The 113,594-nt window shown below is 71.1% G+C and carries 99 protein-coding genes, 1 tRNA gene and 2 pseudogenes (1 of these 102 running past the window's edge); 71 read left to right on the top strand and 31 right to left on the bottom strand.

Annotation, left to right across the window (positions count from 1 at the left end; all coding sequences use genetic code 11):
* The 6 genes from ACFY2Q_RS11335 to ACFY2Q_RS11310 form a co-directional block, all read left to right on the top strand.
* A protein-coding gene (locus ACFY2Q_RS11335) for a redox-sensing transcriptional repressor Rex (RefSeq protein WP_387129310.1) crosses the window boundary here: on the top strand, nt 1–15 show its final stretch. Its footprint begins 756 nt before the window's first position; the window shows 15 of its 771 coding nt (coding positions 757–771); its start codon lies beyond the left edge, outside the window; the stop codon is at nt 13–15.
* Nucleotides 12–1,409 carry a glutamyl-tRNA reductase gene (locus tag ACFY2Q_RS11330; protein WP_387129308.1) on the top strand — a complete coding sequence of 466 codons (1,398 nt, stop codon included), beginning with the start codon at nt 12–14 and terminating at the stop codon, nt 1,407–1,409. The genes ACFY2Q_RS11335 and ACFY2Q_RS11330 overlap by 4 nt, the downstream gene beginning before the upstream one ends.
* Entirely contained in the window at nt 1,406–2,374 is a 969-nt protein-coding gene (gene hemC, locus ACFY2Q_RS11325; protein WP_387129306.1) for a hydroxymethylbilane synthase, read from the top strand. Before ACFY2Q_RS11330 ends, hemC begins: the two co-directional genes overlap by 4 nt.
* Complete coding sequence (locus tag ACFY2Q_RS11320) at nt 2,371–3,951, top strand: uroporphyrinogen-III synthase (protein ID WP_387129304.1); 1,581 nt, start codon at nt 2,371–2,373, stop codon at nt 3,949–3,951. Before hemC ends, ACFY2Q_RS11320 begins: the two co-directional genes overlap by 4 nt.
* 19 nt (nt 3,952–3,970) lie before the next feature.
* Nucleotides 3,971–4,954: a porphobilinogen synthase gene (gene hemB / locus ACFY2Q_RS11315; protein WP_387129302.1), complete on the top strand. Its 984-nt coding sequence runs from the start codon at nt 3,971–3,973 to the stop codon at nt 4,952–4,954.
* Nucleotides 4,955–5,261: 307 nt separating this feature from the next.
* On the top strand, nt 5,262–5,765 hold the full coding sequence (locus ACFY2Q_RS11310) for a multiprotein-bridging factor 1 family protein (RefSeq protein ID WP_387129300.1): 504 nt from the start codon (nt 5,262–5,264) through the stop codon (nt 5,763–5,765).
* An 87-nt stretch (nt 5,766–5,852) separates the two neighbouring features.
* On the opposite strand, the gene ACFY2Q_RS11305 is transcribed toward ACFY2Q_RS11310, so the two are convergent.
* The 3 genes from ACFY2Q_RS11305 to ACFY2Q_RS11295 all read right to left on the bottom strand — a co-directional run bounded on the left by ACFY2Q_RS11305 (nt 5,853) and on the right by ACFY2Q_RS11295 (nt 11,896).
* Nucleotides 5,853–9,131, bottom strand: coding sequence for a lamin tail domain-containing protein (locus tag ACFY2Q_RS11305; protein ID WP_387129298.1), 3,279 nt, complete (start codon nt 9,129–9,131; stop codon nt 5,853–5,855).
* A gap of 92 nt (nt 9,132–9,223) precedes the next feature.
* Nucleotides 9,224–10,240 carry a GNAT family N-acetyltransferase gene (locus ACFY2Q_RS11300; protein ID WP_387129765.1) on the bottom strand — a complete coding sequence of 339 codons (1,017 nt, stop codon included), beginning with the start codon at nt 10,238–10,240 and terminating at the stop codon, nt 9,224–9,226.
* A 72-nt stretch (nt 10,241–10,312) separates the two neighbouring features.
* Nucleotides 10,313–11,896 (bottom strand): lytic transglycosylase domain-containing protein, encoded by a 1,584-nt coding sequence (locus ACFY2Q_RS11295; RefSeq protein WP_387129297.1) that lies wholly within the window; start codon nt 11,894–11,896, stop codon nt 10,313–10,315.
* A gap of 38 nt (nt 11,897–11,934) precedes the next feature.
* On the opposite strand from ACFY2Q_RS11295, the gene ACFY2Q_RS11290 reads away from it, so the two are divergent.
* Both ACFY2Q_RS11290 and ACFY2Q_RS11285 read left to right on the top strand, forming a co-directional pair.
* Nucleotides 11,935–12,156: a zinc ribbon domain-containing protein gene (locus ACFY2Q_RS11290; RefSeq protein ID WP_357010454.1), complete on the top strand. Its 222-nt coding sequence runs from the start codon at nt 11,935–11,937 to the stop codon at nt 12,154–12,156.
* Nucleotides 12,157–12,310: 154 nt separating this feature from the next.
* Entirely contained in the window at nt 12,311–15,151 is a 2,841-nt protein-coding gene (locus tag ACFY2Q_RS11285; RefSeq protein WP_387129295.1) for an ATP-binding protein, read from the top strand.
* A gap of 47 nt (nt 15,152–15,198) precedes the next feature.
* Here the strand turns inward: ACFY2Q_RS11285 and ACFY2Q_RS11280 are convergent, their stop codons facing one another.
* Nucleotides 15,199–15,738: a phospholipase gene (locus ACFY2Q_RS11280; protein WP_387129293.1), complete on the bottom strand. Its 540-nt coding sequence runs from the start codon at nt 15,736–15,738 to the stop codon at nt 15,199–15,201.
* Nucleotides 15,739–15,915: 177 nt separating this feature from the next.
* Nucleotides 15,916–17,574, bottom strand: a complete 1,659-nt coding sequence (locus ACFY2Q_RS11275; RefSeq protein ID WP_387129291.1) for a glycoside hydrolase family 10 protein — start codon at nt 17,572–17,574, stop codon at nt 15,916–15,918.
* Nucleotides 17,575–17,805: 231 nt separating this feature from the next.
* Here ACFY2Q_RS11275 and ACFY2Q_RS11270 point away from each other — a divergent pair, with 231 nt between their 5' ends.
* Complete coding sequence (locus tag ACFY2Q_RS11270; RefSeq protein ID WP_387129289.1) at nt 17,806–19,302, top strand: amino acid permease; 1,497 nt, start codon at nt 17,806–17,808, stop codon at nt 19,300–19,302.
* Between the two features lie 7 nt (nt 19,303–19,309).
* Entirely contained in the window at nt 19,310–19,564 is a 255-nt protein-coding gene (locus ACFY2Q_RS11265) for a substrate-binding domain-containing protein (RefSeq protein WP_387129287.1), read from the top strand.
* Nucleotides 19,565–19,588: 24 nt separating this feature from the next.
* Here ACFY2Q_RS11265 and ACFY2Q_RS11260 read toward each other — a convergent pair whose 3' ends face one another.
* The 3 genes and pseudogenes from ACFY2Q_RS11260 to ACFY2Q_RS11250 form a co-directional block, all read right to left on the bottom strand.
* The gene (locus ACFY2Q_RS11260; RefSeq protein ID WP_387129285.1) at nt 19,589–20,314 is read right to left on the bottom strand and encodes a methyltransferase domain-containing protein; all 726 of its coding nucleotides are present in this window, start codon (nt 20,312–20,314) and stop codon (nt 19,589–19,591) included.
* 435 nt (nt 20,315–20,749) lie between these two features.
* Nucleotides 20,750–20,995: pseudogene (locus ACFY2Q_RS11255) on the bottom strand (hypothetical protein); the annotation flags it as partial.
* A gap of 38 nt (nt 20,996–21,033) precedes the next feature.
* Complete coding sequence (locus tag ACFY2Q_RS11250; protein ID WP_387129284.1) at nt 21,034–22,671, bottom strand: ABC-F family ATP-binding cassette domain-containing protein; 1,638 nt, start codon at nt 22,669–22,671, stop codon at nt 21,034–21,036.
* Nucleotides 22,672–22,733: 62 nt separating this feature from the next.
* Here ACFY2Q_RS11250 and ACFY2Q_RS11245 point away from each other — a divergent pair, with 62 nt between their 5' ends.
* The 3 genes from ACFY2Q_RS11245 to ACFY2Q_RS11235 all read left to right on the top strand — a co-directional run bounded on the left by ACFY2Q_RS11245 (nt 22,734) and on the right by ACFY2Q_RS11235 (nt 24,347).
* On the top strand, nt 22,734–23,504 hold the full coding sequence (locus tag ACFY2Q_RS11245) for an ROK family protein (RefSeq protein ID WP_387129283.1): 771 nt from the start codon (nt 22,734–22,736) through the stop codon (nt 23,502–23,504).
* Nucleotides 23,505–23,605: 101 nt separating this feature from the next.
* Entirely contained in the window at nt 23,606–23,974 is a 369-nt protein-coding gene (locus ACFY2Q_RS11240; protein ID WP_387129281.1) for a tetratricopeptide repeat protein, read from the top strand.
* Between the two features lie 118 nt (nt 23,975–24,092).
* Nucleotides 24,093–24,347 (top strand): Smr/MutS family protein, encoded by a 255-nt coding sequence (locus ACFY2Q_RS11235; RefSeq protein WP_007465523.1) that lies wholly within the window; start codon nt 24,093–24,095, stop codon nt 24,345–24,347.
* 24 nt (nt 24,348–24,371) lie between these two features.
* Here the strand turns inward: ACFY2Q_RS11235 and ACFY2Q_RS11230 are convergent, their stop codons facing one another.
* The gene (locus tag ACFY2Q_RS11230; RefSeq protein ID WP_387129280.1) at nt 24,372–24,821 is read right to left on the bottom strand and encodes a GNAT family N-acetyltransferase; all 450 of its coding nucleotides are present in this window, start codon (nt 24,819–24,821) and stop codon (nt 24,372–24,374) included.
* A gap of 110 nt (nt 24,822–24,931) precedes the next feature.
* Here ACFY2Q_RS11230 and ACFY2Q_RS11225 point away from each other — a divergent pair, with 110 nt between their 5' ends.
* Nucleotides 24,932–26,380 (top strand): ATP-binding protein, encoded by a 1,449-nt coding sequence (locus ACFY2Q_RS11225; RefSeq protein ID WP_387129278.1) that lies wholly within the window; start codon nt 24,932–24,934, stop codon nt 26,378–26,380.
* A gap of 47 nt (nt 26,381–26,427) precedes the next feature.
* Here ACFY2Q_RS11225 and ACFY2Q_RS11220 read toward each other — a convergent pair whose 3' ends face one another.
* A complete protein-coding gene (locus ACFY2Q_RS11220) occupies nt 26,428–26,787 on the bottom strand; it encodes a hypothetical protein (RefSeq protein WP_387129276.1) in 360 nt (119 codons plus the stop codon).
* Between the two features lie 157 nt (nt 26,788–26,944).
* On the opposite strand from ACFY2Q_RS11220, the gene ACFY2Q_RS11215 reads away from it, so the two are divergent.
* The gene (locus ACFY2Q_RS11215; RefSeq protein ID WP_387129763.1) at nt 26,945–27,964 is read left to right on the top strand and encodes a hypothetical protein; all 1,020 of its coding nucleotides are present in this window, start codon (nt 26,945–26,947) and stop codon (nt 27,962–27,964) included.
* A 40-nt stretch (nt 27,965–28,004) separates the two neighbouring features.
* Nucleotides 28,005–28,946 carry a threonine/serine dehydratase gene (locus ACFY2Q_RS11210; RefSeq protein WP_387129275.1) on the top strand — a complete coding sequence of 314 codons (942 nt, stop codon included), beginning with the start codon at nt 28,005–28,007 and terminating at the stop codon, nt 28,944–28,946.
* A 46-nt stretch (nt 28,947–28,992) separates the two neighbouring features.
* On the opposite strand, the gene ACFY2Q_RS11205 is transcribed toward ACFY2Q_RS11210, so the two are convergent.
* Entirely contained in the window at nt 28,993–31,413 is a 2,421-nt protein-coding gene (locus ACFY2Q_RS11205; protein WP_387129274.1) for a M28 family peptidase, read from the bottom strand.
* Nucleotides 31,414–31,689: 276 nt separating this feature from the next.
* Between ACFY2Q_RS11205 and ACFY2Q_RS11200 the strand changes: the two genes are divergently transcribed.
* The 7 genes from ACFY2Q_RS11200 to ACFY2Q_RS11170 all read left to right on the top strand — a co-directional run bounded on the left by ACFY2Q_RS11200 (nt 31,690) and on the right by ACFY2Q_RS11170 (nt 40,373).
* Nucleotides 31,690–32,889 (top strand): PP2C family protein-serine/threonine phosphatase, encoded by a 1,200-nt coding sequence (locus ACFY2Q_RS11200; RefSeq protein ID WP_387129273.1) that lies wholly within the window; start codon nt 31,690–31,692, stop codon nt 32,887–32,889.
* Complete coding sequence (locus ACFY2Q_RS11195) at nt 32,886–34,616, top strand: ATP-binding protein (protein ID WP_387129272.1); 1,731 nt, start codon at nt 32,886–32,888, stop codon at nt 34,614–34,616. Before ACFY2Q_RS11200 ends, ACFY2Q_RS11195 begins: the two co-directional genes overlap by 4 nt.
* On the top strand, nt 34,613–35,065 hold the full coding sequence (locus ACFY2Q_RS11190) for a response regulator (RefSeq protein WP_354964865.1): 453 nt from the start codon (nt 34,613–34,615) through the stop codon (nt 35,063–35,065). The genes ACFY2Q_RS11195 and ACFY2Q_RS11190 overlap by 4 nt, the downstream gene beginning before the upstream one ends.
* Entirely contained in the window at nt 35,058–35,867 is an 810-nt protein-coding gene (locus tag ACFY2Q_RS11185; RefSeq protein ID WP_387129270.1) for an inositol monophosphatase family protein, read from the top strand. Before ACFY2Q_RS11190 ends, ACFY2Q_RS11185 begins: the two co-directional genes overlap by 8 nt.
* Nucleotides 35,868–36,060: 193 nt before the next feature.
* Nucleotides 36,061–37,077 (top strand): coiled-coil domain-containing protein, encoded by a 1,017-nt coding sequence (locus tag ACFY2Q_RS11180; protein WP_387129268.1) that lies wholly within the window; start codon nt 36,061–36,063, stop codon nt 37,075–37,077.
* Between the two features lie 36 nt (nt 37,078–37,113).
* Nucleotides 37,114–38,676, top strand: coding sequence for a fused MFS/spermidine synthase (locus ACFY2Q_RS11175; RefSeq protein ID WP_387129267.1), 1,563 nt, complete (start codon nt 37,114–37,116; stop codon nt 38,674–38,676).
* A 71-nt stretch (nt 38,677–38,747) separates the two neighbouring features.
* Nucleotides 38,748–40,373: a serine/threonine-protein kinase gene (locus ACFY2Q_RS11170; RefSeq protein ID WP_387129266.1), complete on the top strand. Its 1,626-nt coding sequence runs from the start codon at nt 38,748–38,750 to the stop codon at nt 40,371–40,373.
* 47 nt (nt 40,374–40,420) lie between these two features.
* Here ACFY2Q_RS11170 and ACFY2Q_RS11165 read toward each other — a convergent pair whose 3' ends face one another.
* Complete coding sequence (locus ACFY2Q_RS11165) at nt 40,421–41,089, bottom strand: potassium channel family protein (RefSeq protein WP_387129264.1); 669 nt, start codon at nt 41,087–41,089, stop codon at nt 40,421–40,423.
* An 18-nt stretch (nt 41,090–41,107) separates the two neighbouring features.
* Nucleotides 41,108–42,442, bottom strand: coding sequence for a TrkH family potassium uptake protein (locus ACFY2Q_RS11160; protein WP_387129262.1), 1,335 nt, complete (start codon nt 42,440–42,442; stop codon nt 41,108–41,110).
* Nucleotides 42,443–42,729: 287 nt separating this feature from the next.
* Between ACFY2Q_RS11160 and ACFY2Q_RS11155 the strand changes: the two genes are divergently transcribed.
* The 6 genes from ACFY2Q_RS11155 to ACFY2Q_RS11130 all read left to right on the top strand — a co-directional run bounded on the left by ACFY2Q_RS11155 (nt 42,730) and on the right by ACFY2Q_RS11130 (nt 48,405).
* Nucleotides 42,730–43,929, top strand: coding sequence for a substrate-binding domain-containing protein (locus ACFY2Q_RS11155; RefSeq protein WP_387129261.1), 1,200 nt, complete (start codon nt 42,730–42,732; stop codon nt 43,927–43,929).
* Nucleotides 43,930–43,932: 3 nt separating this feature from the next.
* Nucleotides 43,933–44,676, top strand: a complete 744-nt coding sequence (locus tag ACFY2Q_RS11150) for an ABC transporter ATP-binding protein (protein WP_387129260.1) — start codon at nt 43,933–43,935, stop codon at nt 44,674–44,676.
* A 114-nt stretch (nt 44,677–44,790) separates the two neighbouring features.
* Complete coding sequence (locus ACFY2Q_RS11145) at nt 44,791–45,573, top strand: ABC transporter ATP-binding protein (protein ID WP_387129258.1); 783 nt, start codon at nt 44,791–44,793, stop codon at nt 45,571–45,573.
* The gene (locus ACFY2Q_RS11140; RefSeq protein WP_387129257.1) at nt 45,573–46,463 is read left to right on the top strand and encodes a branched-chain amino acid ABC transporter permease; all 891 of its coding nucleotides are present in this window, start codon (nt 45,573–45,575) and stop codon (nt 46,461–46,463) included. Before ACFY2Q_RS11145 ends, ACFY2Q_RS11140 begins: the two co-directional genes overlap by 1 nt.
* Nucleotides 46,460–47,560, top strand: a complete 1,101-nt coding sequence (locus ACFY2Q_RS11135; RefSeq protein ID WP_387129256.1) for a branched-chain amino acid ABC transporter permease — start codon at nt 46,460–46,462, stop codon at nt 47,558–47,560. The genes ACFY2Q_RS11140 and ACFY2Q_RS11135 overlap by 4 nt, the downstream gene beginning before the upstream one ends.
* Before the next feature lie 98 nt (nt 47,561–47,658).
* On the top strand, nt 47,659–48,405 hold the full coding sequence (locus ACFY2Q_RS11130) for an SDR family NAD(P)-dependent oxidoreductase (RefSeq protein ID WP_387129254.1): 747 nt from the start codon (nt 47,659–47,661) through the stop codon (nt 48,403–48,405).
* A gap of 64 nt (nt 48,406–48,469) precedes the next feature.
* On the opposite strand, the gene ACFY2Q_RS11125 is transcribed toward ACFY2Q_RS11130, so the two are convergent.
* Nucleotides 48,470–49,291, bottom strand: coding sequence for a hypothetical protein (locus tag ACFY2Q_RS11125; protein WP_387129253.1), 822 nt, complete (start codon nt 49,289–49,291; stop codon nt 48,470–48,472).
* A gap of 142 nt (nt 49,292–49,433) precedes the next feature.
* Between ACFY2Q_RS11125 and ACFY2Q_RS11120 the strand changes: the two genes are divergently transcribed.
* The 3 genes from ACFY2Q_RS11120 (at nt 49,434) to ACFY2Q_RS11110 (ending at nt 54,599) form a co-directional block, all read left to right on the top strand.
* Nucleotides 49,434–51,149, top strand: coding sequence for a BTAD domain-containing putative transcriptional regulator (locus tag ACFY2Q_RS11120; protein WP_387129251.1), 1,716 nt, complete (start codon nt 49,434–49,436; stop codon nt 51,147–51,149).
* A 56-nt stretch (nt 51,150–51,205) separates the two neighbouring features.
* Complete coding sequence (locus tag ACFY2Q_RS11115; protein WP_387129249.1) at nt 51,206–53,335, top strand: DEAD/DEAH box helicase; 2,130 nt, start codon at nt 51,206–51,208, stop codon at nt 53,333–53,335.
* A gap of 334 nt (nt 53,336–53,669) precedes the next feature.
* A complete protein-coding gene (locus ACFY2Q_RS11110; RefSeq protein WP_387129247.1) occupies nt 53,670–54,599 on the top strand; it encodes a hypothetical protein in 930 nt (309 codons plus the stop codon).
* A 107-nt stretch (nt 54,600–54,706) separates the two neighbouring features.
* Here ACFY2Q_RS11110 and ACFY2Q_RS11105 read toward each other — a convergent pair whose 3' ends face one another.
* Nucleotides 54,707–55,123 (bottom strand): helix-turn-helix domain-containing protein, encoded by a 417-nt coding sequence (locus ACFY2Q_RS11105; RefSeq protein WP_387129245.1) that lies wholly within the window; start codon nt 55,121–55,123, stop codon nt 54,707–54,709.
* Nucleotides 55,124–55,364: 241 nt separating this feature from the next.
* Between ACFY2Q_RS11105 and ACFY2Q_RS11100 the strand changes: the two genes are divergently transcribed.
* Nucleotides 55,365–55,802, top strand: a complete 438-nt coding sequence (locus ACFY2Q_RS11100; protein WP_387129244.1) for a hypothetical protein — start codon at nt 55,365–55,367, stop codon at nt 55,800–55,802.
* A 20-nt stretch (nt 55,803–55,822) separates the two neighbouring features.
* Here the strand turns inward: ACFY2Q_RS11100 and ACFY2Q_RS11095 are convergent, their stop codons facing one another.
* The 4 genes from ACFY2Q_RS11095 to ACFY2Q_RS11080 form a co-directional block, all read right to left on the bottom strand.
* Complete coding sequence (locus tag ACFY2Q_RS11095; RefSeq protein ID WP_387129243.1) at nt 55,823–56,983, bottom strand: class I SAM-dependent methyltransferase; 1,161 nt, start codon at nt 56,981–56,983, stop codon at nt 55,823–55,825.
* Between the two features lie 87 nt (nt 56,984–57,070).
* Entirely contained in the window at nt 57,071–58,759 is a 1,689-nt protein-coding gene (locus ACFY2Q_RS11090; protein WP_387129241.1) for a DEAD/DEAH box helicase, read from the bottom strand.
* Between the two features lie 491 nt (nt 58,760–59,250).
* On the bottom strand, nt 59,251–59,478 hold the full coding sequence (locus tag ACFY2Q_RS11085; protein ID WP_053654062.1) for a DUF3107 domain-containing protein: 228 nt from the start codon (nt 59,476–59,478) through the stop codon (nt 59,251–59,253).
* Nucleotides 59,479–59,542: 64 nt separating this feature from the next.
* Entirely contained in the window at nt 59,543–60,181 is a 639-nt protein-coding gene (locus ACFY2Q_RS11080; RefSeq protein WP_387129240.1) for a TetR/AcrR family transcriptional regulator, read from the bottom strand.
* 1,713 nt (nt 60,182–61,894) lie between these two features.
* Between ACFY2Q_RS11080 and ACFY2Q_RS11075 the strand changes: the two genes are divergently transcribed.
* The 6 genes from ACFY2Q_RS11075 to ACFY2Q_RS11050 all read left to right on the top strand — a co-directional run bounded on the left by ACFY2Q_RS11075 (nt 61,895) and on the right by ACFY2Q_RS11050 (nt 69,021).
* Complete coding sequence (locus ACFY2Q_RS11075; RefSeq protein WP_387129762.1) at nt 61,895–63,736, top strand: hypothetical protein; 1,842 nt, start codon at nt 61,895–61,897, stop codon at nt 63,734–63,736.
* Between the two features lie 24 nt (nt 63,737–63,760).
* Entirely contained in the window at nt 63,761–64,735 is a 975-nt protein-coding gene (locus tag ACFY2Q_RS11070; RefSeq protein ID WP_387129239.1) for an alpha/beta fold hydrolase, read from the top strand.
* A 5-nt stretch (nt 64,736–64,740) separates the two neighbouring features.
* On the top strand, nt 64,741–65,601 hold the full coding sequence (locus ACFY2Q_RS11065; protein ID WP_387129237.1) for a DUF3152 domain-containing protein: 861 nt from the start codon (nt 64,741–64,743) through the stop codon (nt 65,599–65,601).
* A 172-nt stretch (nt 65,602–65,773) separates the two neighbouring features.
* The gene (locus ACFY2Q_RS11060) at nt 65,774–66,511 is read left to right on the top strand and encodes a DUF3152 domain-containing protein (RefSeq protein ID WP_387129236.1); all 738 of its coding nucleotides are present in this window, start codon (nt 65,774–65,776) and stop codon (nt 66,509–66,511) included.
* Nucleotides 66,512–66,631: 120 nt separating this feature from the next.
* Nucleotides 66,632–67,813, top strand: a complete 1,182-nt coding sequence (moeZ, locus tag ACFY2Q_RS11055) for an adenylyltransferase/sulfurtransferase MoeZ (RefSeq protein ID WP_387129235.1) — start codon at nt 66,632–66,634, stop codon at nt 67,811–67,813.
* Between the two features lie 239 nt (nt 67,814–68,052).
* Nucleotides 68,053–69,021, top strand: coding sequence for a prenyltransferase/squalene oxidase repeat-containing protein (locus ACFY2Q_RS11050; RefSeq protein ID WP_387129233.1), 969 nt, complete (start codon nt 68,053–68,055; stop codon nt 69,019–69,021).
* 34 nt (nt 69,022–69,055) lie between these two features.
* On the opposite strand, the gene ACFY2Q_RS11045 is transcribed toward ACFY2Q_RS11050, so the two are convergent.
* Nucleotides 69,056–70,297 (bottom strand): glutamate-5-semialdehyde dehydrogenase, encoded by a 1,242-nt coding sequence (locus tag ACFY2Q_RS11045; protein WP_387129232.1) that lies wholly within the window; start codon nt 70,295–70,297, stop codon nt 69,056–69,058.
* A gap of 27 nt (nt 70,298–70,324) precedes the next feature.
* Complete coding sequence (proB, locus tag ACFY2Q_RS11040; RefSeq protein WP_387129230.1) at nt 70,325–71,434, bottom strand: glutamate 5-kinase; 1,110 nt, start codon at nt 71,432–71,434, stop codon at nt 70,325–70,327.
* Nucleotides 71,435–71,495: 61 nt separating this feature from the next.
* Between proB and ACFY2Q_RS11035 the strand changes: the two genes are divergently transcribed.
* From ACFY2Q_RS11035 to ACFY2Q_RS11025, 3 genes are read left to right on the top strand one after another with little or no spacing between them, the layout of a single operon-like run.
* Nucleotides 71,496–71,810: an MGMT family protein gene (locus ACFY2Q_RS11035; protein WP_387129227.1), complete on the top strand. Its 315-nt coding sequence runs from the start codon at nt 71,496–71,498 to the stop codon at nt 71,808–71,810.
* 32 nt (nt 71,811–71,842) lie between these two features.
* Entirely contained in the window at nt 71,843–73,357 is a 1,515-nt protein-coding gene (locus ACFY2Q_RS11030) for an MFS transporter (RefSeq protein ID WP_387129224.1), read from the top strand.
* Nucleotides 73,358–73,384: 27 nt separating this feature from the next.
* Nucleotides 73,385–74,908 carry a pyridoxal phosphate-dependent decarboxylase family protein gene (locus ACFY2Q_RS11025; protein ID WP_387129222.1) on the top strand — a complete coding sequence of 508 codons (1,524 nt, stop codon included), beginning with the start codon at nt 73,385–73,387 and terminating at the stop codon, nt 74,906–74,908.
* A 44-nt stretch (nt 74,909–74,952) separates the two neighbouring features.
* Here ACFY2Q_RS11025 and ACFY2Q_RS11020 read toward each other — a convergent pair whose 3' ends face one another.
* Both ACFY2Q_RS11020 and ACFY2Q_RS11015 read right to left on the bottom strand, forming a co-directional pair.
* Complete coding sequence (locus ACFY2Q_RS11020) at nt 74,953–76,158, bottom strand: hypothetical protein (RefSeq protein WP_387129219.1); 1,206 nt, start codon at nt 76,156–76,158, stop codon at nt 74,953–74,955.
* A complete protein-coding gene (locus ACFY2Q_RS11015) occupies nt 76,151–76,702 on the bottom strand; it encodes a SigE family RNA polymerase sigma factor (RefSeq protein ID WP_387129760.1) in 552 nt (183 codons plus the stop codon). Before ACFY2Q_RS11015 ends, ACFY2Q_RS11020 begins: the two co-directional genes overlap by 8 nt.
* Before the next feature lie 201 nt (nt 76,703–76,903).
* Between ACFY2Q_RS11015 and ACFY2Q_RS11010 the strand changes: the two genes are divergently transcribed.
* On the top strand, nt 76,904–77,485 hold the full coding sequence (locus ACFY2Q_RS11010) for an NADH-quinone oxidoreductase subunit B (protein WP_387129217.1): 582 nt from the start codon (nt 76,904–76,906) through the stop codon (nt 77,483–77,485).
* A 78-nt stretch (nt 77,486–77,563) separates the two neighbouring features.
* Here the strand turns inward: ACFY2Q_RS11010 and ACFY2Q_RS11005 are convergent, their stop codons facing one another.
* On the bottom strand, nt 77,564–78,472 hold the full coding sequence (locus tag ACFY2Q_RS11005) for a hypothetical protein (RefSeq protein WP_387129214.1): 909 nt from the start codon (nt 78,470–78,472) through the stop codon (nt 77,564–77,566).
* A 257-nt stretch (nt 78,473–78,729) separates the two neighbouring features.
* Here ACFY2Q_RS11005 and ACFY2Q_RS11000 point away from each other — a divergent pair, with 257 nt between their 5' ends.
* On the top strand, nt 78,730–80,046 hold the full coding sequence (locus ACFY2Q_RS11000; RefSeq protein ID WP_387129213.1) for a DUF2252 domain-containing protein: 1,317 nt from the start codon (nt 78,730–78,732) through the stop codon (nt 80,044–80,046).
* A 15-nt stretch (nt 80,047–80,061) separates the two neighbouring features.
* On the opposite strand, the gene ACFY2Q_RS10995 is transcribed toward ACFY2Q_RS11000, so the two are convergent.
* Nucleotides 80,062–81,108 (bottom strand): glucose 1-dehydrogenase, encoded by a 1,047-nt coding sequence (locus ACFY2Q_RS10995; RefSeq protein ID WP_387129211.1) that lies wholly within the window; start codon nt 81,106–81,108, stop codon nt 80,062–80,064.
* A gap of 105 nt (nt 81,109–81,213) precedes the next feature.
* Between ACFY2Q_RS10995 and ACFY2Q_RS10990 the strand changes: the two are divergent.
* Together ACFY2Q_RS10990 and nuoH are read left to right on the top strand one after the other, a co-directional pair.
* A pseudogene (locus tag ACFY2Q_RS10990) lies at nt 81,214–81,810 on the top strand (NADH-quinone oxidoreductase subunit C); the annotation flags it as partial.
* A 308-nt stretch (nt 81,811–82,118) separates the two neighbouring features.
* Entirely contained in the window at nt 82,119–83,081 is a 963-nt protein-coding gene (gene nuoH / locus ACFY2Q_RS10985; RefSeq protein WP_306273399.1) for an NADH-quinone oxidoreductase subunit NuoH, read from the top strand.
* A gap of 151 nt (nt 83,082–83,232) precedes the next feature.
* Here nuoH and ACFY2Q_RS10980 read toward each other — a convergent pair whose 3' ends face one another.
* Nucleotides 83,233–84,252 carry a glutathione S-transferase family protein gene (locus ACFY2Q_RS10980; RefSeq protein WP_387129207.1) on the bottom strand — a complete coding sequence of 340 codons (1,020 nt, stop codon included), beginning with the start codon at nt 84,250–84,252 and terminating at the stop codon, nt 83,233–83,235.
* A 119-nt stretch (nt 84,253–84,371) separates the two neighbouring features.
* Between ACFY2Q_RS10980 and ACFY2Q_RS10975 the strand changes: the two genes are divergently transcribed.
* The 10 genes from ACFY2Q_RS10975 (at nt 84,372) to ACFY2Q_RS10930 (ending at nt 94,581) form a co-directional block, all read left to right on the top strand.
* Nucleotides 84,372–84,803: an ester cyclase gene (locus ACFY2Q_RS10975; RefSeq protein ID WP_387129204.1), complete on the top strand. Its 432-nt coding sequence runs from the start codon at nt 84,372–84,374 to the stop codon at nt 84,801–84,803.
* 213 nt (nt 84,804–85,016) lie between these two features.
* A complete protein-coding gene (locus ACFY2Q_RS10970; protein ID WP_387129202.1) occupies nt 85,017–85,625 on the top strand; it encodes a NuoI/complex I 23 kDa subunit family protein in 609 nt (202 codons plus the stop codon).
* Between the two features lie 37 nt (nt 85,626–85,662).
* Nucleotides 85,663–86,232, top strand: coding sequence for an NADH-quinone oxidoreductase subunit J (locus ACFY2Q_RS10965; protein ID WP_387129200.1), 570 nt, complete (start codon nt 85,663–85,665; stop codon nt 86,230–86,232).
* On the top strand, nt 86,229–86,600 hold the full coding sequence (nuoK, locus tag ACFY2Q_RS10960; RefSeq protein ID WP_387129197.1) for an NADH-quinone oxidoreductase subunit NuoK: 372 nt from the start codon (nt 86,229–86,231) through the stop codon (nt 86,598–86,600). Before ACFY2Q_RS10965 ends, nuoK begins: the two co-directional genes overlap by 4 nt.
* A complete protein-coding gene (locus ACFY2Q_RS10955; RefSeq protein ID WP_387129195.1) occupies nt 86,597–88,522 on the top strand; it encodes an NADH-quinone oxidoreductase subunit L in 1,926 nt (641 codons plus the stop codon). The genes nuoK and ACFY2Q_RS10955 overlap by 4 nt, the downstream gene beginning before the upstream one ends.
* On the top strand, nt 88,519–90,027 hold the full coding sequence (locus ACFY2Q_RS10950) for a NuoM family protein (RefSeq protein WP_387129193.1): 1,509 nt from the start codon (nt 88,519–88,521) through the stop codon (nt 90,025–90,027). Before ACFY2Q_RS10955 ends, ACFY2Q_RS10950 begins: the two co-directional genes overlap by 4 nt.
* A 173-nt stretch (nt 90,028–90,200) precedes the next feature.
* The gene (locus ACFY2Q_RS10945) at nt 90,201–91,691 is read left to right on the top strand and encodes an NADH-quinone oxidoreductase subunit N (protein WP_387129191.1); all 1,491 of its coding nucleotides are present in this window, start codon (nt 90,201–90,203) and stop codon (nt 91,689–91,691) included.
* 116 nt (nt 91,692–91,807) lie between these two features.
* Complete coding sequence (gene htpX, locus ACFY2Q_RS10940; RefSeq protein WP_387129190.1) at nt 91,808–92,683, top strand: zinc metalloprotease HtpX; 876 nt, start codon at nt 91,808–91,810, stop codon at nt 92,681–92,683.
* A 148-nt stretch (nt 92,684–92,831) separates the two neighbouring features.
* Nucleotides 92,832–94,091 carry an MFS transporter gene (locus tag ACFY2Q_RS10935; RefSeq protein WP_387129188.1) on the top strand — a complete coding sequence of 420 codons (1,260 nt, stop codon included), beginning with the start codon at nt 92,832–92,834 and terminating at the stop codon, nt 94,089–94,091.
* Between the two features lie 49 nt (nt 94,092–94,140).
* Nucleotides 94,141–94,581: a dihydrofolate reductase family protein gene (locus ACFY2Q_RS10930; RefSeq protein ID WP_387129185.1), complete on the top strand. Its 441-nt coding sequence runs from the start codon at nt 94,141–94,143 to the stop codon at nt 94,579–94,581.
* Between the two features lie 122 nt (nt 94,582–94,703).
* Here the strand turns inward: ACFY2Q_RS10930 and ACFY2Q_RS10925 are convergent, their stop codons facing one another.
* Both ACFY2Q_RS10925 and ACFY2Q_RS10920 read right to left on the bottom strand, forming a co-directional pair.
* Nucleotides 94,704–95,234, bottom strand: a complete 531-nt coding sequence (locus ACFY2Q_RS10925; RefSeq protein WP_387129183.1) for a hypothetical protein — start codon at nt 95,232–95,234, stop codon at nt 94,704–94,706.
* Nucleotides 95,235–95,398: 164 nt separating this feature from the next.
* A complete protein-coding gene (locus tag ACFY2Q_RS10920; RefSeq protein WP_355053333.1) occupies nt 95,399–95,893 on the bottom strand; it encodes a YajQ family cyclic di-GMP-binding protein in 495 nt (164 codons plus the stop codon).
* 147 nt (nt 95,894–96,040) lie between these two features.
* On the opposite strand from ACFY2Q_RS10920, the gene ACFY2Q_RS10915 reads away from it, so the two are divergent.
* The 4 genes from ACFY2Q_RS10915 to ACFY2Q_RS10900 all read left to right on the top strand — a co-directional run bounded on the left by ACFY2Q_RS10915 (nt 96,041) and on the right by ACFY2Q_RS10900 (nt 100,935).
* A tRNA-Tyr gene (locus ACFY2Q_RS10915) sits at nt 96,041–96,124 on the top strand.
* 686 nt (nt 96,125–96,810) lie between these two features.
* Nucleotides 96,811–98,508, top strand: a complete 1,698-nt coding sequence (locus ACFY2Q_RS10910) for an AIPR family protein (protein WP_387129180.1) — start codon at nt 96,811–96,813, stop codon at nt 98,506–98,508.
* A 527-nt stretch (nt 98,509–99,035) separates the two neighbouring features.
* Nucleotides 99,036–100,097: a DNA adenine methylase gene (locus tag ACFY2Q_RS10905; RefSeq protein WP_387129178.1), complete on the top strand. Its 1,062-nt coding sequence runs from the start codon at nt 99,036–99,038 to the stop codon at nt 100,095–100,097.
* Nucleotide 100,098: 1 nt separating this feature from the next.
* On the top strand, nt 100,099–100,935 hold the full coding sequence (locus ACFY2Q_RS10900; protein WP_387129175.1) for a hypothetical protein: 837 nt from the start codon (nt 100,099–100,101) through the stop codon (nt 100,933–100,935).
* Between the two features lie 557 nt (nt 100,936–101,492).
* On the opposite strand, the gene ACFY2Q_RS10895 is transcribed toward ACFY2Q_RS10900, so the two are convergent.
* Nucleotides 101,493–101,915: a GntR family transcriptional regulator gene (locus ACFY2Q_RS10895; RefSeq protein ID WP_387129173.1), complete on the bottom strand. Its 423-nt coding sequence runs from the start codon at nt 101,913–101,915 to the stop codon at nt 101,493–101,495.
* Nucleotides 101,916–102,893: 978 nt separating this feature from the next.
* Here ACFY2Q_RS10895 and ACFY2Q_RS10890 point away from each other — a divergent pair.
* The 3 genes from ACFY2Q_RS10890 to ACFY2Q_RS10880 all read left to right on the top strand — a co-directional run bounded on the left by ACFY2Q_RS10890 (nt 102,894) and on the right by ACFY2Q_RS10880 (nt 104,874).
* The gene (locus tag ACFY2Q_RS10890) at nt 102,894–103,139 is read left to right on the top strand and encodes a precorrin-4 C11-methyltransferase (RefSeq protein WP_387129171.1); all 246 of its coding nucleotides are present in this window, start codon (nt 102,894–102,896) and stop codon (nt 103,137–103,139) included.
* 149 nt (nt 103,140–103,288) lie between these two features.
* Nucleotides 103,289–104,110 carry a GntR family transcriptional regulator gene (locus ACFY2Q_RS10885; protein WP_387129169.1) on the top strand — a complete coding sequence of 274 codons (822 nt, stop codon included), beginning with the start codon at nt 103,289–103,291 and terminating at the stop codon, nt 104,108–104,110.
* Nucleotides 104,098–104,874, top strand: coding sequence for a glycosyltransferase family 2 protein (locus tag ACFY2Q_RS10880; protein ID WP_387129167.1), 777 nt, complete (start codon nt 104,098–104,100; stop codon nt 104,872–104,874). Before ACFY2Q_RS10885 ends, ACFY2Q_RS10880 begins: the two co-directional genes overlap by 13 nt.
* On the opposite strand, the gene ACFY2Q_RS10875 is transcribed toward ACFY2Q_RS10880, so the two are convergent.
* On the bottom strand, nt 104,864–105,295 hold the full coding sequence (locus ACFY2Q_RS10875; protein ID WP_387129758.1) for a hypothetical protein: 432 nt from the start codon (nt 105,293–105,295) through the stop codon (nt 104,864–104,866). The two genes, ACFY2Q_RS10880 and ACFY2Q_RS10875, sit on opposite strands and share 11 nt — an antisense overlap.
* Before the next feature lie 1,307 nt (nt 105,296–106,602).
* Between ACFY2Q_RS10875 and ACFY2Q_RS10870 the strand changes: the two genes are divergently transcribed.
* The 8 genes from ACFY2Q_RS10870 (at nt 106,603) to ACFY2Q_RS10835 (ending at nt 113,129) form a co-directional block, all read left to right on the top strand.
* Nucleotides 106,603–106,998, top strand: a complete 396-nt coding sequence (locus tag ACFY2Q_RS10870) for a transcriptional regulator (protein WP_091402451.1) — start codon at nt 106,603–106,605, stop codon at nt 106,996–106,998.
* Nucleotides 106,999–107,173: 175 nt separating this feature from the next.
* Entirely contained in the window at nt 107,174–108,769 is a 1,596-nt protein-coding gene (locus ACFY2Q_RS10865; RefSeq protein WP_387129165.1) for an FtsK/SpoIIIE domain-containing protein, read from the top strand.
* Nucleotides 108,766–109,032 (top strand): hypothetical protein, encoded by a 267-nt coding sequence (locus tag ACFY2Q_RS10860; protein WP_387129162.1) that lies wholly within the window; start codon nt 108,766–108,768, stop codon nt 109,030–109,032. Before ACFY2Q_RS10865 ends, ACFY2Q_RS10860 begins: the two co-directional genes overlap by 4 nt.
* Nucleotides 109,033–109,035: 3 nt before the next feature.
* Complete coding sequence (locus ACFY2Q_RS10855; RefSeq protein WP_357837710.1) at nt 109,036–109,224, top strand: hypothetical protein; 189 nt, start codon at nt 109,036–109,038, stop codon at nt 109,222–109,224.
* Nucleotides 109,221–109,763, top strand: a complete 543-nt coding sequence (locus tag ACFY2Q_RS10850) for a DUF2637 domain-containing protein (RefSeq protein ID WP_387129160.1) — start codon at nt 109,221–109,223, stop codon at nt 109,761–109,763. The genes ACFY2Q_RS10855 and ACFY2Q_RS10850 overlap by 4 nt, the downstream gene beginning before the upstream one ends.
* The gene (locus ACFY2Q_RS10845; protein ID WP_387129158.1) at nt 109,760–111,514 is read left to right on the top strand and encodes a replication initiator; all 1,755 of its coding nucleotides are present in this window, start codon (nt 109,760–109,762) and stop codon (nt 111,512–111,514) included. The genes ACFY2Q_RS10850 and ACFY2Q_RS10845 overlap by 4 nt, the downstream gene beginning before the upstream one ends.
* Entirely contained in the window at nt 111,511–111,696 is a 186-nt protein-coding gene (locus ACFY2Q_RS10840; RefSeq protein ID WP_387129156.1) for a helix-turn-helix transcriptional regulator, read from the top strand. Before ACFY2Q_RS10845 ends, ACFY2Q_RS10840 begins: the two co-directional genes overlap by 4 nt.
* Complete coding sequence (locus ACFY2Q_RS10835; protein ID WP_387129154.1) at nt 111,693–113,129, top strand: tyrosine-type recombinase/integrase; 1,437 nt, start codon at nt 111,693–111,695, stop codon at nt 113,127–113,129. The genes ACFY2Q_RS10840 and ACFY2Q_RS10835 overlap by 4 nt, the downstream gene beginning before the upstream one ends.
* An 11-nt stretch (nt 113,130–113,140) precedes the next feature.
* On the opposite strand, the gene ACFY2Q_RS10830 is transcribed toward ACFY2Q_RS10835, so the two are convergent.
* On the bottom strand, nt 113,141–113,594 hold a 454-nt coding region (locus ACFY2Q_RS10830; RefSeq protein WP_387129152.1), incomplete at its 5' end, for a hypothetical protein.

The following is a 113,594-nucleotide window of genomic DNA, read 5'->3' as shown; positions in this document are numbered from 1 at the left end:
GCGATCGGCACGTGAAACTGCTCGTCGTCGGCGCGTCCTACCGGACCGCCCCGGTCGCCACGCTGGAGCAGCTGGCCGTGCCCCCCGCCGACCTCACCCGAACCCTCGACCGCCTTGTCGCCCAGCAGTACGTGAGCGAGGCGGTGCTCGTCTCCACCTGCAACCGGGTGGAGGTCTACGCCGCCGTGTCCGGTTTCCACGGCGGGCTCGGCGACATCTGCGCCGTCCTCGCCGAGCAGGCCGGCAGCGCGCCGTCGGCGCTCGCCAGCCACCTCTACGTGCACTACGACACCGCCGCCGTCGACCACGTCTTCCGGGTCGCCAGCGGGCTCGATTCGATGGTCGTGGGCGAGGCGCAGATCCTCGGCCAGTTGCGTGACGCGTACCACTGGGCCACCGGCGCCGACTCCGCCGGCCGGCTGCTGCACGAGCTGATGCAGCAGGCGTTGCGGGTCGGCAAGCGGGCCCACTCCGAGACCGGCATCGACCGGGCCGGCCAGAGCGTCGTCACCGCCGCGCTGGAGTTGGCCGCCGGGCACTTCGACGGCGACCTCGTCGGCCGCCCCGCGCTGGTGATCGGTGCCGGTGCGATGGGCTCGCTGGGCGTCGCCACGCTGTCGCGACTGGGCGCCGGGCCGCTCACGGTCACCAACCGGGGCGCCGACCGGGCCGTCCGGCTCGCCGAGTCGTACGGGGCGAGCGCCGCGCCGATGGCCGAGCTGACCGACACCCTCTCCACAGTGGACATCGTAGTGGCCGCCACCGCGTCCACCGAACCGGTCCTCACCCGTGCGGTCGTCAGCGCCGCACTTGCCGATCGGGACCCCGCCCGGGGCCCGCTGGTCCTGCTCGACCTGGCCGTCCCGCGCGACGTCGGGGAGGGCGTTGCCGAGCTGCCAGGCGTCGAGGTGATCGACATCGACCGGATGGCGGCGCTGCTCGCCGACGGTCCGGCCGCCACCGACGCCGCCGCCGTCGAGCGGATCGTGCGCGGCGAGGTGGAGAGCTTCCTCACCTGGCTGCGCGGTGCCGACGTGGCACCCACCGTGGCCGCGCTGCGCGGCAGGGCCGACGACGTCGTCACCGCCGAGCTGCGCCGGCTGGCCCAGCGCCGCCCCGACCTCGGCGACGACCTGCGAGCCGAGGTGGCCCGCACAGTGCACCGGGTGGTGCAGCGGCTGCTGCACCAGCCCACCGTCAAGGTCCGCCAGCTCGCCGCGGAACCCGGCGGCGACCAGTACGCGGCCCTGTTGCGTGAGCTGTTCGACCTCCAGGTGCCACAGACCTCACCGGTGGACACCGTCCCCGACGTGCTGACCCCCGACCTCGGTGTGACGTTCGCCAACATCGACCCGGCGGCCGGCGTGGACACCGACGACTCCACCCCGCCCACCGGAGGTGCCCGATGACCGCCCCCCTGCGACTCGGCACCCGGGGCAGCGCCCTGGCGATGGCCCAGTCCGGCCAGGTCGCCGAGGCGTTGACCGCCGCCACCGGCCGCCCGGTCGAGCTGGTCGAGGTGGTCACCGCCGGCGACCGGTCCAACGCGCCGGTGCACCGGCTCGGCGTCGGGGTGTTCGTCTCCGCGCTGCGCGACGCGCTCACCGCCCGGACCATCGACTTCGCGGTGCACTCCTACAAGGATCTGCCCACAGCGGTCCCCGGCGAGCTGGTCGTCGCGGCGGTGCCGGCCCGGCAGGATCCGCGCGACGCGCTGATCGCCCGGGAGGGGCGGACGCTCGCCGAGCTTCCCCCTGGAGCCACCGTGGGCACCGGCGCGCTGCGCCGCATCGCCCAACTGCACGCCCTCGGCCTGCAGTTGGAGGTCACCCCGATCCGCGGCAACGTGGACACCCGCCTGGCCCGGGTGCTCGGCCCCGAAGCCGACCTGGACGCCGTCGTGCTGGCGCGGGCCGGGCTGGCCCGCCTCGGCCGGGCGGACGTGGTCACCGAGACGTTGGACCCGATGCTCATGCTGCCCGCACCCGCCCAGGGCGCGCTGGCCGTGGAGTGCCGGGTCGACGATCAAGACCTGGTCGAGCTGCTCGCGCTGCTCGACCACGCACCGTCGCGCGCCGCGATCATCGCGGAGCGCGCGTTTCTGGCAACACTGGAGGCTGGGTGCAGCGCACCCGTCGCCGCCTATGCGGAACTCGCCGAAGGTGACGCCGGCGATGAGATCTACCTGCGCGGGGCGGTGATCAGTCCGGATGGCACTCGTGACCTTCGGCTGTCCCGCACCGGAACGCCCGCCGACGCGGCGGAGATCGGTAAGGCACTCGCCGCCGAACTCCTCGAACTCGGCGCCGACTCGATCCTCGGCCACGAAGGACACACCGGCCCGGGGACCCAGCAATTTGGGAGCACAGAATGACCCGCACCCGTAAGCCCGTCGGCCGTATCGCATTCGTCGGGGCGGGCCCCGGTGACCCGGGCCTGCTGACCCGTCGTGCGCACGACGCCCTTGTCGACGCCGACCAGGTCATCTACGACCGGGGAGTCCCCGACTCCCTGCTCGCCGTCGTCCGCGCCGAGGCCAGGGAGGACGCCCAGTTCACGCCTGCCGAAGGCGCACCGGGCGACGTAGCGAAGGTGCTGATCTCCGCCGCCCGGTCCGGGCTGAACGCGGTGCACCTGGTCGCCGGTGACCCGTTCGGCCACGATTCGGTGGTCAAGGAGGTGCAGGCCGTGGCCCGCACCGCCGCCCACTTCGAGGTGGTGCCCGGCGTCGGCCAGGCCGAGGGTGTGGCCACCTACGCCGGTGTTCCACTGCCGGGCGTGCGTACCGCCGCCGACGTCGAGGACGTCTCCGCGCTGGACTTCGAGGCGCTGGCCGCGGCCGTCGGCCGGGGCTCACTCGCGCTCGCCGTGGACGCCGGTGACCTCGCCGCCGTCCGGGACGGCCTGCTGGCCGCCGGTGTCGACGGCACCACGGGCGTCGGGGTGACCGGCGACGGCACCGGCGAGACCCAGTACACGACCACGTCGACAGTGGACAGCTTCGTGGCCGCCGCGCTCGGCTTCACCGGCCGCGTCGTGCTCACCGTCGGCGCGGGCGTGGGCCAGCGCGACAAGCTGAGCTGGTGGGAGAACCGCCCGCTGTACGGCTGGAAGGTGCTCGTACCGCGCACCAAGGAGCAGGCCGGCGCGATGAGTGCCCGGCTGCGGGCGTACGGGGCGATTCCGTGCGAGGTGCCGACAATCGCTGTCGAGCCGCCGCGCACCCCGGCGCAGATGGAGCGGGCCGTCAAGGGCCTGGTCGACGGCCGGTACGCCTGGGTGATCTTCACCTCGGTGAACGCGGTCCGCGCGGTCTGGGAGAAGTTCGCCGAGCACGGCCTGGACGCTCGGCACTTCGGTGGCGTCAAGATCGCCTGCATCGGTGAGGCCACGGCGGACGCGGTCCGCGCGTTCGGCATCCAGCCGGAGCTGATCCCCGCCGGGGAGCAGTCCTCCGAGGGGCTGCTGGCCGAGTTCTCGCCGCACGACGAGATCCTCGACCCGGTGGGCCGGGTGCTGCTGCCGCGCGCCGACATCGCCACCGAGACGCTCGCCGCCGGGCTCACTGAGCGAGGCTGGGAGGTCGACGACGTGACCGCCTACCGGACGGTGCGGGCCGCGCCGCCGCCCGCCGAGATCCGGGACGCCATCAAGTCGGGCGGTTTCGACGCGGTGCTGTTCACGTCATCCTCCACCGTGCGGAACCTGGTCGGCATCGCCGGGAAGCCGCACGCGCGGACGGTTGTTGCCGTTATTGGGCCCAAGACGGCGGAGACCGCGACGGAGTTCGGCCTGCGGGTCGACGTCCAGCCGCCGCACGCCTCGGTGCCCGACCTGGTGGAGGCGCTCGCCGCCTACGCCGTAGAGCTGCGCGAGAAGCTGGCCGCCATGCCGGCCAAGCAGCGCCGCGGCTCGAAGGTGCAGGGGCCGACCGCCCTGCGCTTCCGGTAGCCGTCCGAGGAGGCCTCCCATGTCGTACCCCGAGATCCGGCCGCGCCGGCTGCGCCGCAACCCGGCGATCCGCCGGCTGGTGTCCGAGACCCGGGTCGACCCGGCCGAGTTGATCGTGCCTATGTTCGTCAAGGAGGGGCTGACCGAGCCTCGGGCCATCACGTCGCTCCCGGGGGTGCTCCAGCACTCCCGGGACTCGCTGCGCAAGGCGGCGACCGAGGCGGTCCAGGCCGGTGTCGGCGGAATCATGCTCTTCGGGGTGCCCGAGCAGCGGGATCCGACCGGCTCCGGCGGCATCGACCCGAACGGCATCCTGAACGTTGCCATCCGCGACGTGGTGGCCGAGGTGGGCGACGCCACGGTGGTGATGAGTGACCTGTGTCTGGACGAGTTCACCTCGCACGGGCACTGCGGTCTGCTCACCCCCGGCGGTGAGGTGGACAACGACGCCACCCTTGCCGCGTACGCCGAGATGGCGGTGGCCCAGGCCGCCGCCGGGGTCGGCATGGTCGGGCCGTCCGGAATGATGGACGGCCAGGTCGGCGTGGTACGCCGGGCGCTCGACGCGGCCGGTTACCAGGACGTGGCGGTGCTGGCGTACGCCGCGAAGTACGCCTCGGCCTTCTACGGCCCGTTCCGGGAGGCAGTGGAGTCGGCCCTCGAGGGCGACCGGCGCACCTACCAGCAGGACCCGGCCAACCTGCGCGAGTCGCTGCGCGAGGTGGCGCTGGACGTCGCCGAGGGCGCCGACCTGGTGATGGTCAAGCCGGCGCTGCCGTACCTCGACGTGGTGTCGGCGGTGCGGGCCGCGGTGGACGTCCCGGTCGCCGCTTACCAGGTCTCCGGGGAGTACGCGATGGTCGAGGCGGCCGCCGCGAACGGCTGGATCGACAGGGAGCGGGTGATGCTGGAGACGCTCACCTCGATCAAGCGGGCCGGCGCGCAGATCATCCTCACGTACTGGGCGGTCGAGGCCGCCGGTCTGCTCCGCCAGCGCTACTGAGCAAACTGAGCAAACTGGGCAACTGAGCGACCTGTGGAGGTCGCACGGTTCGTCGAGGTTGCGGTGGGCAGCCGCTCACGATGCTCACCCCCGCTAGACCCCGGCTAGACCCCGCCCCCTGTTGCGCGTCCTTTGCTCTGCTTCAACCGGCGCAACACTTTTGGGGTCGGACTGTTGCGTGGGTTGAAGCAGAGCAAAGGAGGCCAACTGTGGTCCCTGCCCTTGCCGACTCGGCATTCCACGGGATTTGTCCACAGGTTTATCCACAGGGATTGAGCCTCGCTGGCGTCGCGGGCATGGTGGGCGGATGGCGTCCGCGCTCGATCCTCCTCTGTCTCCCGGCCCCACCGTCGGCCGCTATCCCATCGCCGGTCTTGTTCGCCGGGCACGTCGAATCGTCCGGCTGAGTCAGCATCAGATGGCCCGCTTCGCAAAGGTCTCGCCCTCGACGGTGGGTCGGGTCGAAGCGGGCAGCCTGGTGCCGAGCCTGGCCGTGCTGGAGCGCCTGCTCGGAGCGGCCGGGCTCTACCTGGTCGTCGTGGACCAGGAAGGCCGAGTCGTCCAACCGATGGCCGACCGTGAGGACGTTCATGACGGGGCGGGCCGCCGTTATCCAACGCACCTCGACACCATCCTCGACCCCCAACCGGGGGAGTGGTGGGGGGACATCTACGGGCTGGCCCGGCCTCCGGAGACCTACCGCCGCAGCTCAGCGGATCGCGAGGCGCGCCGCCGTCGCAGCCAGTGGGAGGTGCGGGTGGCACAGCACCGCAACGCACCACCCCCGCCGATCGTCCACGACTACTACTGACCCCACATCGGTTCACCGGCGCATGTCAGCGGCCCGCCGTGCAGGCATGAGCCTGGACGACGGGCCGCTGATACGGCGCCTGACAGGTCAGTCGTCGTTGGTGATGGTGCCCACCCCCAGCGGATCGGCCAGGCGCAGCCCGGGCACGCCCGCCACCAGCAGCGTCAGCTTCTCGTCCGGCTCCCGCTTGCGGTCACCGCGCACGGTCACCGGGAACGTCAGCGAGGTCTGCCCGGCGGCCAGGGTTCGGCAGCCGACGTACGGGTCGAAGTCCGAGCCGATCTGCGCCGTGAGGCCAACGGTGGCGGCGCAGAGCAGCACCGGCTGGGACAGCGGCCGGGACACGGTGGCGGTGAAGTTGAGCTGCCGGGTGCCCTGGTTGCCCTCGACCACAGCCGTGTCGGCGACGGTCAACGACGCCCGGGACCGGAACCGGGCCACCTGTGGGTCGTGGTCGCTGGAACCGCGCGACCCGTCGCCGGTGAACTCCGCCGGCCAGTCGGCGTTGATGTGCGCCGCCCGCACCTGCACCAGATCGCCGTAGAGCGCGTCGTTGACGAACAGGTGGTCGAGCGTCTGCGCCTGCCCCTCGAAGCTGTACGAGTACGCCGAAGACGGCACGTCAGCGACGAGGTTGTCCCACAGGTTGTGCAGACCCGCCTCGTACAGCGGGGCGAGCTGGTCCGACGGAGTGGGCTGACTGCCCGTCGCGATCGGATCGTCCGGACGCGGGAACACGTTCAGGTCCCCGCCGTACACCACACGCGCGTGCGCGTCGGCCGCCTCGATGGCGGTGACGATCGCCGCGCCGTACGCCGCCTGCTCCCGACGTTGCCCGATCCGGCTGTCCGGGCCGGAGGAGTAGTGGTTGCTGAGCGCGTACAGGGTGAACCGCTCGGTCGAGCCGGGCGCTGCCGCCACGCTGAACTTCCCCAGCTGGGGAGCGCGGGTGAAGACGTTGTTGCCGTCCTTGCCGGTCGAGGTGTCCACGTCGGAGGGGAGCACCGCGTTGAGCGCCTTCGGGTTCTGCACGTCGGCGTTGGCAGGCAGCCCTGGAGCCCGGTACTGAACGGTCGGCGTCGACCCCAGCAGCGGGTCGCCAGCCGTCGCGGCCGCAAGCGAGAGCCGGTCGGTGCGGTACAGGAACGCGGCGGTGATACCGCGGGCGTCCGCGCCGGTCCGGTCATAGGCGGCGGCGTACGTCGGTCCGCCGGCCGCAGCCACCGCGAGCGCCAACTCCTGGATGCTGTCCGGCGCACCGTCGGCGTTGTTGGTGTCACCGCAGGCCAGCACCGCCCCGGACACCGTGCAGATGTCCTGGTCCTCGGCTTCCTGCACAAGGATCAGGTCCGGTGCGTGCAGGTCCTTCACGATCTGGTCGGCGAGCGCGGTGAGCTGCTGCCGGTAGTCCGCCTCGCTGCTCGGCACGTAGTCGAACGGCGGGCTGACCCCGGTGCAGCCGGCGTTACCGGCGAAGTCGCAGCCGTCGAACGGGTCGTCGCGGTAGTCGTACAGGTTCTCCACGTTGTAGGTGGCGACCGCCACCTCCTGCGACCGGTCGGCCGGCTTCGGAGGGTTGTTCTTCGACGGGTCGGCCCCGGCTGCGAAGTCCGCCCGCTCGACCTGGACGCCGTACTTCTCGAACGAGTAGTAGACGCCGCCCACCGCGTCGGCGCGCAGCGCATCGAAGGTGTGCGCCGGCGGCAACAGCGCGGTGCTGTCCCCGGCGGTGGCCTTCACACCCATGCTGCCCAGCAGCACCCGCTGGCCGTTGCCGTCGTCGAAGCGGCGGGTCGGGTCGTTGTCCAGCGGGTGGGAGTCCCGGAAGACCCGCCGGGCGTACGGGTCGGCACGGTCCAACAGCGGGTCGTCCCGGTCGACGACCCACAGCTCGGCGTCGGCCGTGGACGAGAAGACGTCCCGGCCGCTCACCGCGCCGCTGCCCGCGCGTACGCGCATCCGGGAGCCCTCGTGCCGCTCCCAGAACCGCTGCGCGTCGGTCAACTCGACAGGCGGCACCGCGTCGGTCACCGCGACCGCCGAGTTGACGTCCAGGCCGGTGGCGATCCGGCGGACCAGCGAAGCACCGGAGAGCTGGGTGAAGTTGAAGTACTCCGACACCCGGGCCCGCAGCACCACCTCGTCGCCGACCGTCGGCACGTAGCCGCCGATCAGCGAGGTGAACGTGCCCATGAACACGAAGATGCCGTCAGAGCTTGTCGGATCGCCGTCGGTGTCACCGGTGCGGCTCTGCAGGAAGAAGCCGTGCTGCTCCGCCCCGGCCGACGTACGCGCCAGGGTCAACTGGGTGATCACGCCGCGTACGTCGTACATGCTGCTGCTCGTGCTGTTGCCGCTCGCCGGCGCGAGCGGTGACCGGTCGGTCGGCCCCGACTCGGCGTCGGTGGTCGGGCCCTGCACCTCGCCGACTGTCAGCTCCCGGGTGACCTGCACGGCAAGCGCGCAGCTCGCGCTGCCACCGTCGGCGTCCGTCGCGGTGAGGGTGACGGTGTACGCCCCGGCGGCGAGGTCCGCGCTCGTGGCGACCGTGGCCCGGGCGGTGCCGCCCACCTCGTCGGCGGGGGTGACGGTGGTGCGAGTGATCGAGCCGGTGGCCGGGGTCGGGTTGACCGCGGTCACCGCCAGGTCGACGATCGTGTCGTCGGGGTCGGTCGCGATGATCTCGCGGGTCGCCGCCGTTCCGGCAGCGGTCACCAGCGGCCCACCGCAGGTAAGTGTGGCCGGCACGTCGACAGGCCCACCGCCGTCCATGGTGTGCGTGCCGAGCCCGTCGAACGTGTCGACAGGGAAGCCGGCCCACTGCGCGGCCGGGTCGAACGCGTCCGACGGATCGGTGTCACCAGCGGTCACCGACGGCAGCCGGCGCAGCGTGTTGTCGGCCGTGCTGGTGACGCCGGCACCCCACTCGCTGCCCGGGTCGACGCCCACCTGACCGATCGAGTCGAGCACTGTGCCACCCCGACGCAGCACGATCGCGTCGTCGCCGTTGAACAGGCCCGCCCCGGTGGTCTGGTCGGCCTGGGCGAGGATCGCGGCCCCGGCCGACGCGCTGGCGAACACGAACACGTCGCCGGCGGCCACGCTTCCGGTCAACGCGATGGTGGTCGCCGTGGTGGAGCCATTGAAGTAGAGCTGGAGCTGGTAGCCGCCAGCGGACAGGTCGACGGTGTCGCCGGTGCCGTTGAACAGCTCGAGCGCCTTGTTGTTCGACGAGCCTTCGACGTACTCGGAGATGAAAAGGTCGGTGGGCGCGGCGCTGGCCGCGGTCGGTGCGACGCCGAGAGCCGCGACGGTAACAGCGGCGGTGGCGGTCGCGAGCACAGCCATGGTGCGGCGCGGGCGCATAGGGCCTCCACGATGGGTGGACAGGAGTCAACGCACGTTAAGGTGCGCGGCTGTCCACCGTCCATCCCTCATTGGACAGTTTCGTGAATTCCTCAGCGCGGCGGGTCGAGCCGGTGCACCAGCTCCGCGACGTCGACGCTGTATTCGCACCAGTCCCGGTCGGGCCGGTAACCCAGCTCCGCGTTGACCTTGAGCATGGCCTCGTTGGCCTGCGCGTTCCAGGTCTGCACCTCGGCCAGCTCCGGCTCGGCAGAGCGCAACTCCAGCAGCATCCGGGCCTTGATCGCCCGGTCGATGCCGTAGCCCCGGTGGCTCTGCACGACGATCGTGTCGTACTGGTCGGCGCGCGTCGGGTGCTGCGCCGGCACCACCACCTCGGTCAGGCCCGCCACCTCGCCGGTCTGCTCGTGCCGGGCCAGCACGATGTACGGCTTCATGCCACGGCGGTGCAGGGTGTTCAGGCTGTCCCGTAGCCGCTCGGGATCGTAGGAGCTGGGGCGCAGCTCGCCGTCCTCCACGTCGCGCACCTCGGCCTTGGCCTTGGCGTACGACTCGATCAGGTCATCCGGCGGGCCGCCGGGGAAGAACTCCAGCTGGTAGCCCGACCCGATCCCGGTGGCCATCTCGGTCAACTCGGCCCAGTCGACAGTGGCCAGGTCAAGCACGCTGCGTGTCTCCACGTACTCCCGGGTGAAGCCGAGCGACTCGTAGAAGCCCACCGCCGGCGTGTCACCGACCACCTCGACGCCGATCGACTGGAAGCCCTCCTGATAGACCCGGCGGGCGGCGCGCAACACCAGGTCACGGCCGAGGCCGCTGCGTCGCACGGAGGGGTGCACCAGCACCTCGATCACGCCGATGTCACCCAGGAGCAGCACGTGGACCTGCCCGAGGACCGCGCCCGGATCGCCGGGGCCGGTCGGCTCGGCCTGGGCGATCCAGGAGATCCGCCGTTCACCGGGCATCACCTCGGCGAGGTATTCCCGCAGGGAGGTCTCGCGCCACGGCGGGTCCTGCGGAAGATCGGCCGCCAGAACCGCGTTCAGCGTGGACAGCAGCGACGCGATCTCGGCGGACGACGCCGTCCTAGGGTCCCACTCGCGCACCATCACCCGTCTAGCTTGCCGCTTACAACTGCTTGGGGGAAGTGTCCAGACCTCCAATGTATGCGGACGATCACTTCACGTACGGCTGGCTTGTCCGTATCGGTTCGCAGTGTCGTATACGGCCTGGGCGTACCGGCGCACGTCGTTGTACGACAGGATCGCGTTCCACCAGTCGCCCGGGATGCTGAGATTCCGGCCGCCCTTGCACAGGTAGTTGCCGGCCGCCAGCGCGGCGTCGTCCAGGTCGTGCGGGTTCTTGACACCGTCACCGTCGGCGTCCGCGCCGATTTCCTGCCAGGTGGTCGGGATGAACTGCATCGGCCCGATCGCTCGGTCGTAGGTGGTGTCCTTGTCGAGCACCCCACGGTCGGTGTCGATGATCCGCATCCGGCCGCCGTTGCCGTCCAGCGGCAGACCGATGATTTCGGGAAGCGCCCTGCCGTCCTGCCCCAGCCGCGCGCCGTTTGCCGAGCCGTGGCCCGACTCGACCTGGCCGATCGCGGCGAGCGTGGTCCAGCTCAGCGCGCAGCTGCGGTTGGTCTGGGAGAGGACCCACTCGGCGTACCCGTACGCCTGCATGGCGACCGGGGGAATGCCGACCTTGGCGCCGACCTGCTGAGCCCAGCCCGCCAGGGCGTCCGAGGGGCGACCACCACTGCCCGGCAGCCCGGCGCCCGGACCGGTGGGCAGCCCGCCGCCGGGCAGCGGGCCGGTGGGCAGCGGGCCGGTGGGCAGCGGGCCGGTGGGGAGCGGCGCGGTCGGCAGCCCTGTTGGTAGTGGGCCGGTGGGCAGCGCGGACGGCATCACCGGCGGCATGGGCGCGGTAGGCGTGATGGAGGCGTCGGCCGCCACTGGTCGGGGCGCGCGGATTGTCGCCGGGACGAGCAGCGCACCCGCTGCGGCGGTCGCGGCTACCAGGGCCAGCAGGAAGAGCCCGGGGAGTGTGAGCCGGCCGCTGGGTCGGCGGGACCAGTCGCGGGTCGCCCGGACGGCTGTCGCCGCTGCCTGGCGGGGTGGTGGCAGGCTGCGGCGACCCGCGTGTGCGAACGGCACCCGTCGCCGGCGGCCGCCTCCGGGCGCTGGCGGGACGGCGACGCCGTCCGCCTTGGTCACCGTTGGGTCCGCCACGGCGGCACCCGCCGTAGACGCAGCCGGCGCCGCGCCGGCCCCGTCGTCGGCGGCCCCGTCCTTCGCGGCCCCGTCCTTCGCGGCAACGTCCTTGGCGGCAACGTCCTTGGCGTCGGCGGCCTTCGTGTCGGCGGCCTGGCCGTCGCTGGCCTTCGCGTCGCCCGGTTCGGCGTCGCTGGCCTTCGCGTCGGCGGTTGACGTCTCGGCGCTCGGATCGGTCGGCGAGGTCGCGGCGGCCGATTCGCTGTCGGGCGGGTCGGCCTTCGCAGCGTCGGCAGGGGCGTCGGCCGCCGGGGAACCGGTTGTGGTGGAGGCGGTCGCCTCGGTCGGCGCGGCCCCGCTGGTCGGGTCGACCGACGCGTCCGGCCTGCTGCCACTCAACCAGGGACGGCGAGGGCGGGGCAGTTTTCGGGGCGCCGGATCAGGTGCGGCTCCCGAACCGTGGAGCGGGCCGTCCAGCGGCGCGGCGGGCCGCAGCGGTTGCACACGCGTCTTGTCCTCGCCGTCCGCCACCCGTCGAGTATCACTCATGTCACCGGTGGGCGTCAGGTCCACGTACCCTGGTTGTCATGCCCCGGTACGAGTTCCGCTGCCGCGCCTGCGGCGACACATTCGAGGTCAACCGCCCGATGGCGGCTGCCAGCGCGCCGGCCACCTGTCCACAGGGTCACGCCGACACGGTCAAACTGCTCTCTGCTGTCTCGGTCACCGGCCGCGGTGCCGGTGGCCCCGCCGGTGGCGCACCGGCTTCCGCCGGGGGCGGCTGCTGCGGCGGCGCCTGCGGCTGCTGATCGGCCGGATAGCAGCCGACGGGTGGGCCCGGTCCTTGCCGGGAGAGGGCCCGAGTGGCACCTTGAGGCGGCACTTGCCCGGCCGTTCTCACGATGCGTGACCGCTCGTACTCAGGCAGCATGAACCCGACGTTACGGGCGGAGGTTTCCACGCATGTCGCCACGGAGCCAGCTGCCGAGCGGTTGGGTGACCTTCGTGTTCACCGACATCGAGGGCTCGACCCGGCTGGCCCAGTTGCTTGGCGCAGACTACCGACCGGTGCTCGCGGAGCACCGCCGGCTGCTGCGTCGCACACTTGCCGCCACGGGTGGCGCGGAGCTGTTGACCGAGGGCGATTCGTTCTTCCTGGCCTTCGACGACGCGGCGGCGGCGCTTACCGCGTGCCTGACCGCCCAGCGAGCGTTGGCGAGTCACGACTGGCCCACCGAGGAGGCCGCCCCCCGGGTGCGGATGGGCCTGCACACCGGTTATGCCGAGCCGGGCGACGGTGAGTACGCCAGCCCCGAGGTGCACCGGGCCGCCCGGGTGGCCGCAGCCGCGCACGGTGGGCAGGTGCTCTGTTCGGCGTCCACGGCCCGCCGCGCCGATCCGCTGCCACCCGGTGCCACCCTGCTCGACCTGGGCCTGCACCGGCTGCGCGGCTTCGACGACCGGGAACGACTGTTTCAGCTCGTCGCGCCCGGCTTGGAGCGGCAGTTCCCCCGCCCTCGCACCGCCGACGCGGTGGCGCACAATCTGCCGACCCAGGTGACGTCGTTCGTCGGCCGGCGGGTCGAACGGGCCGAGCTGGGCCGGCTGGTGGAGCAACACCGACTGGTCACCGTGCTGGGTGCGGGCGGCGCGGGCAAGACCCGGCTCGCCGTCGAGGTGGCTGCTGGGGTGGTCGAGGCGTACCCGGACGGGGTCTGGTTCGTCGACATCGCCGCGGTGACCGACCCGGGGTTGGTGGCGTTCGCCGTCGCCGCGGTGCTCGGCCTGCGGCCCGAGCCGGGCCGGCCCATGCTTGACACCCTTGTCGAGTACGCGGCGGCTCGCCGGATGCTCGTCGTGCTGGACACCTGCGACACACAGCCGTCCGCCTGCGCCGAGGTCATCTCGCGGTTGCTCTCCGGCGGGACCGGCGTGCGGGTGTTGGCGACCAGCCGCGAGTCGTTCAGCCTGCCCGGCGAGGTGGTGTGGCGGATCCCGCCGCTCTCTGTCGACCCGCGGCCGGACGGCGCGGAGAGCGACGCGGTGGCGTTGTTGCTGGACCGTACGGCGGCGGCGCGCGGCGGTCGGCAGCCGGAGGCGTCCGAGTCGGCCGATCTGCGCCGGGTGGTGCAGCGGTTGGACGGGTTGCCGCTCGCGATCGAGTTGGCGGCGGCCCGGCTGCGGGTGCTCTCGGTGGGTCAGCTCGCCGAGCGGTTGGACGACGTACTCGGAACGTTGGACGCGGGCCGTGCGGAGCCGGAGCCGCCGCCGGTGGAGCGGGGCTGGTCGGGTAATCAGCAGGACACCGTGGATCTGGTGGCCGCGGCGATCGGGACGCCACCGCCCAGCCCTGCGACCAGGGCGGTGTACCGCTCCGCCACCGAACGGCACCTGACCATGCAGGCGACCGTCACCTGGTCGTACCGGACGTTGGGCCCTCGGGCCGCGCGGCTGCTGCGGTGGCTGGCGGTGTTCGCCGGGCCTGTGGACCTGCCGACTGTGGAGTGGCTGCTGGGCGACGACCCGCTGGATCCGCTGTCGGTGCTTGTGGACAAGTCGATGGTGCTCGCCGAGCCGCGTGCCGCCGGCAGCTCGTACCGGATGCTCGACCCGATCCGGGCGTACGCCGCGCGGCGGCTGGTCGAGGCGGGTGAGGAACACGCGGCCCGGGACCGGCACGTGGCCTGGTCGGCGCACGCGCTGGACCGCGCGCACCTGGGTCCGGACGGTCGGCCGGTGACGCTGTCGCTGTACACCCTCGATCCGTTGGCCGGCGAGCTGCGGGCCGCGCTGCGGTGGTGCGCCACCGGCGGCAGCGCCCGTGCCGGTCTCCGGCTGGCCGGGGGCCTGGACCAGTGGTGGCGCGAGCGTGGGCTGGCCCGGGAGGGTCGGCTCTGGCTGTTCCGGCTGTACGGGCGGATCGCCGAGACGGGCGAGCGGATTCCGGAGGCGGAGCTGGCGGCGGCGTACCACATGCATTCGCTGCACGCGGGCGCCGACGGGGAGTTCGCCGAGGAGCTGCGCTACTCGCAGCGGGCGGAGGCGGCGGCCCGGCAGGCTGGTGACGCCGGGCTGCTGGCCCGGGTGCTCGCCGGCCGGGCGGCGCCGCTCGTCGACATGGGCCAGTTCGTCGAGGCCGAGCGGGTGTGCCGGGAGGTCATCGACTGGGCCCACGGGCAGGACGTGGTCGGGGAGGCGCTGTTCGCGGTGTTCAACCTGGCGCAGTTGCTGTGGCGGCGCGGCGCGCTGGAGGAGGCGGCCGAACTGCTGGCGGCGGCGCGCCCGGTGGAGGCGGCGCGGCCGGTGGAGCGGGGCCGACGTTCGGTGGACATGCTGCTCGGAATGGTCGCCCTGGCCCGGGGCGACGTGATCGCCGCGCACGAGCACCTGCTGGTGGCGTTGCGTTCGCGGATGTACCACGGCTACCACGGTCGAGCGTGCGACACGTTGAACGCGATCGCGGTGCGCTGTGCGTTGAGCGGGGAGCGGTCGACGGCGGCCCGCCTGTTCGGGGCGGCGCAGGCCACCCGGTCGAGCATGCGGGGGGCGCCGGGCATCTACGGCGAGTACTGGGCTGAGCAGCAGGCGCAACTGCGTGGGGAGTTGGGTGACGCGGCGTTCGACGACGCGTACGGCGAGGGTGCCGAGTTGGGGTTGGACGAGGCGGTCACGCTGGCGCTCGACGTGGAACACCCGGACCTGGCGGCGGACTCGACCCGGTTCAGCACCGGCTTGGCCCAGCCCACACCGCGTCGCCCCGCCGACCCCGATCGCTACCCCGCCACCAGAACCGAACGCGCCTGACCCGCCCACCCCCCTGTCGCGTGCGAGGGGTGGGCGGGGAGCGGGGGTCAGCGGGCGGCGGCGCGGGCTTCGGCGTCGGCCTTCATCCGGGCGGCGCGGTCGATGTCGGCCTGCTGGACGGCGGCCACCGAACCGAAGATGCTGACTGCCTGGTAGTAGGTCCAGGCGAGGCTGTTGCATGCCGGGCGGACGACCGCGTTGTAGGTGGCGCAGACCCGCTTCAGGTCCGCGTAGAAGGCGTTGTCGAGGCGGGCCTTGTTGGCCGGGAACTGACTTACCGCCTTGTAGTTGCGGTAGCCGAAGTCGTGCCGGTAGCAGCTCATGTTGAACGTGAAGCCGAGCGGGTTGTCCGGGCTGGACGAGCAGTAGTCGGTGGACCAGTTGAAGTTGTACTCGGCCCACGGTGCCCGGTTGACCCGGGCGCTGTTCCACGAGTTGTAGCTGGACGCGCTTGTCTGCGTCCAGCTGGAGAGCACCGACAGCTTCTGCTGGGGGGTGACGGCTGCGGCGGCGGGGGAGGCGACGGCGATGGTGGCGAGCAGTGCGAGCGCGCCCGAGGCGAGCAGGGTGGTGAGACGTCGGGGCACGGGTTACCTCCGCGGGGGTGAGCGGGGAAGTTACCGGCGGGTTACCGGGTGTCGACAAGTTTCGATCAACTGATCAACTGGACGGTATGCGCCTCGCCAACTATTGGTGACATGCGTTGAAACAGACGAATGCCCCGGGTGTCGTGGCACCCGGGGCATTCAGCAGGGGTCGTACGGTCAGCGCATAACGAAGGCCGGCGGGCTGGCCGGGCTCTCGTTGGCGGTCCGGTCCAACGCGGTCACCTGGTAGGTGTAGCGCCGGCCCGGCTCGGCGGAGGTGTCCACCCAGGACTGCGCCCCGGGCGTGGCCCGAACGGTGTCGATCAGGTGGGCGGCGTCCGCGATGCCGCACCGGCCCGCAAGCGTGGTGCCGTCGAACCGGTAGATCGCGTACGAGGTGGCCGTACCCAGGGGGCCAACGCCGTCGGCGGGCTGCCGCCAGGTCAGCCGTACGCCGTCAGCCTCCCGAGCGGCCTTGGTGACCACCGGGAAGAGCAGGGGCCGGGCCGGCAGGTGCGGCATTGTCGGCACCAGCGCCGGCCGGGAGTAGTGCTCGGCGGCGTAGATGTCGGTGGCGCCGAGCCGGTTGGCGCGTACCTGCACGGCCGAGAAGTGCACATTGCCCTGCACCTCGGGGTACGACCGGTTGAGCGTCAGATGGTCGGACAGCTCGCGCGGGTTCTGCCAGAACGGCCCGTACGCCGGGTCGCCGCTCTTGTAGTCGGCCTGGCCGATGTAGAGCTGCACGCGGGTGCCGCGCACCGTCTCGGCCCACCACGGGACCAGCCGGGCGTAGTCGGCGGCCGGGTACTGGCCGATGTACCAGTAGAGCTGCGGCACCACGTAGTCGATCCACTCCTGCTTGATCCACTTGCGGGTGTCGGCGGAGATGATGTCGTACGACTGGCTGCCGGTCGTATCCGAGCCGAGCGGGTCGGCGGACTGGTTGCGCCAGATGCCGAACGGGCTGACCCCGAACTTCACCCACGGCTTCGCCGCCTTGATCTTGCCGTTCATCTCCTGGATCAGCAGGTTGATGTTGTCCCGCCGCCAGTCTGCCCGGTCGGTGAACCCCCTGTTGTACGCGGCGAACGCGGCATCGTCGGGCACCTGGTGGGTGCCGCTGGGGTAGGGGTAGAAGTAGTCGTCGAAGTGCACGCCGTCGACGTCGTACCGCCGAACCGCGTCCATCATCGCGGTCTGGACGAACTCGCGTACCTCCGGAATGCCGGGGTTGTAGTAGAGCCGGCTGCCGGCGACGCCGGCCGGCGGGTACGCGAAGGTCCAGTCCGGGTGCTGCCGCGCCGGGTGGCCGGGAGCGAGTTGGGAGAGCTCCGCGCCAGCACCGCCGGGGGCCGGCATGGAGACGCGGTACGGGTTGAACCAGGCGTGGAACTCCAGGTTGCGGCGGTGTGCCTCGCTGACGAGGAAGGCCAGCGGGTCCCAGCCTGGGTCCTGACCACGGATGCCGGTCAGGTATTCCGACCAGGGCTCGTGCGGCGACGGCCAGAGGGCGTCGGCGGTTGGCCGGACCTGGACGACTACGGCGTTGTGGTTGAGTCGTTCGGCGAGGTCGAGCAGGTCGCGGTATTCGGCCTGCTGGGCGGCGATCCGGTCCGGGCTGGTCTGGGACGCCTTGCTGGGCCAGTCGATGTTGACGACCGACGAGATCCACATCGCCCGGAACTGCCGTTTCGGCGTGGCCGGGTCGGTGACGCAGGCGGCGGAGGAGGTTGCGGCGCTCGCGGGGGTGGCGGCGTTCGCGGGGGTGGCGGCGACGAGCGTGCCGAGCAGGGCCGCGACCAGCCCGGCGGCTCCGAGTCGAGGTGCCTTCATGCGGTGTGTCCCTTCGTTGGGGCTCCCGGTGTCCTGGGCGACAGGGGTCGGCAAGATTCGCCGTCGCCTATTTGCCTCTGGAAGGAAATTTTCACACTCCGGGTCGTCGCCGCAAGGGGTTCACACCAGATCGCGTCATGTTTCCGGCGTGGTTGGTGACGCCCGTCGCTGGGTAGCAACGCCGGTCACCGGCCGCCACGGGGGTGGTCGCGCGGTGGGAGGGGTGAGCGCATGTCCGTGCTGCGAACCAAACCAATCCAGGACGTCATAGCCCAGGGCGAGGCCGACGGCACCGACGGCAAACTGGGGCTCAAGAGGCGGCTCGGCGCCGTCGACCTCACCGGCTTCGGCATCGGCATCGTGATCGGCACCGGCATCTTCACGCTCACCGGCATCGAGGCCCGCGACAGCGCCGGGCCGGGCGTGGTGATCTCCTTCGGCATCGCCGGCGTGGTCGCCCTGCTCGCCGCCCTCTGCTACGCCGAACTGGCCTCCAGCGTGCCGACGGCCGGCAGCGCCTACACCTACGCGTACGCCACGATGGGCGAGATCGTCGCCTGGATCATCGGCTGGGACCTGCTGCTGGAGTTCGCACTCGGCGCGGCGGTGGTGGCCCGCGGCTGGTCCGGTTACCTCGCCGAGCTGCTCGACCTGCCAACCCGCTGGTTCGGCGAGGAGGGCAGCACGGTAAACGTCGGCGCGATCGCCATCGTGCTGATCCTCGGCATCGTGGCGATCGTCGGCATCCGGGAGTCCGCCCGGATCACCAACCTGCTGGTGCTGGTCAAGGTGGCCATCTGCGTCTTCGTGGTGGTGGCCGGGCTGTTCTTCGTCCGGGCCGCCAACCTCACCCCGTTCATCCCGCCGGCCGAGCCCGCCGGCAGCGGCGACGACGGCATCAAGCAGCCGGTCACCCAGGCGCTGTTCGGGCTGGAACCGTCGGTCTTCGGCTTCGTCGGGGTGCTCAGCGCCGCCGCCGTGGTCTTCTTCGCGTACACCGGCTTCGAGGCCGTGGCCAACCTCGGTGAGGAGACGCGCAAGCCCAAGCGGGACCTCACCCTGGGTCTGCTCGGCACGCTGCTGATCTCCACGGTCCTCTACATCGGCGTGTCGCTCGTGGTGGTCGGCATGGTGCCCTACACCGAGATCGACAGGGGCGCACCCATCGCGTCGGCCTTCGAATCGGTAGGCGCGGGCTGGGCGGCGGTGCTGGTCTCCATCGCCGCGGTCGCCGGCCTGACGAGCGTCATCCTTGTCGACCTGGTGGCGATGGGCCGGATCGGCTTCGCCATCGCCCGGGACGGGTTGATCCCGCCCTCGATCGCAGCTGTGCACCCGCGCTGGGGCACTCCGTACCGGATCTCGGCGATCATGACGGTGGCGGTCGCGCTGCTGGCCGGCTTCCTGCCGCTGTCCGCCCTGGCCGACCTGGTCAGCATCGGCGCCCTCTGCGCGTTCGTGCTGGTCTCGGTCGCGGTGCCGATCCTGCGCCGCAAGCGCCCCGACCTGGAGCGCCCGTTCCGGGTGCCGTTCTCGCCGGTGCTGCCGATCGTGTCCGCGCTCGCCTGCTTCTACCTGATGCTCAACCTGTCGGTGGAGACCTGGCTGCGGTTCCTGGCCTGGATGCTGCTCGGCGCGGTGATCTACTTCGGCTACGGCTACCGCCGCAACCGGCTCGCCCAGCACCAGCCCGCCGTCGCCCCGTCGCCCCGCGAGCCGTCCGCCTGACCCGACGTTGTGCGGAAGGGCCCCCACGTCGCACGAGGCCGGCCTGCGAGTCCCCGGGGACGTGGCGGTGGCCGGCTTCGACGACATCGAGGACGGCCGGTTCTCGATCCCGACGCTGACCACGGTCGCGCCGGACAAGGAGCGGATCGCGCGCCTCGCCGTCGAACTGCTCGCCAACCGCCTGGACGGCGACCAAGCCGCCCCCGCCCGCGAACTATCCGCCCCCTACCGCCTAGAACAAAGAGAATCCACCCACCCCTGACCTACCCCGGCTGGGTGTGGGGGGTTAGTCGAAGAAGCGGGCTAGGTGGGATGGGGGTGCTGGGTTTTCGTCGGGGGGTAGCGGAGTCAGGTCGGCGAAGATGGAGGCGCCGTCGCAGCCGGCGTGCAGCGGATACCAGCGCGGGGTGCCCGGAGGCCGTAGCTGGCAGATCCCCTTGAACGTCTGCACGTCCATCAGCCGGACGTGTGTCGGGTCCGCCACCGCGTTGACGTGCCCCCACCACGGGCTCATCACATGCAGTACGCCGCCCGGGCGGAGCACCCGGTGGCACTCGTCCACCAGGGGCAGGAAGTCGATCAGGTGCTCCAGGATGTGTACGGCGAAGAGGACGTCCACCGAGTTGTCGGCCAGCGGCAGCGAGCCGGAGAGGTCCGCCACCGCGTCCACGCCCGGCGCCGGGAAGATGTCCAGCCCCAGGTTGCCCTGCCACTGCTTCGTCGGCCCGCAGCCGAGGTCCACCACCACCGGGTCCCGCCCGCCGACGCCGACCCGGCACCAGACGCCGTAGACGCCGGCCAGCCGGCCCACCAGATCCCGCACCAGCCGCAGGTCGTCGGGCTCGCCCACCTCACCACTGAGGTGGGCCACCCCCCTGTCGAACCGCACCTCGACCGCCAGACCACGCAGCCGGTCGTCGTGCCGGACCTGATCCGCCCACGCCTGCGCGAGGAACTCGTCGATCGCCCGCAGCCGGTCGGCCGAGGGTGGAGTCTGTGCCAAAGCAACCATTCAGGGCCACCTCCTGCCGCGCGTTACCCACATCCGCGCCCGATATGCCCCACTCGCCCGATCAGCATCGGGCGTCCGGCGCGGCGTTGGGTCGGCGTGGCGCTGGGTCGGGCTGGCGCTGGGGTCGGCTATCGAGGAGGGCCGGGGAACCGGAGCGAGCGTGATTCCACTGCGGCATCAAGATGCCCCAGCGGAATCATGCTGACGACTAGTTCCGAGACCCGAGCCCCGAGCGAAAGCCGGAACCAGAACCACGCGCCCGTGCTCGTGGGCAGGCCTCGCGCGGGTGTGGCGGATCGCGCCGGGGCCGCGGGTGCGTGGCCGGGCCGGGCGGGACGGGGCGGGACGGGGTGCGGTAGGTCAGCCGGAGAGGGTGCGGCGGCTGGGTCGGCCTCCGGCACGCATTCGTTGACGTGGTTGCGGGGCGGCCGGCTTCGGCCGCTTGAGGTGGTAGCGGTGCAGCTCGTTGTTGCCGGGCAGGGACGGGTCCTCGCTCATCGCGACCAACTCCCAGCCCTGGTCGCCGGCCCGGTTCAGGTGGGCCAGCGACGTGTCGCCGTAGGGCGTCACGTCGACCATCGAGCCGTCCGGGCCGTACCAGACGAAGACGACCTCCCAGCCGAGGTCGGTGGTCGCCGCCTGGCGACGGCGGACCAGCAGGGCGTACTCCCACTTGAGCATGGCGTCATTCTCACCCCGCGACGGTCCGCCGGCACGGATCAATCCTCGGCGATCCGCCCGCCGTCGACCCGGAGCCGCCGGTTCGTCTCGATGGCGGCAAGCATCCGCCGGTCGTGGGTGACCAGCAGCAGCGTGCCGGGGTAGCTGGCCAGAGCCGATTCGAGCTGCTCGATGGCGGGCAGGTCCAGGTGGTTGGTGGGCTCGTCGAGCACAAGCAGGTTGACGCCGCGACCCTGGAGCAGGGCCAGCGCCGCCCGCGTCCGCTCGCCGGGGGAGAGGGTGGCCGCCGGCCGCGGCACGTGCGCCGAACGCAGCCCGAACTTGGCGAGCAGGGTCCGCGCGTCCGCAGGCGACATGTGGGGTACGGCGGCGTGGAACGCGTCGATAAGTGGCGCGTCGCCGAGGAACAGCCCTCGGGCCTGGTCCACCTCGCCGACCACCACCCCCGGCCCCAGCGAGGCGGTGCCCTCATCCAGCGGCAGCCGGCCCAGCAGTGCGGCCAGCAGGGTGGATTTGCCCGAGCCGTTCGCCCCGGTCACCGCCACCCGGTCTGCCCAGTCGATCTGGAGGTCGATCGGCCCGAGCGTGAACCCGCCACGGCGTACCACGGCACCTCGAAGCGTGGCCACGACGGCGCCGGCGCGGGGCGCGGCGGCGATCTCCATGCGCAGCTCCCACTCCTTGCGGGGCTCCTCGACCGTGTCGAGACGCTCGATCAGCCGTTCGGTCTGCTTGGCCTTGGCGGCCTGCTTCTCACTGGCCTCGCTGCGGAACTTGCGGCCGATCTTGTCGTTGTCGGTGGCCTTGCGGCGGGCGTTCTTCACGCCCTTCTCCATCCAGCCCCGCTGGGTGCGGGCCCGTGCCTCCAGCCCAGCCTTGGTGTCGGCGTACTCATCGAAATCCGCGCGGGCGTGCCGGCGCGCCACCTCGCGCTCCTCCAGGTAGGCCGCGTAGCCGCCGCCGTACTGGTTGATCTGCTGTTGGGGCAGGTCCAGCTCCAGCACACGGGTCACCGTGCGGGTCAGGAACTCCCGGTCGTGGCTGACAAGCACCGTGCCGGCCCGCAACCCGGTGACGAACTCCTCCAGCCGTTCCAGGCCGGCCAGGTCCAGGTCGTTTGTCGGCTCGTCGAGCAGGAACACGTCGTAGCGGCTGAGCAGCAGCGACGCCAGCCCGGCCCGGGCCGCCTGACCGCCGGACAGCCCTGTCGTCGGATGGTCCAGGTCGACCGCGAGCCCCAGGTCGGCGCTTACCTGCTCGGCGCGTTCGTCCAGATCCGCGCCGCCGAGGGCGAGCCAGCGCTCCAAGGCGTCGGCGTACGCGTCGTCGGCCCCCGCCGCCCCGGCGGTCAGCGCCTCGGCCGCCGCGTCCATGGCGGCCTGCGCGGCGGTCACCCCGGTCCGGCGGGACAGAAAGTCGCGGACCGTCTCGCCCGGTCGCCGTTCCGGCTCCTGCGGCAGATGCCCGACGCTCGCGGTGGGCGGGCTGAGCCGGACGCTTCCGGCCTCCACCGGCAGCAACCCGGCGAGGGTACGCAGCAGCGTCGACTTGCCGGCGCCGTTCGGCCCGACCAGGCCCACCACGTCACCGGGGGCGACCACCAGGTCCAGGTTGGCGAAGAGTGGGCGGTCCCCGTGCCCGGCGGCCAGGTCCTTGACGATCATCGTGGCGCTCATCAGGACCGCAGCCTATCCGGCTGCCCGCATACGACCCGACGGCAGCGGGCACACTCAACGGCGTGGTGACCACTCTCGCGATCGACTGCGGTGGCGGCGGCATCAAGGCGTCCGTACTCGACGAGGCCGGCACGATGCGCGCACGGCCGCTGCGGGTGCCGACGCCGTACCCGTTGCCGCCCGCGCTGTTCGTCCAGACGCTGCTGGACCTGGGCAGGCAGCTACCGACGGCGGACCGGCTGACCGTCGGCATGCCCGGCATGATCCGGCACGGAGTGGTGGTGGCCACCCCGCACTACGTCACAAGAAACGGGCCACGTACCCGCGTCGACCCCGACCTGCTGGCCGAGTGGTCCGGCTGGGACGCGCGAGGTGCGCTTGCCGACGCGTTCGGGGTGCCGGCGCTCGTGCTCAACGACGCGGAGGTGCACGGGGCCGGGGTGGTCGCCGGCACCGGCTGCGAGCTGGTGCTCACCCTCGGGACAGGGCTGGGCAGCGCCCTCTTCGACGGTGGACGGCTCGCACCGCACCTGGAGCTGTCCCACGCGCCGGTGCGCTGGGGCACCACCTACGACACGTACGTCGGTGAGCCGGAGCGACGGCGACTCGGCGACGCCTTCTGGTCCCGTCGGATCCGGCAGGTGGTGGACGGGCTCCGCCCGGTGTTCCGCTGGGACCGGCTCTATCTGGGCGGGGGCAACTCCCGACTGATCCGGCCGGAGCAGCTGACCCGGATGGGTGACGACGTGGTGGTGGTGCCGAACACCGCCGGAATCGTCGGCGGTGTCCGTGCCTGGGAGCTGTCCGCCGGCCGCCGCAACGCCCGCACCTGAGCCGGAAGTGGCCTGGATCTCGACCCCGGGAACAGTCGCCAAACCTCAGGTGTTGTGCCAGCGTCGGGACAAGGTGACGGCGCGACCGAGGAGGTGGGCAGATGGATCTTCTGGCGGACTACCGGCGGGCGACCATGTTCTTCGAGACCGGTGACCCGAGCGGAGCGGCCCGACTGCTGGAGCCGATCGTGGACGCCGAACCCGGCAACTCTGCGGTCCGGCAGTTGCTGGCCCGGGCGTACTTCCAGTCGGCCCAGCTCAGCCGGGCCGAGGAGCAGCTCCGGGAGTTGGTCGACCGGGACCCGAGCGACCACTACGCGCACCACGTGCTGGGCCGGACGCTGGAGCGGCTGAACCGGCACACCGACGCGCTGCGGCACCTGCGGATCGCCGCAGCGATGCACGCGGACAACGACGACTACCGGGTGGCGCTGGAGCGGGTGACGATCCGCGTCAGCGGCACACGCTGAGCGCGAAACGGTGACGACAAGGGCGGTCCTGCGGGGCCGCCCTTCGTCGTACGGCGGGCGGCCCGTCGGGCATGCCTAGGATGGCGGGCATGGGACCTGACCGGCCGGGGGCTGCGGCATGAAGCTCAAGCTGGACCTGCACGAGATCTTCAACAAGGGCCAGGACATCGACCGGGCGCTGCGCGGAATCATGGACGAGGCGGTGGCGAAGAAGGCCACCCTCGTCGAGATCATCCCCGGCAAGGGGTCGGGGCAGCTCAAGAAGCGGGTGCTGCGGTTCCTCGACCAGAAGGACGTCAAGCAGCTCTACCACCGGGTCGAGAAGGATTCCAAGAACTTCGGCCGCCTCTTCGTCCACTTCCGCTGGAAGTAGTGTCGTGCTGCCCGCGAGGCGGGTTCAGAGGTCCAGGACGCCAACCGTCTGGCCGCCACTCTGCTCGCCTGTCGGCCGGAAGCCCAGCTTCAGATAGAACTCCTCCGGCCCTCCTGCCCTGGGCTCCCAGGTGACGTATGCCCGGGCGCCGCCTCGGGTGCGGATCTCCTCGCATGCGGCCCCCGTGGCGAACCGGCCGTAACCGTTCCCCTGCGCGTCGGCCGCGATGTTCAGCCGCCAGAGGCCGGAGCGCAGGTCTTCCGGATTGTCGTCCCACGGTATGTCGAGGAAGGCCATGAGAAAGCCGACCAGCCGGTCGCCGTCGTAGATCAGCCTGGGCCAGGCGTTGTCGGGGAAGACGTACGCCTCGGCCAGCGACTTGACCACCGGCTCGACCAGATCCTCCTGATCGGGGCGCACCGACAGTTCGAGAGCCGCCTCGTAGTTCTCCGGGGTGATCTTCTCCAGCCGCATGGCGCGGACCATAGCGGGCGGAGGTTGGACAAGCGACTGGGTTAGGCGGGAGCGGCCTCCCAGTTGGTAGATTGGATCGAAGTAAGATCCGATCTAGCTTTGGAGGGGCGATGTTCGTCGGTCGGCGCACTGAACTCGATCTGCTCACCAAGCAGCTTGATCATGTGAAGCGCACCGGCGGTGGCCGCTCTGTCGCTATCCGCGGGCGGCGGCAGGTGGGCAAGTCGCGGCTCGTGCAGGAGTTGTGCGATCGGGTCGAACTGCCGTACTGCTTCTACACCGCCGTCAAGGGCGCGTCGAGCGTCGAAGCGGTCGGCCACTTTCTCGGCGCGCTGCGCGACTCGTCGCTGCTCACCTCCGGCGGTCGTGACCTCCTGCCGTCCCAACCGACGGCCGGTGGCTGGGGCGACATGCTGCGGGTCCTGGCAGGCGTCCTGCCCGACACGCCGAGTGTGGTCGTCTTCGACGAGTTGCCCTGGATCTCCGAGCAGGACGCGACGTTCGACGGGCACCTCCAGGTCGCCTGGGACAGGCTCCTCTCCAGCAAGCCGGTGCTACTGCTGCTGCTGGGCAGTGATCTGCACATGATGCAGCGGTTCACCGAGTACGACCGGCCGTTCTACGGCAGGGCCACGAACATGGTCCTCGGCCCGTTCAACCTTGGCGAAACCGCCGCCGTGACCGGGCTGAGTGGTGCGGACGCGATCGATGCGCACCTGATCACTGGTGGCTTGCCCGGTGTCGCCCTGGAATGGGCCCCGGGAACGCCCCCCGCTGATTTCCTGAGTCAGGAGATCTCCAACAAGACCTCGGCGCTGTTCACCGTCCCCGAGCAGTCTCTGGCGTCGGAGTTTCCCGCACCGGACACTGCCCGGCGCATTCTGGAAGCGGTCGGCGGCGCAGGCGGTCGCACGTTCAGCAACATCGCCGCAGCCGCCGGCGACCGCGGTGGCCCGGTCAGCTCCGGCACCCTGTCCCCGCTGCTGAACCGGCTCGTCGAGGAAAAACAGATCCTCACCGTCGACAAGCCGCTGTCCACCAAGCCCAGCAAATTGGCCCAGTACCGAATCGCCGACAGCAACCTGCGCCTGTACCTGGCCATCCTGCGCGACGTGCATCAGTTGGTTCTGCGCGACCGGACAGCGGCCGCCCGCGCCATCCTCGAGAGTCGGTGGTCCACCTGGCGGGGCAACGCCGTCGAGCCGCTCATCCGCGATGCGCTGGCAATCTCCGCCGGTGCCGGAGGCTTGCCGTGGGCCGACACGTGGGAAGTCGGCGCCTGGTGGAACCGCCAGTTCAACCCGGAGATCGATCTTGTCGGGGCTGACCGTACGCCGATCGCCTCCCACATCGCGTTCGCCGGCTCCATCAAGTGGCAGGACGGCCCGTTCGACAGGCGCCATCTCGACGAACTGCGGCGTGACGCCCCGCAGATCCCGGGTTTTCAGCTCGGCGTCAGCGGCCTGGTCGTCGTCAGCCGCTCCGGAGTCGATCTCCCAGCCGGTTCTGTGGATCTTGTTTGGGGCCCTGACGATGTAGTCCAGACATGGTCGGTCTAATGCTGGTCGGCGTCGCGATGCGCGCGACGCCCTTCGCTGCCAGCGGGTCAGAGGCTGGCGGTGAGGAGGCCGCACGCGGCCAGCGGCAGCACCGCGCTCAGCGTGCCGATCAGGGCTGACGAGCGGAGCCGGGTGCGGGAGACAAGGCCCGCGAGTATCGCCAGGCTGGCCATAAGCGCGAGGAACACCGCCGGTGCGGCGACGTAGAGGCCGAAGATCAGCATTCGGGACCGTTCGGAGTCGCACCCCTCGCCGCAGCCCGCCGGGACCGCTCCGGAGCGGGTGCTGAGAAAGAGACCGAACGCCACGACGACTGCGACGTACCAGCCGATCAGCACCAGGAACGCGGCGCGTGGGTTGGCCCTGCCGGTGTCGGCGGGGGCGGGGCGTGGCGGCGACAGCGTCATTGCCGAAGTATCAGACATCGCGCGAGCGGCGTCAGCCTTCGATGGCACCGGGCCTTGTCATGACCACGTCCGCGAGGAGTGGCGTGGCTACTAGGTTCGGAACATGCCATCTGGACCGTCGCGCCACCGTCCCGGGGTTGGTTGGCTGGTCCGCCGGCTGCCGACCCGGGCGGTCGAGGCAGCGTCCCACCTCCAGGCTTTCGTGCTGTCAGGCGTGGTCACCGTGCTGGCCGTGCGGGCGTACCTGGAGGCTGCCGACTATCCGCAGCTCGGCGGGGGTGGGCTGCACATCGCGCACGTCCTCTGGGGTGGCCTGCTGCTCGTGGTCGGCCTGGGAATCCCGCTGGTCTTCCTCGGCGAGGGGGCACGTACGGCGGGGGCAGTGGTCGGCGGCGTCGGGTTCGGGCTGTTCATCGACGAGGTGGGCAAGTTCGTCACCACCGGCACCGACTACTTCTACGCCCCGGCCGCCGCCATCATCTACCTCGCGTTCGCCCTGCTCGTCCTGCTCACCCAGGCGGTACGCGGGCGTACCGGCCGATCGCAGTTGACCCCGGCGGAGCGTACGGCCAACGCGCTGGACGTGGTGCTCAGCGGTCTGCCCGCAGGGCTGACCGATCGGCGCCGGGCGGACGTGCGGCGTCTCGTGCGGGGCACCGGGCCTGCCGCCGAGGCGGCCGTTGAGCATTTGCTGGACACGGTGCCCCGACGCGAGCCGCCCCCGGTCCGGTTCTGGCAGCGGGCGGAGGACCGGGCCCGGCGTCTCGCCGCCTGGGCGACCCGGCAGCGCTGGCTGGTCTGGCTGGTGGTGGTCTACCTGGTGGTGGAGCCGGTGCTGATCGTGGTGGGGGTGCTGCTGGACGGTGTGACCGGAGAGCTGGACCAGGAGCGCGAGTGGGGCGCGGTGCTCGGTGTCACCGCCACCGCGCTTGTCACAGCGGTGCTCAGTCTGCGGGCGGCGTGGCTGCTGCGCCGGAGCCGGCTCGACGCGTTCCGACTGTTCAAGCTCGCCCTGCTCGTCGACCTGCTGTTCGGGCAGATCTTCAACTTCACGGTCAACCAGTTCAGTGCGGTCGCCGTGGTCGCGATCGACCTTGCCCTGCTGGGGGTGGTGACCGCCGAGCACCGCCGGTTGCGGCGCGCCGCCGACCAGGGTGCCCTCCTCGACGCTCCCTAGGATGATCACCGACGACGGTCGTAGTGGAAGGGTGTTCCCGATGGTGGACAGAAACGACGTCGAAGCGGCCGCCGCACTGGTTGCCGGGCGGGTCCGGGAGACCCCGGTCATCACCGTCGACGGCGCCGACCTGGGCGTGCCCGGGCAGCTCAGCCTCAAGCTGGAACTGCACCAGCACACCGGTTCGTTCAAGCCGCGTGGCGCGTTCAACCGGATGCTCCAGGGGCCGCTGCCGTCGGCGGGGGTGATCGCCGCGTCGGGCGGCAACCATGGTCTCGCTGTCGCGTACGCGGCCCGCGCGCTCGGCGTACCGGCGGAGGTTTTTGTGCCGGTGACCTCATCGCCGGTCAAGGTGCAGCGGCTCGCCGGGCTGGGTGCCCAGGTGCGGCAGGTGGGCCAGCACTACGCCGAGGCGTTGGCGGCGAGCACCCAGCGGGCTGACGAGACCGGCGCGTTGGTTGTGCACGCGTACGACCAGCCGGAGGTGGTGGCCGGCCAGGGCACCGTCGGCCGGGAGTTGGAACGCCAGTTGGATGGGGTCGACACCGTGTTGGTGGCGGTCGGCGGCGGTGGGCTGGTGTCCGGCATCGCCAGTTGGTTCGACGGGTCGGTACGCGTCGTCGCCGTCGAGCCCGAGCAGATCCCCACGCTGCACTCCGCGCTGAAGGCGGGCGGACCTGTCGACATCGAGGTGGGCGGCATCGCCACCGACTCGCTGGGTGCTCGCCGCATCGGCGAGATCGCCTTCGACACCGCTCGCCGTACCGGCGTGGTCTCGGTGCTGGTCCGCGACGAGGACCTGGTGCGGGCGCGCCGGCTGCTGTGGTCGGAGCTGCGGATCGCCGCCGAGTTGGGTGGCGCCACCGCGTTGGCCGCGCTTGTCGGCGGCGCGTACGTGCCGCAGCCCGGGGAGCGGGTGGCGGTGATCGTCTGCGGTGGCAACACCGATCCGAGTGACCTGGGCCCGGCCGCTCCGCACTGACCTGGTCCGGCGGGGAACGATCCCCGCCGGACCTTCGGCGTGTCAGTCAGAGGGGATAGGTGCGGGCGACGGCAAGCATCTCGGAGCTGTGTGACCCGACGACGCCGACGCCCGGCGGCCGGGGGCGGAAGCCGGGCAGCGCGTCCAGCCCGTCGCTGGCGTCCATGGCGCGCAGCGCCACCTGCCCGCCCTTCGGGCGCACGGTCAGGGTGACCTCGAAACCTTCTGGCGGCGGGGCGTGGAACACGAGCCCGAAGCCCCACTTCCCCTCCCGGGGCTCGACAGGCACCGACCGGCCGGCGACCTCGGCCCGCAGCACCGTGGCGGTCGACGCGTCGACGTGCAGGGTGGCGAGGCGGACCTCCCGCTGCGGGGTGAGCCGCAGCCGCAGCGTGCGTTCGGTGCCGGAGGTGCTGTCGGCGAGCACGTCCAGCTTCGGCGCCGGCAGGTTGGCGGCCTGCGCCGGGCCGACTCGCAGCTCACCGTCGCCGAGCCCCGGGAAGTCGTCCTCGACGTCGGCGACCCCGTCCACGTAGCCGGCGGTCCACGGCTGCGGACCGCTCTCGTGGCTGAGCCAGCGGGCCTGGCCGGTGCCGGCGTCCATGGCGTACATCAGGTGGGTGGGCGCGGGGTGCTCGGCGTCGAAGCGGTCCACGACCAGCCCGACCCCGGCGAGCACCACAGCCGCCAGGGCGGCGGCCCCGGCCGGCAGCACCGCGAGCCGCCGGGCCCGCAGCGCCCGCATCCCACGGTGGCCGCCGGCCTGCGGGTGCAGCAGGTCGACCACCGGCAGGGCGGTCAGGCCGAGCAGCACCGCGACAAGCGCGGCGACGCCGCCCATCGCCATCCCCAGCGCGGGGAAGAGCAGCACCACCGTGGGCAGCAGGATGACCACACCGACCGCGGCGGCGGCGGTCACCGCCACCACCGGCCACGGCCCGGTCTGCCGGGTCCGCAGCGCGACAAGCCCGCCGAGAGCGCCGGCCAGGGCCGGCACTGTGGTGAGGTACGCCCCGCCGGGCACCGCCACGGCGAGCAGCACCCCGAGCACTGCCAGCCAGGTCAGCCCGCCGACCGCCAGCGCGGCCGGGCCGATCCGGCGGCGGGTCAGCGCGTACCAGGTGAACACGATGGCGGCGGCGAGCGCCAGCACGGCCAACCGATACCAGATCGGTCGGTACGGGTCGAGCAGCTCGGCGTACCCCGGACGGATCGTGGTGATCGCCAGCCAGAGCAGTTGCGCGGCGACCGGCGCGGCCACGATCGGCACCAGGGCGAGCGCGAAGCCGGCGGCGAGCCGGCCGGTGCTGGCCCGGCCACTGCGGCGGGTCAGCCAGGCCAGCGCGGCCACCGCGAGCACCGCGAGCAGGGCCAGCGGCAGGGTGAGCCAGCCGGGATAGCGGACCAGCCCGCCGGGGACGGGAAAGTAGGTGGCGTCGTGGCCGGAGCGCAGGTCGGTCAGGTCGGTGCGGCCGAACTCCCGGGCCAGGCCCAGCGCGTTGTCCCCGTGCTGCTGGAGGCTGCCCCGGTCCATCGACGCCGGGGTGTCCAGCGGCGTGTGGTAGATCGCGCCTCCGTCGATGTACGCCGAGTTCAACCCGACGAACTTCTGGTCCAGGAACGCGGTGAAGTCGGTGTCGTTGGGCAGCGCCCGGTAGATCTCCACCGCGAACGAGGTGCCGACCGGGTGTGGGGCGGCCCGGCCGAAGACGTCCACAAGCTTCGCGTTGTTCCGGGACGTCTCGAACATGATCACCGGCCCGGTGGACCCGCGCGCCTCCAGGTTGAGCACCACCCCGCCGTCGGCCGCGAGCGGGTGGCTGGCAGCGAACGCCGCCGCTCCACAGAGGCACGCCTCCTCGGCGTCGCTAAGCACGAAGACGATGTCGTTGCGGGGCCGGGGACCGGTGCTCAGCGCGCGGGCCACCTCCAGGATGGTCGAGGTGCCGGCCGCGTCGTCGTTGCCACCCGGCCCGGTCTGCACCGAGTCGTAGTGCGCGACCAGGAAGACCCGGCCGGTCGAGTCGGTGCCGGGCAGCCGGGCCACCACGTTGCGGACGCGGGCCACAGTCGCGCCGCCCGCCGCCCCGCTGAGCTGACCGGCCTCCGGTGCCACGGTGTCCTGTACCTCGGTCTCCAGGCCCAGCCCGCGCAGCCGCTGCTCAAGGTGCGCGCGGACCTGGTCGTTGGCCGGGCTGCCGGCGACGTGCGACCGGGCCGCGATCACCTGCACGTCCTCGTACGCGCGGGCGGCGCTGAACTCACCGGTCGGGGCGCCCGTCGGCGTCGGCGTCGGGGTGCGCAGGTCGAGCAGGCTGCCGGCGCCGACGGCGACAAGCGCGACAAGCGCCGCAGCGGCGGCCACGAGCCGTCGGCGCGGGCGGGTCAGCGCGCGGTCGGCAGCGGGTACGCCCGGATCCGGGCGTACCGGCGTGCCCGCCGCGGCGGAGGTGGGGGGTGCGCCCACGGGAACTCCTCGATGGTGGTGGGGCCTGGGGTGGCACCATCCTGCCCCCCGGCACCGGGGGACGACACAGCCGGACGTCCATCGACCGTCGGCCCGTCGGCGAGCAGTGACCCGGCCCATGCCCGCCCGTGCCGCGCCCGTCGTGTTGTGTGCGACCGTTGTCTAATACAGGATCAGCGGGGCACTCGGAAGGAGCCCGACATCACCAGCGAACTCCCGCGTCTCGCGGCGGTGACCCGGCCGCAGCGGGGACCCGGCCTGGCCGGTTCCCCCGTCGTGCCGTACCCGCATGGTGGCCTGGGGCGACACGCCAACCTGCCGCCCGGCGAGCGGTTGCGGGTGCTGCTGGTGGAGGACGACGAGGGCGACGCCTTCCTCGTCGGCGAGTTGCTCGCCGAGACGAACTCGATGATCGACCTGTCGGTCGCCACAAGCCTCAGCGAGGCGCGTCAACAGATCCCGAACGTCGACTGCGTCCTGCTCGACCTGGGCCTGCCCGACGCGCAGGGGCTGGACGGGCTGCGCCAGGTGCTGGGGATGTCCAGCGGTGCCGCGGTGTGCGTCCTCACCGGCCGCTCCGACGAGCATCTGGGCATCGTGGCGGTCGCCGAGGGCGCACAGGACTACCTGGTCAAGGGCCAGGTGGACGGCGTGCTGCTGACCCGGGCGCTGCGCTACGCGGTGGAGCGCAAGCGTGCCGACGTGAACGCTCGCCGGCTGCGCGAGGTCGAGCTGCGCCAGGCCGAGTCGGCGCGACTCGAACGTGGCCTGCTGCCGCAGCCGCTGATGACGACCGACCAGGTGGCGGTGCACACCTTCTACCGGCCCGGCCGGCATGCCGCGTTGATCGGCGGGGATTTCTTCGACGTGGTGCAGACCCATCCGGACCGACTCGACCTGATCGTCGGGGACGTCTGCGGGCACGGAGTGGACGAGGCCGCGCTCGGCGTGGAGCTGCGTGTGGCCTGGCGCGCCCTGATCCTCGCCGGGGTGCCCGACGACGAGGTGCTGCCCGCGCTGGAGCAGGTGCTGATGAGTGAGCGCCGGCTTCAGGAGATCTTCGCGACGGTGGCCACCACCCGGCTCCACCTGGACGCCAACCGGGCCACCGTCCGGCTCGCCGGGCACCCGCCACCGCTGCTGCTCTCCGGCGGCCGGGTAACCCCGGTGCCCGCGCCCGGTGGCCGGCTGCTGGGGGTCCGCCCGCGCCGGCCGATCGCCTACGACCTGGAGTTCGACACCGATGACTGGTCCCTGTTGATGTACACCGACGGTCTGATCGAGGGGCGGGTGGGCGCGAGCGACGAGCGGCTCGACGTGCCAGGCCTGAGTGGGCTGCTCGACGAGCCGGCCAACCGCGAGGTGTCGCTGCCCGAGCTGCCGGCCTGGCTCGTGGGTCGCGCCGAGCAGATCAACGGTGGCCCGCTCGCCGACGACGTGGCCATGCTGCTGGTCAGCCGGGGCGGTGGCCGGTGACGCCGGTCAGCGGCTGGAACCTGCGCCGCCGCGTCATCACACTGCTCGCCGTCGTCGGTGTGCTGCTTATCGGCCTGGCCGCAGCGGAGGCGGCGGTGGCCGCCCGCAACCGCACGCAGATCGACGCGATCCTCAACAAGACCGCCCCGCTGCGGGTGCAGTCGCAGGAGTTGCTCAACGCGCTGCTCGACCAGGAGACAGCGGTCCGCGGGTACGCGGTAAGCGGTGACCCGGCCGACCTCGGCCCGTACCAGGTCGGGCTCGACCAGGAGCGGGACACCATCGCCTCGATGCGGATGCTGCTCCACGACTACCCGCAGATCGGCCAGGAGCTGCGGATAGTCGAGGAGCGTACCGAGCAGTGGCGGCGGTCGGTCGCCGAGCCGGTGATTACGGCAACCAAGGAGAGGGGCACCAGGGCCGGCCAGGAACTGGTCACCGACGGCGCTCGGCAGCAGTTCGACGAGTTGCGGGCTGCGGTCGGCGATCTCCAGGAGGAGATCCTGAGCGCCCGGGAGCAGTCCGCCAGCGACGTACGTCGCAGCAGCAACCTGCTGGTCGTGCTGTTGATCGTCGCCGCGTTGGTGGTGGTCGTGGCCGGCTCGGCCCTGCTGCTGTCCCTGGACCGGATGGTGATCCGGCCACTGATCGGGCTGGCCGCCCAGGTCCGTGAGGTCGCCGACGGTGACTACCAGCACCGCATCGCCACCACCGGCCCACCGGAGTTCGTCCGGCTCGGCGAGGACGTGGACGCGATGCGCCAGAAGATCGCCGCCGACCTGGCCGAGGTGCGGGAGGCCCGCGAGCGCATCGAGTGGGTCAACACCCAACTCCAGAAGCAGGCCGAGGAGCTCACCCGGTCCAACCGCGACCTGGAGCAGTTCGCGTACGTCGCCTCGCACGATCTCCAGGAGCCGCTGCGCAAGGTGGCCAGCTTCTGCCAGTTGCTCCAACGCCGCTACTCGGGGCAGCTCGACGAGCGGGCCGACCAGTACATCGCGTTCGCGGTGGACGGCGCGCAGCGGATGCAGCGCCTGATCAACGACCTGCTCGCGTTCTCCCGAATCGGTCGGCTCACCACAGGTTTCGTCGACGTCGACCTGAACAAGGTGATGGGGGACGTGGCCGGGCAGACCGAGGCCGCCCGGCAGTACGCCGACGCGGAGCTGACCTGGACCGAGATGCCTGTGATCCGGGGCGAGGAGCCCCTGCTCACCAACCTGCTGGCCAACCTGGTCAGCAACTCGATCAAGTTCCGCCGCCCGGACATGCCGCCGAAGGTGCACATCTCGTCCCGCCTTGTCGACGGCGAGTGGGAGATCAGCTGTCAGGACAACGGCATCGGCATCGAGCCGGAGTTCGCCGACAAGATTTTCGTGATCTTCCAGCGGCTGCACTCGAAGGACGCGTACCCGGGCACCGGCATCGGGTTGGCGATCGTCAAGAAGATCGTGGAATATCACGGCGGCCGGGTCTGGGTGGACACCGACGTGCCGGAGGGCACGGCGATCCGGTTCACCCTGCCGGCCCGGCCAGAGGACGTGGAGGCGGCAGCTGCCGTCGACCCGGCGGAGCAGCCGGAGGAGACCGCGACGGCGGAGACGACGCCCTCGGACGGGTCGTCGGCCGCCATTGGAGAGCAGCCCACCGGGTCGGACCTGCCGGACCGGGCCGACGGCTCGCCGCAAAGCGGTAGAACGGGTGACATGAGGGAGACGGTGGGATGACCGCGCCTGCGGACGGCAAGAGCCCGATCGAGGTCCTCCTCGTGGAGGACGATCCGGGTGACGTGTTGATGACCCAGGAGGCGTTCGAGGAGCACAAGCTGCGCAACCGGCTGACCGTCGTCTCCGACGGCGCCGAGGCGCTCGCCTACCTGCGGCAGGAGGGCCAGTACGCCGAGGCGGTGACGCCCGACCTCATCCTGCTCGACCTCAACCTGCCGCGTCGGGACGGCCGCGAGGTGCTCGAAGAGATCAAGAAGGACGAGGAGCTGCGCCGGATCCCGGTGGTAGTGCTCACCACCTCGCAGGCAGACGAGGACATCCTGCGCAGCTACCAGCTGCACGCCAACGCCTACGTGACCAAGCCTGTGGATTTCGAGCGCTTCATCTCGGTGGTCCGCCAGATCGACGAGTTCTTCGTCAGCGTGGTCAAGTTGCCGCCGCGTGGCTGACACCCTGCTCGACGACGTCGCGGACCTGCTCCTGGAGGCCGCCGACCAGGTCGTGCTGCCGCTGTTCCGCAAACTCGACGAGGCCGACGTGTCGGAGAAGGCGCCCGGTGAGATCGTCACCGTCGCCGACCGCAGGGCCGAGGAGTTGCTCTCGGCGGGCCTGCGCCAGCTGCGGCCGGGCTCGAAGGTGGTCGGCGAGGAGGGCGTGTCCGACGACCCGGGGCTGCTGCGGCACCTGCGCGACGGCGGGGACGTGTGGCTCGTCGACCCGGTCGACGGCACCGCCAACTTCGCAGCGGGGCGCCGTCCGTTCGCCCTGATGGTCTCGTTGCTTACCGACGGGCGGCCGACAGCCGGCTGGATCCTGGACCCGCTCGCCGACACCCTCGCGGCCGGCTGGGCCGACGACGGCACCCTCGTCAACGGCCGGCGGGTGGACACCGCCGCCTCGGTGCCGCCGCTGGGCGAGCTGCGGGGTGCGGCGATGACCCGGTTCCTGCCGCCGGAAACCCGGGACCGGGCCCGCGCCGGCGGCCGGCGGCTCGGCGAGCTGCTGCCCGGCCAGCACTGCGCCGGCCGGGAATACCTGGACATCCTCACCGGTGAGCAGCAGTTCGCCCTCTTCTGGCGCACCCTGCCGTGGGACCACGCCCCGGGCACGGTGCTGGTCCGCGCGGCAGGTGGCGTCGCCCGCCGGTTCGACGGCGTCGACTACCACCCCGCCGACGACGGCCGCGGTCTGCTCGTCGCGTCAAACGAGCAGGTCTGGGCCGAGGTCCACGAAGCCCTTCTCGGCTCCTGATCGGCGCACTGCGCGACGGCGTTGGGACGCTCCGTCGACATCGCTGCGGCCCGGAGTTCCGAGGGCTGGCGACCGGCCAACAGTCCGGTATCGTGACCGACGGTCTCCGCCAGCAGGCCGCCGATCGGCGCCGGCGGGGACGCCGCCGCACAGTGGTTCACCGGGGGCCGGCGGTCGACGGAAGGACGCTTTGGTGCCCAGGACCAGGCTCAGCCCGCGGCTCGGTCGCCGCGCCCTGCTCGCTCTGCTCGCCGCCGTCGCGCTCGTGCTCGGCGGCACCGCCGTGCCCGCGTACGCGGAGCCCGACGAGGGCGGCAGTAAGAAGCTGCGGGACGCGTTGGAGTCCACCGCCAAGGGGCACATCGAGGCCAAGGCGAAGCTGGACAACTCCAAGCGCCGGCAGACGGCGCTCACCGGTGAGCTGACGACGATCGAGGCTCGGCTTGTCGGCCTCACCGCCCAGGTTGGCGAGGTAGCCGCGCAGTCGTACCGTGTCGGCCGGCTGACCCCGGCGTCGATGCTGCTCAACACCGCCACGCCGCAGGCGTTCCTGGAACGCGCGAGCGATCTCGACCTGATGGCCCAGCGGGACAGCAAGCGGCTGCGTGATCTCGTCGACGCCCGGCAGCAGGCGCAGCAGGCAAAGGTCGCCATCGACACCGAGGTCCGCGAGCAGCAGAAACAGCTCGCCGTGATGGCGAAGAAGAAGAAGGAGGCCGAGGCGGCGCTCGCCGAGGTCAGCTCGGGCAGCAGCAACGGTTTCAGCGGCGGCAGCTCCGCCTCGGCGAAACCGGCGCCCCGCAACTCCGACGGGTCCTGGCCGTCGGAATCCTGCTCGGTGAAGGACCCGACCACCTCCGGCTGCATCACCCCACGCACCCTCAACGCGCTCAAGCAGACCCAGGCCGCCGGCTACAAGCGGCACGTCTCCTGCAAGCGCGAAGGTGGCGGCGGTGAGCACCCGAAGGGTCGGGCCTGCGACTTCGCGGCGGCCACAAACGGCTTCGAGGATCGCAACGCGACAGGCGGCGACAAGGCGTACGGGGACAGCCTGGCCGCCTGGCACGTGCGCAACGCCGACCGGCTGGGCGTGCTCTACGTGATCTGGTACCGGCAGATCTGGCATCCCGGCACCGGGTGGCGCGCATACAGTGGCAGCGGCAGTCCCGCCGCGTCCCACACGAACCATGTTCATCTCTCGATGTACTGACCCGGAGCATCAGCTTCGCTGCGTACCATCGCGACGATGAGCTCCCCACCGTCCGACGTCGCGGCCCCGCCGGCCTCCTCGTCCCCATCCGTACCGGTCACCGGCCGGGCACTGCCCAACGGGCTGGCCGCGTTCCTCGTCTTCTTCTCCAGCGGCGCCGTGCTGGTGCTGGAAACCGTCGCGCTTCGCCTGGTCGGCCCCTATGTCGGGGTGACCCTCCAGGTGACCAGCTCGGTCATCGGCATCGCGCTGGCCGCTATCGCGTACGGGGCGTGGTCCGGCGGCTGGCTGGCCGACCGGCGCAACCCGCGTGGCCTGCTGGCGCCGGCGCTGGTGCTGGCCGGCATCGCCACAGCGATCACCCTGCCCGTGGTCCGCTACGCCGGTGAGGTGCTGCGCGGCGGCGCGGCCAGCGGCATCCTCCTGCTCGTGGCGCTCGCCGTGTTCGTGCCGGCGGCGCTGCTGGCCGCGGTCACCCCGCTTGTCGTGAAGCTTCAGCTCGCCGATTTGCGCCGCACCGGCCAGGTGGTCGGTCGGCTGTCCGGCATCGGCACCCTGGGCGGCATCACCGCCACCCTGCTCACCGGCTTCGTGCTTGTCGCCGCACTGCGCAGCACTGTCATCCTGCTCGCACTGGCGCTCGCGCTCGGGCTGGTCGGCATCGGCCTCGGCTGGTACCTGCGCCGGCAGGAGCCCACCGAGCTGCCCGGCCCGGCACGCACCCGCGCCGCGCTGGCAGTGCTCGGCCTGATCGGAGCAGGGCTGAGCACCGTCGCGCCGAACCCGTGCGACATCGAGACGGCGTACCACTGCGCCCGGGTGACAACGGACCCGGACCGGCCCAGCGGCCGGACGTTGCTGCTCAACTCGGCCCAGCACTCGTACGTGGACCTGGCCGACCCGACACACCTGCAGTACGCCTACACGAAGTGGATCGGCGCGGTAGCCGACGTGGTCGCGCCGGCCGGGCAGCGGCTGGACGCGCTGCACCTGGGCGGCGGCGGGTTCACCGTGCCGACCTACCTGACCGCCACCCGGCCGGGCACCGAGAACGTCGTGTTCGAGATCGACGGCGGGCTCGTCGAGTTGGGCGAGCGGGAGCTGGGCGTACGCCCGGGCCCGGGCCTGCGGGCTGTGGTGGGTGACGCCCGGATGCTTGTGGCCGGCGAGCCGTCGGACAGCCGCGACCTGGTCGTCGGCGACGCGTTCGGGCACCTCGTGGTGCCCTGGCACCTGGCCACCCGGGAGATGGCCGCAGAGGTCCGCCGGGTCACCCGCCCCGGCGGCGTGTACGTGCAGAACGTCATCGACTACCCGCCGCTGCGGTTCATCCGCGCCGAGTTGGCCACTGTCGCCACCGAGTTCACGCACATCGCGTTGATCGCCCCACCGGAGGCGCTCGCCGAGGAGCAGGGCAGCAACTTCCTCATCGTCGGCTCCGACGCGCCGCTGCCGCTGGCCGCCATCCGCGCCCGGCTGGACCAGGTTGACCCGAAAGTCAGCCTGCTCTCCGGCGCGGAGCTGACGAACTTCGTCGGCGACGCGATGGTGCTCACCGACGACTACGCCCCGGTGGACCAACTGCTGGCGACCGCCTGAACGAGTGAACTTCGTGACCGATTCCGATCCTTCAGGTGTAGTCCGGGTGCGTACGGGCAACAACGGCCACCATGGGTGGTGGGGATCGGAACGGTGCGCAACTCCTCGATGAGCGGTACCGGCTGGTCGAGCAGCTCGGCGCGGGCGGCATGTCGGTGGTCTGGCGCGGCTACGACGAGGTGCTCGGCCGGCAGGTCGCGGTAAAGGTGCTGGCCTCCCGGCTGGCCAGCGACAGGGCCTTCCGGCACCGGATCCGGATCGAGGCGCAGGCCGCCGCGCGGCTCTGCCACCCGAACATCACGAACGTGTACGACTACGGCGAGTCCCAGCAGGTCGGTCTGACAGTGCCGTACGTGGTGATGGAGCTTGTCGACGGCGGTTCGCTTGCCGCCCGGCTGAGCCGGGCGGGGCAGCTGCCGTGGCGGGACGCGGTGGCCATCGGTGCCGAGGTCAGCTCGGCGCTGGCCACCGCGCACAGCCGTGGCGTCGTGCACCGCGACGTCACACCGGGCAACGTCATGCTCACCTCGACAGGCGTCAAGGTTGTCGACTTCGGTATCTCCGCGCTCGTGGGGGAGAGCGAGAAGGGGCCGGACGGCACACTGCTGGGCACGCCCGCGTACCTCGCGCCGGAGCGGCTGGACAACGGCCAGGTCTCCCCGGCCACCGACGTGTACGCGGTCGGGCTGCTGCTCTACCGGATGCTCACCGGCCGGCTGCCGTGGGAGGCCACCACCACCACGCAGATGCTGCGGGCGCACATGTACAGCGACCCGGATCCGATGCCGCCGGTGCCGGGGCTGCCCGCCGAGGTGACCGACCTGGTGCGCCGCTGCCTCGCCAAGCAGCCCGGCGACCGGCCGGGCACCGCCGAGCTGGCCCGCACCCTGGCCGAGGCGGCCGGGATGCTGGCTGCCCTGCCGGTGTCGCCGGCCGGCCCACTGGACCCGGCAGCGCTGGCCAGCGCGGGCACCACCATCCTGCCCTGGTCGGCGGAGACGGACGCGCTGCCGCTGTCGCGTACCCGCAATCGACGCCAGCGGGTGAGCCGACGCCGGCGGGTGGAGGCCGGGGTGGCAGCCGCCGGGCTGATCGCGGTCACGGGGGCGATGTGGGGGCTCACCTCGGGCAGCCCGGCCAGCGGGCAGGACCAGCCCACCCAGGCGCGGATGGGCCTGCCGGAGCCCGCGCCGTGCGAGGTGGCGTACGCGTTGCGCACCGACTCCGGCAAGGACTTCATCGCCGAGTTGACCTTGACCAACACCGGCGACAGCGAGCTGCGCGACTGGTCGATGAACTTCACATTCCCCGGTCAGCAGACTGTGACGAAGGCAGAGCCGACCACTGTGGACCAGCAGGGGAGCACCGTCCAGATCCGGCCGGTGGCCGAGCGCGCCACCCTGGCGCCCGGTGCGGCCGAGAAGCTCACCCTGACGGGGAAGTACAGCGGGGCGAACCCGTTGCCTGTGGAGTTCCGGCTCGGCGACGCGACCTGTGGGGTACGCGTCTCCGGGGTGGCCGGCACCGCCCCGTCCACAGCCCCGCCGAGCACGACGCCACCCAAGGCAACGACGAAGACCCCGGCCAAGGTGGCGACGAAGACCGCACCCAAGGCGCCGCCGAAGGCCGGGCCGAAGCCCGAGAAGCCCGGCAAGGGGAAGGGGCCCGGTGGTGGCCCGGGAAAAGCGGGAAAGTGACGAAGGGCGAACGGAAGGGGCCGGGCGGCGGGAAGAAGTGAACGGCCTCAGCGGAGTCCTGCGAACCGCTGCACCTGGTCGATCCCGCCCTCCACGACGAGCACCCCGTCACGGGGTAGGGCGGTGCTGTCCGACGCGTACTGGAAGCGCTCGCCCGGCATCTTGGCGCCGATCACCCGTACGCCGTAGCGCTCGTTCGGGCGCAGGTCGAGCAGTGTGCGACCGACCAGGGACTCCGGCACCCGGACGGCGGCGATCGCGAAGTCGTCGTCGAGTTCCACGAAGTCGAGCAGCCGACTGACGATCAGGTGCGCCACCCGCTCGCCGGTCTCCGCCTCCGGAAAGATCACGTGGTGTGCGCCCACCGAGGACAGGATCTTCGCGTGCTTCTGTGAGGTGGCCCGCGCCCAGACCTGCGGCACGCCCAACTCGGTAAGCGCCAGCACGGTGAGCACGCTCGCCTCCAGCGACGCCCCGATGGCCACCACGGCCCGGCCGAAGCCGGCGACGCCCAGTTGTCGCAGCGCCCCGTCCTCGGTCGCGTCGGCCTGGACCACCCGGTCGATCCGCGCCGACCAGCGCTGCACCAGCTCCGGGCTCCGGTCGATGGCAAGCACCTCGTGGTTCATCCGGGTCAGCGACCCGGCCAGGTGGGAGCCGAACCGACCCAGCCCGATCACCACGACGCCGCCACCGTCCGCACGACTGGCCGACACCTCGATCCCTCCTCACTGCTAGCCGACAACGGGTTGCTCCTGGGGATAGCGGTAGAGCCGACGCCGCGTGTTCAGGGCGATCGCCGAGCCGAGGGTGAGCGGCCCGACCCGGCCGATGAACATCAGCACGGTCAGGATCAGCTGGCCGCTGGCCGGCAGGGTGCCGGCCAGCCCGACGGTCAGCCCGGTGGTGCTGAACGCGGAGGTGACCTCGAACAGGGCCGAGACGAAGCGGAGGCCCTCGGTGAGCAGCAGCAACGCCATCGTCCCGGCCGTGACCAGCGCGACGCTGAGCAGGGCCACTGTGACGGCCTGCCGCTGACTGGCGGTGGCCACCCGGCGGTGCCCTACCGTCACGTCGGGCTCGCCGCGCAGCTCCGCCCAGATGGTGAACCCGAGCAGGAAGAAGGTGGAGACCTTGATTCCGCCGGCCGTGCTGGCGCTGCCACCACCGATGAACATCAACACGATCAACAGCGGGTAGCTCTCCTCCTGCAACGCGCTGATGTCCAGCACGCTGAAACCGCCGGTGCGGCTCAGCGCGATCTGGGTGAACGACGCGAGCGCCTTGCCCCCGGCGTCGTACGAGCCGATCGTTTCGGCGTTCGTCCACTCGGCGGCGAGCAGACCAGCGAAGCCGAGCAGCAGCAGCGCGGCACTGCCCCAGATGGTCAGCTTGGTCGCCACCGCCCAGCGGGCCGGCTCACGCCACTCGCGGACCGCCTCGAACAGGGCGGGGAACCCGAGCCCACCGACGATCGCGCCGAACGCCAGCGGCAGCGACACCCACGGATCGCGGCTGAACGCCACCAGGCCGTCGGAGTAGAGCGCGAAGCCCCCGTTGTTGAACGCCTGGACGGCATGGAAGACGCCCGACCAGAGGGCACGTCCCGGTGAGTAGTCGTAGGCCAGCCAGAGCCGGCCGGCCACCACAGCTGTCATCACGGCCTCGCAGGCGAAGACGGTCACCGCGATCCGGCGCAGCAGCCGGCCCACATCGCCGATGCCGAACTCCGCCGTCTCGGCCTGCACCAGCAGCCGGTTGCGGAGCCCGAGTTGGCGAGAGACCACGAGGATGACAAGCGATGCGGCGGTGAGGATGCCGAGACCGCCGAGCTGGGTGAGCAGGGTGATCACCAGCAGGCCCCAGGCGGACCAGTAGTTGGGGGTGTCGGTGACCGCCATGCCGGTGACCGACACCGCCGACGTCGCGGTGAACAACGCGGTGACCAGGGGCGGTCGCTGGTGGTCGACTGTCGCCCAGCGCGCTGTCAGCAGCACGGTGCCGAGCAGGATCGGCACCAGGAAGGCGAACGGCACCAGCCGCACGGGGTTGCGGAGGAACCGGCGCACCAGACAATCTTCCTTTTCCGCACCCCGCCGGGAGTGGGAACGCCCATTCGGGGTGCCTGCGCCATGCGCGGCGGATGGCTCGGGACGACACAGACGGCAGGCGGGCCGTGGGGGTGCGGGCCATCGGGAGAGCGGGCGCGCCTGCGGCGACGCGGCCCGTTGTAACCTCCGGCCACCCCCTTCCCGTTACTTGTGTGTTTCCGCCACATAGCTCGTGGGTGACGTCACTTCTAGCGTGAGCCGTCACGAAGAAGTTCTCTCCCTCCGAGTCCTCATGTGGAGTCGCAATGACGGTCCGGACGACGCGGCGGGTGTTCCTCTCCGCCGCCACGATGATGGCCGCGGCGTTGGCCGCCACGGCCTGTGGCAGCCCGCAGGACACCGCCACCGGCGGCGGCGACAGTGCCGCGCCGGTAAAGGTCGGCCTGGTGCACTCCCAGTCGGGTGCACTTGCCAGCTACGGAAAGCAGTACATCGAGGGGTTCAAGGCGGGGCTCGACTTCGCCACCCAGGGCACCGGCAAGGTCGGTGACCGCACGATCGAGGTGACCGAGGTCGACGACGCGGGCGACCCGGCCAAGGCCGTCTCCGCCGCGAAGGACCTGATCGGCAAGGGCGCGAAGATCATTGCCGGCTCGACCGCCTCCGGCGTGGCGCTCCAGGTCGCCCCGATCGCGGCGCAGAACAAGGTCCTGTTCATCTCCGGGCCGGCCGCCACCGACGCCGTGACCGGCGTCAACAAGTACACGTTCCGCTCCGGCCGGCAGTCCTACCAGGACGTGGTGACCGCCAAGTCGTTCATCGGCGACCCCACCGGCAAGAAGGTAGTGGTCTTCGCCCAGGACGGCGCGTTCGGCGACGCCAACGAGGCGGCCGTCAAGGCGGTCATCGGCAGCGCGGGCGCCACCGTCAGCAGCGTCCGGGCGCCGGCCAGCGCCACCGAGTTCACGCCGTTCGCCAGCCAGATCAAGAGCGCGAAGCCGGACCTGCTCTTCGTCGCCTGGGCCGGCACGACCGCTCCGGCCATGTGGCAGACCCTCGACCAGCAGGGCGTGCTCTCGTCCACGACTGTCGTCACAGGCCTCGACATCCGGGCCTCCTGGCCGACGTTCGGCGCGGCCGGCGCGAAGATCTCCTTCCTGTCGCACTACTTCGACGGTGCCAGCGACACCGAGGCGAGCAAGGCGCTGAAGGCCAAGGTCGGCACCGTCGACCTGTTCCACCCGGACGGCTTCGCCGCCGCCCAGATGGTGGTCCGCGCCGTGCAGGAGGGCGGGGACGACGTCGACAAGATGGTCACCGCCCTGGAGGGCTGGAGCTTCGACGGGGTCAAGGGCAAGATGACCATCCGACCCGCCGACCACGCCCTGCTCCAGCCGATGTACCAGGCCAAGCTGACCGGCAGCGGCACCGCCTTCACGGCCACCGCGCAGAAGAGCCTCACCGGTGACGAGTCGGCACCGCCGGCCGTGGCCATGAAGGGCTGAGAAATGCTCGCCACCCGCGGTCTGACCTGGCGGATCGGTGAGGTCGCCATCGTCGACAGCGTCTACCTCGACCTGGCACCCGGGGAGTTCCTGGGCGTGATCGGGCCGAACGGCGCCGGCAAGACCTCACTGTTCAACCTGATCACTGGCCTGCGCCGGGCCACGGAGGGCCGGATCACCCTGGACGGGCAGGACATCGGGGCGCTCCCGCCGCACCGGCGGGCACGCCTCGGCCTGGGCCGTACCTTCCAGGCGTCCTCGGTCTTCGGTTCGCTGAGCGTGCGGGAGAACGTCCGGCTCGCCGTGCAGGCGCACCGCGGGGGCTCGATGGCACTGTGGCGGCGGGCGGCGGCCGACCGGGAGGTGGCCGCCGCCGCCGACGCGGCGCTCGACCGGGTCGGCCTCGCCCACAGGGGTACGGCGCTCGCCGGCACCCTGGCCCACGGCGAGAAACGCAAACTGGAGATCGCCCTGCTGCTCGCGGGTGAGCCGCGGGTGATGCTGCTGGACGAGCCGATGGCCGGGGTCAGCGCCGAGGACGTACCCGAGCTGGTCTCGGTGATCAAGTCGTTGACCGGGGACAGCGGCCGGGCGGTGCTGATGGTCGAGCACCACATGGACGTCATCCTGGAGCTGGCCGACCGGATCGCCGTCATGCACCACGGCGCGCTGCTGGCCTGCGACACACCGGAAACGGTGATGGCGAACCCCACTGTGCAAGATGCCTACCTGGGGGAGTCGCTGTGAGCGCGAGGAGTGAGCCGGGTTTGCGAGCCCCGCAGTCGCGAACGGAGGTGGCTCTGTGAGCGCGAGGAGTGAGCCGGGTTTGCGAGCCCCGCAGTCGCGAACGGAGGTGGCTCTGTGAGCGCGAGGAGTGAGCCGATCCTCAGCGTGGAGGACCTGTCGGTCCGGATCTCCGGACTGCACATCCTCCAGGGGCTGTCCTTCACTGTCGCCCCGACCGGCGTGACAGTCCTGCTCGGCCGCAACGGCGTCGGCAAGACCACCACGCTGCGCGCGATCGTCGGCCTCACTCCGCCCGCCGGGGAGGTGCGCGGCGCGATCCGGATGGGCGCGCAGAGCCTGCTGGCCCGCCCCACCCACCGGCTGGTCCGCGGTGGGCTGGGCTACGTGCCCGAGGACCGCTGTGTGTTCGCCGGCCTCACCGTCGCCGAGAACCTGAGGCTCGCCGAGCGGCGTGGCACCAGCCCGGCGTACGACAAGGTTTTCGCGCTCTTTCCGGAGCTGGATCGGCGCGGACGGCAACGGGCCGGCTCGCTCTCCGGCGGGCAGCAGCAGATGCTCGCGATCGGGCGGGTGCTGCTCAACGACAACCGGCTGCTGCTGGTCGACGAGCCGACCAAGGGGTTGGCGCCGAAGGTGGTGACCGAGGTGGCCGAGGTCCTGGAACGGGTCGCGGAGTCGGTGCCGGTGCTGCTCGTGGAGCAGAACCTGGCAGTGGTACGCCGGCTGGCCCGCGATGCTGTCGTGTTGGCCGCCGGCAAGGTGGCCTGGACCGGCGACGCCCGCGAGTTGCTGCTGGAGACGGCGCTTACCAAGTCGCTGCTCGGTGTGGGCACCGGCGAGGCGCACCGCCCGGCCGGGCCGGACCAGGCTTCGGTGGCCGGGAAGGACGCACGCTGATGGGGACCGTGATCCTGTTGGCGTTGACCGGGCTCGGCCTGGCGGCGCTCTACTTCCTTGTCGCCTCCGGCCTGTCCCTGGTCTTCGGCCTGGCCGACGTGCTCAACTTCGCGCACGGGCTGTTCCTCGGTGTCGGCGCGTACGGCACCTGGTGGGCGGCGGGCAACCTGCCGGGCGCCAGTGGCGACGGGTTCGGCTTCGTGCTCGCTGTCGCCTTCGGGGTGGCAGCCGGCACGCTCGTGGCGATCCTTGTCGAGCTGGTGCTGATCCGGCCGCTCTACTCCCGCACCATCGAGCAGGTGCTTGTCACCGTCGGCCTGTCGCTGGCCGGGGTGGCGCTGTTGCAGGCCACCTGGGGTGCCGACGCCCGACCGTTCCCGCGCCCGGACTGGACCCGGGAGGTGACCGGGATCCTCGGCGCGCAGGTGCCAAACGGCGGCCTGCTGCTGATCATCGCGGCGGTGCTTGTGCTCGGCGCGATCCTGGCGTTCCTGCGCTGGACCCGGTACGGCCTGGTGATCCGGGCCGGCGTGGAGAACCGGGAGATGGTGACCGCGCTGGGCATCGACGTCCGCAAGGCGTTCACCCTCGTCTTCGCGATCGGTGGGGCGGCCGCCGCGCTCGCCGGAGCGCTGGGCGGGGTCTACTTCGGCACCGTCTCGCCCGGGCAGGGCAGCTCACTGCTGATCTTCGCGTTCATCGTGGTGGTGATCGGCGGGATGGGCTCGGTGGTCGGCTCCGCGTACGCGGCTGTCGTCGTCGGGCTGGTGCAGCAGTTCGTCAACTACTACGGCACGTCCGGGCTCGGCGACATCTGCGTGGTCGGGCTGCTGGCCGTGGTGCTGCTGCTGCGCCCGCAGGGCATCGCCGGAAAGGTGGCAACGGCATGACGCTCATCGACGCGCCTCCCGCGCAGGTGCCGGACGAACTGACCCCGCAGCGGGGACGGTGGCAACGCGTACGCCCGTTCCTGCCGCTCGTCGCGCTCGCCGTGCTGGTGATCCTGCCGTACTCGACGATCTCCCTACCGGGGATCTTCGAGGGGCCGATCAACTCGCCAGGCACGCTGCAACTGCTCGCCATCTGCCTGATCTTCGGTGGGCTGGCCGCCGGGTACGACCTGCTCTTCGGCCGGACCGGGATGCTCTCCTTCGGGCACGCGCTCTACTTCGCCGCAGGCGTGTACGGCACCGACATCCTCGTCACCCGGGCCGGACTGCCGCTGTGGCAGGCGGCGCTGCTGACCGTCACCGGCGGCACGATCCTCGCCGCGCTGCTAGGCGCGGTGGCGCTGCGGACCGTGGGCATCGCGTTCGCCATGGTCACCCTCGCGTTCGCCCAGGTGGGGGCGATCCTTGTGGCGCGGGACTTCGGCGGGCTCACCGGCGGCGAGGAGGGCCTGCCGCTTGACGTGTCCGGGCTGCCCGCCGGGCTGGTGGGGGTGACCAACACGGTAAACCTGTACTGGCTGGCGCTGGCGTACCTGACGCTCGTGGTCTTCGTGGTGCACCGGGTGAGCGGCTCGCCGACCGGTCGGGTGCTCGCCGGGCTGCGCGACGACGAACGGCGGATCGGGGTGCTCGGGCTCGACCCGTACCGCTACAAGCTTGTGGCGTTCACCCTGGCCGGCGGGTTGGCGTCGGCGGGCGGGGTGGTCTACGTCCTCATAGTCGGCGGCGCGTCACCGCACATCACGTCGTCCGAGTTGACCCTGTCGCTGCTTGTCATGGTGGTGCTCGGCGGGCCCGGCACCCGGTGGGGGCCCGTGCTCGGCGGCATCCTCTACATGTACCTGGACCACCGGCTCACCGCGTTCGGCACGAGCGACGCGGTGGACAACCTGCCGGCAGTCCTCAGCCGCCCGCTGAGCCAGCCGCTGTTCGTCCTCGGCACGGTCTTCATCCTGGCCGTCTACTTCTTCCCAGGAGGCCTGACAAGCCTGGCCCCCCGCGTATCCCACCTGACCAAATCCCTCCGCCCCCGCTAGGGCTCCCCGTCGATCATGAAGTTATTGCCACGCCACGCCGTGGCTGAGGGCGGTAACTTCATGATCGACGGGATTCTCTGCAGGGGGAGGTCGGGGAGATGGCCGGGCGACTTGCGGTTGTCAGTGGTGGCGGGACCGGGATCGGCGCGGCCGTCGCCGGGACGTTCGCCAGGGATGGGTACGACGTTCTGATCGTCGGGCGGCGAGCGGACGTGTTGACGGATACCGCCCATCGGATCTCCGTCGACTGTGGTCGTACCGACGCCGTTTCCGCTGTCACCGCCGATCTGACCGACCCGGACCACCTCGGTCGGGTTCTCGCGGCGATCGGTGACCGGCCCGTCGACGTGGTTGTCAACAACGCCGGCGGCTACCTTGCCGGGGACACCGGCACGCTCGCCGGAACCGCAGCGCACTGGCGGGCCAACCTGGACGCCAACGTGCTCACCGCCGTGCTGCTCACCGAGGCGCTGCGGCCGGCCCTTCGCCGGCCCGGCGGCCGGGTGATCCTGATCAGTTCGATCTCCGCCCAGCGTGGCGGCGGTGGGCCGTACTCGGCGGCGAAGGCGGCCCTGCACGGCTGGGCGTACGACCTGGCGGCGCAGTTCGGCCCCGAGCAGATCACGGTCAACGTCGTGAGCCCCGGGTACGTCGCCGAGACCGAGTTCTTCGGTGATCGGATGACCGCCGAGGGGCACACCAAGCGGGTGGCGGCGACGCTTGTCGGGCGTGCCGGAGTGCCGGACGACGTCGCCGAGGCCGTTCGCTACCTGGCGAGTCCGGCTGCCGGATACGTCACCGGGCAGGTCCTCGGCGTCAACGGGGGTTCGGTCCTCGGCCGCTGAGCCCGCCAGACACGACGCAGGGACGGCGGCCCCCCGTGTGGCCGCCGCCCTCCTGTGTCGTGGGTCAGCCGTTCAACAACTCGTACGCCAGGGCCGGTGCCTTGGTGGCGGCGGCGCCGGTCGGCACGCTGATCTTCGGCGCGCTGCCGTAGTCGGTGTAGTTGACGACGTAGTCGTACGCCTTCGCCTTGCCGGCGGCCGGGATCTTCAGCGTCAGCGAGGCCAGGTGCTTGTCCGCGCCGACCACGGCGGTGAACGGCACCTTCCTGGCCGCCTCGCCGAGCGCCGCCGCCGCGTCGTCCTCCAGCGCCTTCGCCGCCTCTCCGCCTCTCACGTCGATGAACCCGACGTACCGTCCCGGGCTCTGCTCCTCCACCGAGGTGGCCGCCTGGATGAGCGGGCCGGCGTTGCCCTGGTCCGCGCCGTCGTAGGTGGGGATGGAGGCGGCCTCGGTCAGCTTCGCGGGGTCCAACTTCATCCACTTGTCCGGGAGCTTCGGCAGGCCCGGACGGCCGGTGAACTTCGCCTTCATCCAGGTCTCGTCCCCGATCACGAGGAACGACATCTTCACGGCGATACCGTCGGAGTCCGGCGGCAGCGTGGTGTTGAGTTCGAACGCCTTCGACTCGTGGTCGATCAAACCGGTGAGCGTGCTGGACGCGTCCTTGCCGCTGAACCGGAACGTCCCTTCGGTGCCGTCGGGGACGGCCTCCAGGAGCGCCTCCTTGGGGCTGGCACTCGGGCTGGCGGCCGGGGTGTCCTGCGGCGCCGCTGCGGGCTCGCTCTTCGCCCCGCAACCCGCGAGCAGGGTGGTCGTGGCCAGCATGGCGGCGACCGTGCCGAACGTCCGTCGGATGGTGCCGGCGGTGCCCGTTGCCTGTGTCATCACACTTCTCTTTCTCGATGCGTGGCTTCTGCCGGCGCCGATGCTGCCCGCCGGCACGGCGGCCCGGCTGCCGATATGCTGCCGTCCGGCTGCCGGGCACTGCCGTCTGGTGCTCACGGGGGTGTCAGGAGCGGAAACTCGCATGTCAGGAACGCTGCGTTTCGAGATCCTCGGGCCTCAGCGGGCCTGGTACGCCGACCGGGAGATCGACCTCGGCCCCGGCAAGCAGCGCGCGGTTCTGGCCGTACTGCTGCTCTCCGCCGGCCGGCCGGTGCCCACGGGGCAGATCGTCGAGGCGGTCTGGCCGGACGATCCACCCGCGAACGGCCCCAACGTGGTGCAGAAGTACGTCGCCGGGTTGCGCAGGGTGCTGGAGCCGGACCGGTCACCGCGTACGCCGGGACAGGTGCTCAGCCTGACCGACGCCGGGTACCTGCTGCGGGTCGGCCCGGAGGCGCTCGATGCCGTCCGCTTTGAGCGGGGCATCCACCGGGCCCGGCAGTGGCGCGCCGAGGGGCGTGCCGTCGAGGCGCTGAGCGAGCTGGCCGCAGCGCTGGATCTGTGGCAGGGGGAGCCGTTCGTCGGGTTCACCGGCCCGACCTTCGAAGCCGCCCGGCAGCGGCTGGTGGAGTTGCGGGCCGTGGCGCTGGAGACCTGGGCCGAGCTGACGCTGGACCTCGGCCGGCACCACGAGATGATCGGGGAACTGCGGGAGGTGGTGGCCGAATTCCCCGTCCGGGAACGGCTGCGGCGCCAGCTCATGCTCGCCCTTTACCGCAGCGGCCGGCAGGCGGAGGCGCTCGCCGCCTACCGGGAGTTCGGCGGCCTGCTCCGGGACGAGTACGGCATCGAGCCGGGCGAGGCCCTCCAGGACCTGCACCGGCGTATTCTCCGCTCCGATCCGACGCTCACGGCACCGGCGAAGCCGTCGAACGATCGGCAGCCGCCCTCGGAACCGCCGACGTCGCCCGCCCCGTCGGCCAGCGGGCTCGCCCCCTCCGCGGCGGGGCCGGTGTGGCCGGACACCGTGTTGGCGCAGTTTCCGAACGCCGTCGCCTGGGGATCGCCGACCGGGTCGGGCCACATCCCGAGCGGCGTCACCTATCCGCCGCCGGCCATGCTCCCGCCGCCGGTGGCCAACGGTCGGCCTCCGAGGCCGCAGTCGCCGCGCTGGGCGAGCAGGATCGCCACCCTCGCCGGTACGGTGCTCGTCCTGCTCTCCTTCGGTTGCCTGACCTGGCTGGTGATCCTGGCCTACGCGGTCTGGCGGCGTAGCTGGCGCCTCGCCGTCGCCGGCATCGGCTACCTGGTGATTCTCGTGATCGAGGTGGCCCTGCTCGACATCGAGCACCCGGACGCCGAGGTGCCCGACCTGGAGGCGGTGACGTTCCTCGGGCTGGCCGTCGTCACCTGGATCTTCGGCGCGGTGCATGTGATCCTGCTCAGCCGAGGGCTCTGGGCGGCGATCACCGGCAGCCTGGGCGGCAGCGCGAAGCAGCGCGCCGAGGAGGAGCGGCGCATCCGTCGTGAGCACGCCCGATACCTGCTCTACCACCACCCGGCGGCCCGCGGTGAGCTGCGCCTCGGACGGCCCGACATTCCCCGGGCCTTCGACGACGGCGGCCTGGTCGACGTCAACGCGGTTCCGGAGCAGGTGCTCACCGGCCTGCCCGGCCTGTCGCCCGAGCAGTGCCGGCAGATCGTGGTGGACCGGTGGCTGCGCGGCCCGTACACCTCGATGGAAGAACTCGCCGCGCGTTGCCTGCTGCCGCCCACGGCCACCGAACCCCTGCGCGACCTGCTGCTCTTCCTCCCCCCGGCCGTGCTGGCCGACGAGGCGCGAGCGGCCGGATCGTGACCGCCACCTCCCGCGCGGGGCGGGGTTCTGACGCACGGCGCTGGTAGAAATGCCGGATGGGCGACGATCGGGCGGCGGTACGGGAACGGGCCGAGGCGGTGCTGCGCCGGCTGGCCGGTGAGCACGCCCGGCTGCGTGAGGACCAGTGGCGGGCCATCGAGGCGCTTGTCGTCGACAGGCGGCGGGTGCTCTGCGTGCAGCGCACCGGTTGGGGCAAGTCGGCCGTCTACTTCGTGGCCACCGCGCTGCTGCGCGACCGCGAGCACGGCGGTGAGCACGGCCCGACCGTCATCGTGTCGCCGCTGCTGGCGCTGATGCGCAACCAGGTGGAGGCCGCCGCGCGGGCCGGCATCCGCGCTCGCACGATCAACTCGGCAAACCTCGACGAGTGGGACGCCATCACCGCCGAGATCCAGACCGGCGCGGTGGACGTGCTGCTGATCAGCCCCGAGCGGCTCAACAATCCGGACTTCCGTGACGGTGTGTTGCCGAAGCTGGCCGCGACCACCGGGCTGCTTGTGGTCGACGAGGCGCACTGCGTCTCCGACTGGGGGCACGACTTCCGACCGGACTACCGGCGGCTGCGCACGTTCCTCGCCGAGCTGCCGGAGCGCACCCCCGTGCTCGCCACCACCGCCACCGCGAACTCCCGGGTCACCCAGGACGTTGCCGAGCAGTTGGGCGACGCTCTCGTCCTGCGCGGCACTCTGGACCGCGAGTCGCTGCGCCTCGGCGTCCTCGACCTGCCCACTCCGGCGCACCGGCTGGCGTGGCTCGCCGACCACCTGGACGAGCTGCCCGGCTCGGGCATCGTCTACACGCTTACCGTGGCGGCAGCGGGGGAGACGACCGAGTTCCTGCGGTCCCGGGGCTACCCGGTGGCGTCCTACACCGGGCAGGCCGAGGACGCCGACCGGCGGGCCGCCGAGCAGGACCTGCTCGACAACAAGATCAAGGCGTTGGTGGCGACAAGCGCGCTGGGCATGGGCTTCGACAAACCCGACCTGGGCTTCGTCGTCCACCTCGGCGCGCCGCCGTCCCCGATCGCGTACTACCAGCAGGTCGGCCGCGCCGGCCGCGCCGTCGAGCACGCCGAGGTGCTGCTGCTGCCCGGCGTCGAGGACGCCGCCATCTGGCGCTACTTCGCCTCGCTGGCGTTCCCGCCCGAGCAGCAGGTCCGGGCCGTGTTGGCCGCCCTGCACACCGACCGCCCGCTCTCCACCCAGGCCCTCGAACCCCTCGTCGATCTGCGCCGGGCCCGGTTGGAGCTGATGCTCAAGGTGCTCGACGTGGACGGCGCGGTCCGCCGGGTGCGCGGTGGCTGGCTCGCCACCGGCGAGCCCTGGGTCTATGACGAGACCCGGTTGCGCCGCGTCGCCGAGGCGCGCACCGTCGAGCAACAGGCCATGCGGGAGTACGCGTCGACCTCCGACTGCCGAATGCGATATCTGCGGGAGCGCCTGGACGACACCGGGGCGACCGACTGCGGCCGGTGCGACAGATGCGCCGACCCCCTGTTCTCCGCAGATGTGTCGACGGCCGCGCTGACCGCCGCGCAGGCGTTCCTGGGCCGACCCGGCGTGGAGATCGCACCGAAGAAGCTCTGGCCGACCGGCTTGGAGGCTGTCGGCGTACCCCTGAAAGGCCGGATCGCCCCGGCGGACCAGGCGCTGCCGGGCCGCGCGGTCGGGCGCCTCTCCGACCTGGGCTGGGGTGGCCGCCTGCGCGAGTTGGTCGGCCCGGAGGCGCCCGACACGGCGGTGCCCGACGACGTGGCCGGCGCCGTGGTGGAGGTGCTGAAGGCGTGGGCGCACGGCGACGACCCGTGGCCGAGTCGTCCAGTGGCTGTGGTCGCGGTCGGATCCCGGCGACGGCCCCGGCTGGTCGGCTCGCTGGCCGAGCGGATCGCGGCCGTGGGTCGGCTGCCGCTGCTCGGCGAGGTCGCCTCGACCGGTCCGGGCGGCCCCGGTGGGCCGCGCGGCAACAGCGCCCAGCGGGTACGCGCGCTGCACGACACCTTCACCGTGCCAGCGGACCTGGCCGACGCGCTGGCCGGGCTGGACGGCCCGGTGCTGCTCGTCGACGACCTCGTCGACTCGGGCTGGACGATGACGATGGTGGCCCGTGCTCTGCGCCGGGCCGGCGCGCCGGGCGTGCTCCCGCTGGCCCTCGCGGTGGCCGGCTGAGCGGTCAGCCTTGCCGCTGCGCCCCGGGCGGCGTGTGCCCGCGACCCCTGCTTCGGGCGGGTCGCGGCGGTGTGTGCCCGCGGGCCTGCTTCGGGCGGGCCGGGGCGGTGTGCGCCCGCGGCCTTGCGCCCGGCGGCCCTGCTCGCGGCGGTGTGCGACCGGCCGGGGCGGAAAAGTTCCCGGGGCGGGCGGATTGCGACGGTCGCCACGCCGTCGCGGCGTCGACCAGGGCTGGCCAGCAGCGGCGGTACCGTGGGCGGCATGACCGATCCGCACCCCGTCACCCGCTCCTACGCCGGCATCGGCGCGGCGGGCCACGTGCTGGACGACGGCGGTGTCTGACCCGATCCCCGCCGCGCCGGACCGGAGCACGATCCGGTTGGCGCTTGTGGTCGGCGGTCTGGTGCTCGCCGTGCTGCTCGGCTTCGGCCTCGGTCGCCTGAACACCGCAGGCACCGTCGCCACCGGCGCAACGTCGTCCACCGCCGACCACACCCACCCGCCGGGCACCGGGGCCCACGATCACAGTGCGGTGACGGGCACCGACCAGGGCGCGGGCGGCGAGCCCGGCGGCCTGTCGGTCAGCTCGGCGGGGTACACGTTCGTGCCGCTGGCCAGCGAGTTCCCGGCCGGCCAGCCCGGGCAGTTGCGCTTCCAGGTGCGGGATGCGCAGGGCCGGGCGGTTACCCGCTTCGCAGTGGTGCACGACAAGCCGATGCACCTCATCGTGGTCCGCCGGGACCTCACCGGCTACCAGCACCTGCATCCGACCATGGCGTCCGACGGCACCTGGTCGGTGCCGTTGACTCTCGCCCAGCCCGGCGTCTGGCGGGCGTACGCCGATTTCACTGTGGTGGCGGACAACGGCGGCCAGGCTGCGGTGACCCTCGGCGTGGATCTGGTCGCGCCCGGCGGCTACCAGCCGCGTCCGCTGCCCGCGCCGGCCACCTCGACGACTGTGGACGGGTTCACCGTCGGCTACCAGGGCAGCCCGCAGGCCGGGGCGACGGTGCCGGTCACCTTCACGATCGAGGGCGCGGGCGGCACCGCGGCGCTGGAGCGCTACCTCGGGGCGTACGGGCACCTGGTAGCGCTGCGCGAGGGTGACCTCGGCTATCTGCACGTGCACCCGGAACCGGAACTGGTGGATGGGCAGGTGAAGTTCTGGCTGACCACCCCCGGGGCCGGCCGCTACCGCCTCTACCTCGACTTCCAGGTAGCCAACAAGGTCCACACCGCGGAATTCACCCTGACGATCCCCTGACCCCGCGGGCCCCCGGCCGCCCTCGTCGGTGATCATGAAGTTATTGCCGCGACCCGCCGGTGCGGAGGGCAATAACTTCATGATCAACCCCGAGGTCGGGGTGGGGGTTAGACGGCGCGGCGGATGGGGCGGCGGGCCAGGTAGCGGAGAAGGTCGCGGATGTGGTGCTTCTCCTCGGCCGGGACTGTGGGGTCGGCCAGCCGGTCCAGGATGGCCCGGACGTCCGCCTCGACCGGGCCGTCGTCGGTGCGTCGCCGGGGCACCGGCCCGGCGTCGGGCAGCCCGAGCGCCCGGAACGCGGCTGCCACAGGCAGATCCAGTGCGGCGCAGAAGCCGCGCACCTTGGCCAGTTCGGGGTAATCCTGCCAGTCGCCGGCCAGCCAGCGGAACACGGTTGAGCGACCCACGCCCGTGTGCGAGGCAAGGTCGGTCACGGTCCAGCCGCGCTCGTCCCGGGCGTCATCAATAGCGCGACGGACGAAACGGGCGAAGGCCATTTGTGGTGTGAGGTCTGGGGATCCCATCCGTGTGTGTTTGTTCCCTCCCGGCCGGGCACTGGGATGGTGCCTCACGAGAGTAATACGCCCGCAGCCGGAAACCACTGACTGACCGCACAAACTGTCCCACGGGTGAGACTCTGTCTCTCGCCGTATCCGGGCCACCACCGAGCGATCATCGTCGTTCTTCCACTAGGCTCGGTGCCCGTCCAGGCAGGGGCTTTTTCGCCTGCCGCCTCAGATCGGACCACCACCGCCGAGGAGCACCATGGCCGAACCGAGCCGTCCGCAGCCGTACCAACCCGGTGCGGTGAGTCTCTTCTTCGTCGCCAAGGCCGGCGTCTTCGCCGCCGGGTTCTGGATCTGGTTGCTGCTGCTGGTGCTCCGCACCGACGCGGCGACCGGTGCGGAGTTGCTGGCCGCCACCGGCGCCATCACCACGACGCTTGCCGCCGTGGTGCTTGGCGCTCGGATGGCGTTGCAGCGCAACGCGGCCACCCGGCACGCCGAGATGAGGAAGCTCCTCGTCGACATCTCGTGGAACGCCTTCGCGGCGGCTGGCAACGCCGAGAGCACGGGCAAGGTGGTGCCCTTCCCGACCGTCCCGGTCGAGGACGACCGGGACAGCCAGCGGTCCCGAGTGTCGGTCTTCGACCGTGGTCCCGGCCGTCGGGACCGCAGCAGCAACGGCGACCGCCGTCGCTGAACCGCAGTCTGCGGGACCCGCTAGGCGACGGGCGTTTCGGTGGCCAGCAGGGATTCCAGGCGGGGGGTGACCCGCCACGTGTCGACCAACTCGCGGTACTCCGCACGCTGGGGCTCGGTGGCCCCGGTGCCGGTACGGCGGGCGCGGATCAGCAGGTTGCGCGGGGTGTGCTGGGAGTCCACGAACTCCACCACCTCGGCCCGGTAGCCGTGCACCCGCAGCAGCCCGGCGCGCAGCGCGTCGGTGAGCACGTCGGCGAAGCGCTCACGCAGGATGCCCTGCCGGGTCAGCAGGTCGTACGGCGTCGGCGTGGGCTGTGCGCGTAGCTGCTTGGCCAGGTCGTGGTGGCAGCACGGTGCGGCGAGCACCCAGCGGGCCTCCCAGCGCACCGCGCGGGCGAGCGCCTCGTCGGTGGCGGTGTCGCAGGCGTGCAGCGCCAGCACCAGATCGGGTGCGGGGTCGATGACCGCGTCGGCGATCGTCCCGGCCACGAAGCTGACCTTGTCGGCCCAGCCCATTCGCTGTGCCAGTTCGGTGTTGCGTCGCCGCTGGTCCTCTCGGACGTCCACACCGATCAGTTCGACGTCGAGCCCTCGCTGCCGGGACAGGTAGCGGTATGCGGCGAAGGTCAGGTAGGCGTTGCCGCAGCCCAGGTCGACCACCCGCAGCGGGCCGGTGAGATCGTCGGGCAGGGTAGCGGCCAGGGCCCGCAGGAACGCGTCCACCTGGCGGCGCTTGGCCGCCGAGCCGCCGATCTCGGCGAAGATCTCGTCGCCCGGGTCCAGCAGGTATTCCTTCGCCCGGTCGTGCCCGCCGGGCGTCTCCGCTGGTCGGGTCGTCGCCGCGCGGTGCACCTGCGCCTCGCCGGACTTGGTCACCCGCAGTTGGAGCGTCGCGTCGGCAGTCTCGACGTGCCAGTTGCCGAACGGCTCGGCCAGCAGCTCGTCGACCGCCGCTGCCGACTCCGCACCAGGGGCGACATTGCGGGTGTACGGGCGTACGCCGTCGGAGGTGGCGATCTGGAGCCGGGGCCCGGCCTTGAGCGTCACCTGTCGCAGTTCGGCGCGGGCCACAGTGGGGCGGCGGCCCCGTCGACGCCCGGCGGCGACGGCCCGGGTCAGCGTGGGGTCGAGCAGCAGCGTGCGGACCTCGGTCAGGGCGGCGTCCAGTGGTTCCGGCATCGTTCCATTTTCAGCAGGTGGGGCGGGAAGGGAACATCCCCCGTACCGCGCGCAGGCGGTGCGGGGGATGTCGGGTGGTTCTGAGCGTCAGTCCGCGGTCGCCTCGGCCGGCGTACCCGCGCCGGAACCGCCAGAGCGACGGCGCCGGCGGCGACGCGGCTTGGACGGGTCGCCGTCCGCAGCTGCGGCCGGCTCGGCCGGTGCCGCGTCGGCGGAGATCACAGCGGTGGCCTCGCCCGCGACCGGCTCTCCGGCCCGGCGGCGACGCCGACGACGCGGGGTGCGGGTGGCGTCGTCGCCAGCGGCGTCCGCGGGCGCCTCGGCGGCCGGCGTGCCGGCGTCGGTGCGGCTGTCGCCCCGGCCACGGCGCTCGCCGCGACCGTCGCCTCGGCCCTCGCTCCGGCTCTCACCGCGTCGGGACCCCCGACCACCACTGTCGCCCCGGCGGGAGCGGGTCGTCCCACCCAGGTCTTCCTCGATCTCGGCGGACAGCCCGGCCCGGGTGCGCTCGGCTGTGGGCAGCGTGCCGCTGACCTCGGTGGAGATGTGCAGGTCGGTGTAGAGGTGCGGCGACGTGTGGTACGTCTCCGGCGGCTCGGGCATGTCCAGACCGAGGGTCTTGTCGATGATCCGCCAGCGGGGCATGTCGTCCCAGTCGACGAAGGTCACCGCGACACCCGTAGCTCCGGCCCGGCCGGTGCGACCGATCCGGTGGGTGTAGGTGTCCTGGTCTTCCGGGCAGTCGTAGTTGATCACGTGGGTGACGCCTGTGACGTCCAGCCCTCGGGCCGCCACGTCGGTGGCGACCAGAATGTCGATCTTGCCGGCCCGGAAGGCCCGCAGCGCCCGCTCGCGGGCACCCTGGCCCAGGTCACCGTGCACCGCGGCGACCGCGAACCCGCGGAAGTCGAGGTCCTCGGCGACCCGGTCGGCGGCCCGCTTGGTACGCGTGAAGATCATGGTCAGCCCGCGACCCTCCGCCTGGAGGATGCGCGCCACCACCTCGACCTTGTTCATCGAGTGGGTGCGGTAGACCAACTGCTGGGTCTGCGGCGACGGGCCGGTCTCGGCGGTGTGCCCGGCGTGGATCGTCATCGGCTGGCGCAGGAAGCGCCGGGACAGGGTGACGATCGGGTCCGGCATGGTGGCCGAGAACAGCATCGTCTGCCGGTCTTCCGGGAGCATCGCGAGGATCTTCTCGACGTCGTCGAGGAAGCCCAGGTCGAGCATCCGGTCAGCCTCGTCGAGGACGAGCGCGCGCACCCGGTCCAGTCGGAGGTGCTTCTGCTTCTGGAGGTCCATCAGTCGGCCGGGGGTGCCGACCAGGATCTCGACGCCCTTGCGCAGCGCGTCGATCTGCGGCTCGTACGCCACGCCGCCGTAGATCGGCAGCACTCGGATGCCGCGCGTGCGGCCGGCGGCGGCGAGGTCCTTGGCGACCTGGATGCCCAGCTCGCGGGTGGGGACGACGACAAGCGCCTGGGGGACGCCGTCGCTGCCCTCGTTGGGTGCGAAGACCCGCTCCAGCAGTGGGACGCCGAAACCGAGGGTCTTGCCGGTGCCGGTGGGGGCCTGGCCGATGAGGTCGACGCCGCGCAGCGCGATCGGGATCGCGTACTCCTGGATGGCGAACGCGCGGGTGATGCCGGCCGCGGCCAGCGCCTCGACGGTCTCCTCGCGGGCGCCGAGCGCGGCGAATGTGGGGGCCTCCGGCCGAACCGGGGCTGTGGGTGCCAGTTCCTGGCCGTCCATCAGATCTTCAATCAGTTCGCTCATGTGGATGTGGGGGTGCCCTCTCGTGGGTGCGCCCCGTCATGTCCTCAGGGCGCGTTCGGTATGACGCGGGCCACACGGTCGGGGGCAGACTGCCGAGCCGGACCGGGCCGCACGCGCGCCGCGGGCTGAGCTTCGATCAGATCGGCGCCCACGGCAACTGCTCTATGCTACCTGAACAGGCAAGCTCACGTCCCGATTCCCGGGCGGCCAGCCGCCACGCGGGGGCATTGATTGTGACCTGCGCCACAGGGCCTGTCGAACGGCTTCCTGGGTCGGCTACGCGTTGCCCCAGGCTGTCGAGCGGCCCGCGCTCACTGCGCTCATCGCGCAGGGCGTCCGGGCCGGATGTGTCGGGTTGTCCAGGCGGCTCACTGCGGCGCACACCGGACGAATGGCAACCGTCGGGCTGAGCAGGCGACCTACGCGCCGGACGGTGCGGTCCCGGCCCGCGGCAGGTGGGCGACGCCGACCTGCCGCAATGGCCGGACCAGTCAGCGGACGGTGAAACCGACCGATCGGGGGGACGCCTCGGCGATCTCGACGTAGGCGACCTTCTCGACCGGAACGATTACCCGCCGGCCCTTCTCGTCGGTCAGGGAGAGCGTGCCGCCATCGCCGGCGAAGGCGTCGGTCACGATCTGCTCGATCTCGGCCGGCGACTGCGCGCTGTCCAGAACCAGCTCGCGCGGCGCGTACTGCACGCCGATCTTGACCTCCACTGTGCCTCCTCAACTGGGGCGAAAGAACCGCCCTGCGAAGGCTATCCGATCAACGGGGCAACGGTCAGGCTGACTCACCTTGCAGCGGGAAGCTCGCGATGCCCCGCCACGACAACGCCGCCACCAACGCCTCGGCCTCGGCCTTCGGCACCTGCCGGCCCCGGGCCAGCCAGAACTGCGCGGCCGTCTCCGCCGCGCCCACCAGGCCGGAGGCGAGCAACTCGGCGTGCGACCGCCTCACACCGGTGTCCGAGATGATGGTGTCGGTGATCGCCGCGATGCAGCCCTGCTCGACCCGCTCGACCCGCTGCCGCACGGCCGGGTCGTTGCGCAGGTCCGATTCGAAGACGAGACGGAACGCCTCGCTTTCGTGGTCGACGAAGTCGAAGTACGCCCGGACCGACGCGCTTACCCGCTCCTTGTTGTCGCTGGTGCCGTGCATCGCGTCCTGCACCTTTGCGACGATGGCGTCACAGTGCGTGTCCAGCAGAGCCAGGTAGAGCTCCATCTTTCCCGGGAAGTGTTGATAGAGCACCGGCTTGGAAACCCCGGCCCGCTCGGCGATGTCGTCCATTGCCGCGGCGTGGTAGCCCTGTGCGACAAACACCTCCTGCGCCGCGGCGAGCAGCTGCTTACGCCGCGCCGAGCGGGGCAGGCGGGTTGGCCTGCCGGCGGTTTGTGCACCGTTCCCCACTGCGGTCATGGGATCCTCCGAGTTCTCCGTACGAGCCGGCATTTTCCCCCCAGACCGGGGCGGCCCGCGACCGCGTCGTGGAAATGGCCCGCCGCTGTAACTTATCGCCACTCTCCCCACACGGTAGCCTCAGCGAGGGCGACCAAGGAGCGCGCGGTGAGTGAAACAGGGCAACCCGGAGCCGCCACCCCGGGAGAGCACGGTGACGGAACGGGTCAGCACGACGACCCGGGCCGTTCCGGCGGCGGGTGGGCGCCCCCGGCGGGCGGGTGGTCCCCGGCCGCCGAGCGCGAGGACGCGCGGGAGCAGGCGCCGCGTTGGCAGCCCGACCCCGCGTCCGGTTGGCGCGCCGCCTCCGCGAGGCACGGAGACCTGCCGGTCCCGCTTGGCGGCGAGTCCGAGCCCTCGTCGCGCGTCAACGGTCACCACCCAAACGGCGTCCGCCACGCGGACGCCGAGGCCAACGGGGTGGAGCACGCCGACGCCGACCCCCATGGCGTACGCCTCCCCGGTGCCGACCTCTCGTCGGGCCGCCCCGCGCCGGTGAGCGCGCCGCCCGGGTTTACCGCCGAGGCTCGGCCCGATGCGCCCGGCGACCGACTGGTGGTACCGGCCCAGCGCCCCGCACCGCCGTCGGAGCGGGCACCCGACGACACCGACCTCACGCGGCGCCCCTCGGCCGATCCGGCCGGCCCGCGCAACAGCCGCTGGCCCGATCCGGGGCTTCCCACCTCGACGCCGTCGACTGCGCAGGTGCCGCCCGTCGGCACCGCCGCCTCGGGCTTCGAGGTCCCGCCAGGTCTTCGCGCACCCACCGGCGAGCGGTCAGCCGCCGACGCCTCGCGCGTCTGGCGTGACCCGCTGGCACCCGAGGCGTCGGCCGAGCCGGAGCGGTCAGCGGGGCACGCCGACGACTCGGCGCCCGACCGTCCCGCCGGGGACGCGCACCGGGCCGGGGAGTCGGCGACCATCGAACCGGACTGGTCCGGGCCGAGCTGGAACCACCCGAGCCGGGGCAGTGGCTGGGCACCGCCCTGGTCCCGCCAGGAGGGTGAGCCGGCAGGTCGCCAGGCGCGGGACGAACCCACGCCCGACTGGGTCGCCGAGCCCAACGCGCCGTACGAGCCGGTGCGCGCAGAGCCGCCCCGCCCGTACGAGCCGGTGCGCGCTGAGCCGCACCGGGCGTACGACATGCCCCGGGACGACCCGGCGACCGAGCCCGGCGCGCCCGCGCGGCCGACCTGGGCCGGCGAAGGCTCCGCGACCGCCACACCTGCGCAAACGTCCCGCCCCGAGCCTGTCGAGCGGCCCTCGTGGGCCGGCGGGGCGGCACCCGACCCGGCCAGTGCGCCGCCCGGGGATCGCCCGTCCTGGGCCGACCCGGTTGCGACAAGCGCGCCGGCCGACCGGCCGCCCCGCGCAGAGGGCTCGGATCCCACTCCGACCAGCGGCCCGCCCGTGCCGCCGCGCACCCCGTCGCCCGCCGCCGAGCGCCCCTCCTGGGCCGGCGGCCCAGCGCCCACCAGCGGCCCACCTGCCGACCGGCCGTCGTGGGCCGGGGGCGCGGGTGCGGCACCCACCAGCGGCCCACCGTCGCGGCCGTCGTGGGCCGGTGACCCGGCGCCGACAAGTGGTCCGCCGTCGCGGCCGTCGTGGGCCGGTGACCCGGCGCCGATCAGTGGTCCGCCGTCGCGGCCGTCGTGGGCCGGCGGCGCGGATGCGGTGCCGACAAGTGGTCCGCCTTCGAGGCCGTCCTGGGCCGGCGACCCGTCGCCGGTCAGTCCGCCTCCCGGTATGCGACCGTCCTGGGCCGGCCCCGCGCCGGACGACAGGCAAGCGCCGGCCGACCCGCCGCCCGCGCCCGCGGGCCCACCTCCGACGCTTACCGATGCGCCACCGACGCCTGTCGTGCCGCCTGTCGCGTCGCCGCCGGTCCGAGCGGCGGAGCGGCCCTCCTGGGCAGGCGGATCGCCGACGACCCCGGCGAGCCCGGGTGCCGAGCGGCCCGACTGGTCCGAAGGGCGCATCCCCGCCACCCCGACCGAGCGGCCGTCCTGGCCGGCTGTCCGGCCGCCAGACCCCCGCGTGGGCGATGCGGGCGAGTCGTCCGGCCCGCTCCGGCCGGAGGCGCGCCCGGCCGCACCGTTCCGGCTCCGGCCGGCGACTCCCGAGCCGCCCGGTCCGCCTCCCGCCGAGTCGCCCCGCACCGCCTCCTCGGCGGCCGGTCCGGTGCACACCGGCTCTCAGCCGCTCTCTGCCGGTGCCGTCCCGGCCCCCACCAGCGGGGCCGGGCATCGCGACCGGCCCTCATCCGCGTCCGCCCCCGCCTACGCCGCTCGCCGATCCGCCCCCGACCCGGCATCGCCGGCCGACCCCGGTGACGGCGGCCCACGGCAGGACACGACGGCGGTGCTGCCGCAGCGTGTCCCCGCGGAACCGGACGTGCCCGTCGTGCCGGAGCCGCCAGCCGTGGAGCCACCCGCCGAAACCCCCGAACTCGCTCGCATCGCCACCCACCTGCGACGTGACGACGAACCCGCGCCGCTGCGGGAGCGCCCCGAAGGGTTCGACGTCAACGCCATCCTGGACGCCGTACGGGAGGTGGCCGGCGTGCGCGACGCCGCGCTGCGGCGTACCCCGGCGGGAGCGCACAGCCTCCGGCTCGACCTGGCCGACGGTGCCGACCCCGCCGAGGTGAGTCGGCAGGTCGCGCGGTTGCTCCAGGACCGGATGGGGCTTGCCGCCGCCCCGCAGAACCTGCCCGGCCTGCCGACCACCCCGCCCCCACCGATCCGCCGCCGCGCGGCCGAGCCCCGCTCGGTCGAGCGGGGTGCTCCGGTGCCCACGGGCGCGGACCCGCGCGACATCGCCGCGCAGGCGCGATCGGCCACCGAGGGCTCGGCGGCCAGTCGGCCGGTGGAGGGCCGGGTCGAGGCCACGCCCGCGGAGGAGCGCTGGGCCGGATCGGACGCCGGTCGTCGACGCCGGGCGGGCACTCCGCACCGGGGCCGCGCGACGGTGGAGGAGCCCGGCTCGGTATCGGCCGCGCCCGCAGGTGCGGCCACCGGCAGCCCGGCGACGGCCGGTACGTCGTACTCCGGTGGTCAGGTGACCACGACGGAGTCGGCGCCCTCCCGCCCGCTGGACACCGGCGGTGTGCCGGGGCCACGGGTGGTCATCGACCATGTGCAGGTCAGCACCTTCGGCCTGGACGCCAACGTGGAGGTCCGGCTGCTGGCCGGTGAGGACAACGCCGCCGGGTACGCCACCGGGCCTGCGGTCGACGGCTACGTGCTGCGGCTCTGCGCGGTGGCCGCCGCCGCAGCGGTGGACGAGTTGCTGGGCGGCGCCGAGAACGCCGAGCGGGGGCGCTGCTTCGTCGAGCACGCGGCGGTGGTGCCGTTCGGCAACTGCGAGGTGGCAACAGTTGTGGTGCTGCTGGTCTGCGAGGGCTGGGTCGAGCAACTCGCCGGCTCGGCCCTGGTCGCCGGCGACCCGCGACAGGCTGTGGTTCGGGCGACGCTGGCGGCGGTCAACCGTCGGCTGGAGGCGCTGCTGTCCTGAGTGGTCCGGGGCAGACTGGTAGGTATGAAGCGCGCGACCCTCTGGCCGGACCACCTCCTCCCCGAGGCCGACGTTCCGCCGCCGTGGCCGGGCCGGGAGGTCCACCTCGACGGCGCCGTGACGTACGTGCGGGACACGCCCGCCACGTCTGCCAACGCGGAGCCGGCGCTGTACGTGCACGGGCTGGGCGGTTCGTCGCAGAACTGGACGGACCTGGCCGGGCTGCTCGCTGACCGTCTGGACGGTCAGGCCATCGACCTGCCTGGGTTCGGTCGCAGCGAGCCGGGTCGCCGCTACACGATTCCGGCCTTCGCCGAGCTGGTGATCCGATGGATCGAGCACTCCGATCGGGGGCCGGTCCACCTGTTCGGCAACTCGCTGGGCGGCGCGGTCTCGGTGCAGGTGGCCGGGCTCCGGCCCGACCTGGTCCGTACGCTCACCCTGATCTCTCCGGCGCTGCCGTTCCTGGACTTCCGGCGCTCGTTGCAGGGGCGGATGCTGCCGGTGCTCGCCATTCCCGGCGGTGAACGGCTGGTCGCCCGGCATCTCACCCAGCTCGCACCCGAGGTGATGGCCCAGCAGGTGCTGGAGGCGTGCGTCGCCGACCTGAGCCGCATCTGCGAGCAGCGCCGGGCCGAGGCGTTGGAGGAGATCCGGGTGCGCTACCAGGCGGCGCACTACGCGGCCGCGTACGTCCGGACGTTCCGCGGGCTGGTCTCCAGCTTCCTTCGGGCGTACCTGCCGGGGCCGGGCTCGCTGTGGCGGCTCGCCGAGGCGGTACGCGCGCCGACGCTTGTGGTGGGTGGCCGGCAGGATCGCCTGGTCGACGTGCGGGTCGCGCCGCAGACCGCGCGGGTCATCCCGGACAGCCGGCTGCTGATGCTCAACGGTGTCGGTCACGTGGCCCAGTTGGAGGTGCCGCGGCTTGTCGCCCGTGCGGTGGTGGGTCTGCTCGCCGAAACGGAGGAGGCCGGCCGGCGGCCTGATCTGGCAGGCTGAGCGGGATGCCCAGCTCCGATCGCCGTCACCGACGCTTCGCGCTTATCGCCCAGTTGGTGGCGGTGGTGGTGGCTGTCGTCGCGGCGGTGACCGTGGTCGCCGAGGGGCCGGGCAGTAAGCCCGATCGGCTGACCGCCGAGGAGGTCGGCCCGCCGCCGCTGGTGGCCGGGCCGCTGCCGCCGTCACCGTCGGGGGAGCCGTCGGGCGAACCGTCACCGTCGGTGGAGCCGTCGGTGGCCCCGTCGAGCGCGCCGCCGGTGCTGCGGATGTCCGGGGAGGTGCCGACCGCGGGCACCGGCCGGTTCGGTTACGACGACCGCACCGGCCCGGTGTTGGGTCGTGCGGGTGGGCTGCGCACCTATCGGGTGGCGGTCGAGACGGGCAGCAACGAGGATGTCGCCGCGTTCGGGCAGGCCGTCGAGACGGCGCTGGCCGGGCCGGGCAGTTGGGTCGACAGCGGCCGGTTGCGGTTGCGGCAGGTGCCGGGGACGGCGGCCAGGGACTTCACCGTCTATCTGGCGACCGCCCGCACGGCGGGCCGGATGTGCGCCGCGGGTGGGGTGAACATCTCCATCGGCGGACGGCCGTACACGTCCTGCCGTGCGCCCGGTCAGGTGATCATCAACCTGGATCGGTGGCGGCTGTCCGTGCCGCACTTCGTCTCGGCGGGCGTGCCGCTCTCGGTCTACCGGACGTACGTGGTCAACCACGAGGTGGGCCACCAGTTGGGCCACCGGCACGAGCGGTGCCCGGGTGCGGGCCGACCGGCGCCGGTGATGATGCAGCAGACCCTCTTCCTCAACGGGTGCCGGGTCAACCCGTGGCCGTACCTCGACGGTCGGCGCTACGCGGGCCCGGCGCTATGAACGGCTTCGCCCTCCGATAGCCGCCTTGCACTAATGGCGGTAAAAGCGGAGAAATGCCCGAATAATCTGGCAGGCTGACACCATGATGCCGTCTGCCCCTTACGGCTCGCCCGAGCCGCCCGACCCAGCGGACCGACAGGCGTACGGCGGTGCGCGTCCCACGCTCGTCCGCATGCGCCGGCGACGCCGCCGCAGCCTGCTGCTCGGCGTGCTCGTGCTCGCCACCGCAGTCGGCGTGACCTTGAGTAGGGGCGGCGAACCACCTACCGAGGCGCCCGCGGAGACCCAGGGCGGGATGGGCCACGGCGGCGGAGTGGGCGCCCATCCGACACCCACCGGATACCCGTCCGCCGGCGCGGGCCGGTTCACCGCGGCCGACGGCGAGACACCCGTGCACGGCGAGGACGGGCCGCTGCGCCGCTACCGGGTCGTCGTCGAGAGCGGCACAGGCCAGGACGCCGCGGCCTTCGCCGCCAGGGTCGACGAGGTGCTTGGCGACCCGCGCAGCTGGATTGCCTCCGGTGAGCTGCGGGTGCAGCGGGTCGCCGATGCCGGCGCCGCCGACTTCACCATCTACCTGGCCACCCCTGTCACCTCCGAGCGGATGTGCGCCGAGGGCGGGTTGACCACCGAGCGCTACACGTCCTGCCGGCTGCCGGGCCAGGTCATCATCAACCTCGCCCGCTGGCAGGAGGCGGTGCCCGACTACGGTGCCCCGCTGGAGACGTACCGCACCTATGTGATCAACCACGAGGTGGGCCACGAGTTCGGCGAGGAGCACGAGGCCTGCCCGGGCCCGGGGGAGCAGGCTCCGGTGATGCAGCAGCAGACGTACGGGCTGCGGGGCTGCGTGGCGAACGCCTGGCCGTACCTGGACGGTCGTCGCTACGCGGGCGACATGGTCCCCTGACTGCCGGGTTGGGTTATTCCCGCTCCCGCATCGCGGGCCACGTGTCCTCCCTCATGGCCGAGAGTGGGTCCGGCGAGCAACAATGGCGCGGTTCGCACCGCCGATCCCGGGGAGTCCACCGTGTCGTTGCCCCCGCTCGTCGAACCCGCCGCCGAGCTGACCGTTGACGAGATCCGCCGCTACTCACGCCACCTGATCATTCCCGACGTCGGGGTGACCGGGCAGAAGCGGCTGAAGAACGCCCGGGTGCTCTGTGTCGGCGCCGGTGGCCTCGGCTCGCCCGCCCTGCTGTACCTCGCCGCGGCCGGTGTCGGCACCCTCGGCATCATCGACTTCGACACCGTCGACGAGTCGAACCTCCAGCGCCAGGTCATCCACGGTGTGTCCGACATCGGCCGGTCCAAGGCCGAGTCCGCCGCGGCGTCGATCCGCGAGATCAACCCGCTGGTCAACGTGGAGATCCACAACACCGCTCTGGACCGGGAGAACGTCCGGGAGATCTTCGCCCAGTACGACCTGATCGTGGACGGCACCGACAACTTCGCCACCCGGTACATGGTCAACGACGCGGCGGTGCTGCTCGGCAAGCCGTACGTCTGGGGCTCGATCTACCGCTTCGACGGCCAGGCGTCGGTGTTCTGGGCCGAGCACGGCCCCTGCTACCGGTGCCTCTACCCGGAGCCGCCGCCGCCGGGCATGGTCCCGTCCTGCGCCGAGGGCGGCGTGCTCGGGGTGCTCTGCGCGTCGATCGGGTCGATCCAGGTGAACGAGGCGATCAAACTGCTCACCGGCATCGGCGAGCCGCTTGTCGGCCGCCTGATGGTCTACGACGCCCTGGAGATGGAATACCGCAAGATCAAGATCCGCAAGGACCCGAACTGCGTGCTCTGCGGCGACAACCCGACGGTCACCGATCTGCTGGAAGACTACGAGGACTTCTGCGGCGCGGTCTCCGAGGAGGCCCAGGAAGCGACGCTCAACGCGACCATCACCGCACTCGAACTCAAGGAGTGGCAGGACGCCGGCAAGGACATCTTCCTCGTCGACGTGCGAGAGCCGGCCGAGTACGAGATCGTCCGGATCCCCGGCGCCACCCTGATCCCCAAGGGCGACATCATCTCGGGTGAGGCCCTGGCGAAGCTGCCGCAGGACCGGCAGATCGTGCTGCACTGCAAGTCCGGTGTCCGTTCGGCGGAGGCGCTCGCCGCGCTCAAGGCCGCCGGGTTCCGCGACGCCGTGCACGTGCAGGGCGGCGTGCTCTCCTGGATCAAGCAGATCGACCCGTCGCTGCCCGCGTACTGACCGGCCGGCCGGGGCGGCTGAGCACGCCGCCCCGAGCCGTCCCCGGCACGGCGTGACCGCCGTCCCGGGCCGTCCCCGGTACGGCGTGACCGCCGGGCGGCCGGCGTCGCCGCGGCGGTGCCGCGTCGAAATCGGCGCGGAAGGCCTCCGAGCGGCCCTGTGACCGAAGCGTCGCAGCCATACCGGGCTGGCCGATTCACCGAGGCGGTAACGCGTCTGCGCAGGTAGCGTCACGTCTCGTGGTCGACTTGAATGCCGCGATCGGGTTCGTCGTGGCCCATGGGGATGCGGTGGAACGCGCTCGCCTCTCCTGGCTGCGCAACGCCATGCCGCCGCCCCCGGAGGTGTTGGAGACGGCTGAGGTCGGCCAGGCGCCCGACGGCGGTTGGCCAGCGACGTGGGGCGGGGAGGTCGCCTCGGTCGACGCCACGTGCTTCCGGCTCGCCGAGTTGGACGATCTGGGCGGGTTGGCCCGTCCCGCCGCCCGCCGGGCATTGGACTGGTTGGCGTCCCGGCAGGAGGCCGACGGCGGCTGGGACGAGGACGCCTCGTTTGTCGGCTCGGCTCCCGAGTGGGCCCGCCCCGGCGACCCGGAGGCCAAGCTCTTCCTCACCGGCAACGCAGGCTTCTGGCTCACGGTCGCCGGCCTGGACGCCCGTGCCTCGGGGCCACTCGATCACCGGGTCGGCGGGGCGTACGCCGGAGTGGTGCAGGCGGCGGCCCAGTCGATCGCCGCGCGGCTGCGGCCGGACGGCAGTTGGCCGTCGTTCCTCGCCGCCGGCTGGCTGAGCGCGGCGGTCCTGCACCGCCAGGACATGTTCCAGGAGTCCGCGCGGATTCAGGTGGTGCTCGCCGAGCGGATGCCGACAATGTCACCGGGCGACGTCGCCTGGCTGGCGGCGACGCTGCGCCGGGTCGGCATCGACCTCCAGGACTGGATCATGGTGCGGGCCCTGCGGCGACTTACCGAGACCCAGCGCAGCGACGGCGGATGGGAGAGCGCGGACGGGCACCAGTTCGACGTGCACTCCACGCTTGCCGCGATCCGGGCCTGCCGCCCGGCGACGGTGCCCGGCCAGAAGCCGCCCGTCCGCAGAGAGGCCAGGCCACAGGCCCACCAGGCCGCCGGGTCATCTGTCCAGCACACCGTCGGGCCGCCCGCCCGTCAGCCTGTGCGCCCGCCGGGGCTGGCCGAGACCGCCGGCTGAGCAGCCGAGGCCGACGCACGCGCGCGCTCGGGTGTTAGCGCAGGTGACCGTCCCCGGTGACGACGTACTTGGTGCTTGTCAGCTCGGGCAGGCCCATCGGGCCGCGGGCGTGCAGCTTCTGCGTCGAGATGCCGATCTCCGCGCCGAACCCGAACTCGCCCCCGTCGGTGAACCGGGTGGAGGCGTTCACCATCACCGCTGCCGCGTCCACCCGGGCCACGAAGTCGCGGGCGGCGCTCGCCGAGTCGGTGAGGATCGCCTCGGTGTGCCCGGTGCCGTACCGCCGGATGTGTGCGACCGCCGCGTCCAGCGAGTCGACCACCGCTACGGAGATGTCGGCCGACAGGTATTCGGTGGCGTAGTCCTCCTCGGTGGCCGGGACCACTGCGGCGGAGTACGCGACCACCTCGGGGGAGCCATGCACGGTCACCCCGGCCTCGGCGAACGCGGCGAGCATCGGTGGCAGGAACGCGTCGGCGACACCGGCGTGCACCAGCAGCGACTCGGCCGTGTTGCAGGTCGACAACCGCTGGGTCTTGGCGTTGAGCGTCACCGCGACTGCCTTCGCCACGTCGGCGGCGGCATCCACGTAGACGTGGCAGTTGCCCACCCCGGTCTCGATCACCGGCACGGTGGACTCCTCCACCACAGTGCGGATCAGCGACGCGCCGCCGCGCGGGATCAACACGTCGACAAGCCCTCGGGCGCGCATCAGCTCCTTGACCGACTCGCGGGAGCTGGCGTCGAGCAACTGCACCGCGTCGGCCGGCAGCCCGGCCCCGGCGACCGCGTCCCGCAGCACCGCTACAAGTGCGGCGTTTGAGTGCGCGGCCGAGGACGACCCGCGCAGCAGTGCCGCGTTGCCGGACTTCAGGCAAATCCCGGCGGCGTCCACCGTCACGTTGGGGCGCGCCTCGTAGATGATGCCGACCACCCCGAACGGCACCCGGATCTGGCGCAGCTCCAGGCCGTTGGGCAGGGTCGAGCCCCGGACCACCTCGCCGACCGGGTCGGGCAGCGCGGCCATCTGGCGCAGCGCGTCCGCGATGCCCGCCACGCGGCCCGCGTCGAGGGCGAGCCGGTCCAACACGGCCGCGCTCAGCCCGGCGTCGCGGCCGGCCGCCAGGTCCGCCTCGTTCGCGGTCAGGATCTCCGGGGTACGCGTGACAAGCGCGTCGGCCATCGCGACAAGTGCGGCGTCCTTTGCCGTACGGGTGGCCACGGCCAGTGTCGCGGCGGCTTCCCGTGCCCGCCCCGCCTGCTCGACGACGCTCATCCTGCGCTCCTCACGTGTGCCCATCGCTTACAGCAGTACGAGGTCGTCGCGGTGGACGACCTCCCGTTCGTACGCCGGGCCGAGCGCCGCGGCAAGTTCGGAGGTGGAGCGACCGAGCAGCCCGGGCAGCTCCACCGCGTCGTAGTTGACTAGCCCGCGGGCGACCGGAGCGCCTGCGGTGTCGACAAGGTCCACCGGGTCGCCGGCGGTGAACGTGCCGTCCACGGCGGTGATGCCGGCGGGCAGCAGCGACTTGCGCCGCCCGACGACGGCGGCCACCGCACCCGGGTCGAGGTGCAGCCGGCCCCGTGGCGAGGTGGCGTGGGCCAGCCAGAACAGTCGGGCCGTCGGGCGCTGCCGCTGCGGGTGGAACAGGGTGCCGACCGGCTCGCCGGCCAGCGCCGGTGCGGCCAGGTCGGCGGAGGTGAGCACCACCGGGATGCCGAAGCCGGTGGCGATCCGGGCCGCCTCGACCTTCGTCACCATGCCGCCGGTGCCGACCCCGGACCGGCCGCTGCCGCCGATGGCGACCCCGGCGAGGTCCGCGTCGCTGCGGACCTCCTCGATCCGTGTCGACTGCGGGCGGGTCGGGTCGCCCGTCCAGAGCGCGTCCACGTCGGAGAGGAGCAGCAGCAGGTCGGCGTGCACGAGCGCGGCCACCAGGGCGGCCAGCCGGTCGTTGTCGCCGAACCGGATCTCGTCGGTGGCGACCGTGTCGTTCTCGTTGACGATCGGCACCGCGTGCAGGTCGAGCAGCTTGCGCAGCGTCCGGTACGCGTTGCGGTAGTGCGCCCGCCGGGTCACGTCGTCGACGGTGAGCAGCACCTGCCCGACGGTCAGTCGGTGTCGGGCGAAGCTGGCCGCGTACCTGCCGATCAGCAGGCCCTGGCCGACGCTGGCGGCGGCCTGCTGGGTGGCCAGGTCGCGCGGACGTCGGGTCAGCCCGAGCGGGACCAGACCGGCGGCGATGGCGCCCGAGGAGACAAGCACCACCTCGCGGCCGTCGGCGGCGAGCCGGCTGAGGGTGTCGACCAACGCGTCGACGCGCTCGTCGGCCAGCCCGCCGGTGGCGGTGGTCAACGAGGAGGATCCGATCTTGACGACGACCCGCCGGGCCGCCGTGACTGCGTCGCGCACCCGCCCATTCTGCGTGTTCAGGGCCGCGTCGCCCGGCGGCCTTCCCATATGGTGGCCGATTGTGACTCCTGACGAGTACGTCGAGGCGGTGCTCGACCTGGTGGAGCGGATCCCGCAGGGGCGGGTGATGTCGTACGGCGGTGTCGCCGACGCCCTCGCCGACCGCTCCGGTCGCACCTCGGCCCGGCTGGTGGGCAGCATCATGGCCCGGCACGGTGGCTCCGTGCCCTGGCACCGGGTGGTCACCGCGTCCGGCCGGCTGCCGCCGGGGCACGAGCGGGAGGCGCGGGCGCGGCTGCGGGCCGAGGGGGCGCCGTTGCGCGGCGAGGGCGTGGACATCCGGGTGGCGGGCTGGTCGCCGGATGAGGGGATGTGACCACCGTCATAACGTGAGTAACATTCGGCCCCATGAACCAGCCGCCGGGTGCTGTCGAACCGCCCGCCGCCGGGCCGCGACCTGCCGACCCGCCCGCCGCCGGGCCGCGACCTGCCGACCCGCCCGCCGCCCGGCCGCGACCTGCCGACCCTCCCGCCGTCGGCTCGCCGGTCGGCGGCCCGCTGCCCCGCCCGGTGCACGCCGGATATGCGCTCGGATCGCTTGCCACAGGTGCGTTCGGCACCGTGCCCGGTCTGCTGCTGCTGCCGTACCTGACCGACACGCTGGGCGTGGCCGCAGGGCTGGCCGCCCTGCTGGTGCTGCTGCCGAAGGCATGGGACGTGCTTGTCAACCCGGTCGCCGGGCGGATCTCCGACCGCACCCGGTCGCGCTGGGGTGCCCGTCGGCCGTACCTGCTCGTCGCCGGCCTCGCGCTCGCCGTGCTCTTCGCGGCCATCTTCGCCGCGCCGTTCGGCAACGGCCCGGCCGCCGCCGCGTACGTGGCGTTCGCCTTCCTGGCCACGGCCACCGCGTTCGCCTTCTTCCAGGTGCCGTACGTGGCGATGCCCGCCGAGATGACCGACGACTACGCCGAGCGCACCCGGCTGATGACCTGGCGGATCGCCGTACTGGCGCTTGCCATCCTGGTCTCCGGCGCGGTGGCCCCGCTCGTGGTGACCGCCGGCGGGGACGGGGTGCCCGGGCACCGGTGGATGGGCCTGTTCGTGGCGGCGCTCATCGCGGTCGGCGCCGTCGGCGCGTTCTTCGGCACCCGCTCCGCGCCGAGCATTGTGGTGGGGGAGAGCGAGCCGACGCTGCGCGCCCAGCTCGCCGTGGCCGGCGCCAACCGGCCGTTCCGGGCGTTGCTGATCTGCTTCGTGGTGCAGTCCGCCGGAGTGGCGACAATCCTCGCCGGGGTCAACTACTTCGCCGGGCAGATCCTGCGCGACGAGCGGAGCGGCCCGACGCTGCTGTTCGTCTGCTTCGTCGGGCCAGCACTGCTGGTGATGCCGCTCTGGTCCCGGGTCGGTGCCCGGCTGGGCAAGCGGGCAGCGCTTGTCGCCGCCGCGCTGATCCTCGCCGCCGGGGCACTCGCCCTGGTCGCCGCCCCGGTGCTGCCAGCCGTCGCGGTCTACCTGGTGGTCGCGGTCATCGGCGTCGGATACGCCGGTCAGCAGGTGTTCGCGCTGGCCATGCTGCCGGACTGCATCGCGTACGACACGGCGCGCACCGGCCGGCGGCAGGCGGGCGTCTTCACAGGTCTCTGGACCGCCGGGGAGACCTTCGGCCTGGCCCTCGGCCCCGGCATCTACGGCCTGGTGCTCCAGATCTCCGGCTATGTCTCCTCCGACACCGGCACGGCGGCGGCGCAGTCCGACACGGCGAGACTTGGCGTCCTGCTCGGCTTCACGATCCTGCCGGCCCTCCTGATAGCCCCGCCGCTCCTGTTCCTGCGCCGCTACACCCTCACCCCCGCCGTCCTTGCCGCCGCGACGAACCACAGCCGCGTCGATCAAGGAGTTGTGGCGGGGGACGAGAGCCGCTGACCATTACGAGAAGGGCACCACGACTCCATGATCGACGAGAGCAGGGTCAAGGGCGGGGCTTTGTCGTGGGGCGGGGTGGCTGCCGAGGTCGCGCTCGCCGAGGTTCGGGGACTGCGGGCGGGCGATGCGCCGACCCACGGGGGCCGGTTGTTCGCCTACGTCTACGACCCGGCGGTGCCCGGGCTTGACGACCTCGCCGCCGCCGCGCACCGGGAGAGCGCCCACGTCAACGGGCTCGACCCGACCGCGTTCCCGTCCCTGCTCGCCATGGAGAACGCGCTCGTCGGCGCCGCCGGACGGGTGCTCGGCGGCGGGCCGGGAACGGCAGCGCCGGACGTGGTCGGCAGCGTCACGAGCGGCGGCACCGAGTCGCTGATCCTCGCCGTCAAGACAGCCCGGGACGCCCACCCGGAGATCACCGCACCCCGGATCGTGGTTCCGGCGAGCGGGCATGCCGCGTTCGCCAAGGCTGCGCACTACCTGCGGGTGGCGCTTGACGTGGTGCAGGTCTCGCCGGACACGCTGCGCCCTGACCCGGCCGCGATGGCCGCGGCGATCCGCCCGGAAACGGTGTTGGTGGCCTGCTCCGCACCGTCGTACGCGCACGGGGTGGTGGACCCGGTCGCGGAGATCGCGGCAGCGGCGGCCGACGCCGGGGTGCGCTGCCACGTCGACGCCTGCTTCGGCGGCTGGACCCTGCCGTACCTGCGCCGCCTCGGTGCCCCGGTGCCGCCGTTCGACTTCGCGGTACCAGGTGTCACCTCCATCTCGGTGGACCTGCACAAGTACGCGTACGCGCCGAAGGGCGTGTCGGTGCTGCTGCACCGCGACGCCGCGTTGCGCGCCCCGCAGTACTTCGCGTACGCCGATTGGCCCGGCTACACGATGATCAACTCGGTGATCGCGTCCACCCGCTCGGGCGGGCCGATCGCCGCCGCGTACGCGACCCTGCGACACCTCGGCGACGACGGCTACCTGCGACTGACCGCCGTCACCCGGGACGCGGTCGCCGGCCTGGCCGACGCCGTCCGCGCCGTCGACGGCCTGCGGCTGATGGCCGAACCGGAGTCCACAGTGGTCTGCTTCACCGCCAGTGAGGGCGGCCCCGACCTGTTCGTGCTTGTCGACGAGTTGACCGCGCGTGGCTGGCACACCCAACCCCAGATGTCGTACGCCGGCCTGCCAGCCAGCGTGCACCTCACGGTGACGGCCGCGGTCGCTCCCCGGGTGGCCGAGTTCGGCCCGGACCTCGCCGACGCCGTGGCGGCGGCGCGGGCTGCCGGCCCGGTGCAACTGCCGGCCGAGTTGGCCGCCCTGGTCGGTGCCCTGACCCCGGAGGCGCTGACCCCGGAGCTGGTCGTCGGCCTGGCCGCCGGGCTGGGTCTCGGCGACGGGACGGGTGACGGCGACGGGTCGGGCGCGGGTCCGCTGCCGAGGCGGATGGCGCTGGTGAACACGCTGCTCGACGCCGCGACTCCGGCGCTCCGCGAGCGGCTGCTTGTCGAGTTCGTCGGCCTGCTGCAACGCCCCGCGTGGGGTTCGGACGGCTGAACGCCGGTGCCCCACCCAGTGGGTGGGGCACCGGTCGTGTTGTTTCAGAGCACGCCGGGGAGGTCCGCCCTGTTGTCCTTCTTCGCGAGGTCGGGCCACCTCCGGTCCTGCGCGTCGTAGTGGGTGACAGAGAAGCCCCGGGTCGTCGCGTCGGCACCCGAGCGGTCGGGCACCAGGTAGACGAAGGTGTAGCGCCGCGACTCACCGGCCGGCACCCCCGCCAGCCGGCACGACCGGTTGTCGTCCGCCGCCGCCGCATCCGGGTCGCACCTGGACCAGTCACCACCCGCCCGCTCACCGACGTCGAGGCCGTTGAACTCGACCTGGGCGGCGTCGACCGGCCCCGCGTTGGTGACGGTAAGGACGGTGGTCAGCTTGCGGCCCCCAGGGGCGTCGACCAGCTCATGGGTCATGGTCAACCGCAGGTTGGTGAGCCGTGGATCCTTTCCGAACTTCGTCGGACCGTCGGTCTGGGTGAACCGGCCACCCTCCCACCGGTACGTGCGCAGCTGTTCCTGGGCCCAGTACGTCGGGGTGTCACAGCACGGCTGGAGATCGGCCACCCGCACCTCGATCGAACCGGCGGTGCTCACCTTCAGGCCGCGGATGTCCTCGACCCCGTCGGTGGTCCGGACGACGCGACCGAGTGTCACGATCTGCCCACTGTCGTTTCGGTCGAAGGCGAGGACCTGCTTCGCCAACGACTCGCCGTAGCGGCAGGCGACGACGGCGACTGTCTCGTCGGCGCCGTCACCGTCCAGGTCGGCGTGGCCCACGGTTAGGTCGGTGAGCAGCGGCACGAAGTCCTTGTTCGAACTGGTCGCCAGTCGCACCCTCGAGGTGGTGCAGCTGTCCGGCGCGACCGACGGCCAGGCCGGCAGGTCGAGGCGGGCGGCGAGCAGTTGCGCCCGGCTGATCCGGCCGTCCGGCGCGCTGGGAGCGATCGAGGGTGTCGAGCTCGGCGACTCGCTGGCGGACGGCGTCGGCAGCGGCGCCGTCGTCGGCGGTGCCGTCGGGTCGACCGACTGCGCCGGGACCGGCGCCCGCCGCTCGCCGTTGAGCGCGGCGTTCGCGACGACAGGTGCGAGCACCAGGACGACAGCCGCGGCGGCAACGGCCACCGCAGCCGTCCGCCGACGCCGGCGCAGGGTGCTCCGAGCCTGGTCGGGACCGGGGCCGACGACCCGGGTGGTGACATCGGTGCGGTAGGCGGCGAACCGTTCGCGCAGCTGCGGATCGAGATCAGACATCGGACACCCCCTCGGTGTTCTCGTCGAGCAGTCCGGCCAGGGCGCTCCGACCACGGTGCAGCCAGGACTTGACGGTGCCCTCGGCCACGCCCTCCTGGAGTGCGATCTGGTGGACCGACAGGTCGGCCAGGTAGTGCAGGATGACGGCCCGCCGGTGGTTGGCGGGCAGCTTCGCGAGCGCCGCGTCGATGGCCACCCGGTCCGGTGTGGGGCCGTCCACCTCGGCCTCGGTCCGTCGCTGCCGGATGAGGTGGTTGCGAGCGGTACGCAGCCGTCGCCAGCGGCTGCGGGCCAGGTTCCAGGCGACCCGCCGCACCCAGGCCACCGGATCGTCGTACCGCACGAGGCGGTCCCAGCGGGCCAACGCCCGGCAGAACGCCTCCTGGGCAAGGTCCTGAGCGCCACCCAGATCCCCCGTGTACGCGCACAGCTGAGTGGTGACACTGCGAAAGTGCGCGTGGTAGAACTCGTCGAAGGTGATAGTCACCGCGTTCAGCCCGCTGGTGGTGAGCGCCGCAGGTGGTTCGTTGGCACGAGCTCCCATCGTTGCTGTCACTGCCCCTCCCCGTCGCCGTCGGGCCGGTGCCCTGGGCGCCGGTAACACTCCACAGCAGCGCGCCCGGTTGCGCACCGAGCTGCCGCGAACCCGACTGTTTCGCCGCTTCCGTCCAGGTCCCCACCGGCACCCGGGGTCGTGCCCGAGAGCTGTGGTTGACTGTCGGTGGGGGACAGGAGGGAGGCGGTCGTGCAGCTACCGGCAGTGCTCGGTGAGCCGATCCGGTTCGTGCTGAACTGGGGGCGCCGCTACTCGCTCTGGGTGTTCAACTTCGGCCTCGCCTGCTGCGCTATCGAGTTCATCGCCACCAGCATGGGCCGACACGACTTCATGCGGCTCGGTGTGATCCCGTTCGCCCACGGCCCCCGGCAGGCCGACCTGATGGTGGTCTCCGGCACGGTGACCGACAAGATGGCCCCGGCGATCAAGCGGCTCTACGACCAGATGCCCGAGCCGAAGTACGTCATCTCGTTCGGCGCCTGCTCCAACTGCGGTGGCCCCTACTGGGACTCGTACTCGGTGACCAAGGGCGTCGACCAGCTCATCCCTGTCGACGTGTACGTGCCCGGCTGCCCGCCCCGGCCGGAGGCGCTGCTGCACGGCATCCTGCTCCTCCAGGAGAAGATCGCCGCCGAGCAGGCAGGCATCGGAGGCGTGGCCCGCCCGGACCTGCTCGCTGCGCCGCTGGACACCGCACCCCGCGAAGCCGCCGCACCGCGCTCCGTCGACTCGCTCACCGCCCCGCCGGTCCGCCCGCCCACCGCGACCTGACGACGGCGCAGCCGCCGCGACCTGACAACGGCGCAGCCGCCGCCCGGGCGAGCCCGAGCGGCGGCCGGAGCCGACCTGTCAGCCGTTCGCGGCGACAGCCAGCGTGGTCTGCACGACGTTGTCGCTCGGGTCGACGTCGGGAGCCTGCGGGAACCACGAGGTCGTCACCTCGATGTCGATCAGCTTCGAGACGTCGGCCGGGTCGGTCGGCGGGCTGATGACAAGCGCGAAGCTGTATTCCTCGCCGGGCATCAACTGCAGTTGCGGCACCGGCACCAGAGCGCCGTCGCTGCCCACCGGGCCGCTGCCCGGGTCGGTGTGCCAGAAGACAGACCCTTCCGGCAGCGAGTTGGCCCGCACGGTGAAGCTGTTGTGCGGCGCGTCGCCCCGGTAGCGGATCGTCACCGGCACCCGAAGGTTGCCCTCGCCGCCGGGGAACACCGTCACCGGGCCGTCCAGCTCGATCGAGGCGTCCGGCCGAACATCCTGGAGGTACGGCCGTGGACGGTGTAGCGACCCGTTCGTGGACCGGAACAGGGCGTCGAGCGACGTGCGCGACACCAGACCGCGTTCGGTGGAGTAGACCTCGACCCAGCCGCCGGTCATGCGCATCGGGTAGTTCCGCAGGTTGGTGAGCACCTGGAAGTCCAGCACGTTCCGGATGCTCTCGCCGGGAGCCAACGCGACCGAGTTGTTGGTCAGGGCGCAGTTGAACACCCGGCGATTCGCCTCCACCCGCATGTCGAACATGTCGCAGTTGAGGTCACTGCTGTCGAACGCGCCCGGCACCGGCTCACGCAGCTTGTAGTGGAAGTAGTCGGTGGTGCGGCCGGTGTTGGTCACGGTCACCGGGACGCTGCCCCGGTAACCGCGCTCGGTCGGCTGCAGGATCAGCTTGCCCACCGACAGCGTGCGGCCACCGGCACCGGCCGGTGTGGCGAGAGCGGGGCCGGCGCTGGCGACTGTCGCGGTCAGGCCGAGTAACACGGCGGTGAGTAGGGTCCCCGTTTTTTTGAGCATGTGTTCCTGGTCCTCCAGTGGTGGCAGCCGACATCGGTTGCGTCGGCTGGTGCAACAGACACGGCTGAGCCCGGGTCTCGGTTGCATTCAGACGATCATCTATTAGCCGACACGGGCTCGTCTATGGATGTCGCCCGGCGTTGCCCGTATCGGCCCGTCGGAGGACAGGAACTAGTCGGTTGTCCGACCTCCGGGGGTGGCCGGGCGGGGCTAGCCTGCCCAGCATGAGCAACTCCGTGGACAAGCGGTCCGCCCACATCATCGACGTGCTCACCGAGGAGTTCGGGGCGTCGATGGCGATGGACCCGGCCGCCTTCCGCCGCAAGTTCCGCAAGATGGCGGCGTCGCCGTTCGCCTTCTACCGGGGCAGCGCCGCGCTCTTCTACGCCGACCAGCGCGGCGACTTCGCCGACGACCGCTTCCTCGACGAGCGGACCGGCCGGGTGTGGATCCACGGCGACCTGCACGCGGAGAACTTCGGCACCTACATGAACGCCTCCGGGCAGCTCGTGTTCAACGTCAACGACTTCGACGAGGCGTACGTCGGGCCGTTCACCTGGGACCTGCGGCGTTTCGCGGCAAGCGTGGCGCTGCTCGGCTACGGCAAGGCGCTCTCCGACACCGTGATCGGTGACCTGGTGGCCGGCTTCGCCCGCTCGTACCTGACCGAGCTGCGCGCGATCGCCGCAGGCGGGGACGACGCGATCGGCTCGATCACGCTCGACAACGCCGACGGGGTGCTGCGTCGGGTGCTCCAGCAGGCCCGACTCAACACGCGTGTCGACCTGCTCGCCGAGCAGACAACCGTGGACAACTACGAGCGGCGGTTCTCGATCGGCGACGGGGTCTACGAGGTCGACGGCGACACCCGCGCCAAGGTTCTCGCCGCCTTCGAGGAATACCTGGGCACCCTGCCCACTACTGCGACCCGTCCCCGTCCGCTGGCGGCGCGGATCAAGGACGTGGTGCTGCGCAAGGGGGTGGGCATCGGGTCGGCCGGGCTGCCGTCGTACAACCTGCTGCTGGAGGGGCACACCCAGGCGTTGGAGAACGACGTCGTGATCTACATGAAGCAGGCGCAGGTGCCGGCGGTGGCCCGGTACAGCACCGACGAGTCGGTGCGGAACTACTTCCGGCACCAGGGTCACCGGACCGCCGAGTCGCAGCGGGCGTTGCAGGCGCACGCCGACCCGTGGCTGGGCTTCACCGAGTTGGACGGGGCCGGTCAACTCGTCGCGGAGGTCTCCCCGTACGCCGCCGACCTGGACTGGGCCGACGTCAACGAGCCCGAGGAGCTGACCGGAATCCTCGCCGACCTGGGCCGGGCCGTGGCCCGGATGCACTCGGTCGCCGACGACGAGTCAAGTCACGACCTGGTGGACTACTCCACCGAGGAGGCGATCGTGGCCGCCGTTGACTCCGACGAGCAGGGCTTCGTCACCCACCTGGTGGACTTCGCGCACGCGTACGGGGTGCGCGCCCGCCAGGACCACCAGCTCTTCGTGGACCTGTTCCGCAACGGGCGGCTGCCCGGCATCTGACCGGCGGGCCGCCGCTCAGGAGGCGAAGTCGAGCACCACCTTGATGTCGTCCGGCCCGGCGGTGTACGCGTCGGCGTACCTGTCCACAGTCACCCGACGGGTGATGAGCGAGCTGAGCCAGACCTGGTCGGCGCGGGCGAGCGCCTCAGCGGCGAGGTCCCAGTGCCGTCGGTTGGCGTTCACCGAGCCGAACACCACGTTGTTCTCCAACACCAGCTCCCGATTGAGCGCCCCGGCGTCGAAGTCGATTTTCCGGCCACCACTTGACACCCCGGCCAGGCAGACGATGCCCGTCGGGGCCGCCTTGCACATGACGTCGAGGACCACAGTGGGCGCGCCCGTGCACTCGATCACGACATCCGGCTCGAACGGCAGATCGTTGACAGGCACCGCGTGGTACGTGGCACCGAGCGCGGCCACCAACTGCGGCTTCGGCCCCGACGTCGCCAGGTCCAACACGTGGACGGAGAGCCCGCGCTGTGTGCCGAGCAGCGCGGCCAGCAGCCCGATCGGCCCGGCACCGGTCACCAGGACCGTCTGGGGCTGCCACTCGGCCCGGTGCCCGACCCGCTCGATGTGGTCCCACGCCTTCGCCACCACGCTCGTCGGCTCCAGCAGCACGCCGACCTGGGCCAGCGCCGGGTCGAGCCGGACCGCGAACTGAGGTTCGATCCGCCAGCGGTCGCGGGCGAACCCGGGCAGCGCCTTGATGCCGTGCTCGGTGAACTGCCCGTTGCGGCACATGTCCCACTCGCCGACCGCGCAGTTCGGGCAGGGCACCGGATCGGGATGCCGGACGACCCCAGCCACCAGGTCACCGGCTTGCAGGGTGCCGCTCGGGTCCTCAATCACCCGACCCAGCGACTCGTGCCCGATGACCAGGCGGTCCGCGCCGGGCGGCGCCTCGCCGTAGTCGCCGGCGATGATCTCGTGGTCGGTGCCGCAGATCCCCACCGACAGCGCCTCGACCAGGACCGAGCCCTCCTCGGCGGCCGGCTCCGGCTGATCCTCGACGAGGCGCAGCGAGTTGGCGACCTCGGGCTTCACAGTCACAGCGCGCACGCCCCCATCCTTCCCGCCCGAGGGCTGTGCCGCGCCCAAAGCTGGCAGATCGCCGGGCATCGGCGACCAACCGGCGCGGGTCGAGCCCGCACTAGGATCAGCGGCATGACTCCCGAAGAGGTCGGCGCTCGGCTGGTCGCGCTGCTCGCGCCGGTCGAGGCGACCCCGTCGGTCTCCGGCGGGCAGCGGCACGCCCGGGCCACCGTCGACGTACCCCCGGCGAGCTGGTCGGCCGCGGTGCGCGCGGCACGCGACGACACCGAGTTGGCATGCGACTTCTTCGACTGGCTGTCGGCGGTGGACGAGCTGGCCGAGGGCTTCGACGTGGTGGCGCACCTCTGGTCGACCCGGCTGCGGCACGGCGTGCTGCTGCGCACCCGGTTGCCGCGCGACGCGCCGACAGTGGCCTCGATAATCGACGTCTACCCGGGTGCCGCGTGGCACGAGCGGGAGACCCACGAGATGTTCGGCATCGGCTTCGACGGCCACGGTGAGCTGCGACCGCTGCTCCTGCCGCCGGAGTTCGAGGGTCATCCGCTGCGCAAGGAGTTCGTGCTCGCCTCCCGGGTGGCCAAGCCATGGCCGGGCGCGAAGGAACCGGGCGAGTCGGAGGCCGGCGGTGGCCGTCGACCGATCCGCCCGCCGGGCGTGCCCGCCCCGGGCGAGTGGGGGACCGTCCCCACCCCTGCGGGCGCGGGCGGCGTGGGGGAGGGTCCGCGCGGCGGCACCCCGGCCCGACCCGCCGGTGAGCGGCCAGCGCGTCCGGCACCGGGGGCCCGTCCGGCGCGTACTCCCCGGGCCGCCGGCACCGCCGACAGCCCGGCCTCGGCCGACAAGCCCGCGCACGACGCTGGCCCGGCCTCGGCCGACAAGCCCGCGCTTGACGCCGGGCCGGCCGACAAGCCCGTGCCGGGCATCGGCCCGGGCGACGGGCCCGCGTCGGGCGTCGGGCCGGTCGCGGACCCGGCGGGGCGTGACGACCGCACCGACCACGACGGGGGTACGCCCTGATGCCGCTCTGGGTGGAGTTGGTGATTCGGATCGGCGGCGTGGTGGTCGCGTTCCTCACCCTGCCGCTGCTTGTCGGTCAGGCCGAGCACAAGGTGATGGCGCACATGCAGGGCCGGCTCGGTCCGATGTACGCGGGCGGCTTCCACGGTTGGGCGCAGCTCGTGGCCGACGGCGTCAAGTTCGTGCAGAAGGAGGACATCACCCCGCGCGAGGCGGACCGGGCGGTGTTCCGGCTGGCGCCGGCGGTGGCGTTGGTGCCCTACCTGCTGGTGCTGCTCGTCATCCCGCTCGGCCCGAACGACCTGGTCGGGCAACCGTTGGACATCGGCCTGTTCTTCGTGCTGGCGGTGGTCGGCGTCGGTGTGGTGGCGGTGCTGATGTCGGCGTGGGCGTCGGCAAACAAGTACAGCCTGCTCGGTGGGCTGCGCGGGGCCGCCCAGTTGCTCGGCTACGAACTGCCGCTGGTGCTGGCCGCCGCGTCGGTGGCGATGGCGGCGGGCACGCTAAGCCTGTCCGGCATCGTCGAGGCGTGGCAGCCGTGGTGGCTCATCTGGCAGGCACCCGCGATGATCATTTTCTTCGTCGCCGGGCTGGCCGAGATCCGCCGACCGCCGTTCGACATGCCGGTGGCCGACTCGGAGCTGGTCTTCGGGTACATGACCGAGTACACGGGTCTGCGGTTCGCGTTCTTCCTGCTCGCCGAGTACGTGGGCATCGTGGTGATCGCCGCGCTGACCACTGTGCTGTTCCTCGGCGGCTGGCAGGGTCCGTTCGCCGACGACCAGCTGGGTTGGCTCTGGACCCTGCTGAAGGTCTTCGCCGTCGCGTTCGTGATCATCTGGCTCCGGGTTTCCTACCCCCGGCTACGCGAAGACCAACTCCAGCGCCTCTGCTGGCTGGTACTAGTGCCCGCAGCCCTAGCGCAACTAGTCCTAACAGCAGCAGTCCGCGTCGCCCTATAGCCCCCACCCCCACCCCACCCGCGCGCCCAGCCCCCGCCCAGCCCCGCGATCTTGCAGTTTCTGCCTCGACAAAATGGGGCTAAGCGGGCATATGGGCGTCACAAAGTGCAAGATCGCGGGGCTAAGCGAGGCCGGGACCGCGCGGGAGAGCTCAGCGCAGGGGGGTGTGTGCGGGGTTTACCGGTTCGGTTGGGGGTTGGGGTGGGGTGCCGTTGCCGAAGGGGCGGCCGCCCAGGGCTTCCCTACCGTGTGGGGTGAGCCAGTTGGACAGGTCGGGGCCGAGCGGGACGATCCCCGTCGGGTTGATGTCCCGGTGCACCTCGTAGTAGTGCCGTTTGATGTGGTCGAAGTCGATCGTGTCGCCGAACCCGGGGGTCTGGAACAGGTCCCGGGCGTACGCCCACAGGACCGGCATCTCGCTCAGCTTCTGCCGGTTGCACTTGAAGTGGCCGTGGTAGACCGGGTCGAACCGGACCAGGGTGGTGAACAGCCGCACGTCGGCCTCGGTGATGGTGTCGCCGACCAGGTAGCGCTGGTCGGTCAGCCGCGCGGTCAACCAGTCCAGCCGGTCGAAGAGCCTGTGGTATGCCGTGTCGTACGCCTCCTGGCTGCCGGCGAAGCCGCACCTGTAGACGCCGTTGTTGACGTCGGCGAACACGACCGCGTTTACCTCGTCGATCTGCTCCCGTAGGTGCTCGGGGTAGAGCTGCGGGGCGCCGTCGCGGTGATACGCGGTCCATTGCGTGGACAGGTCGAGACTCATCTGCGCGTAGTCGTTGGTCACCACCTGCCCGGTCGGCACATCCACTATCGCCGGCACAGTGATGCCGCGCTCGTAGCCGGGGAAGCGGTTGAAGTACGCCTCCTGGATGCGCTCGATGCCGAGCACCGGGTCACGCCCGCCCGGGTCGAGGTCGAAGGTCCAGCTCCGGGCGTCGTGGGTCGGGCCGGCGACCGCCATCGAGATGGCCTCCTCCAGGCCGAGCAGTCGGCGCACGATGATCAGTCGGTTGGCCCACGGGCAGGCCCGGCTGACGGCCAGCCGATACCGGCCCGGCTCGACCGGGTAGCCGTCCCGCCCGTCCATGGTGATCCGGGTGGCGATGTATCGCTGGTCCCGGGTGAACTCGCCACCCGGCTCGACGTACTTCCCGCCTGCGTCCGCGCCCACGTTGCCCTCCCGGTCCGGTTACCGTCTCCGCCCATCCTCGCTGATCTCCGACCGTCCGGCGTGGCCCCGTCCAACCTGGGCCCGCAACCGGCCGGCCCTGTCGCGGCTACCCTGCGATCATGACGGATGTGGAGGCGGCGGCCCGGCGTTTCATCGCCGACGTGTGGAACGCCCGTCGGGAGGAGTCTGCGTACGAGTTGATCGCCGACGAGTGCCCGGGGCTGGGCGGCACCGGCCCGGAGGCCACCCTGGCCTGGCACCGCGAGCGGCGGGCGGCCTTTCCGGACCTGCGCTACAAGATCGTGGACGTGGTGGCGGCGGGTGAGCGGGTGGCTGTGCACTGGCGCGCGGCCGGCACCCACGCGGGGCAGTTCGGGCCGGTGCCTCCGACCGGTCAGGTGGTCAGCTACTCGGGTGCGACGTTCCTGCGGTTCGACGCGGCGAGCCGGATCGTCGAGGTGTGGAGCTGCAACGAGCTGTTCCAACTGCTCCAGCAGCTCGGCGTCGAGATGTTGCCGCCGGTCGGTGGCGTCACCGGCTCCGGGGCGTGATCCGGCTGATCGGCAGCATCGAGCAATTCCCGGCGGCGGCCATCGTCAGGCAGCGCATCCAGATCGTCAGTCGTCCATCCGCCCTCGGGCGGATAGTCGCTCTGCAGCGCGGCGGTCACGGCAGGTCCTTCCAGGTGCGTCGTTCTCCCCAGGGCCACAGTACCGCCGCAGACCTGCGGGGGGTGGTCGCGCGCGCGGGGGCCACAGGGCAGGATGGTCGACATGACCGACCCCAGCGAGCACGGCGACCCGGCCGGTGACGCCCGCGAGCGCGGCCTGCCCGGCTCGGGCCTGGTAAAGGGGCTGGCGGTCACCCTCAAGACGATGACCAGCCGCTCGACCACCCAGCAGTACCCGGACGTCGCTCCCGAGCTGCCGCCCCGCTCGCGTGGCGTGATCGCGCTCGCGGAGGAGAACTGCACCGTCTGCATGCTCTGCGCCCGGGAGTGTCCGGACTGGTGCATCTACATCGACTCGCACAAGGAGGAGGTGGCGGTGCCCGGCGCCGCCCGCCCCCGCCAGCGCAACGTGCTCGACAAGTTCGACATCGACTTCTCCCTCTGCATGTACTGCGGCATCTGCATCGAGGTCTGCCCGTTCGACGCGCTCTACTGGTCGCCCGAGTTCGAGTACGCCGAGTACGACATCAAGGACCTGCTGCACGACAAGGACCACCTGGGCCAGTGGATGGCCACGGTTCCGCCGCCGCCCGCGCACGACCCCAACGGCGAGCCGGCCAAGGAGGAGACCGCGGCAGCGCGCAAGGCCGCCGTGCGTCCGGCCCCTTCTGCCGTACGCCCCGAGCCGGGCTCTGCGTCGTGACACCGCGGCAGGCGGATCGCGTCGGGAGGGCGGCCCGGTGACCGGCGCGGACCTGCTGCTGCTCGCCCTGGGCGCGGTCGCGGTCGGTGCCGGCGTGCTCGTGGTGACGACGAAGCACCTGGTCCGAGCCGGGCTCTACCTGGTGGTGTGCCTGGGCGCGTTGGCCGGTGACTACCTGGTGCTCAGCGCCGAGTTGGTCGCCTGGGTGCAGGTGCTGATCTACGTGGGCGCTGTGGTGGTGCTGCTGCTGTTCGCGGTGATGCTGACCCGGGCTCCGATCGGCGCGTCCGACGATCTGGACCGGCCCGGCTGGCCGGCCGCGCTGATCGGTGGTGGCGCCGGGCTGGGCCTGACCGTCCTGCTTGTCGACGCGTACAGGTGGAGCACTGTCACGCTGCCCGACGCGGGCACCGCCGAACGGCTCGGGGAGCAGATCTTCGGGGCGTGGGTGCTGCCGTTCGAGGTGCTCTCCGTGCTGCTGCTGTCCGCACTGGTCGGCGCTGTGGTGCTGTCCCGGCCGGACATCGGCCGACCGGCCCCGCAACGCGACGGCACGGCAGCACCGGCCGGCACGGCGGCCGACGTGGATTCTGGGGGGCGCCGGTGAGGCCGGTCATCCCGTACGTCACCGCCGCGCTGCTGTTCGGCCTCGGCGTGTACGGCGTGCTGCGCCGTCGCAACGCCGTGCTGGTGCTGATGTCGGTCGAGTTGATGCTCAACGCGGTGAACCTCATCCTCGTCACCGCCGACACCACGGCCCGCGCGGTGCTGCCGCACTCCGGTCAGGTCTTCGCGCTGTTCGTCATCGTTCTCGCCGCCGCGGAGATCGGGGTGGGGCTGGCGATCGTCCTCCAGCTCTACCGGCTGCGGGCGACAGTGGCGGTGGACGAGGTGCCGCTGACCGAGCCCGCCGACACGCCGGAGGTCGGCGCTGGGCGGGAGCCGGCCACCACAGGCCCGGAGGTGGGCAGGTGAACGGGCTGCTCGGGGCGCTGCTGCCCGCCGTACCACTTGTCGCCGGTCTTGTCGGTCTGCTGCTGCCGCCGGCCCCACGTGATCCGGGCGGGGGTGACCGGGCGCGGCGGGTGGCAGTGGCGCTCGGGGTGACAGGCGCGGCCGGCGCGCTGGCGCTTGCCGTCGCGTTGCTCGTCACTGTGGACCGCCCGACGGAGACGTCGACGACCTGGATCGACCTCGGCGGGTTGACGGTGACCCTCGGCGTACGGCTGGACGGCGCCGCCGCGCTCGTCGCGGTCGCGGTCACCGCTGTCGCGCTGGCCGTGCAGGTCTACTCGATCGGCTACCTGCGGCGGGGCCCACACGACGACGTCGACGTCGACCACCGCTACCCGCCGTACGCCGCGCAGATCAGCCTCTTCACCGCCGCGATGCTGCTTGTGGTTGTCGCGGGCGACCTGGTGATGCTGCTTGTCGGCTGGGAGGTGATGGGCCTCTGCTCGTACCTGCTGATCGCCCACGACCGCCGACTGCCCGGCGCTCCGGCCGCCGCGATGAAGGCGTTCCTGGTGACCCGGGTCGGTGACGTCGGCTTCCTGCTCGGCATCGCGTTGCTCGGCGTGTCCAGCGGCAGTTTCCGGATCGCCGACGTGCTCGCGCACGACCACTCCGGCGCGACACTTACCGCAGCCGGTCTGCTGCTGCTCGCCGGGGTGGCCGGCAAGAGCGCCCAGTTCCCGCTGCACACCTGGCTGCCGGACGCGATGGCAGGCCCGACGCCGATCTCCGCGCTGATCCACGCCGCGACGATGGTCGCCGCCGGCGTGTACGCGGTGACCCGGCTCTACCCGCTGTTCACGGCCGCGCCTGTGACACTTACCGTGCTCGGGGTGGTCGGCTCGATCACCCTGCTGCTCGGCGCGCTCGCCGCCACCGCGCAGGACGACATCAAACGGGTGTTGGCCTGGTCGACCGTCTCCCAACTCGGCTACATGACGGGCGCGCTGGCGGTCGGCTCGCCGTCGGCCGCGCTGTTCCACCTGCTCACCCACGCCGCGTTCAAGGCGCTGCTGTTCCTCGCCGCCGGCGCGGTGATCCACGCGGTGGGCAGCACGCTCATGTCGGAGATGGGCGGGCTGCGCCGCAGCATGCCTGTGACGTTCTGGTGCACCGTGGTGGGCCTGGGCGCGCTTGTCGGGGTGCCTCCGCTTGCCGGTTTCTGGAGCAAGGAGGGCGTGTTGGCGGTCGCCGAGTCGGCCGCCCGGGAGGGCACCGGGCCGGCGCCGTCGTGGGTGGGCTGGCTGGTCTGGCTGGCCGGGCTCGTGGGTGTGGCGATCACCGCCTGGTACGCCGGCCGACTGCTGCTGCGGGCCTTCTTCGGCGCCCCCCGGCTGCCGCTGGTCCAGCCGCACGACCCGCCGGCGGTCATGCGGTGGCCGGTGCTGCTGCTTGCCGTGCCGGCCGCGCTGCTCGGCCTGGCCGGGTTCGCCGGGGCGTTCGCCAACCGGCTGCGCTTCGCCACAGTGCCGGTTGCGGGCGCCGAGGACGGCCTGGTCCACGTCGGGCCGGGGCTGCTGCTGCCGCTGGTGTTGCTGCTGCTCGGGGCGGGGCTGGTCTGGCTGGGCTGGCGGCGGGACACCACCGCCGACCCGGCGGCGGCGCTGGGCCCGCTGCGGCCGGTCTTCGCCAGCGCGTTCCGGCTCGACGACGTCCAGCACACACTTGTCGTACGTCCCGTCCGGGCGCTGGCTCGCGCCGCGCGCACCGGCGACGAGTCGGTGGTGGACGGGGCCGTCGAGGGCAGTGGGCGGGTCGCATCCGGGCTGGGCGCCGGGTTGGCGGCCCTGCACCGCGCGGCGCTGCCCCGCGCCGCCGCCGGGGTGCTGGCCGGTGCGCTGCTGATCGGCCTGGCGGCGGCCCTGATGGGGGTTACCCGATGAACGTTGGGCAGGTGTTGCTTGTTGCGGTGCTTGTGGTGCCGGCAGTCGGCGCGGTCGCGGTGGCGGCGACGCCCCGGGACCGGGCGGCCCGGCTGGTGGGCACTGTCGCGGCGGCGGTGACCCTGCTGGCCGCGGTGCCGCTGGTCTTCGGCGGGCGGGGGTGGTTCGCCTGGTCGGCGGGCACGCCGGCGGTGCGCCCGTGGCACCAGGTGGACCTGCCCTGGGTGCCCGGCCTCGATCTGCGCTTCCACCTCGGCGTCGATGGCATCTCCTGGCCGCTCGTGGTGCTGACGGCGCTGCTCACAGTGCTGTGCTGCGCGTACACGATGTGGCGGGTGCCCGACGGCGGCAGCGGCCGGGCGCTCGTGGCGTTGCTGCTTGTGGTCGAGGTGGGCATCCTGGGCACCTTCCTCGCCCTGGACCTGGTGTTGTTCTTCCTCTTCTTCGAGGTCGTCCTCCTGCCGATGTACGCGATCATCGCCGGCTGGGGTGGCGCGGACCGGCGTCGGGCAGCCCGAAAGTTCGCGCTCTACACCCTGTTCGGGTCGGTGTTGCTGCTGGTCGGCGTGTACGTAGTGGTCGCCGCCGCAGGCACCGCCGACGTGGTGGCGCTGACCGGTGGCGGCGGGTTGTCCCGGGGCACCCAGCTCGCGGCGTTCACGCTGCTCGCTCTGGCGTTCGCGGTGAAGAGCCCGCTCTGGCCCCTGCACTCGTGGCTGCCCGACGCGCACACGCAGGCCCCGACGGTGGGCAGTGTCGTGCTGGCGGGGGTGCTGTTGAAGATGGGCACCTACGGCCTGATCCGGGTGGCGGTCGGGGTGGCGCCGGAGGGTGCCCGCTGGGCTGCGCCCGTGCTGGGCGTGCTGGCCGTCGCCGCCATCCTGGTCGGCTCGCTCGTCTGCCTGGCGCAGACGGAGGTGAAGCGGCTCATCGCCTATTCGAGCGTGGGGCACATGGGTTTCGTGCTGCTGGGCGTCGCCACGTTGACGGCCACCGGCATCCAGGCCGCGCTGATCGGCAACGTCGCGCACGGCGTGATCACCGGCCTGCTGTTCTTCCTGGCGGGGGCGGTGAAGGACCGCACCGGCACGGGCACTCTCGCCGAGTTGTCCGGGCTGCGCGAGACCGCACCTCGGCTGGCTGGCCTGCTCGCGTTCGCGGCGGTCGCCTCGCTCGGCCTGCCGGGGCTGGCAGGCTTCTGGGGGGAGGCCTTCGCGGTGGTCGCGGCGGTGCAGGTGGGCGGCCCGCTGTGGACGACCCTGGGGGTGTCGGCGGCGGTCGGCGGCGCGCTCACGGCCGCGTACTTCCTGCGGTTGCTGCGTCAGGTCACCCACGGCCGGCCGAGCCCGGCGGTGGGTCGGGTCGGTCCCGGCCTGGCCGGCGCGGAGGTGACCGCGTGGGCGCCGCTGGTGCTGCTCGCGCTGGCCATCGGGCTGGTCCCGGCGCTGGTCCTGGGCGTCGCGGAGGCACCTGTCGACGCGCTGATCGCGGTGGTTTCCCCGTGAGCGCGAGGAGTGAGCGGGGCTTGCGAGCCCCGCAGTCGCGAATGAAGGTGGCCCCGTGAGCGCGAGGAGTGAGCCGGGTTTGCGAGCCCCGCAGTCGCGAATGAAGGTGGCCCCGTGAGCGCGAGGAGTGAGCCGGGTTTGCGAGCCCCGCAGTCGCGAATGAAGGTGGCTCAGTGACCGCCGTGCAGAGCGTCGACAGCGTTGCGTTGCTGCCGGCGTACCTGGCGGCCGGCACCGCCGTACTCGTGCTGGTCATCGACCTGCTGCTGGCCCGACCGGCGGCGACGATCATGGTGGCCGCGCTCGGCGCGGCGGGCACCGCCGTCGGTTCGGCGCTCGTCGGCGCGGGGGCGCAGCGGCAGACGTTCTGCGTCGGCGCCGACTGCTCCTGGATCTTCGGTGGGCGGGCGGCCCTGGTCGGCGCGGCGGTGGCGCTGCTCACCCTGGCGGTGCTCGGGTTGTCGGTGCCGGCGCTGCTGGCCGGGCGGTCGCCGGTGGGGGAGTACTGCTTCCTGCTCGCCTGCTCGATGACCGGCGGCGTGGTGCTCGGCGCGGCCGGTGACCTGATCACCCTGATCGTGGCCCTGGAGACGTTGACCCTGCCGCTGTACGTGCTCGTCGGCCTGCGCCGGGGCAGCCTTGCCAGTGCCGAGGCGGCGGTGACGTTCTTCGTGGTCAGTGTGGTGGCCACCACGTTGACTCTGCTCGGTGCGGCGCTGCTGTACGCGGTGACCGGCGGCCTGCACCTGGACCGGCTCGGCACGCTGCTGGCCGAGCGCTCGGAGCTGCGGGATCTGCCGCTGACCACCGCCGCCGTGGCGTTGCTGCTGCTCGGGCTGGCGTTCAAGGTGGCGGCGGTGCCGTTCCACGCCTGGGCGCCGGCCACCTACGACGGCGCGCCGCTTCCGGTGGCCGCGTACCTGTCCACGGCGTCGAAGTTGGGTGGCCTGGTGGCGCTGCTGGCCGTGGTGCAGCGGGCGCTGCCGGCGGACCAGACCGGCCCAGTGCTCGCCCTGCTGGCGGTGCTCACGATGACCGTCGGCAACCTGGTGGCGCTGCGTCAAAGGCGTACGGTTCGGCTGCTCGCCTGGTCGTCGGTGGCCCAGGCCGGTTACATCCTCGCTCCGCTCGGCGCGTTGGCGCTGGTTGCCGGCCGCACGGACGAGGCACGGTCCGCCGCGTACGCCGCCGCAGTGGCGTACGCCATCTTCTTCGTGGTGTTGGAGCTTGCGGCGTTCGCGGCGGTGACCGCGCTGCGCCCGGTGGGCGCGGACGGCGGCACGCTGGAGGACCTGCGCGGGGCGGCCCGCCGGCACCCGTGGCGCGGGGCGGCGCTCGGTCTCGCGCTGGTGGGCCTGGCCGGTCTGCCGCCGGGCCTGGCCGGCCTGTTCGCGAAGGTGACGGTGGTCCGGTCGCTGCTGGACGGCGGGGCTGCCTGGCTGGCGCTTGTGGTGGCGCTGAACGCGGTGATCGGGTTGGCCTACTACCTGCGGGTGACCGCCGCGCTCTGGGCGCCGCCGCCCCTCGCCGCCCCGGCGGGTCCGAGCGCAGCGGCGGCCGTACCCATGGTGGGTGTGGTGGCAGTGGTGCTGGCGGTGACGACGGTGGCCGCCGTGGTGCTCGGTGTCGCGCCGCAACTGGTGCTCGACCTGGCCGGTCGGTGACCTGACCTGCGGATCCAGTCTCAGTGAACTCTCAGCGTTGAGACGGATGCTTGGCGGGTACCGGGTTGTTGAACCGGTCAGCGGATCCCGGCGATCCGTGCACCGAAGGAGAGATCGTGCACCACAACCGTCTGAAGACCGCCGCGCTGCTCGGCCTGCTCACCTCGCTGATCCTCGTGGTGGGCTACTGGTTCGGCGGCAGTGGCGGCCTGGTCATCGCTGTCGTCATTTCCTTGGTCATGAACGGCGTTTCCTACTTCTACTCCGACAAGCTCGCACTGCGCTCGATGGGGGCGCAACCGGTCAGTGAGGCGCAGTTCCCCGAGCTGTACCGGATGGTGCGGGAGTTGGCGGCCGACGCGCAGCAGCCCATGCCGCGCCTGTACGTCAGCCCGACCGCGCAGCCCAACGCGTTCGCCACGGGCCGTAACCCGCAGAACGCTGCGGTCTGCGTGACGCAGGGCATCACCGAGATCCTCGACTACCGCGAGCTGCGCGGTGTGATCGGGCACGAGCTGTCACACGTCTACAACCGGGACATCCTGATCTCCAGCGTGGCGGCCGGCCTGGCGAGCATCATCACCCTGCTGGCGAACCTCGCGTTCTTCCTCCCGCTGGGCGGCGGAGACGACGAGGACCGACCGAACCCGGCGGTGCTGCTGCTCACCCTGATCCTGGGGCCGATCGCGGCCACCGTGATCCAGTTGGCGATCAGCCGGAGCCGTGAGTTCCAGGCGGACGCCTCGGGTGCCACGTTGACCCGTGACCCGCTGGCCCTGGCCAGCGCCCTGCGCAAGATCGACGCGGTGGCCCGACGTCGGCCGCTGCCGGCCCAGGGGCAGCTCACCAGCACCGCGCACCTGATGATCGCCAACCCGTTCCGGGGTGGTGGCATGTCCGCCCTCTTCGCCACCCACCCGAAGATGGAGGACCGGGTCGCCCGGCTGGAGCAGATGGCCGCCAACGCGGGGCCTGTGCAGTTCCAGCGCTGACCCGCTGATTTCCCCGTACTCCGCCTGCGACCGGTCGCACCGGTCGCGGGCGGAGTGCTGTGTCTCGGGCGATATCCGATACCTGCCCGCCGACCGGCGGCGTTAGGGTCGTGACGGCTCACGCTCATTACATCCTCGGAGGTTCACGGTGGCCGCGCTGCGTCAGTACCTAGGTGTCTGGCGGATCCCCGGAGCGCCGATGTTGCTGCTCACCGGCATCATCGGGCGACTCGGGATCGGCATGACCCCACTGGCGCTGCTGCTGGTGGTCGAGCAGGTGACCGGGCGGTACGCCCTCGCCGCCGTGGCGGGCGGGACCTACGCCGTCGCCGGTGCCGCGCTCAGCCCGGTGGCCGGGCGGATCGCCGACCGGGTCGGCCCGACCCCCGTCCTGCTGGTCACCGCCATCGCCCACCCACTGGCGCTCGTCGGGCTGCTGCTGGCCAGCCGATCGGGCGCCGACGCGCTCCCGGCCATCTACCTCGCCGCTGGCATCGCCGGTGCGACGTACCCGCCCCTCACCGCAGCCATCCGCGGCGCCTGGAACGAGCTGACAAGCGTCAACTCCGGCCGGTACGCCCTGCGCAACACCGCGCTGGCCGCGGAGACCTCGCTGTTCGAGGTCGTCTTCGTGCTCGGCCCGCTGCTCGTCGCCGGCTTCGTCATCTTCGCCGACGCCGCCGCCGCGCTTATCGGTGCGGCCGTGGTGACCCTGGTCGGCACCAGCGCCGTGGCCCTCGGCCGGGTCATGCGCGGCTGGCGCCCGCACTCGCGCGAGCACCACGCCCGAGGGCTCGGCCCGCTGCGGGTCGCCGGCTTCCCGGCCCTGCTGGTCTGCGTGGCCGGCCTCGGCATCGCGTTCGGCGCCGCCGGCGTGACCGTCCCGGCCTACGCCGGCAACTCCTCAACCGACGACCCGGAGAGCCTCGCAGGGATCCTGCTGGCGGTCTGGGGCGTCGGCAGCGCGATCGGCGGGTTCTGGTTCGGCGTCCGCCGGCCGGCGGCGAACATGACCCGACAGTTCGCGCTGCTGCTCGCCGCGGTGGCCGGCTCGTTCGTGGTGTTCGCGCTGATGCCCACGCCCCTGGCGCTGGGCGTCGCGCTTGTCATCGGTGGGGCCACCATCGCACCCGCGCTGACCCTGGAGAACACACTGGTCGGCCGGATCGCCCCCACGGGCATGCTGAACGAGGCGTACACCTGGGTGGTCACCGTGGCCGTGGCGACGAGCGCCGTTGGCGGCGCGGTGGCCGGCCTGATCGTGGACAGCGCCGGCGGCGTGCCGTGGGCCTTCGTGTTCGCCGGGGCGGCGGTCGCCGTCGCGGCCGCGGTCGCCGCGCTGCCCGCCGGGCCCATCGCCCGCGCGGAAACCTCGACGGTACGCGCCGAAGAGCTCCTCACCGTCTGACCCTTGACCGGCTCCGACTGCCGTGATGTCGGGGTGTCCCACAGCGGGGATGCTCCGACATCCAGGAGCCTGGGTCGATCTGAGCCACGCCTGGGCTCGCCCTCGACCGGTCCGCACATTCGGCGGCGACGACCCGCACCGTGGCACCGACCGTGGGGGAGCGTTCGGCGGTCAGTACCACGGGCCGGTGTTCGTGCTCACCCACCGGCCGCCAGCCGAGCCAGCCGAGGGTGTCACGTTCGTCGGCGACCTGCACAGCGCCGTCGCGCAGGCCAAGGAGGCCGCCGGGGACGGCTACGTGAACGTCCTCGGCGCGGACGTCGGCATGCAGTGCCTTCGCGCCGGGCTGCTCGACGAGATCCTGGTGTTCTTCGCTCCGGTGCTGCTCGGGGGCGGAGTGCGCATGTTCGACAATCCGGGTGACGGCACCCAGGTGCGATTGGCGCCGATCCCGGGCGAGACCGCGAACTGGTACACGGTCATCCGCTGACACCGTGGCTGACTGACTGGCCCGGGGCGCACACGACAGCGTGAAACGTCGGCAACCAGCCGCCAATAGCGTGCGGCCACGACGGGACGTGACCGGGATGCCGGCGTCTGACCCCCCGCCGCTCAATCAACGCAGGGGGTGAACCGGCTCGACCATCCCTCGTCAGGCATCCCATCGAGGGCCAACAGTTCGAACCCGTTGCCGTCGCGACTGATCAGCAACGCGTCGCTGAATCTGTAGCGCTCCGGGGATTCAGGGTCGCGCGTCGGTGCGGCCTTGCGTTCCCCGAAGTCGAGTCGCACCCATCGGTCGGCGTCCTCGTCCTTGTCGTCGTCGTCTTCGTATTCACTGAGCAGCCACGAGCCCTGGGCGGAAGCGGGTCGGCGGCCGTCGAAGTAGGTGCCCCAGATGTACTTGTCGCTCCACGTGTCCCGTAGGTCCTGGAGCAGGTGCGAGAGGTAGGCGTCCGAGATCAGGTTCAGCCGTGACGACCCGTCCTGGCGCAGGTCGATCCGGTCGCCGGAGGACCCGCACCAGGTTCTCGTCAGGTCAGCGTTCGTGGGCTGCGGTGGCGGGGCGGAGGACGTACAGCCAACTGCATGGGTCAGGAGGAACGTCAGCGTGGCTGTCACGGCAACGGCTTTGATCCGCACGCCGGCCACTCTAGGACCCTCCACCGCCGCTCGGCGTAGGCATGCGGACACTGTGGATCGTCCCGGCGGCTCAGTGGATTTCGGAGCCCCAGGTCAACGTCCCGGGTTGGATGCCTGGGCGTCAGGGACTCGACGAGGACCAGGCCCAGGCCGGCCGCAGCCCTCTACCTGTAGTTGGTGAACTGGAGGGCGACGCCGAAGTCCTCACCCTTGAGCAGCGAGATGACCGCCTGGAGATCGTCCCGCTTCTTGCCGGTGACCCGCAGCTGATCGCCCTGGATCTGGGCCTGAACGCCCTTCGGACCCTCGTCGCGGATCTTCTTGCTGATCGCCTTGGCCTTGTCGGTCTCGATGCCCTGGATCACCTTGCAGTCGATCTTGAAGACCTTGCCGGAAGGACGAGCCTCACCAGCGTCCAGCGACTTCAACGAGATGTTCCGCTTGACCAGCTTCTCCTTGAAGACGTCCAACGCAGCGCGGACCCGCTCCTCAGTCTCCGCCTGAAGGCCGATCGCCTCCTCGCCCGACCAGGAGATCTCAGCGCCCGTGCCGCGGAAGTCGAACCGCGTCGCGAGCTCCTTCTCCGCCTGACGGAGGGCGTTGTCGACCTCCTGGCGGTCAACCTTGCTCACGATGTCGAAAGACGGGTTCGCTGGCATGCTTCTGCTCCTGCTGTCCGGCGGTCTGGGCCTGCAGTCGGCCGCCGACCAGCGGCACGACCCTCTGACCGTACCCGGTTGCACCGGTCCCGGGGTGAGCCGCTATCCTTGCTTCCGCCGCCGCGTTGCGACGCGGTGGGGTGCCCTGGCGGGTTGCCCGAGCGGCCAATGGGAGCGGACTGTAAATCCGTCGCGAAAGCTTCAGAGGTTCGAATCCTCTACCCGCCACCAGGTGCGAGAACGGCCCTTGACCAGCAGAAATGCTGATCAGGGGCCGTTGTCGTTTGTCTGGCGGAGTCCGGCTGCGTCCAGTCGCTGACGACTGGTCGTGGGCAGATCGTGGGCGGGTCGATCATGCCTCTGAGGCCGTCACTGCTGGTGCTGTTGGTACTTCCAGGGTTGCCGCGGGCCGTGCGTGTAGCGGCCGGCTGAGGGCTCCTCGCTGGGGCGTAGCCGGCTGCGGGAGGTAGGCCGGGGGCAAGCCAGTCCCGGGGTTGGACTGGCGCGGCAGTCGGAAGCCCTGACCGCGATCATGCCGGCCCGTTCGGCTTCCGTACCGCCTGGCCGTGATCGTGCCGCTGGGTAAATCAACAGATTCGGGGGCGGCGGTCCGGCGGCAGTCGGTGGCTCTCCGCCCCGGCGCCGAAGGCAGCCGGGGCGGCTTGCCGCCGGCCGGGTTACCGCCCCGCGCCGCGCAGAGCGCGGCGCCTTGATCCAGAACAGAAGAAATCGGCAACAGCGGGCACGTACGGAAGGTGGGTGCAAGCGAGACATCTTGCTGACAAGATCCGTGCGTCTCGTCCGGGAACGGTTGCGCGTTTCGGAGCTTCGTTCATGCCCACTTGTAGGCGTTACGGCGAGCAAAACTGGGGTCGCCGGTCTAGAGTGCTCCTCCTTGGCGAAAGGGATGACGGACCATGGGCCAGCTGCAGCTGACACAAATCGAGCGTCGTGTGAAACAGGCAATTCTGCCATACCTAAACGTATCGGACTTGGGTCAGTATCAGCCGGAGGACCGCGATCGGATCCTCCTGAGCCGGTCTCTTGCAGCCTTCATCGTCTCGAAGCTCGGCGACCTCGACCCTCAAGCTGCAGCGCAGACGATTACCGACGGAGCTCATGACAACGGCATCGACGCCTTGGCAGTCGTTCCGGAAGAGGCGCGGCTCATTGTCGTGCAGGCCAAGTGGTCAACGTCCGGCAAGGGTAGCGCCGAGCGCGATGAAATGATCAAGCTCCGCGACGGGCTTAAGGACCTCGTCCAGATGAGGTGGTCACGCTTCAATGACAAAGTCCAATCTCGGAAAGCTGAGCTAGAGGACCTTCTAGACCAGCCTAAAGCTCGCATCGATATAGCCTTCGTGCATAGCGGAGCGTCGCCCTGCACCGATGACGTCCGGGCCCCTATACAGGATTTCCTCGACGATCTGAACGACCCGACCGAAACAGGCCGCTTCCATTACTACAGTCAAGCGGAGATTCACCAACTGTTACTCAACGAAGGACAGTCGCCACGCATCACCATCAGTGGCGAACTGTCCGATTGGGGTCAACTCGAAGGGCCGCCGCGCGCGTTTTACGGACAAGTGACCGCCAAGCAGATCAGTGAGTGGTTCAATCAGCACGGGGAAAGTCTATTTGCAAAGAATGTGCGAGTTGTGCTCGGGGGCTCAGAGGTGAATGACTCCCTTGTCGAAACGCTGACTAATGACGCAGGCTCATTCTGGTACTTTAACAACGGAATAACGGTGCTTTGCGAGAGTGTGGAGAAGTCGCCGGTCTACGGGGCCGACCGCCGGGTAGGTAACTTCACCTTCAGTGGCGCAAGTGTAGTTAATGGGGCTCAGACAGTAGGTTCTATAGCGCGCGCCGCTCAACGCTCCGAATTAGACCAGGCTCGCGTGATGGTTCGGTTCATTTCTCTAGAGGGGGCCCCTCCAGAGTTTGCCAACAGTGTCACACGTGCCACTAACACCCAAAACAGAATCGGTGGCCGCGACTTCCTTTCGCTCGACCCTGAGCAGGCGCGCCTGCGAAGCGAGTTTGGGATCGAAGGGCTTGAGTACGTATACCGCAGCGGGGAGGCGGACCCTGAGCCAGCAAAGGGCTGCAGTGTAGTTGAAGCGACAATTGCACTCGCGTGCGCCCAGCCAGAAGTCGGTCTTTCAACTCAAGCGAAGAGGGAAATTAGCCGGCTCTGGGACGCTATCGACCGCGGCCCTTACAAGAGGCTCTTCAATCCATCCGTGGACTTTCACCGGGTGTGGAGGGCTGTACAGATCATGAGGCAAGTGGATGGGCGCCTGCGAGAAATCTCGGCGCAGAGTGACGGCCGTGAGCGGGGGGTAGCAATCCACGGCAACAGGTTCCTTCTGCACATCGTATTTTCGCAGTTACCAATCAACAAGCTTGACGACGCCAAGTTCGATTGGATGCCACACATCGGACTGGCGCAGGCATGGGCGCAGCTAGCTTTCGCCAAGACCGTAGAGGTTTCCGATGCGGAGTTCCCTGGCTACCCGGCGAGCCTGTTCAAGAACGTTTCTAAGTGCACCGCGCTGGCGGCACGAGTAAAGACCGAGCTCCAGACGGGATTCAGCGGCTCGCCCCAGTAATGGCCTTAGAAATATGGCTTTGGGTGCACCAAGGGCAGCGTCTTGCCTTGTTCCGTCCCATCTGCCTAGGGAGCGCGCGGGAAGCCTGGTGCAGTTCCTGGCTGACTTCAGCCTGGCCTTCGTGTCATTCGCCGGCCGAACTACACCGTGCGCCTGCCTTGCATGTCACAGTCCCATTGGTTTGCGGTCTTCGATTGGTGTCCGCGGAAGGCTTCGGCCCGCCTAGCATCTCCTTCAGTAGCCGGGGGCTCACCGTCCGCTGGTGGCGCCTTCTTCTCGCTTCCGCTCACGGCATAGCCTCCCGCGGGTCATCCAGCCGCCGCCGTCCCGCGCTCCACCAGGGCCCGCAGGAGACCGGGGCTCTTGCCTCCTACTCTGACAGGGTAGAGGCGCCGCCCCCGTCGAGCTAGTTGGTCGGCTAGCCCTAGGCCGCGCATCCCGTCCCGAGCTCAAGCTAGCTGCTTCCCCCACGTGTGAGGGAGCGTGGCGGTCTGGAGCGCACGTGATCCATGGGGCATGATTCACGCATGACAACGCCGCCACTCCCCGAGCTGCCCAGCGACGCACGCCGGGCCGTCGCCATGGCGTCGAAGTTCCCCCGGATTCGCTACATGGGTTCCAAGTACAAGCTGGTCGAGCGACTCTCGGAAGTATTCGCGGGGCTCGGCGGCGCGTCTGCTATCGATGCCTTTACTGGAAGTGGCGTCGTGTCTTACGCACTAAAGGCCCTGGGATATTCCGTCACCTCTAACGATTTCCTTAATTTCTCTGGCACTATCGCCCGCGCGGTGGTGGTCAACCAGGGAACTAAACTTTCAAGCGAGGAAGTCGATTGGATCTGCGAAGAGTCGCTTGACGGTCGCGACTTCATTCAGCAGAAGTTTGAAGGACTCTACTTCACTCCCGACGATCGCAAATTCCTGGACTCTGCGTGGTCGCACATCGACCTGCTCGAGACGCCCAAGCGTGACTTGGCGATCGCCGGACTGGTCCTCGCTGCGGCACGAAAGCAACCTCGCGGGGTCTTCACATTCACCGACCTAAGGTACGACGACGGTCGGCGAGACCTCCGGCTCAGCCTCAAGGAGCACTTTCGCGAGACGGTCGAGGCGTACAACGATGTCGTCTTTGACGGCGGGCAAGAGTGTTTCGTGACAACTGGCGATGTCTTCGACCTTCCTTCTAAGCGCTACGACATCGCCTACCTCGACCCACCGTATGCGCCGCCCAGAGATGATAACTGCTACATCAAACGTTACCATTTCCTTGAGGGCCTTTCGGTGTACTGGCGAGGGCAAACGATCCTTGAGCACACCAAAACCAAAAAGCTGGCGAAACTCTACACACCGTTCTCTTACAAGCACAGTATCGAAGATGCGCTTCAAAGGACTTTTAAGCAGTTCCACGAATCCACGATAGTGCTCTCGTATTCTTCCAATGCTGTTCCCGACCTGAATACGATCACGAGGCTTCTAGGGGAGATCAAGGACAGCGTCGAAGTGCATACTCTTCAGCATAAGTACTCATTCGGTACACATGCGGCTGCCACTAGACGTGACGTACTGGAATACATCATCGTAGGGCGCTGAGTTGACTATCCCCTCATTTGAAGACTACGTCGCCACGCTTGGTCGCTTAACGGCACATGTGGACCCAACCGCCTCAAGTCCGAATGCGGTTGAGATCAAGACTGCCGCAGCTTCATTAGCTGCACTTCCCGCAATCACTCTTGACATACTTCGTGGGTGGATCGAGGAGCACCCCGCCGCCGTTTACATCCTTGGATTAGCGGTTGGGCTTTCTCACGAGAAGCTTAAAAACGTACTCAAGCACCACTTTAATACATCCGGCTGGTACACCTTGGCCAAGACTCGGCCAGAGGACCTGTTGATGATGATGGAGTTGGAGTACGATCTTATCCGGCTTTTGAATGTGCAACGCCTTCGATCGTACGACTTCGGAGATATCCTAGCGGCGCGAGCTGGAACGCGCGCCACGGCCACCCGGGCCGGCCAGTCTGGCCGTAAAGTCGAGGATGAAATTGAACTAATCGCCAAGGACTTGGGTCTTCTCTGCGCGCCCAGAACACGTTTTATCGGGCGTGCAGGGCGGGATGCGCCATGCGATCTAGCAATTCCTTCTGCCAGCTCAGCACAGATCGTTGTTGCGGCAAAGGGATTCGACAGCACTGGTTCGAAGTTGACAGACGCGGTTCGCGAGATCGTGGAAATGGCGGAAGTTCGGCGACCAAGACAGTTTGTGATGGCCGTAATCGATGGCATCGGTTGGAAAAGTCGAGCGGCGGACTTGCGGCGCATCTACGACCTCTGGGCTAGTGGGCAGATCGATGGCATGTACACACTCGCAACGTTGGATGCCTTTAGAGCAGACCTTGAGAGCGCCGCACGACTTCGTGGGCTCATTTAGCAACGGCGTCACGGTGAGCCCTGCCATCCTGTCTGTCTGTCGCCGACCCGCCTCGTAGGGAGCAGGCCGCCGCTCGGTCCGCCACGTCAAGCGGAAGCCTTGACGCAGGCGCTGACGGGCCGCGCGGTGGGTCTACTCGGCTTGCCCGGGTTGTCAGCTGGTGGGATGGGTCCGGCCCAACCATCAACGGACCGCAATCCGCTGGCGGGGCCCCGGCCGTCCTGGAGTTGTTGCGCCCCCCGGAGGCGCAGGGACCGAGACCGGTCCGCCACCCCGTTACCCGCCGCGCGACCGGCGGGCCCTTCCCTACGCCGCACGGCCCGGCCCGCCGCGGCCGGCTGCGGGCTGCGACCTCACCCCATTCTCGACGCTACCGGTGCGGCGGCCCGGGATGCCGCTTCTCGCGCCAGCCGATGGGCGCTGGGCGTACTGCGCAGCGTGCTTGCCTACTGCTCCGACGCCCAATCGGTGTTCGCCGAGCAGATCGAGCAGGAGCGCGCGGGGCGTGGGGCCCGTTCAGAGCCGCCCTGGAGGACGTGTCGAAGGTGCGAACCGCTCTATCGCTCAGTTGGGAGTAGTCGGTAGATTCTGACGACTTTGCCGACGGCTCCGTTTGTTCGAGCCAGGCTCTGTTGTTCAATCAGGGTCGTGCCCACCTCGACAGCGAAAAGGGCTGCAAGCTCCGGGTCGGCGGCGACTTGGCGCTGTTGAGTTTCCGTCTCGGAACCCTCGTCTCGCCTGCGCTCGTGCTGGCGGGGGGTTGCGTGGGTGCCACGGCCATGTTCGGTGGCCACCAAACCTGCCTCGCGTAACGCGGCTATCGCCTGACGAACCGTGCCGCGCGCTGCCCTGAATTCGGCGGTGAGCGCGCTCTCGGTCGGCAAGAGGGCTCCGGGCGGGATGACGCCGCTCTCGATGCGCTCTTTCAACTCTTCGGCGATGGCGCGGTAACGCGGCTGTCCGTAGTGCGGGGTGGGCACCTGCTCACCGTACCTGGCACTTGTCTTACCAAGTGCCAACCAAGCGATGGATTTCTACGTCTAGACAACTCGTCCACTTGTAGATACGTTTCTCGGTGTGCGGCTGGGGTGACGGCCCGTGTCAGGGGTGGTCCCGCGCTGGTCCTGGTCGCACTTGATGCGCGGTGTCCTGTCGGACCGGTTGCGGTAGCCGCGCGTAGAAGTTGGCTCGGCGATACCCGACCCGTCCGGCGTCGGACGGTGCGCCGTGCCTTCATCCGGGCCGGTGGCCGGCCGCATTCCCCCGTGGCTGGCCACCGGTCCCCGTCTACCTGTGGAGGTGCGATGTCCGGCTCTCACCGTCGGCACCATTGGCTCTCGTCCTGGTGGTCTCGGAGGCGCCCATCTGCCCAGCGTGCCAGCAGCAACGTTCAGTCGAGTTCACGCGCGGGATCTGCGACCTCGTCGCCGAGGTGGTCGACGGGCGCAACCCGCGAACTGCCTGCGCTCCGGTATGCGCCCTTGATGACGCGAGCCCAGCTCTTCCGAGGCAACGGCGGGCGGTGGCCGCGATGAGTCGTACGAACAAGCCGGCCGCCGTCACGAGCCATCCGGACTGGTGCGCCTCGGATCGCTGCGGCTACCTGGTGCCGCCCGTGATGACACATATGGCCCGCCGTCATCGCGGCCCAATGCAGCGAGCCGGCGACAGGCGGGCCGGTGGGCTCGTTGTCACGTACCTCATCAGCAGTGAGGCTCTGGGCGGTCCCATGGTCGGTGTTCATGTGACGTGCCGGGCCGGGAACGCCTGGGCGGAGTTGTCCTTGCCGCAGGCAGCCCAACTGGTTGAGCAACTTCGCGGATCGCTGGCCCAGGCCACCGGGCCACAGGGGGCCGGCGATGAGTAAGGGTGCTGCCATCCCAGAGAGGTCGTCGCCGTCGTCGATCGCGCCGGTCGTGTGCCCGGTGTGGTGTCGAGGCTGTGGACCGAACGACCCGATGCACCGCGGGCTTCTCTCCACGATCGGACGGGAGCGGACCGGCTGGGTCACCGTCCAACTGGTCGTTGACCGGTTCGCCCGCCGGGACCTGGCCGTGAAGCTCGACGCGACCCGATACGGCGCGACGCAGACCGTACTCCTGTCGCCCGCGCAGGTAGACCGGCTCATTGACGAGCTGGTATACGCCCAGCTGGAGATGCTGACACCGGCAGATGGTGGCGAGCGGGCCGGAGAGATGCGGTGAACGCCAACACCCGTCGGGGCTCAGCCGTTCCTCGTACTCCCGGCCTGCGCCCTGCGCGGCCACCGCGAGCAGCGGTAGCCGTACCGCCGGTTCCTGAGCGGCCCGCTGGCGGGACCACCTGGCAGACGTTGGAACGTCTAGGGGGTACGGTGACCGGTGTGCATGGCCGGGACTGGCGCCCTCGCTACCTGCAACTCGCGGAGGAGTTGCGGGCAAAGATCGTGAGCGGGGAACTTGCCCCCGGCACCCTGATGCCCAGCGAGACCGAGCTGGCCGACACCTCGGGCCTGTCGCGCACAAGCGTCCGCAACGCTATCCGGCAGCTCCGCGAATGGGGCCTGGTCCGCGCGGAGCAGGGGCGCGGCACCTACGTGCGGGCACCCCGCCAGCGGGTACGCCGTCGCAACACCGAGCGGTACCAGTGGGAGAAGGATCGCGTCCTGCTCGACGAGGACGAGCGGCTGAAAACTGGCGCCACCGAGCACGACACCGGCCTGACCGTCGACGATCTGAAGTTCCACGCCGAGTACTCCCGGGTGGAGGCTGATGCGGAGATGGCGGCGGCCTTGCAGGTCGAGCCGGGTGCGCCGCTGCTGCGCCGGGTCTACTGGACGTCGTCGCGGCACGAGAACGCGCCGCTGACCGTGTCGTACTCCTACCTGCCGTACGACTTGGTGGCCGCGAACCCGGACCTACTCGACGAGGGCAAGGAACCGTGGCCGGGCGGCACGCAACATCAGCTCCACACGCTGGGCATCGAGTTGGACCGGATTGACGACGAGATCCGGGCGCGTCCGCCGTCGCCGGATGAGGCCGAGTTGCTGGACATCGACCCGGGCGTCTCCGTGCTCACCGTGCGGAAGACCTCGATCGACACCACGGGCCGGATCGTTGAGGTCGCCGACGTGGTGATGCCGGGCGACCGCACCGAGCTTGTCTACTCCCACAAACTCCAGCGGTGGAAAACTTGACGCAGCTCGTCTCGGTCATCACCCCGGTCCACGCGCCCAGCATCGAGTACCTGGCTGGCGCCTACGAGTCGTTGGCCAAGCAGGAGATGCCGGCCGGCTGGGACTGGGAATGGCTCGTCCAGGAGGACGGGCAGACCGGCGCCCTGGTCGACGCGCTGCCGAATGATCCCCGGGTCAGTCTCGGCACCGGCCGTCCCGGTGGGCCCGGTGTCGCCCGTACCCTCGCGCTCTCCCGAGTCTCCGGGGAACTCATCAAGGTCCTGGACGCCGACGACCAGTTGACCCCCGGCGCGCTTGCCCGGGACATCGCCGCGTTCGACGCGCACCCGCAGATCGGCTGGACCACCTCGCGGGTACTCGACCTGCTGCCCGACGGGTCGACCGCCGGATGGGACAAGGACCCGGCCGGCGGTCTCATCGACCGCGGTTCAGTCCTGACGTTCTGGCAGGCCAACGACTACAGAGCATCGGTGCACCCAGCCACCCTGTGCCTACGGCGGGACCTCGTCTTCGCCCTGGGTGGCTGGATGGCGCTGCCGGCCTCCGAGGACACCGGCCTTCTACTCGCCGCCAACGTGGTCAGCGCGGGTTACTTCACCCGCGAGTACGGCCTGCTCTACCGGAAGTGGCCCGGCCAGGTCACCAGCCAGGCCGCGCACCGGGAACCGGCCGAGTACCAGGCACGAATGAGAATCATCGAGGCCCGAGCCAACGCCCTGGCCTCGATGATCCCGAATGGCTTCGGCGGCAGCGCTACGGCGTAGCCTCGTGCCCCGGCATCCAGTGGGTACGCCGCCGCTCCTTCATCTCCGCCTCGAAGATGTGCCGCCGACCGCCGGCCAGCTTCTCCCGCGCGTCCCGCTCGATCTCCTGGAACGTGGCGTAGTAGCCGTCGTCGAACTCCTCCATGATCTGGAAGGTCCAGCGGCCGGGTAGCACATTGCGCCCCAACAGCTCGCGCTCGACCCGGTCGGCCATCTCGTCGTGTCCCGCCTCGCGCAGCAGCTTGACCACCCGGTCGAGGGTGAGGTCTGCTCCGCCGACGAGCTGGTGCGCCGAGTAGAGGTGTCCACGCACCCGATGGATCGTCTCCAGCGCCTTGCTCAACTCGCCGAGAGCCTCCACGGTCGTGTCGTCCACCCCGGCCGGCCGCGAGTGTGCCTCGTCGACCGCACGCCGTTCCATCTGCTCTGCCACAACTGCTCCCGTACCCGGCAGAGAGGAGTTCAAGCGGGAGGCGATGCATTGTCTGTAGCACGGAGAGTGCGCGATACAGCAGGCGCAGGCTGCCGTCAAGCACCGACACGGTGCGGGCTAAAAGTCCGGACCGAATAGTCTTAGAGTCGAGTCTTCCGCTGGGTCCGGTTGCAATTTCTGGCGCCGATGTGTCTATGATTATCGCGAGTCATAATCGGCTGCCCGAGCGACGCAAACCGTTGAATCGCCAAGATCAAGAATGGCGATCAGACCGAGTTCGCGTGAGGTGGTGGAGCATGGCTCGATCCCGGAAGCGGTCCAAGCCTCGGCAGGTGCGAGGCCGAAACCGCAGGAGGCGTGGTTGGCTGCGGCAGTACGGCATTAAGGCTCTGACCTGGGTAGTCAGGTTGGGCATCGCCGTGGTTTCGCTGACCACTCACTTCAGGGATGGGCCTGGAGGCCAGGCCACCTAGTAGGTGACCCGGCCCCCAGGTGGGGCTCCCGCGTTAGCTTACCGGCGCAGCGGGGGCCCCTTCTCTCTGCGCCCACTTAACCACGTGAACGCAGACTCCTGAGCGTGGGTGCGTTGAACGTTCAACGCTTCCCAACTTCTAAAACCAAGCGTATAGCACTCGGCGCTGCTCGTCACTCTGCCACAGTTGCAGTATCAGCGACTGTAATCCTTGCAGTAACAGCTACAGCAATATTTACAGTGTTCCTTGCAGTGGTCGTTGCAGCGTTGCGTACAGCAGTTGCAGTATTCAGCAGACCTTCGTCGGCAGCAAGCTTGGCGACATCGCAGGCGCCCGATCGGCTGACAAGGCTGGTGACTCTTCGGCCAGACGGCAGGTGGCCGTTACGGCTTGCTAGCTAGCAAGGCCGTGGGCGTGTGCGCGCGGACCTGGAGAAGTTTGCAAACAAGTTTGCGTGCTTGTTTGCATGCATGCTCGCGCATGAGGCGTCGCTTGGCGGGCGCGAGCAGTGGAGCCCTGGAGCTGCGCTGCTCCTATTTGGCTCCGACCGCAGCGCCCGACCCTGTTCCCTGCACAGCTGCTAGGGGCCACGCTCGCTGCAAGTAGTGGGAGCAAGAGCGTGCCGCCAGCCGTCGAACAGCTTGTCCTCCCGTGTCCATGCCCTGACTCGCTGGCGCGGCCTCTGTCGATCTCTGGGCTGGGCCCTTGGTGCCGGTTGGTGTTGTCGGCCCACCTCGGCGTCTTGTTGTTGACTTGTCTGCCAAGTGCCGTCTACCTTGGAACGCAACTTGGCAGACAAGTTAACAAGTTGGAGGTTGAGCGATGGCTCTGCGAGGCGGCACGAGGTTCGCGGTGCGGTGTGAGGACGTGTTCCCGGCGGGGTGCGCGTTGGTGCCCGAGTCTCTGGGCGAGGTCGAGGACTACGACGAGAAGACCGGCCGGCGTAGCCCGGCAAAGGACAAGCTGACGGGCCAGCGGGTGTGGCAGGTCCGGGTGATGGACCTGGATCCGGAGCTGGGGAAGCGCTCGCGGGAGACGACGGTGAAGATCTCGGCGGACTACCAGCCGGTGCCGCCGACGGGTGGCCTGTTCGAGGCGGTGGAGTTCGACGGCATGACGGTCACGCCGTACGTGGGCAACAACGGTCGGATGGCGTATTCGCTGCGGGCAACCGGGATGCGTGCTCCGGCGGGCGTGGCGACGAAGGCGGCGCAGTAGCCGCATTTGGTGGGGGCGGGGCTGTCAGGTCTTGGCGGACGGCAGCCCCGCCCTCTGTCTCTTTCCCCTGCTCTGTCGAGAGAGGTAGTGACATGTCCAAGCGTATGCCTGCTGTCCTGCGGCGGCCCACAGTGGCGGGTGCGCGATGATGCGCCGGCCGCGGGGCGAGGTCGTGATGACCACCGCCGGGGACCTGATGGTGATCCGGCCGCGTCGCCTGGAGTTGCCGGTCTGGCTGACCGCGCTCGGCCTGGTGCTGAGGTGGATGTGGCGGGGCCTGTGGTGGTGTCTTCGTCACCCGGTCGCCGTCGGCCTGGTCGTGGCCGGGGTGAGCCTCTTCCGCGAGTTCGGCCGGTCCGGCGTGATCGTGCCCGTGGTCCTGGCCGCTGCCGTGTCGGCGCTGTGGCGGTGGCGGCACGAGTCGTCCTGGTGGACCTGGTGCGCCGGCCCGATCCTCGGCCGGTTCCGGCAGCTTTTCGTCTACCGGCGGGCCTGGCGTGAGGCGATGACCCTCTGCGGCCTGGCCAGGGTGTACGACCATCGCACGGTCCTGCCGGAGCTGCTGCGGGTTCGCTCGGATCAGGCGCTCGACGTGCTGACCATCCGCATGGTCCGCGGCCAGACACCGGAGGAGTTCCAGAAGGCGACGGCGAACCTGGCGTACGCCTTCGGCCGGCGGCACGCCCGGGTCTACTCCGAGCGCCCCGATGATCCGCCGATCCGGTCGGGCTATTGGGCGCTGGTCCTAGGCGCGGTGGACCGGCTGCGATTCCGGGACCGGCCGTCGGTGGTCTACCTGGTGGTGGTCCGCACGGACGCGCTACGCACCCTGGTCGACCCGTTCGACGTCCCATCGGTGCCCGACTTCACCGCTCTACCCCTGGCCCGGCGGGAAGACCTGCGGCACTGGTGCCTGCACCTGCTCGCCACCCACGTACTCATCGGCGGCGCCACCCGCTCCGGGAAGGGCTCAGTCCTGTGGTCGCTGGTCCGCGTCCTGGCTGGCGGGATCTCCTCCGGGCTGGTCCGGCTCTGGGTGATCGACCCCAAGGGCGGCATGGAATTCGCCATGGGCCGACCGTTGTTCGCCCGGTTCGCCTGCAAGTCGTTCGAAGCCATGGCCGACCTGCTCGACGAAGCCGTGACAGTGATGCGGGAACGGCAGACCCGACTTGCCGGCGCCGTGCGGGTCCACACTCCGACCCTGGCTGACCCCCTGGTCGTGGTCGTCATCGACGAGATGGCGGCACTGACCGCGTACCTCCAGGACGTCGACCTGCGTAAGCGCATCGCCGGGTCGCTGGGGCTGCTGCTGTCGCAGGGTGCCGGCGTCGGCGTCCTCGTGGTGGCCGCGTTGCAGGACCCCCGTAAGGAGGTGCTGCCGTTCCGGGATCTGTTCCCGACCCGGATCGCGCTCGGCCTGACCGAGGCCGCTCAGGTCGACCTCGTGTTGGGCGACGGTGCCCGCAACCGGGGTGCCCTCGCCGACCAGATGCCCCGCTGGGCCAAGGGCGTCGGGTACGTGATCCTCGACGGCGCCCCCGAGCCGGCGCGGGTCCGCTTCTCCTACATCTCCGACGACCACATCCGGGAGCTGGCCGCCGAGTACCCGGCACCGGCCGACGCGGCGGACATCCTCGCCCAGGTCGGCCGGGAAACCGCCACCGAACCGACCCGACCGCCGCTGCCCCGGCAGCGTCGCGGACCACTACTGCCCGACTCGCTGCTCAACATCCTCGACCGGGACACCGACGGGGGTGAGCCGCGGTGACCGCCCCGACCGACGGCCGAACCTTCTACCGGCTCCGCGCCCCCGGCACCGACGGTGCCACCAGCACGGCCGTGTCCGTCCGCGTCGACCCCGCCCGACCTGACCCGTACCCGGTCTATCTCGCCGTCGGTAGCGGCCGGCGCCGCATGTACCTGACCCCCGACGAGGCGTGGGCGCTGTGGCGCTGCCTCTCCGAAGCGGTGGCCTCCCTCGGCGAGCCACCCGACCACATCCGTACCCGCGTCGCCCCGGCCCGGAGGTAACCGATGTCCCTCAAGAGCTTCTTCCTCGGCACCCACCGCCTCAAGCCGCTGCACATCGACCTCGACGGCTCCCCGGACCGGCTCGCCGGTGCCCTGCACGGCCTGGCACACATGGTCAACCGCCGCCGCGACCTCAACGGCCAACAGATCAGCATCACCCTGACCATCCGCGACAACGGCAGCGGCCGATGATCCGCGAACGCGCCGAGTCCGGCGTCCGGGTGCTGATCCTGCTCGCCATCGGCACCATGGCCGGCGCCGCCGCCTTCACCCACGTCCACGACCTGACCGTCGCCCACGGCCAACCCGACTGGATCGGCTGGGCCAACGCCGTAGCGGTCGAGCTGATGGCCATCTACCTCGGCCTGGAGATCCGCGCCCGCCGCCGTGATGGTCGACCCGTCGGCCTGGTCGGCGTGCTCCTGATCGCGTTCGCGCTACTCTCCCTCGCCGCCCAGGTCGCCGAAGCCGAACCCTCCGTCTGGGGCTGGATCGTCGCGGCCGTGCCGTCGCTCGCCTTCCTCGCCCTGGTGAAGGTCGTCCTGTCCAGCGCACCCACCACCCCGCCGGCACCCGAGCCCGATCAGCCGCAAAGCGACTGGTACGACGAGCCGCAGCCGGTCGAACCCGCCCCGCAGGCACCGGTGATGCCGCCGGCATCAGTTGCGGTGCTGCCTCCGGTCGGCGTCGTCCAGCACAACCGGCCCCAGGTCGTCGGGATCATCCGATGACGGCTCCGACCCTGCCCGGTCTCGAACCCGCCCCGACCCCGGTTGCACCTCGGCCGGGGTCGCGGGCGGCCCGCATGGCACTGCCCCGTTCGGTCGACGTCCTCAAAGACATCGCCATCGAGTACGGCGTCTGCGTCCGCCCGCTCGCCATGCGCCGGACCGACCTCGACACCGGCATGACCGAGGTCATCGACCTGCCCTGCGGCGCGACCCGCGAGGACAAGTGCCCGCCGTGCGCCAAGAAGAACCGCCGCCTGCGGCAAGCCCAGATCCGCGAGGGCTGGCACCGCGACGACGAGCCACTACCCGGCCCGGAACCCGCAACCGAGGCGCAGAAGTCCCTGATCCTGTTCCGCGCACACCTGGAGTTTTCTCGGGATGAGGCGGTGAGGGCTGCCCAGTGGGACCAGGTGGCCGACCTCGACGAGGCTATCCGCGAGGTAGAGGAAGCCATCGCCGCTGAGGGCCTGCGCGGGCGAGTCGGACCACCCCACGCCAACGACGACGAGGACCAGGACGACGAGCCCGGTCCACGGCGCACGCGCTCGACCAAGCGGCGCCAAGATGCCCCCGAGCTGCCTCGGCGCAAGGTCGAGCGGCGCACCGTCGGCAAGACCTACACCGCCCCGGATGGCTCCACCTACCAACCGTCGATGTGGCTCACCCTTACCCTCGACTCGTACGGCCCGGTCCGCCCCGACGGCACCCCGGTCAACCCGGCCAGGTACGACTACCGTCGCGCAGCCTGGGACGCCGTGCACTTCCCCCGGCTGCTGGACCGGTTCTGGCAGAACCTCCGGCGGTGTGAGGGCTGGAACGTCCAGTACGCGGGCTGCGTCGAGCCGCAACGCCGTCTCGCCCCGCACGCCCACTGCGCCATCCGGGGCACCATCCCTCGGGACGTGCTCCGCACCGTGGCGGCGGCGACCTATCACCAGGTGTGGTGGCCCTCGGTCGACGTCCAGCGCTACACCCTCGACCGGCTCCCTGTCTGGGACGAGCAGGCGGCAACGTGGGTCGACCCGGACACCCATGAGTCGCTGAACACCTGGACGGAAGCCCTCGACGCCATCGACGAGGACCCAGACGCCGAACCGGTGCATGTCGTCCGCTTCGGCGCCCAGGTCGACGCCCGCGGCGTCATGCCCGGCACCGAGGACGCCGAACGGACCATCCGGTACGTCACGAAATACATCACCAAGCACACCGGCGACTGCCACAAGGCAACCACCGACCGGCAACGCAAGCACCTCGACCGGCTCTGGCAGCAACTCCAGCTGACGCCGTGCACCGACCGCTGTGCCAACTGGCTGCTGTACGGCGTCCAGCCGAAGAAGGCGCACGCCAAGCTCAAGCCCGGCCGCTGCAGGGGCAAGGTCCACCAGCGCGACACCCTCGGCATCGGCGGCCGGCGCATCCTCATTTCCCGCGACTGGTCCGGCAAGACCCTCGCCGACCACAAGCACGACGCGCGGGCCTGGGTCCGGGCACTGCTCGGCGTCACCACCGACGGTACGCAGCTCGTCGACGACCAGGGCGACACCGCCGAACGGGTCCGGCACGCCTGGGAGTTGGCCCGACCCGATGACCCCGACGTCGGCCCGATGACCCACCGGCTTATGCGGTCGATCAGCGAACGCGCCCGTTGGCGGTCCGAACTGCTCGCCGCCAAGGACCGGGCCGCGCAGGGGTCCTCAGATCTTTCGGCAACTCAGCACAGCGCACAGCACGACGGGGAGGAAACGCAGTGAACGAGGAGTTGTTGACCGTGCCGGAAGTGCTCGCCGAGCTGCGCGTACCGCGCTCGACCTGGTTCTACTGGCGGCAGATCGGCAAGGGGCCACGGGTGATCAAGCTTCCGAACGGGCAGCTTCGGGTCCGGCGGTCGGCGCTCGGTCGGTGGCTCGGCGACCTGGAGCAGGACGCCGCATGAAGAGCTACGAGGTCCAGATCTGGGAGATCGCTAAGCGCGCTGACCGGAAGGCTCGGCCATGGCGGGTCCGTTGGGCGGTGAGCGGCCAACGCTTCGAGGACATGTTCCGTACCAAGGCGTTGGCGCACTCGTTCCGCGCCGAGTTGGTCCAGGCGGCCAACGCGGGGGAGCCCTTCGACCCCGCCACCGGCCGCCCGGTCTCCGAGGCCAGAACCAAGAACCCCACCACCTGGTACGCGCACAGCCGCGCGTACGTCGAGATGAAGTGGCCCCGAGCAGCGGCCAAGACCCGGCGCTCGATCGTCGAGGCGCTGACCTCGATCACGGTGACACTGACCCGCCCGGCGAAGCGGGGCCGACCGACCGACGCCCTGCTCCGTGACGCGCTGTACCTCTACGGCCTCAACCCGCGCCGCTGGTCCGACGAGATCCCCACCGAGCACGCGGCGGCTCTGGCCTGGCTGGAAACCGCGTCCCTCCCGGTCGTCGAACTCGACTCGCCCGCGATGGTCCGCCGCGTCCTCGACAGCCTCTGCGTACGCCTCGACGGCAAGCCCTCGGCTGCCTCCACCGTCCAGCGGAAGCGAGCCACCTTCTACAACGTGCTCGGGTACGCAGTCGAGCTGGAGCTGATCGCCTCCAACCCGGTCGATCGGGTCCAGTGGACCGCCCCCGAGGTCGCACAATCCATCGACCGGCGGGTGGTGGCGAACCCAGCCCAGGTCGCCACGCTGCTAGAGGCGGTGAAATCTCTCGGCAAACGAGCCGACAAGGTCACCGCGTTCTTCGGCTGCCTCTATTACGCGGGGATGCGCCCCTCCGAGGCGGCCGACCTGCGGCGAGAGGACTGCGACCTTGCCGGCCGGTGCGCTGACTGCGGGGCCGACTTCGACGACCTGGGGGCGGTCAAGCCTTCCCGGTCCTGCGAGCACGAGAAGATCGAATATCGCTGGGGCCGGCTGGTGCTCGCCGGCACGTCGCCGCGCGCCGGCTCGCACTGGACCGATGACGGCGGCTCCCACGAGCGGCGCGGACTCAAACACCGGGGGAGGGCTGAGACTCGTACGGTCCCGATCCCGCCCCGGCTCGTCGAGCTGCTGTGCGCACACGTCGCGAATCACGGGGTCGGCCCGGACGGTCGATACTTCCGGGGCCTGCACGGTGGGCCGCTCTCTGAGTCGGTCTACGACCGGTGGTGGAAGCTCGCCCGCGAGAAGGCGCTGGCCGAATCGCAGGTCGCCTCTCCGCTCGTCCGCCGGCCCTACGACCTGCGCCACGCGGCGGCCTCGCTCTGGCTGAATGCCGGCGTCCCACCGACCGAGGTAGCCCGGCGCCTAGGCCACGGCGTCGCCGTCCTGCTCCGGGTCTACGCCAACTGCATCGACGGCGGCGATGACACCATGAACGACAAGATCGGCGAGGCTCTGGCGTGACCCTGCCTGAGTCAGGCGGGGGAGTCGGCACCTTGGGTGGCTACGCCTGCGGCGGTCAAGCGTCGTGCTTCGGCAAGAACGCGAGCGTCGATCTCCGCTTCGGTTTCCTCGCAGTACTCCAGCATGTCGTACACATCATCGAGCATGACCAACTCCTCGGCGTGGGGTGTGCCGTCATGTCCGATGGCCGAGTGGGTCCAGCGAGCCAACTCGCGCGGAGAGAGGGCGCCGGCGAGAAGCCTGCTAGCCATGATGCGTACGGCGGCGTCCTCAACATCTTCGCTGCCTCTGGGGTAGGAGGTCAGGCCAAGCTCGTCGAGGGTGGGTTCAAGCCACTGGAGCAGATCCTGATCCGTGGCGGTGGGCGAGACCCTGTCTGTCAGGGTGAGTTGAGGCCAGCGGCTCATAGCAAGTCCGCCGGACAGGGCGAGTTCAGGATCGAGAAGCGTTGAATACTGCTGTTGA

The sequence above is a fragment of the Micromonospora sp. NPDC000316 genome, assembly GCF_042898885.1.
In the GTDB taxonomy this organism is placed as follows: domain Bacteria; phylum Actinomycetota; class Actinomycetes; order Mycobacteriales; family Micromonosporaceae; genus Micromonospora.
This window is presented reverse-complemented; position numbering and strand designations above follow the sequence as displayed.

What these genes read in the sequence shown, in the direction of transcription:
- hemC (WP_387129306.1), top strand. Translation starts at nt 1,406, where the DNA reads ATGACCGCCCCCCTGCGACTCGGCACCCGGGGCAGCGCCCTGGCGATG.
- ACFY2Q_RS11320 (WP_387129304.1), top strand. Translation starts at nt 2,371, where the DNA reads ATGACCCGCACCCGTAAGCCCGTCGGCCGTATCGCATTCGTCGGGGCG.
- hemB (WP_387129302.1), top strand. Translation starts at nt 3,971, where the DNA reads ATGTCGTACCCCGAGATCCGGCCGCGCCGGCTGCGCCGCAACCCGGCG.
- ACFY2Q_RS11310 (WP_387129300.1), top strand. Translation starts at nt 5,262, where the DNA reads ATGGCGTCCGCGCTCGATCCTCCTCTGTCTCCCGGCCCCACCGTCGGC.
- ACFY2Q_RS11305 (WP_387129298.1), bottom strand. Translation starts at nt 9,131, where the DNA reads ATGCGCCCGCGCCGCACCATGGCTGTGCTCGCGACCGCCACCGCCGCT.
- ACFY2Q_RS11300 (WP_387129765.1), bottom strand. Translation starts at nt 10,240, where the DNA reads ATGGTGCGCGAGTGGGACCCTAGGACGGCGTCGTCCGCCGAGATCGCG.
- ACFY2Q_RS11295 (WP_387129297.1), bottom strand. Translation starts at nt 11,896, where the DNA reads ATGAGTGATACTCGACGGGTGGCGGACGGCGAGGACAAGACGCGTGTG.
- ACFY2Q_RS11290 (WP_357010454.1), top strand. Translation starts at nt 11,935, where the DNA reads ATGCCCCGGTACGAGTTCCGCTGCCGCGCCTGCGGCGACACATTCGAG.
- ACFY2Q_RS11285 (WP_387129295.1), top strand. Translation starts at nt 12,311, where the DNA reads ATGTCGCCACGGAGCCAGCTGCCGAGCGGTTGGGTGACCTTCGTGTTC.
- ACFY2Q_RS11275 (WP_387129291.1), bottom strand. Translation starts at nt 17,574, where the DNA reads ATGAAGGCACCTCGACTCGGAGCCGCCGGGCTGGTCGCGGCCCTGCTC.
- ACFY2Q_RS11270 (WP_387129289.1), top strand. Translation starts at nt 17,806, where the DNA reads ATGTCCGTGCTGCGAACCAAACCAATCCAGGACGTCATAGCCCAGGGC.
- ACFY2Q_RS11260 (WP_387129285.1), bottom strand. Translation starts at nt 20,314, where the DNA reads ATGGTTGCTTTGGCACAGACTCCACCCTCGGCCGACCGGCTGCGGGCG.
- ACFY2Q_RS11250 (WP_387129284.1), bottom strand. Translation starts at nt 22,671, where the DNA reads ATGAGCGCCACGATGATCGTCAAGGACCTGGCCGCCGGGCACGGGGAC.
- ACFY2Q_RS11240 (WP_387129281.1), top strand. Translation starts at nt 23,606, where the DNA reads ATGGATCTTCTGGCGGACTACCGGCGGGCGACCATGTTCTTCGAGACC.
- ACFY2Q_RS11235 (WP_007465523.1), top strand. Translation starts at nt 24,093, where the DNA reads ATGAAGCTCAAGCTGGACCTGCACGAGATCTTCAACAAGGGCCAGGAC.
- ACFY2Q_RS11230 (WP_387129280.1), bottom strand. Translation starts at nt 24,821, where the DNA reads ATGCGGCTGGAGAAGATCACCCCGGAGAACTACGAGGCGGCTCTCGAA.
- ACFY2Q_RS11225 (WP_387129278.1), top strand. Translation starts at nt 24,932, where the DNA reads ATGTTCGTCGGTCGGCGCACTGAACTCGATCTGCTCACCAAGCAGCTT.
- ACFY2Q_RS11220 (WP_387129276.1), bottom strand. Translation starts at nt 26,787, where the DNA reads ATGACGCTGTCGCCGCCACGCCCCGCCCCCGCCGACACCGGCAGGGCC.
- ACFY2Q_RS11210 (WP_387129275.1), top strand. Translation starts at nt 28,005, where the DNA reads ATGGTGGACAGAAACGACGTCGAAGCGGCCGCCGCACTGGTTGCCGGG.
- ACFY2Q_RS11190 (WP_354964865.1), top strand. Translation starts at nt 34,613, where the DNA reads ATGACCGCGCCTGCGGACGGCAAGAGCCCGATCGAGGTCCTCCTCGTG.
- ACFY2Q_RS11175 (WP_387129267.1), top strand. Translation starts at nt 37,114, where the DNA reads ATGAGCTCCCCACCGTCCGACGTCGCGGCCCCGCCGGCCTCCTCGTCC.
- ACFY2Q_RS11170 (WP_387129266.1), top strand. Translation starts at nt 38,748, where the DNA reads ATGGGTGGTGGGGATCGGAACGGTGCGCAACTCCTCGATGAGCGGTAC.
- ACFY2Q_RS11155 (WP_387129261.1), top strand. Translation starts at nt 42,730, where the DNA reads ATGACGGTCCGGACGACGCGGCGGGTGTTCCTCTCCGCCGCCACGATG.
- ACFY2Q_RS11150 (WP_387129260.1), top strand. Translation starts at nt 43,933, where the DNA reads ATGCTCGCCACCCGCGGTCTGACCTGGCGGATCGGTGAGGTCGCCATC.
- ACFY2Q_RS11140 (WP_387129257.1), top strand. Translation starts at nt 45,573, where the DNA reads ATGGGGACCGTGATCCTGTTGGCGTTGACCGGGCTCGGCCTGGCGGCG.
- ACFY2Q_RS11135 (WP_387129256.1), top strand. Translation starts at nt 46,460, where the DNA reads ATGACGCTCATCGACGCGCCTCCCGCGCAGGTGCCGGACGAACTGACC.
- ACFY2Q_RS11130 (WP_387129254.1), top strand. Translation starts at nt 47,659, where the DNA reads ATGGCCGGGCGACTTGCGGTTGTCAGTGGTGGCGGGACCGGGATCGGC.
- ACFY2Q_RS11125 (WP_387129253.1), bottom strand. Translation starts at nt 49,291, where the DNA reads ATGACACAGGCAACGGGCACCGCCGGCACCATCCGACGGACGTTCGGC.
- ACFY2Q_RS11120 (WP_387129251.1), top strand. Translation starts at nt 49,434, where the DNA reads ATGTCAGGAACGCTGCGTTTCGAGATCCTCGGGCCTCAGCGGGCCTGG.
- ACFY2Q_RS11115 (WP_387129249.1), top strand. Translation starts at nt 51,206, where the DNA reads ATGGGCGACGATCGGGCGGCGGTACGGGAACGGGCCGAGGCGGTGCTG.
- ACFY2Q_RS11105 (WP_387129245.1), bottom strand. Translation starts at nt 55,123, where the DNA reads ATGGGATCCCCAGACCTCACACCACAAATGGCCTTCGCCCGTTTCGTC.
- ACFY2Q_RS11100 (WP_387129244.1), top strand. Translation starts at nt 55,365, where the DNA reads ATGGCCGAACCGAGCCGTCCGCAGCCGTACCAACCCGGTGCGGTGAGT.
- ACFY2Q_RS11095 (WP_387129243.1), bottom strand. Translation starts at nt 56,983, where the DNA reads ATGCCGGAACCACTGGACGCCGCCCTGACCGAGGTCCGCACGCTGCTG.
- ACFY2Q_RS11090 (WP_387129241.1), bottom strand. Translation starts at nt 58,759, where the DNA reads ATGAGCGAACTGATTGAAGATCTGATGGACGGCCAGGAACTGGCACCC.
- ACFY2Q_RS11080 (WP_387129240.1), bottom strand. Translation starts at nt 60,181, where the DNA reads ATGACCGCAGTGGGGAACGGTGCACAAACCGCCGGCAGGCCAACCCGC.
- ACFY2Q_RS11070 (WP_387129239.1), top strand. Translation starts at nt 63,761, where the DNA reads ATGAAGCGCGCGACCCTCTGGCCGGACCACCTCCTCCCCGAGGCCGAC.
- ACFY2Q_RS11065 (WP_387129237.1), top strand. Translation starts at nt 64,741, where the DNA reads ATGCCCAGCTCCGATCGCCGTCACCGACGCTTCGCGCTTATCGCCCAG.
- ACFY2Q_RS11060 (WP_387129236.1), top strand. Translation starts at nt 65,774, where the DNA reads ATGCGCCGGCGACGCCGCCGCAGCCTGCTGCTCGGCGTGCTCGTGCTC.
- ACFY2Q_RS11045 (WP_387129232.1), bottom strand. Translation starts at nt 70,297, where the DNA reads ATGAGCGTCGTCGAGCAGGCGGGGCGGGCACGGGAAGCCGCCGCGACA.
- ACFY2Q_RS11030 (WP_387129224.1), top strand. Translation starts at nt 71,843, where the DNA reads ATGAACCAGCCGCCGGGTGCTGTCGAACCGCCCGCCGCCGGGCCGCGA.
- ACFY2Q_RS11025 (WP_387129222.1), top strand. Translation starts at nt 73,385, where the DNA reads ATGATCGACGAGAGCAGGGTCAAGGGCGGGGCTTTGTCGTGGGGCGGG.
- ACFY2Q_RS11020 (WP_387129219.1), bottom strand. Translation starts at nt 76,158, where the DNA reads ATGTCTGATCTCGATCCGCAGCTGCGCGAACGGTTCGCCGCCTACCGC.
- ACFY2Q_RS11015 (WP_387129760.1), bottom strand. Translation starts at nt 76,702, where the DNA reads ATGGGAGCTCGTGCCAACGAACCACCTGCGGCGCTCACCACCAGCGGG.
- ACFY2Q_RS11000 (WP_387129213.1), top strand. Translation starts at nt 78,730, where the DNA reads ATGAGCAACTCCGTGGACAAGCGGTCCGCCCACATCATCGACGTGCTC.
- nuoH (WP_306273399.1), top strand. Translation starts at nt 82,119, where the DNA reads ATGCCGCTCTGGGTGGAGTTGGTGATTCGGATCGGCGGCGTGGTGGTC.
- ACFY2Q_RS10975 (WP_387129204.1), top strand. Translation starts at nt 84,372, where the DNA reads ATGACGGATGTGGAGGCGGCGGCCCGGCGTTTCATCGCCGACGTGTGG.
- ACFY2Q_RS10970 (WP_387129202.1), top strand. Translation starts at nt 85,017, where the DNA reads ATGGTCGACATGACCGACCCCAGCGAGCACGGCGACCCGGCCGGTGAC.
- ACFY2Q_RS10950 (WP_387129193.1), top strand. Translation starts at nt 88,519, where the DNA reads ATGAACGTTGGGCAGGTGTTGCTTGTTGCGGTGCTTGTGGTGCCGGCA.
- ACFY2Q_RS10930 (WP_387129185.1), top strand. Translation starts at nt 94,141, where the DNA reads ATGCTCCGACATCCAGGAGCCTGGGTCGATCTGAGCCACGCCTGGGCT.
- ACFY2Q_RS10920 (WP_355053333.1), bottom strand. Translation starts at nt 95,893, where the DNA reads ATGCCAGCGAACCCGTCTTTCGACATCGTGAGCAAGGTTGACCGCCAG.
- ACFY2Q_RS10910 (WP_387129180.1), top strand. Translation starts at nt 96,811, where the DNA reads ATGGGCCAGCTGCAGCTGACACAAATCGAGCGTCGTGTGAAACAGGCA.
- ACFY2Q_RS10905 (WP_387129178.1), top strand. Translation starts at nt 99,036, where the DNA reads ATGACAACGCCGCCACTCCCCGAGCTGCCCAGCGACGCACGCCGGGCC.
- ACFY2Q_RS10890 (WP_387129171.1), top strand. Translation starts at nt 102,894, where the DNA reads ATGCACCGCGGGCTTCTCTCCACGATCGGACGGGAGCGGACCGGCTGG.
- ACFY2Q_RS10875 (WP_387129758.1), bottom strand. Translation starts at nt 105,295, where the DNA reads ATGGAACGGCGTGCGGTCGACGAGGCACACTCGCGGCCGGCCGGGGTG.
- ACFY2Q_RS10870 (WP_091402451.1), top strand. Translation starts at nt 106,603, where the DNA reads ATGGCTCTGCGAGGCGGCACGAGGTTCGCGGTGCGGTGTGAGGACGTG.
- ACFY2Q_RS10865 (WP_387129165.1), top strand. Translation starts at nt 107,174, where the DNA reads ATGACCACCGCCGGGGACCTGATGGTGATCCGGCCGCGTCGCCTGGAG.
- ACFY2Q_RS10855 (WP_357837710.1), top strand. Translation starts at nt 109,036, where the DNA reads ATGTCCCTCAAGAGCTTCTTCCTCGGCACCCACCGCCTCAAGCCGCTG.
- ACFY2Q_RS10850 (WP_387129160.1), top strand. Translation starts at nt 109,221, where the DNA reads ATGATCCGCGAACGCGCCGAGTCCGGCGTCCGGGTGCTGATCCTGCTC.
- ACFY2Q_RS10845 (WP_387129158.1), top strand. Translation starts at nt 109,760, where the DNA reads ATGACGGCTCCGACCCTGCCCGGTCTCGAACCCGCCCCGACCCCGGTT.
- ACFY2Q_RS10835 (WP_387129154.1), top strand. Translation starts at nt 111,693, where the DNA reads ATGAAGAGCTACGAGGTCCAGATCTGGGAGATCGCTAAGCGCGCTGAC.